The sequence below is a fragment of the Novosphingobium lentum NBRC 107847 genome, assembly GCF_001590965.1.
Classification (GTDB): domain Bacteria; phylum Pseudomonadota; class Alphaproteobacteria; order Sphingomonadales; family Sphingomonadaceae; genus Novosphingobium; species Novosphingobium lentum.
Genome location: NZ_BCTW01000020.1, coordinates 1 through 94592, shown reverse-complemented (window position 1 = coordinate 94592; position 94592 = coordinate 1). Strand labels below are relative to the sequence as shown.

The following is a 94592-nucleotide window of genomic DNA, read 5'->3' as shown; positions in this document are numbered from 1 at the left end:
CGATGCGCGCAACGCAGGATGAAAATAGAGCTTCCGTTGATCCTGTACGTCAGGCCAGGGCGTGTTCGTCACCGGGTTGATAAAGACCGGTGTTTCTGCGCCGCGCAGGAAGCTGTGCGCCTTCTGCCGCTGAAGCACTGCTATCATACGAATGGTGAGATCGACATCGCGGGCGCTACGGGTCTTGGTCGATTTAAGAACATGACGCACCCGTGCTCGCTGCACACGAATCGTGCGGCGCTTCCAGTCGATATCGTTCCACTGGACGACGATTTGCTCACTCGGCCGCATGCCGGTCCCGAACGCGAACTCGTACCAGCCCCAGACTTGCTCATCGGGCTGTTCGACAAATCGGACCAGCCCTGATACCGCGCTGGGCGTGCTTCTATTCGATCTGGGCGGGATTGACCTTCCTCCCGGCCAGCCTGACCGCCTTCCTCAAAGTCGGGCCGTTCGCTTGGAACGGTGTCTTGAGCTACTACTTCCCATACTTTGCATGGCTTTCATGGTTCTCCATCATCTCGTATTATTTGATCAAGGGGATTCAGCTTGAGCTTGTACGTGCTCGTTCATCTGCGTGAGGGGCAGCCGCCGCGACAGACCCGACGCTGACCTGGCTGCGCTGGCGACCCGCTCGCCGGCGCAGCTGGGCGAGCCTTGGGCGAAGGTCACTGGCCGGGTGTTGCCAGCGCCGGCATTGCACTTGAGTCTGATGATATTCGCGGGGCGATGGCCAGCGCCGAAAGGTTGGCTGCCGCAGTGCCCAAAGTTGCCATCATTGAACACGAAGCGCCGAACGGCGGCATACACTTCCACAGCAAACATCCTCTGCCGCCCCCAAAACGAGCAACCTGCCCACTGGCTGGCTTTAACGCCGCCACGCTCAGCATACCGCCAGCATTTCAATGGCTGGTTTTGTCACCGCCATGCACAGCCGCTTGCGGCCCATTCCTCATCCCGCAATCGCTTGGGTAACTAGCCCCATCCCGCTTATGCCGCCGCCGGGCGGTATCAGTCCAGGCCATGTGCTTCTCCCATCGTCTCGACAGCGACCGTGAAACACATCCCTCTGATATCGCTCAACTCCTTTTCGCTCGGGCTCTTACGCAAGCGCTTCGCTCTCTATCGCCAATGCTGTTTCCATAAGAATTTCCAGCAGTTCAGGATCGTTCACGCGCCCCCGTGACGAGAGTGCCTGCGACACCGAAATCGCTGCGATCACGATGCCATCGCTATTGCGCAGCGGTACCGCCATGCAGCGCAGACCGGGTGCAATCTCCTCGTCATCGATTGCGTAGCCTTGGTCGAATACGGCATCGAGCTCGTGCCGCATCTGATCGGGATTAACGATGGTGCGTGCCGTCAGAGCGACAAAAGGCCCGCCCGCGAGATAGACCTCGCGCTCATGCTTCGGCAGGTGGGCCAGCAGCACTTTACCAATCCCCGAGCAATAGGCCTCCAGCTGCATTCCAATGCGGGTAAACAGGTCGCTCGCCCCGCGCCCGGTCTTGATCCGGTACGTGACCATGTCATTCTCGAATGTGCCAAGCTGCACAACGCTGCGTACCCGGGTCGCCAGCTGGTGCAGTAACGGCGCCGCGACATTGGCCACAACCTGCTTCTCATCGAGCCGGTGGAGCAATCCCAGGAGTCGCGAGCCGGCCACATGCCTCCCGCCACCCGATGGCGCAAGATATCCCTCTGCAACCAGCGTCGTCACCTGACGGTGCGCGGTAGCGATCGGCATGCCGATCTGGCGTGCAAGCCCAGACAAGCTGTTGCGCCCGCCGTCGGCAATCACGGCTTCCAGCATGCTCAAGGTGCGCTTGAGCGAGCGGATATGCGGCGTTCCTTCTCTCATAATGTGAGAAGATAGCGGTTCAGGGCTCTGGTGCCAAGTTCTGTCACGCTGTATCGGCCATGTGACAGAGAGGACCACAGAAATGACCACCCCCTCCCATGAAGATCTCGCGCGCCGCTTGCGCGATGCCTATGCCGGTGGCGCGGTGCCGCCGATGCGCGACGGGCTCGACCCGGTCGATGTCGAGGGCGCCTATGCGGTGCAGACAATCAACACGCGGCTGTGGGAGGCGCAGGGCCGGCGCATCGTCGGGCGCAAGGCCGGGTTGACTGCAAAGGCGGTTCAGACGCAGCTCGGTGTCGATCAGCCCGATTTCGGCGTGTTGTTCGACGACATGGCGGTGGCCGACGGTGGCACGCTCGATCCCGACCGCGCGATCCAGCCCAAGGCTGAGGCCGAAATCGCGTTCGTGCTGGGCCGCGCCCTGCCCGATCCCGCTACCACGCCCGAACAGCTCGCCGATGCCGTCGCCTCAGTCCACGCCGCGATCGAGATTGTCGACAGCCGCATTGCCGATTGGAAGATCACCTTCGCCGATACCGTGGCGGACAACGGATCGTCGGCGTTTTTCGTGCTGGGGGCAGCGGGCAAGCCGCTCGCCGGGCTCGACCTGTTCACGTGCGGCATGGTGCTCGAAGTCGACGGCGCGGTCGCCTCGCTCGGTGCCGGTGCCGCCGCACTGGGCCATCCTCTCAATGCCGCAGCGTGGCTGGCGAGCACGCTGGCAGCGCGCGGAGAACCGTTGCAGGCGGGCGACATCCTGCTCACCGGCGCGCTCGGGCCGATGGTGACGCTCACCCCGGGCGACCGGGTCCGGGCGATTGTCGGCGGGCTCGGCGAAGCCAGCTTTACCTATGGAGCAGCCTGACATGACCCGCACAAAAGTCGCGATCATCGGGTCGGGCAACATCGGCACCGACCTGATGATCAAGGTCATGCGATTGTCCAGGACGCTGGAAATGGGCGCGTTCGTCGGCATCGATCCTGAATCCGACGGGCTGAAGCGCGCGGAGCGGCTGGGCGTTCCGATCACCGCCGAAGGCGTCGACGGGCTGGTCGCAATGCCCGGATTCGCCGAGATCGAGATCGTGTTCGATGCGACGTCGGCTGGTGCGCACCAGCATCACAATGCCGTGCTGCAGGCCCACGGCAAGCGCGTGATTGACCTCACGCCTGCCGCCATCGGCCCCTACACCATCCCCCCGGTCAACGGCGAGGCGCACCTCGATGCGCCCAACGTCAACATGGTCACCTGCGGCGGGCAGGCGACGATCCCGATCGTCGCGGCGATCAACCGCGTGGCACGCGTCCATTACGGCGAAATCGTCGCCTCGATCGCATCGAAGAGCGCCGGCCCCGGCACGCGCGCCAACATCGACGAGTTCACCGAGACCACCAGCCAGGCGATCATGGACGTGGGCGGGGCGACGCGCGGCAAGGCGATCATCGTGCTCAACCCCGCCGAACCGCCGCTGATCATGCGCGATACGGTCTATTGCCTGTGCGAGGACGGCGACCGCGACGCGATCCGCGCCAGCATAGAGGCGATGGTCGCCGAAGTGCAGACGTACGTCCCCGGCTACCGGCTCAAGCAGGCGGTGCAGTTCGAAAGCATCGGCGACAACCAGCCGCTGCGCATTCCCGAGATGGCCGAGACCGGGCGGACCGAGTTCACCGGATTGAAAGTCACCGTGTTCCTCGAAGTGGAGGGCGCGGCGCATTACCTGCCGGCTTATGCGGGCAACCTCGACATCATGACCTCGGCCGCGCTGCGCACCGCCGAGAAGATCGCGGCGCGGATGCACGAAGGAGCGGCGGCATGAGCTTTGATCCCATGAGCACCAAGCTCTACATTCAGGATGTGACGCTGCGCGACGGGATGCACGCGATCCGCCACCAGTACGGGCTCGATCATGTGCAGGCGATCGCGCGCGCGCTCGACCGGGCCAAGGTCGATGCGATCGAGGTCGCGCACGGCGACGGGCTGCAGGGCTCCAGCTTCAACTACGGCTTCGGCGCGCATACCGACTGGGACTGGATCGGCGCGGTCGCCGAAGTGCTGGAGCACAGCGTGCTGACCACGCTGCTGCTGCCCGGCATCGGCACCGTGCACGATCTCAAGCGCGCCTACGATCTTGGTGTGCGCTCGGTCCGCATCGCCACGCACTGCACCGAGGCGGACGTGTCGAAGCAGCACATCGAGGCCGCGCGCAATCTGGGCATGGACGTGTCGGGCTTCCTGATGATGGGCCACATGTCAGAGCCGGAACCGCTCGCGCAGCAGGCGCTCCTGATGGAAAGCTACGGCGCGCATTGCGTCTATGTCACCGACAGCGGCGGCGCGATGAACATGGACGAATACGCCGCGCGGCTGCAGGCTTACGATCGCGTGCTGAAGCCCGAGACGCAGCGCGGCGTGCACGCGCACCACAACCTCAGCCTGGGCGTGGCCAACTCGATCGTTGCGGTGCAGAACGGCGCGCTTCGGGTCGATGCCAGTCTTGCCGGCATGGGTGCGGGCGCAGGCAACGCCCCGCTCGAAGTGTTCATCGCCGCCGCCGACCGCTATGGCTGGAACCACGGCTGCGATCTCTACGCGCTGATGGATGCGGCCGAAGACCTCGTCCGTCCGTTGCAGGACCGCCCGGTGCGCGTGGACCGCGAGACGCTGACGCTGGGCTATGCCGGGGTCTATTCCAGCTTCCTGCGCCACGCCGAAAAGGCCGCCGCCGAACACGGGCTCGATACCCGCGCGATCCTGGTCGAGCTGGGCCGGCGCAAGATGGTCGGCGGGCAGGAAGACATGATCGTCGACGTCGCGCTGGACATGGTGAAGCGCTAGGCTACGCCAAGAAAGGTCTTTGCCTTCGGTGGCGGGCTGCGCCAGGATGCCCCCCGGTCGCGTGACAAGACCATCGTCGGCGGCAAGGGCGCCAACCTGGCCGAGATGGCCGGGGTCGGCCTGCCGGTGCCCCCGGGCTTTTCGATCACCACCGAAGTGTGCACCGCCTACAACGGCGCGGGCAAGACCTTCGACGATGCCTTGCGCGCTGCCGTCGCCGATGGGCTGAAGCATATCGAGGCCGCCACCCGCCGCGCCTTCGGCGATCCCGCCAACCCGCTGCTGGTCTCGGTGCGCTCTGGAAATTGTTATGACTACCAGCGCATGACAAGCGGCCCGACGAGCGCGCCGATCGCTGCAGCAAGCAGGATGCCGAGCGAGTACCAGGTCAGCACGAACAGCGCCGATACCTCGGGGCAATGCAGGCAGTATAGCGTTGCCGCCCACGCGCCCGCAGCCAGTCCGGCAGCCGCGCCTGCCGCGCGCAGCCGTGTCGGAGCAAGGCGCCGGAACGACCAGAGCAGGCCTGCAAAGATCGGTGCCGACAGCATCAGCACCAGCCACGGGCATCGCTTCCAGCTTTGGCCCAGCCACATGGCCAGCCAATCGCCGGACGGAACGTGTGCCATTTCGGCGATGGCGACGATCGCCAGCAACACGAACGGGATCACGACCGGCCAAAATGCCGACAGGTGAACGGGTTCGGGCCGCGCGAGCCGCGCCACCATGGCGATCGCAGCGAAGCCGAGCGACATCGTGTAGGCCCATTTCATCCAGAACGTGAACCCGTGCATGGCCAGGCCAAGGTCGCTGCGAAACCCGAGGCTGACCGCGATGAGCAGCACGGTGACGGTTCCCCCGGCGAGCAGGCCGAACAGAAGTCGACGCCCCACGGCGTGGCGCGGCACCGGGCCGACATCGCGGGCCAGCGTCTCGATCAGGGAGTCGGTGTTCACAGGCGCTCCCCTCGAATACGCGCGGACAAGGCCTTCAGACCGCGATGGACGGATATCTTGACATCGGATTCGCTGATGCCCGCCGTGCGGGCTGCATCGGCAACGCTGTGCCCGTCGATCCTGGTTTCGCGGATGGCCCGGGCCTGCTTTTCCGGCAGCGCGGCCAACAGCTGGTCGACATCCATCCGGGCGTTGGCCTCATCCTCGAACCCTGCGGCGAACAGGATATCCTCGACATCTTCGATCGGACAAGTCTGTCGCGTCCGGCGGAAGTGATCGATCATCTTGTATCGGGCAATCGCGAACAGCCACGCCGAGAAGACCCGCTCGCGATCGTAGCTGATGCGGCGGGTGTGAACGGCGATCAGCGTTTCCTGCACGATGTCCTCGATGGCATCCCCGTCGCCAACACGGCGGCGGTAGAAGGCACGGAGCACCGGAACGAGGGCCCGCAGCAACGCCGCATGCGAAGCGGCATTGCCATCGAGGCCTTCGACCATCCAGGTTTTGAGCTGATCCTCGCTCGCCCGCATTCACGCTCCTGAAGGGTCATTCGCATGGTACTCCACGTTCGTTACAGGTCGCGGCGATTTTTTGCGATGCCGCCGTCCCGGCAAAAATGATCGCCTTGTGTAACCATCCCGCCGGACCGCGCGAACTCATGGCATCGACTGGCCGATCCGGCCGGTGGTTCCTGTGGAGCAGCACCATGCCGCAAATACGGTCCGTCGCACTTGTCACGCTCATCGGCTGCGCATCGGCGCTGGTTGCGTACGGCACATCGCAGGCGGCATCGCCGCACGCGGCGGCAGCCGCCACCTCGTCGCTCCAGCCGGTGGTTATCGAACTATACCAAAGCCAGGGCTGCTCCTCGTGCCCACCGGCCAATGCAGCGCTTAACGCCATCGCCGATCGCGGAGACGTGCTCGCGCTCTCGTTCGCTGTCACGTACTGGGACCGGCTCGGCTGGAAGGACACGTTCGGCTCGCCCGGCTTCACGGCCCGGCAGCAGGACTATGCGCGGGCCGGGAGGGGCGAAGTCGCCACGCCCGAATTCATCGTCAACGGGACATATGCCGTGGTCGGCAGCAATCGCCCGGCGCTGGAGGCGGCCGTCGCCAGAGCCGGTTTCGCGAGCGGCGGCCCGGCGATTTCCGCCAGCGCGTCGGCCGTCCGCGTCGCAGCGGCGACCGCCAGCGGCCCTGCCACCGTCTGGCTGGTCCGCTATGACCCGCGCACGCGCGAAGTGCCGATCCGGGCGGGCGAGAACGGCGGGCGCACCCTGCCCCACCGCAACATCGTGCGCGAACTGGTGAGGCTTGGCGCCTGGACCGGACCTGCGGCGTCATTCCCGCTGACGGCCGCCCACGAGACCGGTCTTGCCACAGCGGTGTTCGTGCAGCGCGGCAACGGCGGGCCGATCGTTTCCGCGCGCAAGCTTTGAACCTTCCCGGGCCGACGGCGTCTCGGCTGTACCCCCCAATCGACGCCACCCCCAAAAAACCGAACCACGGAGAATATCCCATGCGTATCCTGACCCTGCTCGCCCTGTCCGCGCTGTCGCTGGCCACCACCGCCCCGGCTTTTGCCGAAGAAGCCATGATGAAGGACGGGATGCACCACGGTGCGATGGTGCATATGTCGGCCGCCGATACCCGCCGGATGCAAACCTGCAACGCGATGTCGCATGACCGGATGATGCGCAGCGCCAGCTGCCGGCGCGTAGCGCGGATGCACCCCGACATGATGCACCACGATTCCATGATGAAGCACGATGGTGCGATGGCGCACGACAGCATGATGAAGTCCGGCAACTGATCCGCTCCGGGGTGGCGGGCCATGCGCGCCACCCCGGCAAGCCGGTCCTTCAGGAACATCCACCCATGTCCGACCCTGTCCCTGCCCGCCCGACCGGCGGCGACCTGATCTATCGTCAGCGGCGCCCCGTGCGCCTGTGGCACTGGATCAATGCGCTGTCGGTCATCGTCATGCTGATGAGCGGATTGATGATCTTCAACGCGCATCCGCAGCTTTATTGGGGCCAGTACGGCGCCAATCACGAGACGCCGTGGCTGGCGATCGGCAGCACGGGCGCCAGCGGGTTCCTCAGGATCGGCGCGGTGACAGTCCCTACCACCGGCGTGTTGGGCATTTCGCACGGCGTCGCGCTCGCGTTCCCGCCGCTGCTCACGATCCCGTCGGGCTACGATCTGGCGGCCGCACGGCAATGGCATTTCGCCTTCGCCTGGCTGTTGGTGATCCCCGGACTGCTATTCTGGCTGTGGGGTCTGGCCAGCCGCCACTTCCAGCACGACCTTGCGCCAACACCCGCCGAATTGCACCCGCGCCACTTGTGGCAGGACATTACGGACCATGCCCGGCTGCGCTTCCACACCGGCGAAGCGGCGCGGCGGTACAATATTCTGCAGAAGCTCAGCTACATCGGCATCATCTTCGGCCTGCTGCCGGCGATGGTGCTGACCGGGCTGACGATGTCGCCCGGCATGGATGCCGCGTGGCCCTGGCTGCTCGATGTGTTCGGCGGCCGCCAGTCGGCACGGTCGATCCATTTCATCTGCGCTGCGCTCATCGTCGGCTTCATCGTGGTGCATTTGCTGATGGTGCTGCTGGCCGGACCGTTCAACGAACTGCGCTCGATGATCACCGGCTGGTATCGGCTGCCGCAGGAGAAAGCACGATGACGATCCTGACACGCCGCCGCCTGATCGGATCCATCGGCGCCTCCGCCGGGGGCCTGCTGCTGTCCGGGTGCGACCGGATCGTCGCGTCCCCGGCAGTCCGGCACGTCCTTGGCGCAGGGGAAAGCCTGACGATGGGATCGCAGCGCCTGCTGTCGAACCGCTCGGCGTTGGCGCGTGAATTTTCGGCACTCGACATGTCGCCGGTTTTTCGCACCAACGGCAACACCAATCCCGACACTGACGACTACGATTCCCACATCGCCGAAGGCTTTGCAAACTGGCGGCTGATCGTGGACGGATTGGTCCGGCGCCCGCTGTCATTGTCGCTGGCGCAGATCAGGGCGATGCCCCACCGCACCCAGATCACCCGCCACGATTGCGTCGAAGGCTGGAGCGCCATCGGCAAATGGACCGGCCTGCCGCTGAAACTGGCGCTCGATGCCGCCGGAGTGCTGGCGGCGGCGCGCTACGTCGTGTTCCATTGCGCCGACGATTTCGATGGCGATCCCTATTACGAAAGCATCGACCTGATCGACGCCTACCACCCGCAAAGCATCCTCGCCTGGGGCATGAACGACCAGCTGCTCGGCGTCGGCCATGGGGCACCGCTGCGGCTGCGGGTGGAGCGCCAGCTGGGCTACAAGCAGGCCAAATACGTGATGCGCGTCGAACTGGTCGCCAGCCTCGACAAGATCGGCGGCGGCAAGGGCGGTTACTGGGAAGATTCGGCAGGATACCAGTGGTATGCCGGGATCTAGGGCGGAAGCGGGCCAACGAAGCTGGCACCCCCGATTTGCGATCGGGCCGTCAGATCCTTCCCGCTGAAGTGATCCCGCGCGGCATCGACCAACGCGCGCACATTTACGGACGCCCGGCGGTTCGCCTGATAGACAAGGTGGACCGGGATGGGCGGCGGCGCGAACTGGTCGAGCAGCGCCACCAGTTTGCCGGCAGCGAGCGCATCGATCGCCTGATAGGACAGCACCCGCACGATCCCCATGCTGTCGATGGCGGCCGCAATTGCCGCGTCGGCGGTGTTGACGATCAGGCGCGGCTCGATCCTGATCGCCGGCTTGCCGGAAGGTCCAAAGCGCCATTCGGGCGCGCGATCGATTTCGGCGAACGAAATCAGGTCATGATGGTGGAGCGCCGGGATGTTGGCCGGCTCGCCCCGGGCGGCGAGATAGGCGGGGCTTGCCACTAGGATGCGGCGCACCTCAGCCACCTTGAATGCATGCAATGAGCTGTCGGACAGGTCACCGATCCGCACCGCGACGTCGATACCCTCATCGACCAGCCGGACCACCCGGTCGACCAGCGTCAGCGAGACCTTCAGCGCCGGATGCGCCCGAAGCAGCCGGTTTGCCAACGGCAGAATGTGCAGCCGCCCGAACGTGACCGGGGCGGTGATGACCAGCGTCCCGCCCGGGGTGGCGCCATCCCCCCGCAACGACAGGGCGGCGTCCTCGAGTTCGAGCAGCGCTGCACGGCACCGCTCCAAGTAGGCGGCACCATCCTCGGTCAAGCGCACCGATCGAGTGGTACGGCGCAGCAGCGCCGTGCCGAGCGACGCTTCGAGCGACGCCACCGCCCGGCTCGCCGCCGTCGGCGAGATCCGCAAGTGGCGCGCGGCCCCGGCAAAACTCGCCTGGTCGGCGACCGCGACGAACGTGCGCAACTCGTCCAGTCGGTCCATGATTATCCCGTTATAAGCATGAGTGAAGTGTATGATGAACGGATTATCACATGTGTAAGACAATGCCATCTTCAATGGACCGGCGGCATCCAGCCGCTCGCGCCGGAGAACATTCCATGTCCCGCCTCACCATCCCCGCCCGTGAAGCTGCCCCCGAAAAATCCCGGCTACTGCTGGACGCCGTCGAACAGCAGCTCGGCGTCGTGCCCAATCTCTTCCGCCTCGTCGGCACCAGCCCGGCCGCGCTCGAAGGCTATCTCGGCCTCAACGGTGCGCTGGGTCGCACGCTCGACGCCAAGACGCGCGAGCGGATCGCCATCGCCATCGCGCAGGCCAATGGCTGCGACTATTGCCTGTCGGCCCACACCTATCTCGGGCTGAACCTCGCCCGGATCGACGACAGCGAGATCGCGCTGAACCGCGCCGGCCATTCGGGCGACGCCAAGGCGGACGCCGCGATCGTGTTCGCCCGTCAGGTTCTTGCCGCGCGTGGCAAGGTCAGCGACGCCGACATCGCCGCCGTGCGGCTCGCCGGTTTCAGCGAAGCGCAAGTGATCGAGATCGTCGCCTCGGTCGCGCTCAACGTGCTGACCAACTACATCAACAACGTCGCCGAGACCGACATCGACTTCCCCGTCGTGCTCGCTGCGCAAGCCGCCTGAAACCTCTTGCCGTCGGCGGGTTCCCCACCCTTGCGCCCGCCGACGGCATCCCTGCTGCGGAACCGGTCATGCCCCATGGCTTCCTCGACATCGCGACCACGCCAAGCGTCCACGCGGCGCAAGTTGCTCACGGCAGTGCCGGGCTTTACGAAAAGGTCGGCGCGGGCCGGGCGTTCGATCGCTTCGGCCCGGCTGAACAAGACTTCATCGCGGCGCGCGACAGCTTCTACATGGCCAGCGTTTCGGAGACCGGCTGGCCTTACGTCCAGCATCGCGGCGGCCCGCCCGGCTTCGTCAGGGTACTCGACGACCAGACGTTCGCCTTTGCCGATTTTCGCGGCAACCGCCAATATATCAGCCTCGGCAACATTACCGCGAACGACCGCGTCGCGCTGATCCTGATGGACTATCCGGCCCGCCGGCGGCTGAAACTCTACGCCCGGATCGAGACGCGCGATCTCGCCGCCGACCCCGCCCTCGCCGCATCGGTTGCCCTGCCCGGCTATCGTGGCGTGCCCGAGCGTGCGTACGTCCTCCATCTCGAGGCGTTCGACTGGAACTGCCCGCAGCATATCATTCCGCGCTTCAGCGAGAGCGAGATTGCCGCCGCCGTTGCGCCGCTGCGCGCCCGGCTCGCCGAACTCGAAACCGAAAATCAGGCGCTGCGCGATGCGCTCGCCGCCATGGGAGACCCATCATGACCACCGTCGAGCTTCCCCGCGCGCCCTTGCCGCCCTTCACCCGCGAAACCGCGCTGCTCAAGGTTCGCGCGGCGGAAGACGCCTGGAACAGCCGCGATCCGGCCCGCGTCGCGCTTGCCTACACGGTGGACAGCGAATGGCGGAACCGCGACCGCTTCGTCAAAGGGCGGGGCGAGATCATCGACTTGCTCACCGCCAAATGGGCCCGCGAAGAAGACTATCGTCTGGTGAAGGAATTGTGGGCGTTCACCGACAACCGCATCGCGGTGCGTTTCCAGTATGAATGTCGCACCGACGGGCAATGGTATCGGTGCTACGGCAACGAGCAATGGGAGTTTGCGGAAAACGGCCTGATGCGCCGGCGCGAGGCCTCGATCAACGACCTGCCAATCGCAGCGAGCGACCGGCGCTTCCTCTGGATTGGGGCCACGCCGAGGCCGCACGACCATCCCGGTCTGGTCGGCGTCGGCTGATGCCCAGGCCGGTGCACATCGTCGCGCTATCGGAAGGAAGGCCGGATCGCACCGTCTACAACCCGATCGGACCGGTTCACGGCGGCTATTGATCCTATCGCCCGCGCCGATAGATTATGCCGCCACCAGAATGTGCTGATAACGGTCAGCCTGGGTGAAGATCGCAAAGGCCGCTACCAACGAATCAAGACATTCGGCCTGCAGCGGAAACGCGAATTCCAGACCGGCGGAGTGATCATCGCTCCAGGCAACGAATGCGAGCGCAGGCCGACATCCCGGCAACGTGAGCGAGACAGCTTCATCGACATCAAGTCTTGCCGCGCCGTCGATCCGTGCGCCACGTCGGGTCAGATCCTTGAGCACCACCGTCACCGTTCTCGCGTCATGACGTAGATGGGCGATCATTTCGACCAGATGACGATCATTGCGGCGTCGGGAAATCGAGGTGATATCGTGCTCAATGGTCATAACTACCGCTCCATTAACTATCCAATAGAACGGTCAACGGCTCAGCCGTTTAATGGTGCGCAGTGAGCTTGAGGGCCGAAGTTGAGCCTTCCCGTCCGGTTGCGGCGATCCTCAAACGTCGTCGGCCGATGGACGGGTCGTTGCGGCTGGCGAGCAGAATTGCTGGAAATGGCGACGTGACACCGACCACGGGTCCAGCCCCCGCCGGCGGGCGGCGGGGGCGTGCGTTCACAGCTTGGCGCGGAAGGTTGCGCCGAAGGTGCGCGGATCGCCCACCACTGCGGTGATCAGCCCGAAGTTGCTGCCGCCACGGGTGATGTAATAATTCTTGTTGGTCAGGTTTCGCGCCCAGAACGAGAAGTCGTAGCGCCCGTCGGCCAGCCGCAGCCCGATCTTTCCGTTGAGCACGCCATAAGCCGGGACCACGCCGAAGATGCTGTTGGTGGCGCTGGAATTGAACCTGGAACGATGCAGGTTATCGGCGTGGGCATAAGCGTCGATGCCCTGCGACACCGGGTGGGAAGCATCGGCGCCCAGCGTGAACGCGTACTTTGAAACGCCGGGCAGCGACACGCCGGACAGGTCCTGCACCGGGTTGACGCCCGGGTTGTTCTCGGGCGCATTGGGTGCGTTGGCGTAGTTGACGTAATGCGCGTCGGTGTAGGCGAATGAGGCGTTCAGGCTGACCCATTCGCTCGGCGCCACGATCAGGTCGGCCTCGACCCCCTGCGCGCGCACTTTGGGTATATTGCCGCTGGAAGTTCTGCTGCTGGCCCCTGAGATTGATCGACAGCGATGTGCTGTCGGTGTCGTTGGCGGGATACCAGTCCCACCAGCGGTAGGCGGTGATCGAGGTGACCGTCGCTGCGCCCAGGTCATAATCGACCTGGCCCGAGACGCCGTAGCTCTTCATGTTGGCCTGGTAGTGCGAGTTGGAATTGCCGAGCCGCGCAAACGCGCCATATGCCGGCAGCGCGTAGTTGGTCCGCGCCGCGCGCGCCAGAATGTTGTTGGGGATCGTCGCGCCGTTGGCGAACGTGGTGAAGGTCCCGTCGAGCAGGCTCAGGATATAGGCCTGCTTCTGCTTTGAATAATCGCCGATCAGGCGGACCTTGAGGTTGTCGACCGGCTTCCACAGCAACTGGCCGCGAATGCTGAAGTTGTCGTAATCCTCCGCCTTGCTGTTGTCGAACAGGTTGGTCAGGAACCCGTCGCGGTGCGTGCAGACGCGCGCCCAGCGCGGTTCAGTGAACCATGGATTTGGTACGCATCGTTTCGCCTCATCTTCTCGAGAGAGGGAACACGGTGCCTGGCGCTGTCGCCCCAGCATCGCGCGCTTTAGCTTTTGGTGTCGCGGAGCAAGCTGCTTCCCGGTCAAATGCCGCGGGTCGGGTTCCTTGGGTTGAACGGCTGGCCGACCACCAGATATCCGTTCGGAGTAATCTCTATCTAATTAATGGAGTATTTGCGGTCAACCCGCGAATCCGGCCCGCGACCAAGCTTTGCTTTGGGACTGCAAAGTGCGCCTTGGCGGAAAAGCAGGCGCAGGCTTTCTGCCTTTGACCGACCGCGTCGGCTTCCCGGCGATGTGCTCCTCAGCTCGGGAATTGCGGCGCGACCGCCATCCGCGCACCGGCGGGCCGGTTCAATACGGCGGTCCCTTGCGCGCCGTTTGCTCGACGGCGGCATCGGCCCACCAATCCAGCACGGCGGCGAATTTGTCGAACGCCTTGTCCAGCGCCTCACCCCCGCTGCCGGTCGGCAGGCCCTCGACATCGAGCGCGGCGCTCACTTGCCCCACCCCGATCGTGCTGGGCACCGCGACCATGCCCATCTCGGCCAGCGTCGGATGCCACGCATAGCTGGCCCGTGCCCCGGCCAGTCGCCCGGCGGAGTAGGTCGCCAGTGCGGCGGGGCGCCAGAACCATTCCTCGCGGAAATGGTCGGTCAGGTTCTTGAGCCCCGGCTGCATTCCCCAGTTGTATTCGCCCGCCACGAACAGGAACGCCTCCGCCGCCACGATCTTGCGCGCCAGTGCCTCCATCGCGGGCGGCGCCTTGCCGGGGGCGTATTCCTTGTACATGCGATCGAGCATGGGCAGGCCGACCGCCTGCGCATCGATCAGCTCGACATCGCTGCCACGTTCCGAAAAGCGGCGGACCATGTAGTGCGCCAGACGGATGCCCATGCGGTCTGCGCGGTACGATCCGTAAAATACCAGCAGCTTGTTCACCCTGCATCTCCCGGCGTGCGTCGCCCGGCGAATACCATGAACCGCGATCAGGTGGCGAGCAACACGCTGCGGTAGGCCGGATCTTCCAGCGCGCGGCCGGCGCCCGTCGCAACGCAGTTCAACGGATTGTCCGCCACCCGCACCGGCAGGCCGGTTTCGCGCGACAGCAGCGTGCTGATCTCGGCCAGCAGCGATCCGCCACCGGTCATGATGATCCCGCCTTCGATGATGTCGGAGGCGATTTCGGGCGCGGTGTTTTCCAGCGCGCCGCGCACCGCCTGCACGATCTGGCCGACCGATTCGGTCAGCGCCTCGGCAATCTCGACTTGGCTGATGGTGATCTCGCGCGGGACGCCACGCGCCAGATCACGGCCCTTGACCTGTGCCACCAACGGCTCGGTGCCTTCCCTGATCAGCGCGATGCCGAGCTGTTTCTTGACCCGTTCGGCGGTTGCCTCGCCGATCAGCAGGTTGTGCTGGCGGCGGATGTACGAAGTAATGGCCTCGTCCATCCGGTCACCGCCGACGCGCACCGACATGCTCAGGTGCAGGCCGCACACCGATATCACGCCGACTTCGGTGGTGCCGCCGCCGATATCGACCACCATCGATCCGATCGGATGCGTCACCGGCAGGTCCGCGCCGATCGCCGCCGCCATCGGTTCGTCGATCAGCCACACCTTGCGCGCACCGGCGTTGGATGCCGCATCGCGGATCGCGCGGCGTTCGACCGGGGTGGAGCCCGAGGGCACGCAGATCGCGATTTCGGGCTTGCCGCGCATCTTGCCGCCCTGCCCTTGCGCCTTGCGGATGAAGTGCTTGATCATCTGTTCGGCCACGTCGATGTCCGAGATCACGCCGTTGCGCAGCGGGCGGATCGCCTTGATGCTGTCGGGCGTCTTGCCCAGCATCAGTTTGGCATCGTCGCCCACCGCGATCACCCGGCTGACGCCGTTGAGCGTTTCGATCGCCACGACCGACGGCTCGGCCAATACGACTCCCTTGTCACGAACGTAAACGACGGTGTTGGCGGTGCCCAGATCGATGGCAAGGTCGGAAGGATGGAAGGAAAACCAATCAAACAAAGACATCAACAGCATCCCGTGTTGCAGCGCAGTGCTGCGTGGCACGGCAAAAGCTGACCCGCAGATGAACCTTGTCGCAAAGTAAGCCCTGTACGGCGTCGATCGCGGCAGGACGATGGCGGCGTGGCGAAATGGGTGCGGGGAAATGGCATCAGGGCGACGAAAGGCAGCCACTCCCCGCGCATGGTGAGGAAAGACTGAGCTGGTCGAAGCTTGTACTGAGCTTCGCCGAAGGGGCTCGTCTCGAACCACCAGCTCTTACCCCGGGGCGATCCTTCAAGACGCCGCTTCGACAAACTCAGCGGCTCCTCAGGATGAGCGGTCGGGGCGAAGTTGCCCGGCCTCAGAACGCCCGCCCGATCGACGCCTTGACCGTCAAAGGCCGCTGCGGGGTGTATTGCGGCATCGTCCTGATGCGGAACGGATTGCCGTACGCGAACAGATTGGCGCGGTTGTTCAGCAGGTTTTCCACCCGCAGCGCCAGTTCCCACGACCCCTTGCGCAGCCCGGCGTCGAAATCCGCGTCGAGCGACTTGCCCATCTGGCGGTCGAGCGCCGGATCGAAGCTCAGCCGCGCCGGGCCGAGGTAGTGCAGGTGCAGGCCGAGCGTGGCGCTGCTGCCGCCCAGCGCGAACGTCCGCTCCAGCCCGCCGCGCAAGCTGTAGTCGGGTACCACGGGCAGCCGCCGGTCGTCCAGCACCACCCCCAGCGCATTGCTGACCAGAACGGCGTGCTGGACGCTGGCACCGGCCTCCACCGTAAAGCCGTGGCCCAGAGCGTGCGTCAGGCTGGCCTCGATGCCTACAATGCGCGCGCGTCCGGCATTGCGCGTCTCGACCAGGCCATTGGCCAGCAGCATGTCGGACTGCACGTTGTCCCACCACGTGACGTGGCCGGATATCGACAGATCGCCGCCCGCAACGTCCTGTCGATAGCCCGCTTCCAGCGTGACGACCTCGTCACCCTCGAAGCTCGTGGCGGCCCCGCCCCCAACCGCTGCCAGCCCGCCCGGTCGCGCGGCCGAGGCGTAGCGAACATACAGCAGCCGTCCGGCCGACGGATGCCACGCTACGCTGGCGACCGGCGTCAGGCCGGTGTCGCCCACCTCGCGCCGGAACGATCCGGCGGGGGTAGCGATGACATCCTCCGCCGTGGCATGAAACAGCCGCCCTCCCGCCGACACCGCCAGCGTGCGGGTGAGGTCGAGCGTCATTTCGCCGAACAGCGCCGTCTCGTTGGCGGTGCGCCGCCCCATTTCGAGCGCGAGCGGCGCGACCGCCGGAGCGCCGCTGGCCAGCAACTTGGCTGTGCGTTCGTCGGCCATGAGATGCGACAGCCCGATCAGCCAGCGCCAGCGGTGGCTCCTGCCCGAAATCCGCGCCTCGCTTTCCCACACGCGGTAGCGGCGATCGTCGGTGAAGGTCGATGGCTGCGGCAGTCCGAACGCTGTGGCGCCGATGGTGGCGTCGTAGGTGTCGCCCACTTCGTGCCAGGTGTATCCGCTGATGATCTGCAGTTGCGCCGCGCCGGCCGGTCCGGACAAGTGGGCGGCGACGTGGTTGAAGTCGTTGTCGTGCGGCTCTGCCAGCTGCGCCGGTCGGCGCAGGCTGTCGGGCGCGTAGACATACTGGCTGTCCTTGCTCGCCAGCCGCTGGAACTGCCCGGAAAGGCCGCCCGACCAACCGCCGTCGCCGCGCCACAGCACCGCAGCGCGCCCGCCCAGCGCGGTCAACGAATTGCTGTCTTGGCGTGGACCGGTGTCGATCCAGCCCGGCGTGACCTCGCGCCAGCCGACCACCCGCACTGCCAGCCGGTCGTGCGCGAGCGGCAAGTTGAGCACGCCGCTGGTGCCGTTACCGATGCCGCCGCCGGACACGGCCGTCACATCTGCCGTCGCCGAACCTTCAAACCGGTCCAGCTCGGGCTGGCGCATGACGATGTGATAGATCCCGCCCAGCGTGCCGCTGCCATACAGCGAACCCTGCGGACCCTTGATCACTTCCACGCGCTCGGCATCGACCAGCCGCAAGTCGGGATCGGGGGCCGAGAACGTGACGCGGGACTCGTCGAGCACGACAGCCACGGTCGATTGGGTCGATCCCGAAAAGCTGCTGTCCGCCACCCCGCGCAGGAACATGCGGTTGCGGCCCGAGCCCAGCCCGGTCAGCGAGACACCCTCCACCGCATTCGCGATCGCGGCGGAACTCGACGGCGCGAGCGTCAGGCCGCGATTACCGACCCGGACGATCGCGATATCGAGCGACAGGCTGTCGAGCGACTGCGCCTGCTTGCCCGCCGTCACGATGATCGGCGTGGCAGCGATGACCGGGGGAGCCGGGCGGCTTGCTGCCTGCGGGGCCGGGCGCGGCTTGACGGTTGGCGGCGCGACGGATGGCGGCGCGCGTTCGATGCGGAAGGCGTTGGCGCCCACCCGTCGTGCAATCAGCCCGGTGCCCTGAAGCAGCCGCTGCAACGCGTCTTCGACCCGCATCCGGCCATGCACCGCGCGCACATGCACCGTCGGCAGCGGCCCGTCGGTGCCGATCGAGACGCCGGTCTCGCCCGAAAGCTGGTCGATCGCCTGCGCCAGCGTGCCGTCGTGGATTGACAGGGCGCGTTGATGTTGCGCGAGCGCCGGGTCAGCGCCCAGCAGGCTCCATGACGAAGCCGCCACGATCATCGCGCAGCGCCAGCCCCAGCAGCTGTGCAAGATCGTGCGCCGCTGTCCTGCCATCACCTAACGCCAGTGTTCCCGAAAACGTTCGCGACCGCAGGGATACGGGCACAGCAATCTGGACGCCGGCATACCGCGCCAGATCGCCCGCGACCAGTGCGAGCGGCGCGTTCTGGTAGCTGAGATGCCCGGCGCGCCACTCCCCCACCGTTTCGGGGCGGACGGGCGTGACAAAGCCCAGCGCAGTCTCGCCGTCGATGCGCAACGCCTTGCCGGCATCGAGCGCGATGGGTTCGTCCAGCCCATCCGAACTGGCGGTCAGGCGTCCTTCGGATACCGCGACACGCACCGACGTTCCGTCCCGCTGCACGTCGAACCGCGTGCCGATATCGCGCAGTCCGATCGGGCCGGCGGTGATCAGCAGCTGGCGCGCGGGATCGTGCTGAATCGCGAAATACGCGCCGCCCGACAGCGCCATGCGATCATGCCGGCGCCCGCTGATGCTGAGCTGGCTGTGGGGGGCAAGATCGATCGCCGAGCCATCCTCCAGCGCGATGTGCCGACCGGCGGCCTCGGTCCGGTACACCGTCTCCTTGCCGACCAGCAGCGCCGGCAGCGAAATCGCCACGGCCAGCACGGCGGCAACGGCCAGCGCCAGCCGCACGCGGGTGCGGCTCGGTGCGACGAAGGCCGCCTCCTCGGTTTCGAGCAGCGCGGGCCGGTGTTCGTCGATCAGGCCATCGGCCAGCGCGATCTCGTCATAGGCGCGGGCGTGCGCCGGATCGGCTTCGAGCCACGCGGTGAAGCCATCCCAGTCCATGTCGTCGCACGCCGACGCGACGTGCCATTGGGCAGCGGTTTCGACGATGTCCCGCATGCTGCTGGTGCTGGTGCCGGGATCGGTGTTCATGCCGGTTTTCTGTTCATGGGCTGTGCCTTTCCGGTGCTGCCCCCCGCAGTGCCGGTCTCCTCATCCCCAGACGCCACAGGCGCATACCATCCGCAGTCGTGCAGCGCGCGGCGCAGATGTTTCATCGCCACGGCCAGGTGTTTTTCCACCCCGCTACGGCTGATGCCCATGACTTGCGCCACGTCGGACTGGCTCAATTCCTCGATGCGGTGCAGGCGCAGCGCGCGTTGCGCACCCGCTGGAAGCCCGGCAATCACGTGTTCGAGCAACGCGGCCTCCTGCTTGCGCGCCAGTGCTTCGTCCGCCGGGGTGGCGCGATCGGGGCGCTCGTCGATCGCGTCATCGAACTCACCATCGGCCTCCACCCAGCCGCGATCGCGGCGCATGGCGCGCTGCCGGGCGCGTGCGGCATCGAGCACGAGGTTGTTGGCGATGCGGAACAGGTAGGCGCGGCCGTTGCCGATCGGGCCCACGGTGGTTGCGGCAATCCGGACCCACATGTCCTGCAGCAGGTCGTCGGCGTCTTCCGGGCTGCCGCACCGCGCGACAAGGAAGCGGCGCACCTCGCCTCGGTGCAGTTCGAACAACCGGGCCAGCCCCGACCGATCGGGGTCGGGCTCGCGCATTTCCATCCACCGCACCTCGCTCGACCGGGCAGCCTCAGCGAACGGCGCAGGCGAGCAAGCCGGTGACCGATCGCGTAATCGCAACCCGGTGGACTGCTACCCGGTCGCGATCGAAACCGCCATCGATGAATGCCCTGGTAAGCGAGGTCTGATCGTACAACCGGTGCCGCCCCTGGCGCGCGAACGCCCAGTCGCCCATGCTCGCGGCATCGGTGACGTAGGCGACCATCCGTCCGCCGGGCTGCAGCATCCGGCGCAGGTTGCCCATCATGCGCCCTTCGACATCGCAAAAGTACAGCACGTTGAGCGCAAGCACGGCGGCAAACGATTCCTCCGCGAACGGCAGCATCGCGATGTCGGCGTGGTACAAGTGCGAGCGGCCGAGCAATTTGGCGCGTGCCATGCGGCGCTGCGCCACGTTGACCATCATCCCCGATCGATCGACCCCGGTGACCGAGCAGCCCGAACTGCGCAGCATCGCCAGCATCGCCGCCCCCGTGCCGCAACCGGCATCGAGCACGCGCTCCCCCGTTGCGGGCGCGAGCAGGTCGATCGCCAGCCGCGTGGGCTTGCGGTTGGCCAGATCCATCGCAACGCCGAGCAGCCGGCCCGCCGTGCCGCTGGGCCGGGCCAGTTGCCCGGCCAGTCGTTCGGACAATGTCATCCCCCCGGATCCGCTCAGTGCAGCTGGTGCAGCAGCGCCATCACTTCACGGCGGCGACCGGCGTCCCACACCGGCCGCGTCTGGTCGTGCGGCGCGCGCAGCGCCTTTTGCAGATACGTCCGGGCGATCGCATCGTTGCCTTTGTCGTGCAGGAAATCGCCGTAGAAATAGTTGGCGTCGAGTCCGTTGGGGTCGAGCGCCAGGCCCTCACGCAGCAGCGCCCGGGCGCGCTCCTTGTCGCCGAACCCCAGCGGCGATCCGGGCACCTTGTAGTAGAGCACGCCCAGGCTCATCGCCGCCCCGCCGTTGGCGGCGTGGGGATTGAGCGCGTAGGCCCGCGCGATCAGGTCGCGGGCGCGGGTGGCCAGGCTCAGCTTGTGGAAGATGTTGGCGCGGTTGGCCTCTTCGGACACCACGATGCCTTCCCACAGCAGCGGTTCGGCCTGGTTGGGATAGCGCGCGACCAGCGTCGCGGCGACATGGTCGAGCTGGGCCAGCGCCACGGTCTGGTGGCTCGATCCGTTCATCTCGTAAGTCACATGCGCCCAACCGTCGTTGATCGCCTTGACCTCGTCCTGCAGCGAGGCCGCGACAGCAAGCGCCGGCCATGACAGGACGAGCAGCGCGGCCAGCGCGGCACCCAGTGATTTGCGCAGATTCATCGATACGTCTCCATCCGGAACATCATGAAAGTTGGGCCCCGACCTTGCGGACGGACCCCGCCAGCCCGCGATCGACCAGCGACGGGGCCAGCGCATTGAGCGCCGCGAACACCTTTTCCGCCCAGCCGATGCTGACCGTTTTGCGCCGCGCGATGATGGCTGCGGCGATGCGATCGGCGAGCCATTCGGGATCGTCGGCCTTCATGCCGCTGAGCGCGAGGAAGCGGTTGACCTCGGCGCTGTTGAACGCGGTCCTGGCGGCGCGCGGATTGATGTGCGTCAAGGCAACCGCGCTGCCCGCCAGTTCGCGGCGCAAGGCCTGGCTCAGCGCGGCGAGCCCGGCCTTGCTGCTCGAATAGGCGGCGAACCACGGATAGGGAATCGCCCCCAGCACCGACCCGATGTTGACGATCTGCCCCGATCCGCGCGCGCGCATCGGCCCGGCGACTGCCGCCGCCAACGTGGCCGGGACGATCAGGTTGATCGTATAGCACAGCGCCAGCGCCTCTGCGGTCTGGCGCTCATGCAGGCCGAAGCCCAGCACGCCGGCGACGTTGACCAGAATGTCGGGCGGTGCTGCGCCAAGGCGAGCGCACAGCAGCGCCAGTGCCGCGCGATCGCCCAGGTCGGTGACGATGCTGGCGTCGCACGCGGGGCACTCCACGCGGTCGATCCCAGTCACCACCGCGCCCGCCGACTGCAACCGGCGCGCCACGGCCGAGCCGATCCCGCCGGCAGCCCCGGTCATCGCGACCGTCTTGCCCTCAAGCGGCAGCACGGTCGGTCTCCAAGGGAATGTCCGCGAACATCGCGCCGAACAGCGCAAAGATCTCGCACGCCATGGCGACAATGGCCTCGCGGTCGGCTGCGTCGTCGATACCGTTCACCAGATCGGCGAGGAATGTCATGTGCGCCTGGTCGAGCGCACCGTGCGAGGTGAGATAGGTGAACGCCTCGGGCGGCAGGCCCAGCCGTTGCGCCACCGACGCGGCACCGCGCGATGCCAGCGCCACGCTGACGCTTTCGAGCACGAACACCATGCCGAAGAACGCCGCCGGATTGCCGTGCCGGATCGTGGCATATGCATGGTCGACCATGGCGGCGGTCGCCCTGCCCGCCGCGCCCCGGCGCACCCGGTCCGCGTCGCCGCCCGCAGCGGCGATATCGTCGAGAATCCACGCCTCGTGCCCGGTTTCCTCGGCGATATACTCGTCGAGCGCCGCGACCAGCTTGGGCCGATGCGTCAGCCTGGCCCGGGCCTCGCGCATCAGCGGCACGGTGTGGCGCACGTGATGGTAGGCCTGCTCCAGATAGGCGAGATAGGCCTGCAGCGGGATCGAACCGGACAGCCCCGCCTGCACTTGCCGCACCCCGAGGAACGCCTGCCGTGCCGCGCCTGTTCGCCGCTCGAGTTCGGTAAAGAACGGGGTTTCACCGGTGCCATAAGCGGCGATGATCGCGTCGCGTCGCATCCGTCCGTTGCCGGTCGCGTGACCGTTCAGGGGTGTAAAAGGCGCGGTGGCCCGCCAGCGGGCGACAAACGCATACGGGGGCAGTGTCGCGTTTGCCGCCGCGACGGCCGCCGCGAGGTCTGCATCGGGATACGTCGGCACCAGCAGCGCCTCGGGGCTGGCCAGCCCTTCGCCATAAACCATGGCCTGCGCCACGCCGGGTTGGGCGAGCAACTTTTCCTCGACCCATTCGGGCGAGATGTTACGCCCGTAGGAGGTCACGAATAGGCTGGACTTGCGCCCCTCGATCCACAGGCCTCCGGTCGCATCTATCCGGCCGATGTCGCCGGTTGCCAGCGGTCCAGCGGCTCTAGGACTGCCGATCGTGCCGAGGTACGCCGGGCCGTGCAGCAGGATCTCGCCATCATCGGCCAGTTCCAGGCGCATGTGCGGAAGAACTTTGCCGACCGAACCGGGCGGTCCGGACGCATCGCTTTCCAGCGCGACCACCGATCCGCACTCGGTCAGGCCGTATCCCTGGCGCGCGGGAAGCCCCAGCGCCCTCGCCCGTTCGATCAGCGAGGGCGGCGTGCGCGCGCCGCCGACCGCGACCAGCGTCAGCAGCGGCAGGCGGGTGCCGCTCGCCTCCATCGCGGCGACCAGCCCCGAGAGGTATTCGGGGACGAGGATCAGCGAGGTGACGCGCCATTCCGCGATCCGCCGCACCATCGTCAGGAAATCGGGACGGAACGGATTGGCGAGCCCGGCCAGCGCCTGCGGTGGGCAAACATACGTCCCCCCGGCCAGCAGCGTGGCGTAAAAGCCCGCCACGGTCTCGAGCAGGATGCCCGGCGGCAGCAGCGCCAGATGGCGCCCGGCGTGGCCCTGCCCGACCGCCGAGACCACCGCTCCGGCGACGTCGAGCATGTGGTCGGCAGACAGGCACACGCCCTTGGGCGTTCCGGTCGAGCCAGAGGTGAAAGTGATGCGCGCGGTGCCTTCGGGCAAGGCCACCGCCTGACAGTTCGGTTCGCGCGAGACCTTACCGTCGCCATGGAGCGCCTGCGCCCCGCTGGCGGCCAGCGCGTGATGTGTCTGCTCGGCGGTAAAGAACGCCGGCAGCGAAAGCTGGACGATGCCGGCGTGCAACAGGGCAAGGTCGAGCAGCGCGAGATCGGCGCCATGGTCCAGCCGCACGGCGATCGGGCGCGCGGGATCGTTGCGCTGCGCGAGCACTTGCGCGGCGGGCGAGATTTGCTCGGGCAAGTCGGCGTACGTGACGGGCGGCGCGCAAATCGGGTCGATTGCCGCGCGATGGCCGATCGACGCGGCATGGCCCGCAATGGCGGCGAACAGGGCGTTCACGCGGCGGCCCCGCGTCGGCGGCGATCGGCGAACCGTGCGAGCGCGGCCTGCCCGTCGGCAATCCGACCCGCACAGACCTTGGGGTCCTGCCGGTAATACGCGCCCCACGCGCCCGCCGCATCGCCCAGCCGCTCGGGCCGGGCATCGGACAGCACCGTGAACGGCACCCCGATCCGCCGGAACATCGACCGCAACGGCGCGGTCAGCGTGGCGACGGCGATCTCGTCGCTGGCGCCCAGATCGTTGGCGCACTGGGTCCACAGCGCGATCATCGCGGGCGCGCTGGTCGAGGCGAAGTTGCCGATCTCGATCACCGCATCGCGATGCACCGGGCACCCCAGCGCGTCGGCTAGGACCTGCTCCACCGGCCGGTCGAGATAGGCTTCGAGGAACAGTGGCTCGCTGCCCGCGCGGCGATAGCCGAGCACCGCGCCATGATCGGCGTGGCGCATCGCGGTGCGGAAATTTGCGAAGCCCGGCGCGATGCGCGCGTCGAACGATTGGCGGTAGCAGCGTCGCACCAGTTCGAATTCCGACCCAACGTTCATGCAACACTCCGCGACTACGCCAGTCAGACGCCGCTACGGTGCGCGATCCACAGTTGCCCAAGCGGAAAAAATTGCCGCTCGCGGTCATCGCCTGCGCGGGTTATCGGCAAGGCTATGCAGCAGCGCAGGCTCAAGGTGTTCTTCGACGGCGGCTGCCGCCCCAACCCGGGGCGGATCGAGGCCGCCGTGGTCGCGCGCGGCGTGGTGCATGTATTCGACAATCTGGGCACCGGCAGCAACGGCGACGCCGAGTGGCTGGCGCTGCTCTGCGCGCTGGAGGTGGCACATGCGCTGGGAACGCGCGAGTTCGAGCTGATCGGCGATGCGGTGCAGGTGATCGATCAGGCCAACGGTGTGCTCAAGTGTCGTTCGGTGTCGTTCAGGTCGCATCTCGCGCGGTTCGAGGCGCTATGCCTGATCGCCCCGCCCGCGCGCATCCGCTGGATCCGCCGCGCGCAGAATCTGGCCGGTATCGCGCTGGCGGCGCGGCACGAACGCTAGCGATCTGCCCCGCGAATGGGCGGCTTCCGGGCCTCACTTCATGCGATACTTGGCCCATGCGACGACTTCGGGCCGCGACCGGCCATAGTCGATGATGCAGCGCATGTAGTTGGGGAAGAACTGGATGGGGTTCAGCCGCTTGCGATCGTCGTCGCGCCATTGCTGGCAGGTTTTCGTTTCGTTTCCAATGGCCAACATGTGCTGCTGGCTGTCCGGCTCGATCCGCACGAAGTTGAAGCAGCCCTGGCAATCGCCCGCGCTCGTCCCGACCCGCTGCGCCGAAAAGCGGTAGATCTGGTTCGACAGCACCTCTTCCGAGCGCAGCGCCAGGCCCAGGAACGACCATGTGTTGTGCGGCGAATTGACCACGTTCGACGGCATGCCATCGCGGCACAGCGTCGCATCCGCCCACGGGCACGTCGCCGGGACCCCGGTCTGCAGCGTGCCGTTGACGATCGCGAAGGTGATCGGCACCGGCGGCGGCTGGCCTGGCAGCGCGCCGGCGATCGCCGCCAGCCGCTTGCGATCGTCGATCACCGCGCCGATCTCCGCCCCGAACAGGCCGAAGCGCGCGCCGCCGTCGATATACATGCGGTTGTCGATGAACACCGGCCGCGCGGCGATGGGCGCGGACGACGACGCCACGATCGCGGCGATGTAGCAGTCCTTCAGGCGCCGGGCTCCGGGGGCCAGCGCGGTTTCGCTCACCGGCGGCTGGGGCTGGGCCACCGCATAGCGCTGGGCCATGTCGCCCATGTCGAACGCAACGGCTTCGCCCGAATCGACATCCACCACCCCGACGAACAGCTGGCGACCTTGGTCCGCGCCCTGCGCCACGCGCCGCAGAACTTCGTCGGTCAGGTGCCGGTCGAGGTGGTCGTAGAGCGGTGTCAGGTCGGCGACGGCGCCTTGTCGCGCCAACGCCAGCCCGGCACTCGCGCCCAGCCCGCCGCCCGCCGAAGGCTTTGCCAGCGGGGTGAGGAGCACGCTTTCATCCGGAATCGTGTAGCCGTCGACCGCCAGCGCGGTCATCCCGGCAAACGCGAAGCTGGCCTGGATCGAGCCGGTGCTGATCCCCGTGACCATCTGGAACTGCGGCAGGCTGTGGTGACGCTTCTCGCTCTCCACGCGCCACTGGTCGATAAATCCGGCGCCGAACGCCCCATGCTGACCACCGCCCGACAGGAACAGGAACGCCGGCGCGCCGCCTTCTGGGGTCAGACCGTGTTGGGGGCGACCCTGCAGCGACGAACTTATCGTTCCGGCCAGCGAGTCCGGCGCAAATCCAACGCCGGTCACCGACCGGTCGCTCGATCCCGTCATGCCATCGGTCACGTTGGTGGCCAGCACGTGGCGCTTGAACCCGCAGAAGTTGCTTTTCGGCGTGAACACCGCGTCCTGCGCGCAACCGCACAGCACCAGGATCGCGACCAGCGCGGCGATGATCCGGGCGGCGGCGATTGCACGCGGCCGATCGGGCGTGCGTTCAGGCGTGTCCATCGCAAGGCCTTTCCACAACAGGAAAAAAGCTGGCGTGCAGGGTTTCCCCGCATCTGCGACCCGATGGCAATTACCACGAAGTGAAGCGCACGGACTGCGCCGCGTCAAGTCGCTTGCACAAATCTGCTGTACTAACAACGCCGCGCCGCACTGCCGCACCCGGTCATGCTTAACTTCCGGCAGGCATGTTTTGCGCTTGAGCTATTCGCGCTCCAGTATCATAACCCAATCCACTTCGACGTCGCCATAACCAGATCAACAGTCTGTCGGTGCTGCCAGCCAGCCTGATCTTGTGGAGGACGGCGTGATGTCGAAGGGAATGGCAGCTTCAATTGTGCTTGGACTGTTGCTGCTGGCCGGTTGCCGCACCAAGGGTGAGCAGGACGAGGCGACCAAGGCAGGGCTGGGCGACAGCCATTTCGTCCAGGCCGACGAAGACTATTTCCACGACATGGACAACGGCGTCTCGCTGACCCCGGACGAGGTCAAGGGCCGCAACATGTGGCTGGTGTGGACCGGCGGCAACGACCGGTTCTGGGACACGATGAGCCGGCCCACGTACGGCGGTTTCGACCTGCTGAAGATCGTTGCGCCCGATCCCGCCGGACCGAACCGTCATGCCAATCGCTGGTACCAGCTCGGCCTGGTCAACGAGCCATGCTTTGCCGCGCCGACCAAGCCGGACGCCTACGGCCTGTGGCGCGACAGCCGCGATCCCGCCTGCGCGCCCGATCCGTTCGCCAACGCCGCGAAATACCCCGGCGTGAAAATCGGCGCGCGCGGGACGACGGTTCCGGTCGGCTCGTATTACGGCGAGCCCAGCGGCATCTTCGGCCTCCGCCTGTTCCCCAACGCCGATTTCGACGAGCAGGCCAAGGCGGCGTGGGACCCGGCCAAGTTTTACAGCGACCCGCGCTATTACAACAATCCCAAGCTGGTGCGGCCCTATCGCGTGGGCATGAGCTGCGGGTTCTGCCACTTGGGCCCCAGCCCGATCCATCCCCCCGCCGATCCTGAAAAGCCCACGTTCGCCGATCTCAATTCCACCGTCGGTGCGCAGTACATGTGGGTTGACCGGCTGTTCTTCTGGAAGCCCGACGAAACCAATTTCATGTACCAGCTGGTCAAGACGTTCCGGCCGGGCGCGATGGACACGTCGCTGGTGTCGACCGACAACATCAACAACCCGCGCACGATGAATGCGGTCTACAGTCTGGGCGACCGCCTCACCATCGCCAAGGCGATCGGCCATGAATCGCTGGCCCATGGCGAGCAGGACAACATGCAGTTCAACATGGTGGTCAAATCGGGCCCGCTCACCCAGTTCTATACCAAGCCCGACCAGGTGTGGACGCCGCACGTGCTGAAGGACGGATCGGATTCGGTGGGCGCCCTGGGCGCGCTCAACCGGGTGTACCTCAACATCGGGCTCTACAGCGAGGAATGGCTCACACACTTCAACCCCGTGGCCGGCGGCAAGCCGATCACCCCGATCAGGATCGCCGTGGCGCGCGACAATTCGGCCTACTGGCGCGCGACCGAGCAGGGCACACCCAACACCGCGCTGTTCTTCCTCAAGGCCGCGCGCCCCGACCATCTCGCCGATGCACCCGGCGGCAAGGCCTATCTCACCGCCCCGGCCAATGTCGTCGCCCATGGCCGCGACGTGTTCGCCACCACCTGCGCGCGCTGCCATTCGAGCAAGCAGCCCGACGCACCCGAGAACGCGCGCCTGACCGACAGTGCGGGCAAGGATTACCTCACGCACTTCAAGGCGTGGTGGAAATGGACGCAAGGCGATCCGTTCAAGCAGCAGATGCGCAGCATCGCCGCGCGGCCCGATTTTGCGCAAGGCAACTATTTCAGCACCGACGCGCGCATCCCGGTCACGCTGCTGCGCACCAACTTGTGCAGCCCGCTGGCGACCAACGCGCTGGGCGGCAACATCTGGGACAACTTCTCGTCGAGCAGCTACAAGGCGCTGCCGTCGGTCGGTCAGTCGTCCTACCAGGACGCGTTCAGCGGGGTGCGGCGCATCCACGTGATGCCAGCAGGCGGGCGCGGCTATACGCGCGTGCCGTCGCTGATCTCGCTGTGGTCGACCGCGCCGTTCCTGCTCGCCAACACGGTGGGGCCGTTCAACGGCGATCCCTCGGTGGGCGGACGGATGAAGTCGTTCGATGCCTCGATCCAGCAGATGCTGTGGCCCGAACGGCGGACGCGCGACACCATCCTGCCCAACGCGGAAGGCGTGATCGACCGCACCACCCAGCGCAGCCGGTTCTACATCCCGGCCTCGTTCGTGCCGCGCCTGCCCGGCGTGCTCAGCAACGAAACCAAGGAAGCGCTCGACCGGATTTCCGATCGCGATGGCAATATCGAGATCGGGCCGATCCCGGCGGGCATCCCGGTGAACCTGCTGGCATCGCTGCAGCCACTGGCGGAAAGCCGCAATCCGGTGGACATCGCCCGGCACTATGCGCGCGTCGCCAGCCTGCTCGCGCAAATGAAGCTGGCGCTGCTGACCGCGCCGAAAAACGCCGATGACGCCGCATTGCGCGGCCACCTCGCGCCGCTGGTCAGCCCGTTGATGGCGCTGAGCAAATGCCCCGACTTCGTGGTCAACCGCGGGCACTACTTCGGCACCGCGATGTTCAACGCGCGCGCCGGGCTGACAGCCGACGAGGCGTTCTTCGGACCCGAACCGGTGCTGAGCGATGCCGACAAGCTGGCGCTGATCGCGTTCCTCAAGACGCTTTGACGCCATCCGTCCCCGGCCCCCTCACATGCCCCCGCCCGAAGCCAGCTACGATTATGTGATCGTCGGTTCGGGCGCGGGGGGCGGAACGGTGGCCGCACGGCTGGCAGAGGCGGGCATGCGCGTGCTGCTGCTCGAAGCCGGGCCCGATCCGGCGGAGATCGATGCCACCACCGCCGCCGAGTATGCCGTGCCCGCGTTCCACGCGCTGTCGAGCGAGAATACGCAAGTCTGCTGGAACCAGCGCGCCAGCCATTTCGCCGACGGGGACGCGGCGCGCGCGGATCCCAAGGCGGACGCCGACGGAACCGTGCTGTATCCCCGCTCGGGCGCGCTGGGCGGCTGCACTGCACACAACGCGATGATCTTCCTCATACCGCCCGACAGCGAGTGGGACCGGCTGGCCACGGAAACAGGCGATGCGGGCTGGTCCGCTGACGCGATGCGCAGTCACCGCCAGCAAGTGGAAGCGTGCCGTCACCGGCCGTTGTGGCGCTTGCTGGCGCTGCTGGGCATCGACCCGACCGGGCACGGCTGGAACGGCTGGCTGCGCATCGAGAAGGCGCTGCCGACGCGGGCATTGTCCGACCTGGCGCTGGTGCGATCGCTGTTCCGCTCGGCGCTGGTCGAGCTGGGGCGCGGGCATGGGCTGGTCAACCGGCTGCGCGCGTGGCTGCACGACTGGGGCGACCCCAACGATGCGCGCCGCGATGGGCAGGAACAGCTGTGCTACCTGCCGATCGCGACCGCCCGCCACGCCCGGCAGGGCACGCGCGAACGGGTGCGCGATGTGGCCACCAAACATCCGGGCAAGCTGGAGGTGCTGACCGACACGCTGGTCACCCGCGTGCTGTTCGATGACGGCGGCAAGGCCTGCGGGGTCGAATGGCTGCGCGGCCGCCACCTCTATCGCGCCTCGCCGTTGGCGGGATCAGCCGGACCGGGCGTCCGGGGCGAAAGCCGGGCTGCCCGCGAGGTGATCCTGGCCGGCGGCGCGTTTGCCACACCGCAACTGCTGATGCTGTCGGGGATCGGAGATGCCGTGCAACTGCAGGCGCTGGGGATCGCGCCGCGTATCGATTTGCCCCAGGTCGGCCGCAACCTGCAGGACCGCTACGAGATCGGCGTGGTACACCGCATGAAGCATCCGTGGTCCTCGCTGCGGCAGGCGGCGTTCACCACCGCCGATCCGCTGTATGCCAAATGGCGGCGCTGGCGGCTGGGGATGTACGTCTCCAACGGCGCATGCCTTGCTGCGTTGCGCCGCTCGTCCGCCGCAGGGCCGGACGCCGATGGGCCCGACCTCGTGTTGATGGGCATGATGGGGCGTTTCGGCGGGTACTTCACCGGCTATGCCCAGCATTGCTGGAAGGGCGGTGACGGGTTCAGCTGGGTCGTGCTGAAGGGGCGCACCGGCAACCGTTCCGGCACGGTTACACTGGCCAGCGCCGATCCGCGCGATCCGCCGGTCGCGGCGTTCAACAACTTCGCTGAACACGGCGACCGCGACCTCGACGCGCTGGTCGAAGGGCTCGACATGGCGCGCGCGCTGGCCCGCCCACTGATCGAGGATGGCGACATCGCCGAGGAGGAGCTGCCCGGCCCCGCGCTGCGCGACGGCGCCTTGCGCGAATGGGTGCGCGCCAACGCCTGGGGCCATCACGCCTGCGGCACCGCTGCGATCGGCCCGGTGCTCGATCCGCAGGGCCGGGTCCACTGCGTGCCGGGTCTGCGCGTGGTCGACGCCTCGATTTTCCCCCGCATCCCCGGGCTGTTCATCGTTGCGGCGATCTATCTCGCTGCCGAAAAGCTCGCTGCAAACATCCTGGCCGATGCCGGAAAAGCCAATGCCGGAAAGAAAGGTCCCTGACCATGCTGGAGCCGCTTCACCGCCTGCTGCAGGCCACGCTCAAGACCGAACGCCGGATCGATCCGTTCTTCCGCCCCGCCATCGATTCCGTGGTGCGCTGGCCGCTGACGCGGTTGATGAACTGGACGATCAACCTCACCCGCAGCCGCGACGTGCCGCCGCTGGCGGGCGAGCGGTTCCGGCCCGACGAGGACGAAAGCCTCGACACGATGGTCGCCGAGATGCAGCGTCAGCTCGATATCGATTTCACGCCGGGCAACTACGAGCGCGCGGGCAACACCAAGACCCACGGGCTGGTGCGCAGCACGTTGACGGTGCGCGATGATCTGCCCGAGCATTTGCGCCACGGCATCTTCGCGACGCAGCGCAGCTATCCCGCGTGGGTGCGCTTTTCCAACCCCGGCCCGCATGTCGAGCCCGACATCGACGATGTCGGCTTCGGCAGCATCGGGATCAAGCTGATGGACGTGCCCGGCGCCAAGCTGATGGACGATGAGCATTTCACGCAGGACTTTACCGCCGTGTCCACCGTCACGTTCGTCACCCCCGACACGCGCGAGAACGCCCGCCTGCAGTACTGGAGCCGGCGGCACCTGCCGATCTGGTATTTCCTCAGCCTGCGCCATCCGCACGTGCGCGATTTCATCATGCAGGCGCTGTGGAACAGGACGCTCGCCAATCCGCTGGCCAACGAATATTTCAGCTGCGTGCCCTACCTGATCGGCGAAGGGCAGGCGATGCAGTACAGTTTCCACCCGCTGACGCCGGTGTCCACGCGCATCCCCAACCTGCCCCGACGCCCGCCCGACAACTACATCCGCGACAATCTTGCGGCATCGCTGCGCGCGGGCGATGCGCAATTCGAGATGCGGGTGATCCTGCAGACCGACCCGTTCCTGATGCCGATCGAACAGAACAGCGTGCTGTGGGATCCGCGCCTGTCGCCGCGCATCCCGGTGGCCACGCTGACCATCCCGAAACAGGAATTCCAGTCCCCCGCGCAGTTCGCGTTCGCCCGGCAGCTGACGCTCAACCCGTGGCACTGCCTGCCCGAGCACCGTCCGCTGGGCAACCAGAGCCGCGCGCGCAAGCGGATGTACTACGAGATGTCGCGCTATCGGCAGGCCAGGAACGGCGAGACGCATGTCGAGCCGACGGGGGATGAACGGTTCGACTGACGCGCATCAGCCGGCCAGTATCTGCGCAAGGCCCGCAAGGCCCGGCAGGAAGAAATAGGCCCCGCCCCGCACCGTGACGAACTGGGGCAACCCGGTCGCCAGGCGGGGGCAGCCCTCGGCGTCGGCATAGTGAAACGCATCGGTCGCGCCGCCCCCGCTCGCGGGAAGGCGGTTGCCCAGGATCGGGTCCTGTTCGCCCGACAGCCCCGCGAAATAGGCGCTCGCGACCCACGCCCCCTGCACGAATTCGAACTGACGCGCTATGCTGGCGTTGAGGCAGATGAAGTGCAGGCCCGATGGCTCGACCGGCGTGGGGGGATCGTCCCCTGCCCCTGCCGGCAAGCCGATCGGCCCATACGGCCGCCCGCGCCGCAGGATGCGGTGGAACCGCGCAGAGGCTACGGCGTCTTGCATCGCGCTGCCCTTCAGGCCCAGCGAGGAAATAACATCGCGCAAAAAGCCCCGGCGGCCTTGCGGATCGTCGCCACTGCGCGGGTTGGCGCGGCGGATATGCGCGCCGATCGGGCAGGCCAGCCCATCGGGATCCTGTCCGAAACCGAAGTCGTTTGCACCGGGTCCGGCAGCGCCGCCAAGTCCCGGCTGTGGCGCCCCGTCGATCCCCCGGCCGATCATCGTTTCGCCCAAGCCGACGGCACCCGCCTTGCCCGCCTGCTCCCGCAGCCAGCGCCAGAAACCGTGCACGTCTTGTTCCAGCTGGCGGTAGACGAGGTATGTACCGTTGCGGCCGATCTCGCGCTCGCTCGGCCACGCGGGCACGAAGCCGTATTCGTTGGTGTGGCCCAGCAGCACTTCGCCCGCCGCCAGCGTGTTGCGATAGAGCCGGTCTTTCGCCCCGCCCGGCACCAGCTGGCCGTCCCAATCGACCTCGGGTTGCGACAGGCCATCGGCAAAGCCGAACGGCTCGCGCCCCAGCGGTCCGTTCGAGCGGTTGGCGCGGATCAGCGCGCAACCGGCTCCGGTCAGCGCCGCGACATGCTCCGCCTCGACCGCAGCGATGGCGGCGACGGGCGCCAACAGCACGACCAGCACGTGCGGCTCCGTGTCGGCCACGCCCCAGTACCATTTGTCCGGCGCGTTTTCGCCTTCGTCACCCAGCCGGTGCGAGCGGCGTTCGTTGCCCGCCATCCCTTCGGCGAATTCGGGCGCGAAGCCGTGCGCCGCGTCGGCCGCGATGCCCAGCGCGGCAAGCCCCGACGCGGTAAACGCGATCTGGCATACGCGGTCGAGCTTCGACGACCGGGCATCGGCCAGCGACGTGACCGCCAGCGTGCGCAACCAGGTGCGGGCTCGCGCAGCATCGTCGATGCTGAGCAACAGGTAGCTGGCGCCGTCAAGCGAGCCGAACCCGCGCTCGGTCATGGCCTGGATATCGGCTGCCTGATCGCTTGCCGCCATCGTCAGATCTCCGCGATCCAGCGGCGCAGCGCGTTGCCTTCGGGCTTGCGCTCGAACCCTGCGCGAATGCGGGCGTTGCGCGCCATGTCGTAGTTGCTGAGGCCGGGGAACGCCTTGTACCAGACTTGCGTCGGGATCTGGTGGTGGAACAGGTACCACTTGAAGTCCTGTTCGTGCCGCGCGCCGTCGAGGATCAGCCAGCGGGTGCGCGGATAGCCCAGTCCGTTGGAGAACGACAGGTTCAGGCCGAACGCCACCTTGTTGATGAAATCGTCGTTGTAGGCTTCGCGGCTGCCGTCGTAATTGCTGGCGAAATAGACCCGCCGCTGGTCGTCGAGGAACGTCCAGCTGGCGAAATGGATGGTGTTGACGCGGGCAAGCCGTCCGTTGGCGTAGATGTGCCGCGCGCCCCAGTTGATCGCGAACAGGATCGCCACGGTCAGCCAGCGGCGGAACAGGCCCGGCTTGAGCGAGCCGATCGCGCTGTACTGGTTGGTGATGTCGTGATCCTCTTGCGCCGAGAGCAGCCGGTTGCGCTCGGGCAGCGGCACCGGGACGATCACCGGATCATGCGTCTCGCGCCAGCGCAGCAGGATGATCAGGAACGGCAGCAGCGGGATGAGGATGGGTGCCAGCAGCAGGGCCAAGACGGGCAAGGTGAGGAAGTGCAGCGCCTCCCTGATCCACCAGCCGATCGACCTGGACGGCAACGGTGTCAGACCGATGCCACTTCCGGCCTGCTTCAGGACGGGCCACAGCTCCTCGGGTGTCGCTTGCGGATGGGCAAGGCGCGCGGTGCGCAACGCGCTGTGAAGCGCGGCTTCCTCGCGCAGTTGCACCGTGCCGCGCCCGCGCCAGTTCACATAGTTGGCGGCGGTGACGATGCTGTGGCCGCGCATCCACGCAGCCACGTCACCAGAACCCTCGTCGAAATCGGTGCAGTGCGCGAAGATCCGGCGCAGTCCCGGCTCGGCCACCCGCACCAGATCGCCCAGCAGCACGTCGGCGCTGCCGTCGAAGTCGGCAATGAAGGCCAGCCGCACCGGCTCGTGCACCGGCAGCGAGGGCGCGATCTCGCGGTCGGGGAGCGAGGGATCGTCGAGGATGACGAAGCGCGCGACGTGGATTTGCGCCAGACGGCCGAACGGGACCAGCGCATTCCCGGGGCCGGCCTGCCCCGGCGCGGTGTTCATCGATGCCAGCAGGGACTCGAGCGCGGGGGCCGCGTCGTGGCGCAGCACGCCGGCAACGCAGATGTGCCGCTGCTCGATCATGGCACCGCTCAGCCGCCGAATTCCAGCGCGAAATCGATCAGCCGCTTCTTGCCCCAATAGACTTTGCCGAGATACGTCCCGGGCTCGATCATCCGGATTTCATCGCGGACGCGCGAGGCGACCAGCGACGTGTCGGAATAATCGAGGACGATGCACTCCTTGCCGTCGAGCCAGCTTGGCCCCTTGTAGACTTTGGCGACGATCGCCTTCAGCCCGAACGCGAGGATGTGGTTGCGCAGAAAGCCGTGTTCGGCATCGAACACTTTGCCCTGCCACGCGAACATGTTGATGATCGCGGCGATTTCGGTCGAAAATGTGGTGCCGGGCGCAATGATCGCGGTGCCCTTGGCCTCCCCATCGGGAATGGGGCCGGGCTCGGCTTGCGAAAACAGGCTGTCGAGATCCGCCTGTGACATTGCCAGCCATTGGGAAACAAGGTTCGCCATGTATTCGTCCCTCCATTTCGGCGCGAGGGAACACTTTGGCCTGGGAACCGCACATCGGGTTGAGAGAACACCAAGGTCGAAACGCGCCGCACTGCACAAACTATTGTTACAAGCTGCCGCGAACCCGACCTCACATTCATGCGAGCTGGGCGGAGAATTCCAGATTACCTGCCAACTGGCAAGCGCCGATGTCGCCAATACCACCGGCGCCGCCCTTCATTCCGACGCATTCTTGCCGCCCAGCGCCCGTGCGCAGGGCAATCAGTAGCCCATCAGGCTCATCACTTCCTTGCGGCTGCGCGAATCGTCGAGGAAGCAGCCGAGCAGGCGGCTGGTGACCATGCCCACGCCCGGCGTGCGCACGCCGCGCGCGGTCATGCAGGCGTGGCTCGCCTCGATCACCACCGCAACTCCGTGCGGCTGGAGGTTGTCCCAGATGCACTGCGCGACTTCTGCGGTCAGCCGCTCCTGGATCTGCAGCCGCCGGGCATAGGCGTGGAGCACCCGCGCCAGCTTGGAAATGCCCACGACGCTGTCACGTGGCATGTAGGCGATGTGCGCCTTGCCGATGATCGGCGCCATGTGGTGTTCGCAGTGCGACTGGAACGGAATGTCCTTCAACAGCACCAGTTCGTTGTAGCCGCCGACTTCCTCGAACCGGCGCGACAGGTGATAGGCAGGGTCTTCGGCGTAACCGCTGCAATATTCTTTCCACGCGCGCGCCACGCGCTTGGGTGTATCGAGCAGGCCTTCGCGCTGCGGATCATCGCCCGCCCAGCGGATCAACGTGCGGATCGCATCCTGCACGTCGGCGGGCACCGGCACTTTACCCCGGCCATCATCGTCTTCCGGAACCACCATGCTGTTCATTGCTTGTCCCATCCCCCATCGTCATTTCGGTCGCCGCAGAAAGCGGCCCATGAACAGATTTCGCCGCTTGTAGAACGACAGCATCTCTTCCGGTCGTTCCGGATCGAGCACTTCGTTATCGGCCAGCGCCTTTTCCGTATCGGTCAAGGCACGCGGCACGAACTTTTGCAACCGCTTCCCGCTTTGCGGCGCGTGCGCAATCATTGCCGCCATCGAGCCGTGCTTTTCCAGCAAGTCCGGAATGACCGTCGGGTCAAGTCCGCAATGTTCCGCGAGCAGCGAATGTCGCAGGCGCGTAATTGCGGCGCTGCAAGGCTGACTGCCCGCTTCATCGCGCGCGCAATCGATGAACACGTCGCATTCGCTGTCGAGGCCCATCGAGCGGTTGTTCATGTTGGCCGAACCGATGCGCAGGATTTCGTCATCGACGATCAGCAGCTTGGAATGAACATAGATCGGCGTTCCGGCCGAATTGAGCGGATGCCAGATCGTGAACCGGTCGCCATGCGCGTCATCCTCGATCGAGCGAAACAGCCGCACCCGCGCCCCGTCCATCGCCGCCTGTTCAAGCCAGCCGTCGGACGACACCGGACAGACCAGCACGATCTCGGGCGGATCGGGCTGGGCCAGGCGGCGGCTGATCGCCTCGGCGATGGTGCGCGACGCAAAATACTGGTTCTCGGCATAAATGAACCGCTTGGCGCATTCGATCTGTTCGATGAACAGCGCCTCGATCTCGCGCACTTCGCCGACGTTGTTGTATTGCGATCGAGTGCGCGAAATGCCCACCGACACGTTGCGGAATTCCGCCCTCAGCCGCTCGGGCCAGGGTGATTCGTCCTGCGGCACGCACGGCGCCATCGGTGTTCCACCGGCCTGCTGCCAGCGGGTGCGGCCGAAATCGCCCAGCACCTTGGCAACATCGCCTTCGAGCAGCATCGTGCAATCGTGCCAGGGCCCGAACAAGTCGCCGTTCGGGCGCCGCCGACGCGCGTCGTGCTCAAGGTGCTCGCGCGTGTCCCAGCGATCGCCCGCCATGTCGATGCCGCCGCACACAGCAAAGCGATCGTCGATCACCACGATCTTCTGGTGGTGGCTGCAACCCAGCGGATGCGCACTGTCGAGCTTGAAATCGATCTGTGGATGCCGCCACCAGCGGATCAGGTCGATAATCATCGAGCCGCGCAGGAAGGCTTTCATCGCGCCGAAATTCCACTTCAGCACGCGCACTTCGAGGTCCGGATTGCGATTGGCCAGCCAGATCATGAAGGGGCCCAGGCGCGCGGGCGGGACCTGCTTGCGCGGCAGGTTCCACCACCGTCGCCCGCCGCCGATCTTGATCCGCGTGTCGAAATCCCACCCGATCAGCAAGATGCGCTGGCGGGCCGACAGCATCGCTTCGCGCATCAGCTCGAAATAGGGCCCGGCATCGACGACCGCGTGAGCCCGGCTTGCGTTCGCGAACCGCCAGACGGCTGGGGATACGCCGCGGTCCTCGGCGGCTCCCCCGGCAACGATCGCGCCCCGGTCATCGCCCAACTGCTCGCCTTCACCCACGCCCCGGCCTGTATCCGCCTGTTCCATCCCCAGTCCCTAGCGGTCTGTTCAGTCCTTGGCTTCTTCCATTTTTTCCGGCGTGATGTCGGCCTTGCTCTTTTCCACCGGCTTGCGACGCTCGAACACCTGCCGCATGTAAACGACATCGTCCTCGGTCAGTTGTTTGCGGAATTTGGGAAACATCTCGGTTTCCTCTTCCTTGATATGGTGGAGGTATTTGTCCTTCACGCCCCGGAACTTGGTCAGCCAGCCGCCGGTATCCATTGGCGTCGCCGCCAGATCGTTGAGCATTTCCTCGATCTCGTGGTGCTCGGCCACCGAATGGCGCCCGCAGGCGGTCAGCGGCGGCTTGCGCAGCACGGTCGAATACAGCGCCTGTTCCTCGGCGGCGGCATGGCCCTTGGCCTCCAGCGTGAATTCCTCGAACAGCGCGTGCCGTTCCGGGGTTTCGCCGCTGGTCTGTTCCAGCCGGGCCAGCAGGTCGCGGTGCTTGTCGTGGTCGGCGCGCAGCCGGTCGAAAATATCCTCGAGGTGCTTCATTGCGGGTCCCCTTCGCAGTGCAGGCTCGCGCCGCGCGGCTGCGGCGATCGTTCCGAGCAAGAACCGGTGGCACCGCAGTTCGTTCCGGCAAGCGGGAGCGGACACCCCAAAGCTGGCGAACAAACGCGAAAGGGGCGGTCTTGCGACCGCCCCGTCATGGGGACTGGACCCCGGTATTGGAAAAATGGTGCGCCCGGAACGATTCGAACGTCCGACCCTCAGATTCGTAGTCTGATGCTCTATCCAGCTGAGCTACGGGCGCCGGGAGACGCGCTCATAGGCAGGAGATTTGCGCTTGGCAAGTCACATAGAGCGATCAATCGCCAAGGTGCCGGATTACCGCCGCTGCCAACGATATATCGAGCGGCGGCATCGGCAGCCCTGCCAGCGCACCCGGCTCGAACCAGCCGATCGCCTCGCCATCGAGGCACCGTGGCTCGCCCTGCCACGCCCGGCAAGCAAACAGCAGCAGCACCATCCCGGCCGGGCGCTGTATCGATGGCTGCGGCGTGGTTGCGAAGGCGAGCGGCGTCAGGTCGGCTGTGGCAATGGCGATGCCGAGTTCCTCGTCGAGTTCGCGAACCAGCGCGGCTTCGGCGGATTCGCCGGCTTCGACCTTACCGCCCGGAAACTCCCACAAGCCGCCGTGTTCGGCGGCCAACCTGCGCCGTTGCATGAGGACGCGCCCGTCGCGGTCGATCAGGGCGGCAGCGACGACAACCAGCATTGCAAAACATTCTCGAGCTTGCATCAAGACAATCTTAAACCCGGAACACTATGCACTAGACTGCCGAATTGAACAGGATTCATGATGAAGTCGCTGATGTCCAGAATCCTGCGCGACCGTTCCGCTGCGACCGCCATCGAATATGGCCTGCTCGTCGGGCTGCTCGGCATCGCCATGACGTTCGGCCTGCGCAACATCACCAACAGCATCTACAACATGTACCACACCGTGGACAATCACACGACGGCGGCCCTGGCGCGTTAACGGCCTTTTAGCGTTTCCCGCGTAACGAAGGTGATGCTTGCTCTTCAACAGGGGGTGAGTCGGGAAAGTAGAAGACCAGCTCCAGGAGACCATCATGAAGTTTTTCAAGAACCTGCTCGCCGACAACGAAGGCGCCACCGCAATCGAGTACGGCCTGATTGCCGCTCTCGTGGCCGTTGCCGCGATCACCGCCATGGGTTCGCTCGGCAACTCGCTGTCGACCACGTTCAACACCGTTTCCGGTCAGATGAACAACGCGTCGGACGGCCATCTCTAAGCTTCGCTGAGAAGCCGACTTAGGAAGGGGGCGGGAAAGCACGGCTTTTCCGCCCCTTTTTCGTGCGCCTACAGCAGCGGTGCGACGCGCCGCCTAATAGACGACGAGCTTGACCTTCGATCCCACGGGCGGGCGCGCGGTCCCGGTCAGCCCGTTGAGCACCATGAACCGCTGTTGCGGCTGATCGGTATAAGCCATCCGTGCCGCCAGCGATTGCAGCGTGTCGGTCGATTTCACCGTCACCACTGAAATCCGGCGCGGCCTGACCGCCGCTGCCTCGGCCGCACTGATCCGCCGCATGCTCTTGAACAGCGGATCGAACGCACCGGCCTGGCCCGCCTGGCTGATCGTGACGAAGTGGAACGCCTGGCTGGGCGACCATTCGTAGGCATAGACCACGACATCGACCGGACTGCCGCCGCTGGTCACCCGCGCCGTGCCGATGCTGGCCGGAATGCCGTTGACCGTGGTCCGCTCGATCGAAGCGGGAGCAATCGCCGCCTGCCCTTCCGGCGAAAGCCCGGCAAACACCGCGCGGACGTAAGCTTCCATGTCGCCATTGTAGGCGGCGGTCGACATCTCGCCCTTGCCCGACTGGCCGCTGATCGCCACCGATCGCGTGCCGTTCTGCATGGCGAACCCGGCGGGCGCATCGAACGCCATGCGGAACACCGGATGGGTGAAGCGCCGCCCCTCGACCACGCCCTGCGCCGGATCGTCGCCATACATCAGGCCGTTTATGCGGGTGAGGAACACATCGCGGTTGGTCGTCCCGCGCGCGGCGGGCCCGGCCTGCACCAGCGCGGCGCGCACGCGCGACGCCGGGTCGGGGTGCGTGCTCGCCCAAGCGGGAACCGCCTCGTTCGATCCCAGCAGCTGCGCATCGAGCGCGGTCTGGTTGGCCAGGCTCTGCAGCACGGTCGACATCGCGCGCGGATCGTAGCCCGCCTTGCCCAGATACTGGACGCCCAGATTGTCCGCCTCGGTTTCCTGCGCGCGCGAGAACTTCAGCGTCAGCAGCTGGCTGCCGGTCGAGAACACCTGCGAGCCCAGTTGCCCCAGCGCGCTGTTGCCCAGCACCGCGGTCGACAGGATGGCGCCCAGCGCGCCGAAGATCGTGTTGCGCTGCGCCGCGCTTTGCCGCTTGGCCGAATGGCGCGCGGCCACGTGGCCAACCTCGTGGCCCAGCACGCCGGCCAGTTCGGCCTCGTTGTTCATCAGCCCGACGAGCTGCCGCGTGACGTAGATGTACCCGCCGGGAATCGCGAACGCGTTGTTGATCGGCGAATTGAGCAGGGTGACGGTGAAGTCGCCGCGCGCATTGCCGAGGCCCGACTGCACCGCGATGTTCTTGCCCACCGTTTCGACGTAGCTGGCCTGCGGGCCGGTGATCGCGCCGCCATATTCCTGGATCAGCTGCGGATTGGCGTCGGAGCCCTGCTTGCGGTCTGCGGCGCTGATCGCCGACACGCCGCCGCTTTGCGCCAGAGCCGCCTCGACCGCGATCGGTGACGAGGACATGGCCAGGACCAGCAGCGCGCAGGCGGCGGTCCGGAACGAGGATCGGTGGCGCATCGACAAAAACTCCCGCAAGTGCGACGGCCGTCTCAGCGGCCTGCTGCGGGTCTGCCGGGAGATGGACGTCAACGCAAGCCGGGTTCCGGTCCGTTCAGGTACCGACTTCAGGCACCGATCTTCAGGAACCGCTCCTCGCGCATCGTGCGCAAGGTGGATGCGTCCTTGCGGGCCAGCGCATCGAGTTCGTCGGCCAGCGCCAGCCCCAGCGTCTGCGCGGCCTTGGCCGGATTGCGATGCGCGCCGCCCACCGGCTCGGGCACGATGCGGTCGATCACGCCGAGCGACAGCAGGTCCTGCGCGGTGACTTTCATCGCTTCGGCCGCCTCAGGCGCCTTTTCGGCGGTGCGCCACAGGATCGAGGCGCAGCCTTCGGGCGAGATCACCGAATAGACCGCATGTTCGAACATCAGCACGCGTTCGGCGCTGGCCAGCGCGACCGCCCCGCCCGATCCGCCTTCGCCGACGATCGCCGCGACCATCGGCACCTGCAGCGCCAGGCAGGCCTCGGTCGATCGGGCAATCGCCTCGGCCTGACCGCGTTCTTCGGCCTCGACCCCGGGAAACGCGCCCGAAGTATCGACCAGCGTCACCACCGGCAGGCCGAACCGCCCGGCCAGTTCCATCAGCCGCACCGCCTTGCGATAGCCTTCGGGCTTGCCCATGCCGAAGTTGTGGCGGATGCGGCTTTGGGTGTCGTTACCCTTTTCGTGGCCGATGACCATCACCCGCCGATCGCCCAGCCGCGCCATGCCGCCGACGATCGCCTGATCCTCGCCATACAGCCGGTCACCGCCCAGCGGCAGGAAATCAGTAAAGATCTGCGCGACATAGTCCTGAAAATGCGGGCGCGCCGGGTGGCGGGCGACTTGCGTCTTCTGCCACGGGGTGAGCGCGCGATAGGTGCTGGCGAGCAGATCGGCCGATTTGGCTTCAAGCCGGCGGATCTCGCTGGAGATGTCCAGTTCGCCGCTCTGCGCGGTTTCGCGCAATTCGGCAATTCGCGCTTCCAGCGCGGCGACCGGCTTCTCGAATTCGAGGTAGGAAATCATGGCTTCGCGCTAGGGATATGGCGCGCGCCGGTCAACCTTGGCGCATGACCGCCGGCAGCCCCTTCGGCCAGCGGATGGCGCAAGTTGACCAGCGCGACCAGCCTGGCCGCATCGACATGCGTGTAGATCTGCGTGGTGGCGATGTCCGCATGGCCCAGCAGCGTCTGCAACACGCGCAAGTCCGCCCCGCCTTCGAGCAAATGCGTGGCAAAGGCGTGGCGCAGCACGTGGGGACTGATCCGCGCCGGATCGATGTCGGCGCGCAAGGCCAGGTCGCGCAGCAGCTGGAACAGGCGCACCCGCGTCAGGTGCCCGCCACCCGGCGAAGGGAACACGTGCTTCCCGCCCGAAGGCCGCACCGCCAGCCACGCCGACAGCGCCATGCCCGCGCGCTTGCCCACCGGGACCATGCGCTGCTGCCCGCCCTTGCCCGCGATCGTCAGCAGCGGCGCATCGCGCGGCACCGCGCTCAACGGCAGGGAGACCAGTTCGGTCGCGCGCAGGCCCGACCCGTAGAGCAGCTCCAGCAGCGCCAGCATGCGCAAGCCCGGTGCGTCGTGGGTCGTCGCCTCCTGCTCCGCATGTGAAAAAAGTTGTTTGATATCATGATGATCGAGCAGACGGGGCAGCGGTCGGCGGCTGCGCGGTCGCGGCATCGCACTCGTCGGGTCGTCAGTGCGCCGTCCTTCGTCGATCAGGAAGCCATAGAACTGACGCAGCGCCGAAACCTTGCGCGCCACGCTCGACGGCGCCAGATCGCGCCAGGCTTGGCCGAGGGTTTCAAGCTTAGCACCATCAGCCGAGGCGAGATCGCCGACGACCGCTTGGGCGGCCACCAGATCGCGGCGATAGGCGGCCAGGGTGTTGGCGGCAGCACCGCGTTCGGCCGCCAGCATCGCCAGGAAATCGGCGATTGCGTCGACCATGCGGTGCTCCCGATCTGGTGCGCGATCAGACGCGCGCGATGGCCTCGGCCGCGATCATCCGCGCCTCGCCATCAAGGCCGACCTTGTGCAGCGCGCCGACGATGTGGAGCAGATAGACCGGCGTCATCTTGTCCCAACCCGATCCCTGCATGCCGAAACCGGCCAGAAACGCCACCAGCGCGGGATTGTTCGATTGCGCCGCTTCGTCGATCGCGTGGGTCCAGCGCGTCTGGCGGCTCATGTCGATCTTGAGCTTGCCGGCATAACTGCTGGCGTCGCTGCCGGACACGCGGTCCAGCCCCATCAGCCCTGCAAGCAGGAAGCCCGAACGCAGCGCGTCCTTGCTGTTGTCATCCTGGTAGAACGCGTTGAGGCCATCGCTGGCGACCGGCGTGCGCGATGGCGCGGCCAGCGACAGCAGCCCCCACGCATGGCTGCCGAGCGACACATGCGGCGCCCACAGCAGCGCATTGCGATCGAGCCCGGCAGTGAGCATCGAGGCGATCAACGCATCGGCGTCGGCCGACGCGGCGTCGCTGGGCAGCACGCGCGCGGCGGCATAGGCGGTCAGCACCCGCCGCGAGTAAGTGCGGGCCGGATCGCTGTCGTCGCCCCACAGCGACTTGATCGCCTTGATCCGGTCGTCGGGGCTGGCCGCAGTGTAGGCGTCGCGCAGCTTGGTCGCACGCCCGGCCCACTCGTCGCCTTGGTCGTCCTGCGCATAAAGCTGGCTGTAGAGATCGACCATCGCCGCGCTCGACAGCACGCCGCGCGCTGCCGCGAAATCGGCTGCCGCCGCGCGTGAGGCCAGCGGCAGCATCGGCGCGCGGGCGGCGAGCAGATAATACGGCGCACCCGCCTTGGCCATCAGATCGGCCGGCGGTTCCAGCCCCGTCGCTAGCGCCATGCCGTAACGCCATGGCGTCAGGTTATCGACCGTGGTCCATTCGATCTTGACCGCCCGCCGGGTGGTCGAGGCAGCGCCTGCGAACTTCTGCGCCAGCAGCACGTCGACTTTGTCGGCGGCACCGTGCCGCATCGTGCGATCAAGCTGCGACATTGCCGGTGGGCCATCGCTGGTGAACGCCGAGCAGATCGCGCGGATCATGTCCCACTGCGGGCCGTCGCGCTCCGCCGCGGTCAGTGCGGTGATCGGGCACATGCCGACCGGGTCCGCCGTCGCCAGGAAGCTGCCCATCGCCGCGTCCTCCAGCGAGGGCGTGTAGTCGCCGCTATCGACTTCCTGCACCATCATCCGCGCGGCATCCGCCTCGCCGATGTTGAGCAGGGTCTGCGCCCTGATCGCCGCCCAATCGGCCCCGTTCATGCCCACCGGCGTCGCCAGCCGGCTCGACAATGCGCGGCGCAGCAGGATCTGGCCCCAGCGCGACACCAGCGGCCCCTTGGTGCCGATGATGATCTTGGCGATGTAATCCCCGCTGAGCATCGCGGTCGATGCGGACGCCATGCCGCCGTCCTGTTCCGCGATCACGCCGACTTCGGCCAGACTGCGCTGGCTGGCGGGGGGAATGTCGTACTTGGGCTTGGTGCTGTCGATCAGCTGCTGGAGCAGATCGGGATCGATCGTATCGGCAATGTCGCCCTCGCCCGCTGCCAGCGGCCCGACCGATGGCGCGCGGGGGGCGACGGGACCACTGGCGCCCTTGGGAATGGCCTGGATGACGGGCGTGGAGGTCGCCCCTACCGGAGCAGGCTCGGCAGCCGCGGCGCGGTTCGGCGCAGCCTTGGGCGCCGGCGTCGGGGCGGGCGCGCTGTCGAAACCGGGCGGCAGCAGCGATTCCGGTCCGCGCTGCGCCACGACCGCGCCCGACAGGCACAGCAGCCCGACGCAACCGAGCAACGCCCAGCGGCGCGGACGCATCACAGGCAGCAGGGCAGCGCGCGCCATCACGCTGCGCCCCGAGGAGGCTTCACCGGCTGTTCTATCCAGCGCATCGGCTGCGTCCCACCCTTGATCCATGCCACCACCAGAATTGCGATCAGCACCGCGATGCCGATCGCCAGAATGTGCCTGCCTGTTCGCACGCGACCTCACTTGTCGCACGGCCCTTGTAACGCATCGGCGCGGATCGACCGCGCCCGTCGTCCACGCGGCGGTGCTTGCGCTGCGCCCTAGCGCAACTATAGGCGGCCTCGCAATGGAAGTTGAAGCGGCCACCCTTTCAGGCGCGGAAATCGCCCGCATCGCGCGCCGGATCCATCGCCCGATCGTGCTGGTGGGGATGATGGGCGTGGGCAAATCGACCGTGGGGCGCAAACTTGCGACGCTGCTGCACTTGCCGTTCGTCGACGCCGATGACGAGATCGAGCTGGCCGCGCAGCTGACCATCCCGGAAATCTTCAGCAATTACGGCGAGGCATTCTTCCGCAACGGGGAACGCCGCGTGATCGCCCGGCTGATCGACGGCAAGCCGATGGTGCTGGCCACCGGCGGCGGCGCGTTCTGCGACGCAGAGACGCGCGCGCTGATCCTCGACCGCGCGCTGGCGGTGTGGCTCGACAGCACGGTCGAGACACTGGTCGAGCGCGTCGCCCGCAAGGACAACCGCCCGCTGCTGCGCGATGGCGATCCGCACGAGATCCTCTCGCGGCTGCGCAACGACCGGCAATCTGCCTATTCGCAGGCGCCGATCCACATCCTGAGCGGGGCAACCCCGCACCAGCAGACCGCAATCCGCATCCTGAAGGCGATCGACGAATGGCTGTAATCGAGGTCGCCATAGCCGGCGCGCCCTACGAAGTGCGGATCGAGACGGGCCTGCTGGCGCGCGCGGGCGAAGAGTGCCGTCCGTTCCTGCGCAAGGACCGCGTGGCCATCGTCACCGACGAACAGGTCGCCGCCGCGTGGCGCGAGCCGGTAACCGCCGCTTTCGCCCGTACCGGGATCGCCAGCGACTGGCTGGTGCTGGCGGCGGGCGAGGCAACCAAGAGCTGGGCACAGCTGGCGCGCGTGGTCGACTGGCTGCTCGAACGCGAAGTCGAGCGTGGCGACAAGATCGTGGCGCTGGGCGGCGGCGTGATCGGCGACCTTACCGGGTTCGCCGCCGCGATCGTCAAGCGCGGCTGCGGGTTCATCCAGCTGCCCACCACACTGCTGGCCCAAGTCGATTCGAGCGTCGGCGGCAAAACCGCGATCAACACGGCGGCGGGCAAGAACCTGGTCGGTGCGTTCCACCAGCCCGCGCTGGTGCTGATCGACCCGCTCGCGCTCGATACGCTGCCGCCGCGACAGGTGCGTGCGGGCTATGCCGAAGTGATCAAGTACGGGCTGATCGACGATCCTGCGTTCTTCGCATGGTGCGAGGCCAATGGTTCCGCGCTGCTTGCGGGCGACGCCACCGCACGCAAGACCGCGATCGCGCACAGCGTGGCCGCCAAGGCGCGCATCGTCGCGGCGGACGAGCGCGAGACCACCGGCACCCGCGCGCTGCTCAACCTGGGCCATACCTTCGGCCACGCGCTGGAAGCCGAAACCGGCTTTTCCGACGCGCTGTTGCACGGTGAGGCGGTGGCGCTGGGCATGGTGCTGGCGGCGCGGTTTTCGGCGACGCGAAGTTTGATGCCCGGCCAGGATGCAGAGCGGATCGCAGCGCACGTTGCGGCCAGCGGATTGCCCGCCTCGCTGGGGTCGCTCACGCTGCGCTGCAACGGACAGCGCCTGGCCGATCACATGCTGCACGACAAGAAAATGGATGCGGGAACCCTGCCGTTCCTGCTGCTGCGCGGGATCGGGCAGACCTTTCTGGCCCGCGATGTCGATATGCGCGATGTAGCGGCGTTTCTGGACGCCGAACTGCGGCGCCGTTCGGCCTAGCCAAACACCGCCACGCTCTGCATCCCGGCGATGACCGGTTCGCCCGCCGCGTTCCACAGCATCATGTCCTGCGAACTGGTGCCAGCGTCCGCATAGACACCGCGTGATCGCAGCAGCCACCATCCGTCATCGGTGCGCGGGGCTGCGGCCAGCAGGTTGCACATCCACGTCATCGAACTGATCGGTTCCGGTCCGCGCAGCAGCGGCATGACGCCCGGCGGCAGGACATCGGCCACGCACAGCAGCTCGGTTTCCACATCTAGCCCTTCACGGTCGCGCAACCTGACCCAGCGGAGCAGCTCGGCCTGCGGTTCGTCGCCTTCCACCGCGGCATAGCGCCATTCGAAGTTGCCGATGAACCCGGGGCCGTTGCGGGGAACCAGCCCCTCGCCGGGCGGCAAAAGCCCGCCGGGCGCGGCCTCACCCGCAACCTGCAACGCGCTGTCGATCGCGCCCATGAACACGAAAGTGGTGACCAGTCCAACGCCGCTTTGCCCGGCAATCTCGGCAGTGACCCAGGTGGCATTGCGGCCGCGACGCAGCAGTCGGGCCGTCACCGTGACGTTGCCCGAGACCGGGCCGACGAAGGCCACCTGGGCGGAGCGCAGCGGCGGCGCATCGGGCACGATCCGCCGGGCGGCGTGCAGCGCCAGCGCGGACGACAGCCCGCCGAATGCGGTGCGCCCCTGCAACCACCCGTCGGGAATGGTCACGGTCAATCCGTCGCCCACCGCCTCCGCCGACGCAAGGATCGCCCGCAGGCTCATGCGGACGCCCCCAAGAATTCGACCGGCACAAGATCGACCGCAGCGAATTCGGGCAGCATCGCCTCGTGCAGCAAGGTGCGGTGGCAGCACGCGGCATCGCGTTCGTAGCACAGCAGCGCAACGCGCCGCTCGCTGGCCAGATCGTGCAGCCGCGCGCCGGCAGCCATGGCCTCGGGCAGTTCGAGCTGACCGGCGTAGATCGCCGCGAGTGCGGCATGGTCGCCCCGCCGCGCCGCCGCCCTGCCATCGGCGGGGGTGCCCAGCGGCTTGAAATGGTCGTAGCGGATGCCGACCTCGCCCAGAGCCGCCGCCAGCGCGCTCTTGGAAAAGCCCGGTCGGCGCGACAGCGGCAACGCGCGAACATCGGCCAGCACTTCGACACCTGCCGTCGTGAGCGCATTCAGCACGCCTGCAACGGTCGCCTGCTCGTAACCGATGGTCCAGATGGTGGGCATCAGAACAGCCGCGATCCGTTGGGGACCGGCACATCGGGCGCAAACAGCACTACGCGCCCTTCGCCGTCGGCAAAGCCCAGTGTCAGCACTTCGGACAGTGCCTTGCCGATCTGGCGCGGCGGGAAATTGACCACCGCCGCCACCTGCCGTCCGACCAGCGCGGGCGGATCGTAGAGCGAAGCCACTTGCGCGCAGCTCTTGCGGCGGCCGATGCCCGCGCCGAAATCGATCACCAGTTTCAGGCTTGGCTTGCGCGCGCCGGGATAGGCTTCCGCGCCCACGATGGTCCCGACGCGGATGTCGACGCGCAGGAAGGCGTCGAAATCGATCGTCTCGCTCGCAGGCGCGTCAGGATCGTGGTCGAGGTGCACTCATTCCATTTCGAGGATGATCGCGTCGACTGCAAGGCTTTCCCCTTGCGCCGCGTTGACCGCCTTCACCTTGCCCGATTTCTCGGCGCGCAGGATGTTCTCCATCTTCATCGCCTCGACCACCGCGAGCGGCTGCCCCGCCTCGACCGTGTCGCCCACGCCCACGTTCAACGCCACCAGCAGACCCGGCATCGGGCAGATCAGGTATCGCGACATATCGGGCGGAATCTTGGCGATCATGTGCTTGGTCAGCCCGGCAATCCGCGAAGGCAGCAGGTGCACCTCGTGGATCGCGCCGCGCGTCGTCAGCTTGAAGCCCGACCGCCACGGGACGACCTTCAGCGAGAGCCGTTCATCGCCCACTTCGGCATGCACCATGCGGTCGCCGGGGGTGTATTCCATCGCCAGCTCGATCGGCGTGCCGTCCACCTTGATGTCGTCGCCATCGAGCGTGACGCGATGCATGCTCTCGCCCACGCGGACCGACCAGTCCGCCGGCGGATCGAGATCGCCGCCAAGCTGCCCATCCACGCGCATTGCCCGGTCCGCCCGCGCGGCGGCGAGGAACGCGGCGATTGCCGACAGCGATCGCGACAGATCCGCCGATGGCGGCGCGCCATGGAAACCATCGGGATATTCCTCGGCGATGAACCCCGTGGTCAACTCGCCCGAGCGGAAGCGCGGGTGCTGCATGATCGCCGAGACGAAATCGATGTTGTGGCCCAGCCCCTCGATCTCGAACGCATCGAGCGCGGCGATCTGCTTGTCCGCCGCCTCGTCGCGCGTCTTGCCCCAGGTCACCAGCTTTGCGATCATCGGGTCGTAGAACATCGAGACTTCGCCGCCTTCATAGACGCCGTCGTCCACCCGCACGCCATCGACGCCACGCCGGCCGTTCTCGGCGCCATCGTCGGTCCAGCCGGCCACCGGCGGATTATAGCGCACCAGCCGCCCGGTCGAGGGCAGGAATCCGCGATAGGGATCTTCGGCATAGACGCGGTTTTCGATCGCCCAGCCATCGATGCCGATGTCGGCTTGCGTCATCGCCAGCTTTTCGCCGGCGGCGACGCGGATCATCTGTTCGACCAGATCGACCCCGGTGATCGCTTCGGTTACCGGATGTTCCACCTGCAAACGCGTATTCATTTCAAGGAAGTAGAAGCTCTCGCCGGTCGGGTCAGCGCCCGACACTATCAACTCGACCGTGCCCGCGCTGAAGTACCCCACCGCGCGTGACAGCGCGACGCACTGCTCGCCCATGGCTTTGCGCATCTTGGGCGTCACGAATGGCGACGGCGCTTCCTCGACCACCTTCTGGTGGCGGCGCTGGATCGAGCATTCGCGTTCGTTGAGGTAGAGAATGTTGCCGTGCTTGTCGCCGAGGATCTGGATCTCGATGTGGCGCGGGTTGAGGATGAACTTCTCGATGAACACGCGGTCGTCGCCGAACGAGTTCAGCCCCTCGCGCTTGGTCGCCTCGAAGCCTTCGCGCACGTCCTTTTCGCTGTAGGCTAGGCGCATGCCCTTGCCGCCGCCGCCCGCGCTGGCTTTCATCATCACCGGATAGCCGATCTCGTCGGCGATGCGCACGGCATGTTCGGTATCGTCGATCTCGCCGACGAACCCGGGAACCACGTTGACCCCGGCCTTGAGCGCCAGCTTCTTCGACTCGATCTTGTCACCCATCGCGGCGATGGCGTTGACCGGAGGGCCGATGAACTCGATCCCCTCGGCAGCCAGCGCCTCGGCGAACGAGGTGCGTTCGGAGAGGAAGCCGTAGCCCGGATGGACCGCCTCGGCCCCGGTCTGCTTGCACGCGGCGATGATCTTGTCGGCGATCAGATACGACTGGGCCGCCGGCGACGGGCCGATATGCACGGCTTCATCCGCCATCTGCACGAACGGCGCCCGCGCGTCGGCGTCCGAATAGACCGCGACCGTGGCAATGCCCATGCGGCGCGCGGTCTTGATGATCCGGCAAGCGATCTCGCCCCGGTTGGCGATGAGGATTTTCTTGAACATCTATTTGTCCTGCAGAAGCATAGGCAAGCGAGCATCCTCGCTTACGAGTTTATCCAATCGTCGGAATGTTGCGGTGCCTACACTGCGCTGACCGACCCAGCTGGCTGGCAAAGTCTGTCGAACTGGCTCTTCAGGCCCATTGTAGATCACCTCACCAACGCACTGATCATATTCAAAATGAAAGAACAGGAGGTGGTCTGCGCAAGTTTCAACGAGGCGGAATGGAGCGCCCCTCCTTGTGCCGCTGGCCTTCACTTGGACCGAACGACCATCGCGCGCATGGCCGTCGATGCCCTCGTTGCTGCGACCGGTCAGCTTGAGGCCGAAGAGATCGGCAGCCACGGCTTCACCCAGATCGCCCACCAGATTGCCGTCGAAGGTGAATCGAAGATCGACGCCACTGTAATGCGCCTTCAATTCATTGCGGGCATTGACCAACCGCAGGATTTGTTCGGGAAGTCGAAACCTCATCCTGCCATCCTCGCATCGCCGTCACCCTGAACTTGGTTCAGGGTCCATCCCTCCGCCCGCATGATTCGTGCAGAACGAGAAATGGATGCTGAAACAAGTTCAGCATGACGGTTGATTGAATGGATCACGCCACCTCCGGAGCCGGTGCCCCGCGCAGCAATCTCTCGGCGCTCGGGCCCTCGCCGATATGCGGCCAGTGGATGCCATAGCCTCCGCCGCGCAGTTCCGAGCAGCCCCGCGCTTCGGCGGTCGCGTGGAGCAGGCGCGGATACCACGCCAGCGGCATCGAAATGGCCCGCCCATCCATAAGATCGACCATCAGGCTGTGTTCGTTGCGATGAACGTCGAGCGCCCACTCGGCGGACAGCTTAGCCGAAATATTCAGGCCATGGCTCCCCATCAAACGACCCTCGCAATGCCAGCATGGATGAAATCGTCGCCCTTGTAGAGCAACGGTTCGCCGCGCTCCGTCGCCAAGGCGTAGGCGAAGCAGTCACCGAAGTTCAGCTTGGCCGGATGGCCGCTGCCCCGGCCGAAATCGCGATAGGCCTGCCGGGCAATGCGGGCCTGCGCCTCGGTGACGGGTTCGATCTTGATACCGAACCTGACCAAAAGACCGTCCAGCTTCGTACTTGCTACGGGATTGCGCTCACCATCGATCACGATCGCCGCTTCAAGATAATTCGCCGCCGAGAGGACCGCCTTGTCTGCCTCGACCAGCGCCACGATCATCGCATCGACTTCCGGCTCCTCACGAAGCATTGCAACAATGGCGGAGCTATCGACGATCATTTCGGTAGACCCGTTTTCTCGTCATACAATTCCTTGTCGATGTCGAAAGCCAAGGTCTCAGGGGACATCATCGCGGCAGTTTCACGACAGAACTCTCTGATTTCGGAGATCTTCTTCGCGCGGTTCAACGTGGCCCGCCGCGCCCGCAACGCTTCGAGCACGACCTGGGTACGGCTCAGCCCTTCGGCTGCGGCCAATTCCGAAGCAATGGCATAGGCCTCTTCGCTCTTGATATTCATCTGAGCGCCCACTGCATTCTACCTTTCTACTGCGAACTTATAGCTTGGCAGAAAATAGCCCGAAAAACAACCGCCGCCTCACTCCGCAGCGTCCGCCAGTCCGCTGTCTAGCGGCGGCATGTTATGCCCCAGCAGGCGCAGCATGTCCGCTGCCGCTTCGACCACGTTGGTGCCCGGGCCGTAGATGCCCTGCACCCCGGCTTCGCGCAGGAAGTCGTAATCCTGCGGCGGGATCACGCCGCCTGCGACAACCTTGATGTCGGGGCGGCCGGATTCCCTGAGCAGCCGGATAAGCTCGGGGATCAGCGTCTTATGCCCGGCAGCCAGGCTGCTGGCGCCGATCGCGTCGACATCCTTGGCCAGCGCGAGGTCGCGCGTTTCTTGCGGAGTCTGGAACAGCGGGCTGCTAGTCACATCGAAGCCCATGTCGGTGAACGCGCTGGCGATCACGTTGGCGCCGCGATCGTGGCCGTCCTGGCCCATCTTGGCGACGAGGACGCGCGGATCGCGGTGCAGCCGCCGCGCGACCGCCGCGACGCCATCGACCACCTGCTGGTAGCGGCTGTCACCCGCGTAAGCCGCGCCGTAGATGCCCTTCACCGGGGTCGGCTGCGTGCCGTAGCGGCCGAACACCGTTTCCATCGCATCCGAAATTTCGCCGAGCGTCGCGCGTTCGCGGGCGGCATCGACTGCCAGCGCAAGCAGGTTTCCGCCGCCCTTGGCGCCTTCGGTCAGCGCCGCGAGCGCAGCCCGGCATTTCGCGTCGTCGCGATTGGCGCGGGTGCGCTTGAGTCGGGCGATCTGGCCTTCGCGCACCGCGACGTTGTCGATGTCGAGCGTATCGAGGTGATCCTCGGTCCCCAGCCGGTACTTGTTGACGCCGACGATGACGTCATCGCCCTTGTCCACGCGCGCCTGGCGACCGGCGGCGGCTTCCTCGATCATCGCCTTGGGCCAGCCGGCGGCGACCGCCTTGGCCATGCCGCCTTCGCTTTCGACGCGCTCGATGATCTCCCACGCCTTGTCGACCAGTTCCTGGGTCAGCGATTCGATATAGTACGAGCCACCCAGCGGATCGACGACCTTGGTCATCCCGGTCTCTTCCTGGATGACGATCTGGGTGTTGCGGGCGATGCGCGCCGAAAAGTCGGTCGGCAGCGCGATCGCCTCGTCGAGCGCGTTGGTGTGGAGCGACTGGGTGCCGCCGAGCATCGCGGCCATCGCCTCGATCGTGGTGCGGATGACGTTGTTGTAGGGATCCTGCTCCTGCAAGCTGACGCCCGAGGTCTGGCAGTGCGTGCGCAGCATCTTGCTGCGTTCGTCCTGCGCGCCCAGCCTGGTCATCACGCGGTGCCACAGCACGCGCGCGGCGCGCAGCTTGGCCACTTCCATGAAGAAGTTCATCCCGATTGCGAAGAAGAACGACAAACGTCCTGCAAACTTGTCGATATCCAGCCCGCTGGCCACGCCGTATTTCACATACTCCATGCCATCGGCGATGGTGAACGCCAGTTCCTGCACTTGCGTCGCGCCGGCTTCCTGCATGTGGTAGCCGGAAATCGAAATCGAGTTGAATTTCGGCATGTTGCGCGAGGTATATCCGAAGATGTCGGAGATGATCCGCATGCTCGGCTCGGGCGGGTAGATATACGTGTTGCGGACCATGAACTCCTTGAGGATGTCGTTCTGGATGGTCCCGTCGAGCTGCGCGGTGGGCACGCCCTGCTCTTCGCCGGCGACGATGAAGAACGCCAGGATCGGGATCACCGCGCCGTTCATGGTCATCGATACCGACATCTGGTCGAGCGGGATGCCGTCGAACAGGATTTTCATGTCCTCGACGCTGTCGATCGCCACGCCGGCCTTGCCGACATCACCGACCACGCGCGGATGGTCGCTGTCATAACCACGGTGCGTGGCCAGATCGAACGCGACCGACAGGCCCTTCTGCCCGGCGGCAAGATTGCGGCGATAGAACGCGTTCGATTCCTCGGCGGTGGAGAACCCGGCGTACTGCCGGATCGTCCACGGACGTCCGGCATACATGCTGGCGCGCACGCCGCGCGTGAACGGAGCAAAGCCCGGCAGGCCCGGATCCACCGGCGCATCGTCCGCCGTGTACAGCGGCTTTACCGCAATGCCTTCGGGCGTGTTCCAGGTCAGGTCTTTACCTTTGACCTCTTTGGCCGCTGCGGCCTGCCAATCGTCGCGTGTAGTCATGTCAGTTACCCTTGAATTCTGCTTTGCGCTTCTGGGAGAAGGCGGCGACGCCCTCGGCCGCGTCGGCGCTGTCACCGGCCTTCCACTGGCCTTCGGCTTCGGCGAGCAGCGCGCTGGCGTAATCGCTCTCGAGCGCCCGCGCGAGGTTCTGGCGCATCGCACCAAGCGCCACGGTCGGCCCCTTTGCCAGCCGCAGCGCGAGCGCGAACGCCTGCGCCTGAAGATCGGCGTCCTCGACGCAGCGATAGATCATGCCCCAGCTTTCGGCCTTTTCGGCGGGCACTTTCTCACCCAGCAGCATCATCTCGGTCGCGCGCGCCTTGCCGATCAGCCGCGCCAGCATCCAGCTCGATCCGCCGTCGGGAACCAGCCCGATGTTGACGAACGCCTGCAGGAAGTAGGCGCTGCGCCCGGCGATCGCAAAATCGGAGGCCAGCGCGAGCGAGCAGCCGATGCCCGCAGCCAGACCGTTGACCGCCGTGATCACCGGAATGGGCAGCCGCGCCAGCTTCAGCATCAGCGGATTGTAGCTTTGCGTCAGCACGTTGTAGCTGCGCAGCCCCCCGGTGATCGAGCCTGCGGCGCGCCCCGAGAGGTCCGCTCCCGAACAGAACGCCCGGCCTTCGCCGGTGATGATGACCGCACGCGCGCTGCCTAGCGCCTCGTCGAGCGCGGCGGCGATCTCGTCGGCCATAGCGGGCGCGCAGGCGTTCAGCCGCTCGGGCAGGTTCAGCGTGATCGTGGCGACCTGCTGGTCGATCTCCAGCCGGATCAGTTCGTAAGCCATGTCAGCCCTCCCCAGCCTCAGTGTGCAGCACTTTTCGGCGTTTCCATGATTTCGGTCAGCACGCCCATCATGTCGCGCGGGTGGACGAAGAAGATCAGCGTGCCGTGTGCGCCGATGCGCGGTTCGCCCAGCACGCGCTTGCCCTGGCTTTCGAACCAGACCTTGGCGGCGTGGATGTCGGGCACTTCGTAGCACATGTGGTGCTGGCCGCCCTGCGGGTTCTTGTCGAGGAAGCTCTGGATCGAGGTGTTGCCGGGCAGCGGCTCGACCAGTTCGATCTGCGTGCCGTTGAGCCCGGCATCGGTCGGCGTATCGACGAAGCACACTTTCACGCCCTGCGCCGGCAGATCGAACGGTTCGTGAATCTTCGTGGCGCCCATCACGTCGCGCCAGAAGGCGACCGATTCCGCGATCGAAGGCGTGGCCACGCCGATGTGATTGAGCCGTCCGAGCTTCATGCCTGGTCCCTTGCCCCTGATCCTGTGCAACGCTTCAGCCAATGCGCGAGCAGAGATTTCATCGCGCGGTTAAACTGCCGCTATGCGAGCGTCACGCGGTTTGCAAGCCGTAGAAACAGGCAGCCTGCCGTAACGTCAGGCATGGACGCAAGCCATCGCGCCCGCGTTGTCGGTCACGGTCGCCGAACGCGCGGGGATTCAACTGCCGAAGGCCTGCGCGAAGGCGGCCGCCGCGCCGAACAGGCCGGGCTGCGGATGGGTGATCAGCTTGACCGGGATCGAGGCCATCAGCGCCTCGAACCGGCCCTTGGCGCGGAATCGTTCGGCAAAGCCCGATCGCAGCAGCGAATCCTTGATCCTCAGCCCCAGTCCGCCGGCCATGACCAGCGCGGTCCCGCCCTGCGCCAGCGCGATGTCGCCCGCCACGCTACCCAGCGACAGGCAGAACCGATCGACTGCGGCGGCGGCCAGGCTGTCCTCGCCGCTGGCGCCCAGCGTCCACAGTTCGCGGTCGTTGCGCTGGGTGAACGGCCGTCCCTCGATCGAGGCGAGCGTTTCATAGATGTCGACGATGCCCGGGCCGGAGACCACGCGTTCGGCCGAAACGCGACGATAGCGATGGCGCAGGCGCGCCAGGATCGCGTCCTCGATTCCGTCGAGCGGCGCGAAATCGATGTGGCCGCCTTCGGTGGACTGGACATGGTAGCCGCCGTTGCCGCGCCAGATGTGAGCCACGCCAAGGCCGGTGCCGGGGCCGACGATGCTGATCGTGCCGGCCCCCGGCAGATCGGCTTCGGGCCCGCACAAGTGCAGGAAGTGCTCCGGCCCCGCCTGCGCCACGGCGTGGCCGACGGCGGCAAAGTCGTTGATCAGGACATGGCGCGAGACGCCCAGCTTTTCCTCGACCAGCGCGGGGCGGATGATCCAGGGGTTGTTGGTCATCTTGATCACGTCGCCCACCACCGGCGCGGCGATCGCGATCCCGGCGGCCTCTGGCAGCTTGCCCCCCGAAAGCCGGCCGAACTCCTCCCAGGCGAGCTGGAAGCTGGCGTGATCGGCGGTCTTGAGCGTGGTCGCCTCACCCAGATCGACGACGCGCCCCGCCTCGACCTCGGCCAAGGCGAAGCGCGCGTGGGTCCCGCCGATGTCGACCGCAACCAGCTGCATCAAAGCCCCGCTTGCCCCAGCATCGCCGAACCGCCGCGCTCGGCCGGATCGGAGAAGTTGCGCATCAGCGCAAACAGTTCGCGCCCGGTGCCAGTGGCGGCGGGCGGCGCGGGGATGTCCTCGCGCGCGGCCCATTCGGCCTCAGCCACCAGTGCGATCAGTTCGCCGTGCTTGGCACAGACGCGCACCATGTCACCATCGCGCAACTTCGCCAGAGCGCCGCCGAGCTTGGCTTCGGGCGAAACGTGGATTGCCGCCGGGATCTTGCCCGAAGCGCCCGACATCCGCCCGTCGGTGACCAGCGCAACCTTGAACCCGCGGTCCTGCAACACGCCCAGCGGCGGGGTCAGCTTGTGCAGTTCGGGCATGCCGTTGGCGGCCGGACCCTGGAAGCGCACCACCACCACGACATCGCGCTCAAGCTCGCCCGCCTTGAATGCGGCGATCACCTCGTTCTGATCGGCGAACACGCGGCAGGGTGCCTCGACCGTCCAGCGCGAGGGATCCACCGCGCTCAGCTTGATCGTGCAGCGGCCCAGATTGCCGCTCAGCAGGCGAAATCCGCCTTCGGGCTGGAACGGCGCGGAAACCGGACGCAGAATCTTGTCGTCACCCGACGTTTCGGGCGCAGGCTCCCACACCAGCGCGTCGCCATGCATCCGAGGCTCCTGTGCGCCTTCTTCCAGCGATGCGCCGAACACCGTGAGAATATCGCCGTGCGCCAGCCCCGATCCGATCAGTTCGCGGATCACATAGGGCATGCCGCCAGCGGCTGCGAAGTAGTTCACGTCGCCCGCGCCGTTGGGATAGATGCTGGCGATCAGCGGTACCACGCGGCTCAGGTCGTCCATGTCGTCCCAGTCGATCTGGATGCCCGCCGCGCGTGCGATCGCGGGCAAGTGGATCACATGGTTGGTCGATCCGCCCGTCGCCAACAGCCCGACGATGGCGTTGACGATCGCCTTTTCGTCCACACAGTGGCCCAGCGGGCGATAGTCTTCGCCGTCCCAGCCGATCTGCGCCACCCGGTGCGTGGCGGCGCGGGTCAGCTCCTGCCGCAGCTTGGTGCCCGGCTGGACGAAGCTGGCGCCGGGCATGTGCAGGCCCATCATTTCCAGCATCATCTGGTTGGAATTGGCGGTGCCATAGAACGTGCACGTACCCGCGCCGTGATAGCTGGCGCTTTCCGCCTCGAGCAGTTCCTCGCGCCCCACCTTGCCTTCTGCAAACAGCTGGCGGACGCGGACTTTTTCCTTGTTGGCGAGGCCCGACGGCATCGGTCCGGCGGGCACCAGGATCGTGGGCAGATGGCCGAACCGCAGCGTGCCGATCAGCAGGCCCGGCACAATCTTGTCGCAGATGCCCAGCAGCAGCGCCGCCTCGAACATGCCGTGGCTGAGGCCCACCGCCGCGCTCATCGCGATCACGTCGCGGCTGAACAGCGACAGGTCCATCGAATCCTGCCCTTGCGTCACGCCATCGCACATCGCCGGAACCCCGCCCGCGACTTGCGCCGTGGCCCCCACTTCGCGCGCGTAGATCTTGATCGCCTCGGGATAGCGGCCATAGGGCTGATGCGCCGAGAGCATGTCGTTGTATGCGGTGACGATCCCGATGTTGAGCGCTGCGCCTTCGCGCAGCGTGGCCTTGTCCTCTCCGCTGGCGGCAAAGCCATGGGCAAGGTTGCCGCACGACAGCTTGGGCCGGTTGACCCCGGCTTCGCGCGCGCGATCGATCAGTTGCAGATAGGCCGCCCGGCTATCGCGCGAACGCGCCACGATCCGGTCGGTTACGCGGGCGACAGTGGGGTCAAGCGCCATCATTCACTCCAGTAGATCGTAACCGGCGGTTTGTTGCCCCGCACGATATCGGAAACGGGAAAGGCATCGGAACCGGCAATCGCCCGCTCCAGCACCAGCTTCTTGGCCGTGCCGGTGACCACGATGATGATCGCGCGCGTCGCGCACAATGCCTTTCGGTTGAGCGTGAGCCGGTCGAACGGCGCCTCGGGCGGAAGCGGGATCGGCGTGGTCGCGATCACCGAAGGACCGGGGCGAACTTCCGCGATCATGTGCGGGAACAGCGAGGCGATGTGGCCGTCCTCGCCCATGCCCAGCCACACCAGATCGAACGGTTCGACCTTGGCGCCCTCGACCAGTCGTTCGATGGTGACCCCGGTATCGCCCAGCGCGCGGACCAGCGCGCCGTGGTTGCTCGCCGGGTGATCGTCGGGCACGCGGCGATCGTCGTTGAGCATCAGCGTCACGCCCGACCAGTCGAGCTTGCGCGTGGCGAGCAGCGCGAACACCCTGGGCGCGGTCGATCCGCCCGGCACGCACAGCCGCTTTGGACCGGGCCGCGCCAGTTCCGCCGCGATCCGGTCGGCCACCGCCGCAAGGTCGCCCGGCTCGGCCCAGCGCACCCGATCGGTCTTGCGGCTAGTCATTCCAGCTGCGGCCGTCGCGTTCGGTCAGCGCGATGGCCGCGTTCGGCCCCCAGCTGCCCGCGACATACGGCTTCACGTCCAGCCCTTCGGCCGTCCAGACCTTGCGGATCGCATCGACCCAGCGCCACTGCGCCTCGACCTCGTCACGTCGAACGAACAGCGTCTGCTCGCCCTCGATCAGGTCGAGCAGCAGGCGTTCGTAGGCGATCCGGCGCCGCGCCTTGGCGAACACCGTGGTCAGAGACAGGTCGAGGTTGACCTCGCGCAGCACCACCCCGCCGCGATCGAGCCCGGGCTCCTTGGCCATGACCTGCAGCCGCACGTATTCCTCGGGCTGCAGGCGGATCACCAGCCGGTTGGCGCGCAGCTTGCCGCCGCGATCGGCAAAGATGTTGTGCGGCACGCCCTTGAACTGGATCACGATCTCGCTGCGCCGTTCGGCCAGCCGCTTGCCGGTGCGCAAGTAGAACGGCACGCCCTGCCAGCGCCAGCTTTCGATGTGCGCCTTGATCGCAACGAACGTTTCGGTGTCCGACGTATCGCCCAGATCGTCGGCATAGCCATCGACGCTGCCACCCTTGACCGCACCGGCCTTGTACTGCCCGCGCACCATCTCTTCCGCCTTGACCGGCCGCAGCGCGCGCAGCACCTTGACCTTCTCGTCGCGGATCGAGGTCGCGTCGAAATCGACTGGCGGCTCCATCGCGGTCAGCGCCAGCAGCTGGAGCATGTGGTTCTGCACCATGTCGCGCATCGCGCCGGTATCGTCGTAGAACCCCTTGCGACCTTCCAGCCCGACCGTTTCGCTGACCGTGATCTGCACATGGTCGATCCCGGCGGAATTCCACAGCGGTTCGAACATCATGTTGGCAAAGCGCAGCGCCATCAGGTTCTGCACCGTCTCCTTGCCGAGATAGTGGTCGATGCGGAAGATCTGGCGTTCCTGGAAGGCTGCCGCCACCGCATCATTGATCCGCTGGCTGGAAGCGAGATCGTTGCCCAGCGGCTTTTCCAGCCCGATGCGCACGCCGTCATGCGCCAGCCCGGCGCGACGCAGGCCCTCGATCGTCGGTTCGAACAGGAACGGCGCGGTCGACAGGAAGATCGAGAGGCCCTCGGATGTGTCGCCCAGCGCCTCGGCCAGCCCGGCGAAGCCTTCGATCTGCGATGCATCGAGCGGATGGTAGTGCAGCCGGTCGAGAAACCCGGCAAGCTTGGTCTCATCCTTGCGGTCCGCCGGCAGAAATTCGTCGAGCGCCTCCTTGGCGAAGGCGCGGAAGCCGTCGTCGTCCATGTCCGACCGTGCGGTGCCCACGATGCGCAGCCCGGCATCGACCAGCCCGTCTTCATGAAGCGCGTACAGCGACGGCAGCAGCATGCGCCGCGAAAGGTCTCCGGTGGCACCGAACAGCAGCAATGCGGACGAACTGGCGTTGGGCATTCGGTAGGTCTCCATCGATTACGGGCCTGTCACTGCCGATGGCGGACCACCGGTAAACGCCAGTTTCAGATACCGATTGCCTGTTCCCGACCAAGCTGCCCCCAATCACGCTGCAATGCAACAATTTGGGTGCGAACTTTGCTCTAGCCGTGCTGCCGCGATCATGCACCACGCATATGTATGCGGCCCTACGATCACCGGAAGGACGATCACCGGCCGGGGACACGCAACAGCTTGTCCCCGGAAGACTAGCACGGCGGGGTCGCGCGGTCCGGTCAGTCGGCCTTGCGCGGCTGGGATCCACCTGCATCAAGCCGGATCGCCGCCCCGCCGCCCGGCGCCAGCCACAGCTTGATCGCATCGCCCTTGCGCACGGTGCGGGTCTCATAGGCGATGTTGTGCCGGGCGTCGGTCAGGTAGGTCGCGCCTGCGCCGTCCTTGTAGATTGTCGCGGTGTAGGTCTTGCCCGCGTCGAGGAAGTCCATCTTCAGGTCGAGGTCGCGCGCCGTCGCGTTGTTGACCCCGCCGACATACCAGTCGGCGCTGTTGCGATCCTTGCGCGCGAAAATCGCGAAGTCGCCCACCTCGCCCGCGATCAGGTGGCTTTCGGCCCAGTCGGTTGGCACCTTGCTGATGAAGTCCAGCTCCCTGGGATGCGCCGCGAGGCTCTCGACGAAATCCGCCGCCATCTGGATCGGCGAATAGATCGCGAGATAGAGCCCCAGCTGCTTGGCCAGCGTCGAAGCGAGCGGGACGTGATCGTGCCCTTCCAGGCTGAGGATGCCGGGGGTGAAGTCCATCGGCCCGGCCAGCATCCGCGTGTAAACCAGCGTCGGCTCGTGGTCCGGCCCGTTGGCGAACTGGCCCCAGGCGTTGTATTCCATGCCGCGCGCGCCTTCCCGCGCCATCCAGTTGGGATAAGTGCGGCGCAGGCCGGTGTCCTTCACTGGTTCGTGCGCATCGATCGAAACGTGGTACTTGGCCGCTGTCTGCACGACCTTGAGGTGGTGCTGCACCTGTCGCTGGCCGTCGTGGTATTCCATCCTCGTCGTACCCGCTGTGTCGCCCGGCGCGATGATCCCGCCCGCATCGGCGACGTAGCCGGTCTTGACCGCCTCGATGCCCATCGACGCCGCGTATTTCATCGCATCGTCGAGCTGCGCCTCGTAATTGGCGATGTTGCCGCCGGTTTCGTGGTGCCCGATCAGGTGGACGCCCTTGGCTTTGGCATAGTCGGTCACAGCCTTGATATCGAAGTCGGGCGTCGGCTCGCTGAAGCGGAACTCGTTGCCATGGCCCAACCATTCGTGGTTCCAGCCCTTGTTCCAGCCTTCGACCAACACACCGCGGAAGCCGTGCAGCGCGGCAAAGTCGATGTACTGCCTGGCGCGGGCGGTGGTTGCGCCATGGCGCAGTCCTTCGGCCCAGGTCCAGTCGCCGCGGATCATGCCCCACCAGATGCCGATGAACTTGGCCGGCTTGACCCAGCCGACATCGCCCAGCTTGTTGGGTTCGTTGAGATTCAGCTCCAGGTCGTTCTCCACGATGCCGGCGGCGCTGTCGGCAATGCGGATCGTGCGCCACGGAGTCGCGAACGGCAGGTCGCGCACCACTTTGGGCCCGCGCGACGATGGTGACAGGGTGGAGCGGAACGTCTGCCCCGAAATCCGCTTGAACCACATCGCCGAATAATCGACCAGCGCGGCCTCGTGGAAAGCCAGGTGCGTGCCATCGTCGAGCCGCATCGTGATCGGGGTGTGCGCGATCGAGACGCCGTCGATCGGGGTCTTCTGATAAAGCTGTTCGTAGCGGTTCCATTCGCCGCCGGGAATCCACCACGCCGTGCCGGGCGACGCGATCGAAAATTCGGTCAGCTCGTCGGCGATGCGCATTGTCTTGAACGCGCGCTGTTCGGGCAGTTCATAGCGGAAGCCCACGCCGTTATCGAACAGGCGGAAGCGCAGGTTCATCAGCCGCCCGCCGTCTTCGGCCTTCTGGCGAAAGCGGACGAGCACTTCGTCGTAGTGGTCTCGCACGAACCGGCGCTCGCCCCACGGCTGTTCCCACGTGTCGTCGCCGCTGGCCTTTTCCGAGCTATCGATCGCAAAGCCACGCACCATGTTGAGCCCATCGGTGAGGATGAAACCCAGGCTCGACGGGGCGATCAGCAGCTTGCCCTTGCGCGACAGCGACCACTTGGCCCGCGCATCGTTGTCCGTCGACACGGTGAGGACGATGGTGCCGTCGGGCGAACTGGCAGTGACAGACCGTGCGGCGACTTGTGCCACGACCGCGCCAGGCACGGCCAGCAGCAGCGCCGCCAGCAGCGCCACAATGCCATCACGGATCTTGCATAGCGGAAATCTCGGCATCGGGCCTCTCCTCGATCAGCAGGCCCGCAAATGGGGGCAATGTCTGGCCGGCGATGCCGTCATTGACCGACGCGAGCACCGTGCCCGCACCGCCAACCTGATCCGGCCATTGAGCTGGCCGCGACGACAGGTTGAACACGCCTGCAATCGATTGTTGCCCTAGTTTGCGACGCAATACAAGGCGCTGCTGGTCTGCGAGCAGCACGTCGCATCCGCCGTAGCGCAAGGCGGCGTATTTCTGTCGCAGCGCGATGATCGCACGGGTGAGGTTGAGCAGCGACGCCGGATCGGGGTTCTGCACATCGACCGCGCGCGACAGATTCTCGTCACCCAGCGGCAGCCACGGTTCGCCCACGGAAAAGCCGCCGTTGACCGCCTGTGCCGCCCACGGCATCGGGGTGCGCGCGCCGTCGCGTGACAGGGTCAGCGGCCAGTTGGCGATTGCTTCGGGATCCTTGAGCTGGTCGAACGGAATATCGACCTGACTCAGCCCCAGTTCCTCACCCTGATACAGGATATAGTTGCCGCGCAACGCCGCGACCAACGCGATCTTGACCCGCGCCAGCCGGTCGCGGGTTTCCGCCGTGCCCCAACGAGAGATCGCGCGCGGCGCATCGTGGTTCTCGAACGCCCAGCTGGGCCAGCCCATTCCCGGCATGTCGGGCCATTCGGCCAGCGCGCGCTCGACCAGCGCCGGGGTCAGCGCGTCGACATAGAGAAAATCGAAGCCGTAGGCGCTGTTGAGCCGGGTGTTGCCTTGGGTAAACAGCTTCATCTCGCGATCGGCATCGTCGCCGCCGACTTCGGCCACGGTAAACACCGCGCCGTAGCGATCGGTCATCGCCCGGATGCTTTCGACAAACCCGACGATGTCGGCATGAGACTGGTTGAACCGCTTTTCCTGGAAATCGAACGGACGCGTCGGCGGCTTGCCGCCCGGCGCGACCGGGGGATTGTCGCGCAGCGATGGCTCGTGCATCGCGAAGTTCAGCGCATCCAAGCGGAACCCATCGACACCGCGATCGAGCCAGAACTTGGCCACTGCCAGCAGCGCGTCCCGCACATCCGGGTTGTGGCCATTAAGTTGCGGCTGGCACGACAGGAAATTGTGCAGGTAATACTGCCGCCGCCGCGCATCCCATGTCCACGCCGGGCCACCGAACACCGACTGCCAGTTGGACGGCGGCGATCCGTCGGGCTTGGCATCGGCCCAGACGAACCAGTCCGCGCGGGGATTTGTCCGGTTCTGCCGGCTTTCGACAAACCATGCGTGCTCGTCCGAGGTGTGCGAATAAACTTGGTCGATCGTGACCTTCAGCCCCAGCGCATGGGCGCGGGCGACCAGCGCATCGAAATCGGCCAGTGTGCCGAAGATCGGATCGACGTCGCAATAGTCTGCCACATCATAGCCGAAGTCCTTCATCGGCGAGGTGAAGAACGGCGAAATCCAGATCGCATCGACGCCCAGTGAGGCGACATGATCGAGCCGCGCGGTGATTCCCGCCAGATCGCCGATGCCGTCTCCATTGGAATCCTGATAGCTGCGCGGATAGATCTGGTAGATCGTCGCGCCGCGCCACCACGGCACCTCGGACGCGACAATATCGGGACTGTTCGACACCATGGTATGTTTGTTCATGGACCGTTCTTCCGGAGAGGGTGCGCATCGCGGTTCGCGATACCCCGTCACCCCGGAACACAGGCGCTCCGGCGCACCGGGCACAGCCAACCGCGTCGCGACTCATCCTAGCGCAAAGCGTCGCGGACGCCACGCCAAGCAGCGCGCGCGGCCGTCTGTATTCGTATGCGCATCGATTGCAGGCCGACGTCGCACGTGCGATTGGGCATCCTCGAGCGTTGGTGTTTGCGGCATGCGTGGCCGGCGGCAAACTAGCTTGGGAAGGAACCGGCAGTGGACAGTGGGTTGATCGGGGCGATCGAGGCGGGCGGAACCAAGTTCATCCTCGCGCTGGCCCGCCAGGACGGCGAGATCGTCGCGCGCACGCGCGTCCCCACGCAAACCCCGGCGGAGACATTTCCCGCCATGGCAGCGTTCTTCGGGCAAGGTCGGCAGGACTACGGGCCTATCGCCGGCTTCGGCGTCGCCAGCTTCGGGCCGATCGACATCGATCCCGCATCGCCTGCCTACGGCACGTTCACAACCACACCCAAGCCCGGCTGGTCGGGCGCGCGGTTCCACGATGCGCTGGGCCGGTTCGACGCACCGATCGTGGTCGATACCGACGTCAACGGCGCGGCGCTGGGCGAATGGGCGCAGGGCGCGGGCCAGGGCTGCACCACGCTGGCCTATACCACCGTCGGCACCGGCATCGGCACCGGCGTGGTGCGCGATGGCCGCTCGCTGATGGGCTTCTCCCACTACGAGAGCGGCCACATCATTCCGCCGCACGATTCCGCCGCCGATCCGTTTGCGGGAAGCTGCCCCTACCACGGCGGCTGCCTTGAAGGGCTCGCCAGCGGCCCGGCGATCGAGCGCCGCTGGGGCCGCAGCCTCGATCAGCTGGCAGACGAACCCGGTGCGGTTGAGTTGATCGCCGGTTATGTCGCGCACCTCGCCGCGACACTGGTGCTGCTGCACATGCCCGACCGCCTGATCTTCGGCGGCGGGGTGATGAAGGCGCCGGGCTTGATCGAGGAGGTGCGCCGGCAGACGGCGGCCAAGCTCGCCGGATATGTCAAGCACCCGCGCCTCGACGAGGGGCTGGAACGCTACATCGTCCATCCCGGGCTGGGTGACGATGCCGGGATCACCGGCGCGATCGCGCTGGGGCGGCAAGCGATCGCTTCGCCCTGAACGGAGACTGTTTCAGCGAGGCTGAAACAGGTCGGCACCGGCCCACTCCCCCGGTAGTGGAAAATAAACCCTATCCCATCGCCTGCCAGCGCCGCACCGCGTCCAGCGGCCACACCAGCATCAGCACGTTGAGCGTCAGGTTGTCGCGAATCATCGCCAGCGTGAACAGCTCGAAGCCGATCGCCATGACCACGCTGGCCCATGGCGGTATTCGCGCGGCGATCCAGAAGCCCAGCACCATGAACGCCACGTCGCTCGCCGAATTGACGATGCTGTCACCCGAATAGCCCCAGCTGACCGTGACAGCCCGGTAGCGGTCGATGATGATCGGCGAGTTTTCCAGCAGTTCCCACGCGCTTTCGATGATGACCGCGATGGCGAGCGCCCAGCGCGCCGGTCTGCCCCCGAACAGCCGCCAGCGGCGCCAGACGAGGTGCGCGGCGCCATAGAACAGCAGGCCATGGATCACGTGGCTGAAGCTGTACCAGTCGGAAACGTGCTGACTGTTCTCGGGCGATTGCACCACGCCGTGCCACAGCTTGATCGTGCCGCACGTGCAGATCGGCGGGCGATGCATCGCCAGTTCGATGGCGATCAACACCAGCCACAGCGCCAGCGCCACCAACATCCCGCGCCGATCCGGCAGCAGGCCCGACTTTTCACGATCCCCCATGCGCGGTTTGTGGCGCGGCAGACCGATCAGGGCAAGGACTCGTTGCATGGGCAACCGCATACGCCTAATCGCCTGAAGGATGACTGCGCGTCGGTGCGATATTGCAATTCTGGGCGGCGGCCTTGCCGGGGGCCTGATCGCGCTTGCTCTGGCCCGCCAGCGCCCGGACCTGTCGCTGCTGCTGGTCGAGCAGGATGACAAACTGGGCGGCAACCACGTCTGGTCGTTCTTCGGCAGCGACGTGCGCAAGGCCGGGCGCGATCTGCTGGCGCCGCTGGTGGTCGCGGCCTGGCCGGCCTACGATGTCCGCTTTCCCGCGTTCGAGCGCAGGCTGGGCACCAGCTACTACGCGATCACGTCGGACCGACTGGACGATGCGGTGCGCAAGGCGCTGCCGGTCGAGTCGATCCTGACCGGCGCCCGCGTGCTGGCGTGCACCGCGCAAACCGTTTCGCTGGTCGATGGCACGCGGATCGAAGCCGGGGCGGTGATCGATGCGCGCGGCATCCGCAGTCAGGGCCACCTCACCGGCGGATGGCAGAAGTTCGTCGGCCGCCGGATGAAGCTGGCGGCCCCACATGGCATCGAACGCCCGATCGTGATGGACGCCGGCGTCGATCAGATCGACGGGTTCCGGTTCGTCTATTGCCTGCCGTTCGGCCCCGACGAGATCTTCATCGAGGACACCTACTATTCCGACAGCCCGCATATCGAACCGTCCACCATCGAGGCGCGAATCGACGACTATGTGAGGGCCCACGGCTGGCAGGTGATCGAGGTGCTGGGCGAGGAACAGGGCGTGCTGCCCGTCGTCGCAGGCGGCGATTTCGACGCGTTCTGGCGGTCGAGCGGCAGCGGCATCGCCCACGCCGGCGGGCGCGCGGGCCTGTTCCATCCGGTCACCAGCTATTCACTGCCCGCTGCGGTGCGCTTTGCGCTCGCCGTGGCCGCGCGGCGCGATCTGGCGGGAGACAGCCTCGCCAGCTTCAGCGAAAACTATGCGCGGCGGCAGTGGGAGGGGGGCAAGTTCTATCGCGCGCTGTCGGCGATGCTGTTCAGCGCCGCCGTGCCGCACGATCGCTATCGCGTGCTGGAGCGGTTCTACCGGCTCGATCGCGGACTGATCGAGCGGTTCTATGCCGGGCGATCGACGCTGGCGGACAAGTTTCGCGTCCTGGCCGGGCGACCGCCGGTGCCATTGGGCAAGGCGATCGGCGTACTGACCGGACTCGGCGAGAAACCGCAGGCGCTGACCCATGCGAGCACCCGGCGATGACGATGGACCCATCCAGTTCGGCGTCCAATTCCACCGGCAAGTCGGCGTGCGTGATCGGCGCGGGCTTTGGCGGATTGGCGCTGGCGATCCGGCTGCAATCGGCCGGGATCGCCACCACCGTGGTCGAAGCGCGCGACAAGCCCGGCGGCCGCGCCTATTTCTGGGAGCGCGACGGCTTCACCTTCGATGCCGGGCCCACGGTCATCACCGATCCGCCCTGCCTTGAAGAGCTGTGGGCGCTGTCGGGCCGACGCATGGCCGACGACATCGAACTGATGCCCGTCCACCCGTTCTATCGGCTCAACTGGCCCGACGGGACCAACTTCGACTATTCCAACGACGAAGCGCAGTTGCACGCCGAAATCGCCCGGATCAGCCCCGGTGACGTGGCCGGGTACGAGGACTTCGCGCGCTATGCCGCGCACGTTTACGAGGAAGGCTACGTCAAGCTGGGCGCGGTGCCGTTCCTCGATTTCGCCAGCATGATCAAGGCCGCGCCCGCGCTGGCCAAACATCAGGCGTGGCGCTCGGTCTATGCGATGGCGTCGAAGTTCATGGCATCGGAAAAACTGCGCGAGGCGTTCAGCTTCCACACGCTGCTGGTCGGCGGCAACCCGATGACCACCAGCGCGATCTACGCCCTGATCCACAAGCTGGAAAAGGACGGCGGCGTGTGGTGGGCCAAGGGTGGCACCAACCGCCTGATCGCCGCGATGGTCACGCAGTTCGAGCGGATCGGCGGCACCGTGCGGATGGGCGATGCGGTGACGCAGATCGATACGCTGGGCAACCGGATCACCGGCGTGACCACCGCCAGCGGCTGGTCCGGGCGGTTCGATGCGGTCGCGTCCAACGCCGACCTGATGCACACCTATCGTGACCTGCTCGCCACCAATCCGCGCGGAGCCAAGCAGGCGAAAAGCCTTGCCCGCAAGCGCTTTTCGCCCAGCCTGTTCGTCGTGCACTTCGGCATCGAGGGGACTTGGCCGGGCATTCCGCACCACATGATCCTGTTCGGCCCGCGCTACAAAGGGCTGCTCGACGATATCTATGAACACGGCGTGCTGCCGCAGGATTTCTCGATCTATCTCCACCACCCGACCGTGACCGATCCGTCGATGGCACCCGAGGGCATGAGCACGTTCTACGTGCTGATCCCGGTTGCCAACATGGGCAAGCTGCCGGTCGACTGGGACCAGATCGGGCCTGTGCTCGAAAAGCGCATTCTCGACGAAGTCGGGCGGCGGCTGATCCCCGACATTCACAGCCGCATCGTCACCAAGTTCCACTATGCCCCCGCCGATTTCGGGCGCGATCTCAACGCGCACCTCGGCAGCGCGTTCAGCCTGGAACCGCTGCTGACGCAAAGCGCGTGGTTCCGCGCGCACAACCGCGACGATGCCCTGCCCAACTTCTACCTGGTCGGCGCGGGCACGCATCCCGGCGCCGGCATTCCGGGCGTGGTCGGCAGCGCCAAGGCCACCGCCGGGCTGATGCTCGAGGATCTGCGATGACGATGCTGGTTGTTGTGACCCAAGCCGCCGCGCTGGCGCTGGTGCCGATAGCGGAAACGCCGGGTCATTCGCGCTTTTCCTATGATCCGGCCTCGGTCTCGGTCGACGGGGACGTGCGTTCGGCCCTGATTGTCACGCACAATCCCGATCGTGGACGGCCCTTGCCGGGCGATCAGGTGTCCGCGCGCAGCACGATGGAATTTCATTGCGCCGATCATGCCTACCGTCAGGTAAGCACGGTCGCGATCCATCGTGACGGGCACGCGATAGAAGTCGTGCCGCCCAACGCCGCGCGACCTTTCGCGCCAGCACGGCCAGGTAGTTTCGAGCGCAAGGTGGTCGATGCCATTTGCGGGGTGAACCGATGAAGCGAGTTGCCGTCTATTGCGGATCGGCCTCGCCCGAGGACCCGCGCTATCTCGCGCTCGCCAGCGATGTCGGCAGGACGCTGGCGGAGCGCGGCATCGGCGTGGTCTATGGCGGCGGGCGGTTAGGCCTGATGGGCGCGGTGGCCGGTGGTGCGCTGGCGGCAGGCGGCGAGGTGATCGGCGTGATCCCCGAAGCGCTCGTCGGCAGCGAAGTGGCGCACCATGGCTGCACCGAGCTGCGCGTCGTATCGGGCATGCACGAACGCAAGCGCGCCTTCACCGACCTGTCGGACGGGTTCCTGACCATCCCCGGCGGCGTCGGCACGATGGACGAGCTGTGGGAAGCGGTCAGCTGGGCGCAGCTTGGCTATCATGCCAAGCCGGTCGGCCTGCTCAACGCGTTCGGGTTCTACGACCACCTGCTCGCGTTCAACCGCCACATGATCGAGGTCGGCTTCATCCGCCCCGCGCACGCCGGGATCATCATCGCCGAGCACGAGCTTGACCTGCTGCTGGCGCGCATGGCCGCGCACGAGCCGCACACGCCAATCTTCGCGATGAAGGCGCATGATCTGTGAGACCGCGTTGGTGAGACCGGACGTGGCCAACCATGAACAGGGCCAACCATGAATAAGGCCGACCATGGATAGGGCCGAACTCGTCTCCCATGCCCGGCAGACGATCGAACGCGGATCGAAAAGCTTTGCCGCCGCCAGCCGCCTGTTCGATTTCCGCACGCGCGAGCGCGTCTGGCTGCTGTATGCATGGTGCCGGCGGTGCGACGATCTGGCGGATGCGCAGGACCTTGGCGGCAGGCTGGGCGACCAGCGCGGCGCCGCCGACCGCCTCGCCACGATCCGCGACCTGACCGCACGCGCGCTGACGGGCGATGAAACCGGCGATTCCGCGTTCGACGCGCTGGGCGTGGTCGCGCGCGAGACCGGGTTGACCTCTGCCATGGCCGAGGCAGTGATCGCCGGCTTCGCGCTCGACGCAGCAGACTGGCAGCCGCGCACCGAGGCCGACCTGATGCGCTATTGCTGGCATGTCGCAGGCGCGGTGGGCGTGATGATGGCGGTGGTCATGGGCGTGCCGCCCGGCGATGCCGAAACGCTCGACCAGGCCTGCGATCTCGGGCTGGCGTTCCAGCTGGCGAACATCGCGCGCGATCTGGAGGAAGATGACGCGGCCGACCGCTGCTACCTGCCGCTCGATTGGCTGGTAGAGGCCGATATTCCACCCGGCGAACAGATGAAGCCACACTACCGGGCCGCGCTGGTCCCGCTGGTCGCGCGGATGTGCCACATGGCGCATGCGCACGAATGTTCGGCGCGGATCGGCGCGGGCCGCCTGACCTTCCGCCAGCGCTGGGCGGTGCTGTCGGCCGCGGCGATCTATGGCGAGATCGCGCACGATGTGGAGCGGCGCGGCGCGCATGCGTGGGATCACCGGACGGTGGTGTCCAGCGCGCGCAAGCTGGGGTTTATCCTGAAGGCGGCGGGGCTTGCGCTGGGCCGCCCTGCCCGTGCGTGCCGCGAAGGCGCCAGCCACCGCCGCTGGACCCGGCGCCAGCTGGAGGCGCTGGCCGCGTGACGCTGCTCGACATTACCCAACGCCTGCGCCCGGCACTGCCCGGCTGGCCCGGCGAGCCGGGGTTCGCCATCGACGGGTGCGCCGCGATTGGCCCAGACTGCCCGGTCAACACCGCGCGGCTGACGCTATCGACGCACGCCGGCACCCATGCCGATGCACCGCTGCACTACGATCCGGCTGGGCAGGACAGCGCGACTTGCGATCTGACGCCATACATCGGCGCCTGCGCGGTGGTCGATGCGCGGGGCTGCGGGCCGGTACTGTCCGCCTCCGTCATCGACTGGCCCGCCATCGCCGGTGCCACGCGCGTTCTGTTCCGCACCTATGATGCGTTTCCGCATGATCGCTGGGACAGCGCGTTCACTGCGATCGCCGCCGAAGTGATCGACCAGCTGGGCGCGCAAGGCGTCGTGCTCGTCGGCACCGATGCGGCCTCGCTCGATCCCGAGCAGTCGAAGACGCTCGACGCGCACCACGCGGTGCGCCGGCACGGCATGGCGATCCTCGAAGGGCTGGTGCTCGACCAAGTCACGCCCGGCGCCTACGAACTGATCGCGCTGCCCCTGCCGATCGAAGGCGGCGACTCCTCCCCCGTCCGCGCCATCCTGCGCACCTTGCCGTGACAGCGGCAGACCTCGACCGCGCCGACCCGCTGGCGCCTTTCCGCGAGCGGTTCCTGCTGCCCGAGGGCGTGATCTACCTCGACGGCAACTCGCTGGGCGCCTTGCCGCGCGACACGCCGGGCCGGATCGAGCAGGTGATGCGCCACGAATGGGGCGACGGGCTGATCGGCAGCTGGAACGACGCCGGCTGGGTGCAGGCCCCGCAGCGCATCGGCGACAAGATCGCGCGGCTGATCGGCGCCGATCCGGGCGAAGTGGTGGCGTGCGATTCCACCTCGATCAACGTGTTCAAGGCCCTCACCGCCGCGCTTGCGCTCAACCCGGCGCGCCGCGTAATGCTGACCGAAGCGGGCAACTTCCCGACCGACCTCTACATGATGCAGGGCATCGCGGCGCTGTGTCCGGGTGCGCAGGTCCGCACCGTGGCGGCCGATGCGATCGCACGGGCGCTCACTCCCGATGTCGCGGTGCTGCTGCTGACGCAAGTCCATTACAAGACCGGCGCGATGCGCGACATGGTGCGGATCACGGCGCAGGCCCAGGCGGCGGGCGCGCTGGTGATCTGGGATCTGAGCCACAGCGCGGGCGCGTTTCCGGTCGATCTCAACGGATGCAACGCCGATCTGGCGGTCGGCTGCGGGTACAAGTTCCTAAACGGCGGCCCCGGCGCGCCCGGCTTCCTGTTCTGCGCCGCGCGCCATCAGGATCGCGTCATGCCGGCGCTGTCGGGCTGGTTCGGCCACGCGGCACCGTTCGCCTTTCGCGACGACTACGCCGCGGCCACCGGGATCACCCGCTTCCTTGTCGGCACGCCACCGATCCTCGGGCTCGCCGCGCTCGAAGTGGGGGTCGACATGTGGCTAGAGGCGGATCTCAGCCTTGCCCGCACCAAATCGCTGCAGCTTGGCGCGCGGTTCCAGCAGGCGATGGAGCCGCTGTGCCAGCGCCACGGCTTTTCGCTGGCGTCGCCTGTCGCTGCGGCACGGCGCGGCAGCCAGATCTCCTACGCGCATCCGCAAGGCTACCCGATCATGCGCGCGCTGGCGGCGCACGGCGTCATCGGTGACTTTCGCGATCCCGATGTGCTGCGCTTCGGACTGACCCCGCTGACCCTGCGATTCGGCGATATCGACGCTGCCGTGGCCATCCTCGACGACATCATGACCAACCGGCGCTGGGACACGCCGGACCACCACGCACGCCGCGCGGTAACCTGACGGCAGCATTGACCGCGTCACACTTTTTGGTTACATTGGAAACCAATTCGGGAGAGCGTGACGATGGCAGACCTGTTCGACAATCCGATCGGCCTCGACGGGTTCGATTTCGTGGAATTCTGCGCGCCGACCAAAGGCGTGCTCGAGCCGGTGTTCGCCGCATCGGGCTTCACGCTGGTGGCGCGCCACCGATCCAAGGACGTGCAGTTGTGGCGCCAGGGCGGCATCAACCTGATCGCCAACTACGAACCGAAAAGCCCCGCCGCGTGGTTCGCCGCCGAACACGGTCCGTCCGCGTGCGGCATGGGCTTTCGCGTGCGCGACGCCCGCCTGGCCTATGATCGCGCGCTGGAACGCGGCGCCGAGCCGGTCGAGGTGCGCACCGGCCCGATGGAACTGCGCCTGCCCGCGATCCGCGGCATCGGCGGATCGATCATCTACCTGATCGACCGCTACGATACCGGCGCCGGCGAGTTGTCGATCTACGACATCGACTTCGCGTGGGAGCCGGGCGTCGATCGCCATCCGGTGGGCGCGGGCCTCAAGATCATCGATCACCTGACTCACAACCTCTACGGCGGGCGCATGGCGCACTGGGCCGCGTTCTACGAGCGCATCTTCAACTTCCGCGAGATCCGCTACTTCGACATCAAGGGCGAATACACCGGCCTCACCAGCCGCGCGATGACCGCGCCCGATGGCAAGATCCGCATCCCCCTCAACGAGGAAGGCCAGAAGGGCGGAGGGCAGATCGAGGAGTACTTGCGCGCCTACAACGGCGAGGGCATCCAGCATATCGCGTTCTCGTGCGACGACCTGCTCGACACGTGGGACCGCCTCGCGGAGACCGGTGCCCCGTTTGCCCCTGCCCCGCCGCAGACCTATTACGAGATGCTGGAGGAGCGCCTGCCCGGCCATGGCGAACCCGTGCCCGAACTGCAACGGCGTGGCATCCTGCTCGACGGATCGACCGACGAAGGCGATCCGCGCCTGCTGCTGCAGATCTTCTCGCAGACGATGATCGGCCCGGTGTTCTTCGAATTCATCCAGCGCAAGAAGGACGAAGGCTTTGGCGAGGGCAATTTCACCGCGCTGTTCAAATCGATGGAGGCCGACCAGATCCGGCGCGGCACGCTGACCGTCGATGGCCCGGTGGCGGAGCCGGCAGCGTGACCGGCCATCCGGTGAAGCTGGGCGGAATCCACCACGCTGCCTATCGCTGCAAGGATGCAGCCGAGACGGTCGAATGGTACCAGCGTGTGCTGGGCATGGATTACACCACCGCCTTTGCCGAGGACCATGTGCCCTCGACCGGCGAGTTCGATCCGTACATGCATGTGTTCCTCGACGCGGGGAATGGCAACGTCATCGCCTTCTTCGAACTGCCCAACCAGCCCGCGATGGGCCGCGACGAGGCGACGCCGGCGTGGGTGCAGCACCTGGCGTTCCGCGTGCCCACGCTGGACGCGCTGACCGCCGCCAAGGCGCACATCGTGGCGCAGGACATCGACGTGCTGGGCCCGACGCACCACGGCGTGTTCCAGTCGATCTACTTCTTCGATCCCAACGGCCACCGCATCGAACTGGCCTGCGACATCGGCACGCCCCAACAGTACGCCGAACTCAAGCGGGTGGCGCAGCCGATGCTCGACGAATGGAGCCTGACCAAGAAGGCGCCTCGCCACGCCGACTGGCTTCACGCGGCCAACCAGCACTGACGGACGCAGTTTGATCCGCTCATCCCGAGCGAAGTCGAGGGATGTCGCGTTTTTGTTCACCAGTAGCGCGACGTGTCTCGACTACGCTCGACACGAGCGGGGTTGGAAGTGATCAATCACATGGCAACATCGCTGGCCCCCATCGCCAACCCATGTCATCCTGCGCCGCGTGACCGACCAAACCGAATCGCCCGCCGCCCCGGTGGTTGCCACCACCCCGGCTCCCACGCTGATCTATCGCACGCGCCTGCCGATCCGGCTGTGGCACTGGACCAATGCGCTGGCGATCTTCTGCATGCTGATGAGCGGCATGATGATCTTCAACGCGCATCCCATGCTCTACTGGGGCAAGTTCGGGGCGAACCTTGATCATCCGTGGCTGGTGATCGGCCACCACGCCACCGCGGGGTTCATCCGGCTGGGCAGCACCGAGTTCCCGACCACGGGCCTGCTGGGCTATGCCCAAGGCGCGGCGCGCGCCTTTCCGCCGCTGGTCACGATCCCCAGCGGGTATGACCTCGCGTCGGCGCGGCAGTGGCATTTCTTCTTTGCGTGGCTGCTGGTGGTGCCGGGGCTGCTGTTCGTGGCCTGGGCGCTGATCTCGCGGCACTTGCGCGATCTGGCGCCGACACTGGACGAGCTGCGGCCATCGCACTTGTGGGCCGATATCAAGGCGCACGCGCGGCTGCGCTTCCCCACGGGCGAAGCGGCGCGCCACTACAACCCGCTACAGAAGATCAGCTATGTCGTGGTGATCTTCCTGCTGATCCCGGGCGTGGTGCTGACCGGGCTGACGATGTCGCCGGGCATGGACGCGGCGTGGCCGTGGTTGCTCGATCTGTTCGGCGGGCGGCAATCGGCGCGGTCGATCCATTTCATCTGCGCCGCCGCGATTGCCGGATTCATTGCGGTCCACCTGATCATGGTCGTGCTCGCCGGGCCGATCAACGAACTGCGCTCGATGGTGACCGGCTGGTACCGCCTGCCCCGCGACAAGCCGTCGAAGGAGATCGGGCGATGACCATCATCACGCGCCGCAATGCGCTGGTTGGCGGCACCGGGCTGCTGCTGGCCGGCTGCGACAAGATCGTCGCGTCCCCCACGGTCAAGCGCGTGCTGACGCTGGGCGAGAAGGCGACGATGAGCGCGCAGCGGCTGGTCAGCAACCGCAACGCGCTGGCGCCCGAATTCACCGGCGCCGAACGATCCCCCGTGTTCCGCACCAACGGCAACACCATGCCGGGATCGAGCGAATACGCCGCGCTGATGGGCGGCAACTTCGCCGACTGGAAGCTCGCGGTCGATGGACTGGTCGCCCGGCCGCAGTCATTCTCGCTCGCGCAGCTGAAAAGTGCGCCGCAACGCCGCCAGACCACCCGCCACGATTGCGTGGAAGGATGGAGCGCGATCGGCGAATGGACCGGCGTGCCGCTGGCCCTGCTGCTGCGCGCGGCGGGCCTTTCGACCAATGCTCGTTATGTGGTGTTCCACTGCGCCGACGATTTCGATGGCACGCCGTATTATGAGAGCGTGGACTTGGTCGATGCATTCCACCCGCAAACCATCCTGGCGCACAGCCTCAACGGCCAGCCGCTGTCGGTCGGCCACGGCGCACCCTTGCGCCTGCGCGTGGAACGCCAGCTGGGCTACAAGCAGGCCAAGTACGTGATGCGCGTCGAAGCCGTGGCGAGCCTCGCCGGGATCAACGGCGGCAAGGGCGGCTACTGGGAGGATAATGTCGGCTACCAGTGGTACGCCGGGATCTAACTGGCAGCGCAGACCCGCATCGTCAGCGCGAAATAGCGCTTGTCGCGCTCGCTGGTGAAGGCGATCCGCTGTCCGTCCACGGTCAACCCGCCGTCGGCCAGCGCCGCCGCCCACACCGGATCGCCCGCCTCGAACCAGCCGCGCGCACGGCCCTGGTCGAACGCATCCTCACGGCTCACCGCACGAACGGCGCCGACCGAGACGCCTACGGGCCGCGCCGCCGATGCCGGCACCGACACGCGAACGTAGCCCGAATGCTCCGAACAGGTTACAAAGACGTCGCCCGCGTGCAGTCCGTTGGTCAGCGTGACCGGATCGGCGCCACGTTCCCAGCTGTCGGCGGCATCCTGCGCGGCGAGCGGTGAAGCCGCCAGCACCAGCGCAACAACAGCAATCGCGAGCTTCATGCTATCTGCGGCGGCAGGTTGCCGCGCGACTTGGAGGACATTTCGATCATCGTTTCGATCCGCACCACGCGCTTGTCGACCGCCAGCACATAGTCGCTGAGCCCGCGCACGTCCTCGGCAATGCGCGCTTGTTCGGACCGCATCACGTCAAGCCGTTCCTGCATCAGCACGACGCTTTTCAGCGCGGCCAGTGCATCGCCCAGTGCCGTCACTTGCGGATCCCTGCCGCGCGCAATGTGCGGTCTACCTGTTCGTGCGTGGCCCGGGCCGTTTCGATCATCTGGTCGATCGACGCGTTCATCCGGGGCATCGCTTCGTTCACCTGCTCGACCAGTGCGGCCAGTTGCGCTTCATCATCGCCATCACCGCGCGGCTGCGCAATGAAGCGCGCCGTCGCTTCGCGCACGACACTGCCAACCGACTGACCGGTTCGCGCCGCAAACGCATCGAGCGCGGCCTTGTGATCGCGGTCGGTCAGGAATGTCACGCGTTCGGTCTGCATGGCGGATGAGCCCTTCACATTACAACATCATTATAATGTTTGCGCGCACCCCCGACAACGGCAATTGCCGCCGGAACGGAAGCAATGGGATCACCCGCGTCCCCCATAGCTACAACGGAATATTGTCGTGCTTCTTCCAGGGGTTCTCAAGGCTCTTGTTCCGCAGCTTGCGCAGGCCCAGCGCAATCCGGCGGCGGGTCGAGTGCGGGTAGATCACCTCGTCGATGAACCCCTTAGATGCCGCCACGAACGGGTTTGCGAAGCGGTCCTCGTATTCCTTCGTCTTGGCCGCGACGACTTCGGGGTCTTTCGAGCGGAAGATGATCTCGACCGCGCCCTTGGCACCCATCACGGCGATTTCGGCGGTGGGCCAGGCGTAGTTGAGATCGCCGCGCAAGTGCTTGGACGCCATCACGTCATAAGCGCCGCCATAAGCCTTGCGCGTGATCACGGTGATCTTGGGCACGGTCGCCTCGGCATAGGCGAACAGCAGCTTGGCGCCGTGCTTGATGATGCCATTGTGTTCCTGCGCGGTGCCGGGAAGGAAGCCGGGCACGTCGACGAACGTGACGATCGGAATGTTGAACGCATCGCAGAAGCGCACGAACCGCGCCGCCTTCTTCGATGAGTTGATGTCGAGCACGCCCGCCAGCACCATCGGCTGGTTGGCGACGATGCCCACCGTGCGGCCTTCGATCCGCCCGAATCCGCACAGGATGTTGCCCGCGTGCTTGGGTTGGATCTCGAAGAAATCGCCTTCGTCCAGCGTTTTGCGGATCAGTTCGTGCATGTCGTACGGCTGATTGGCGCTGGCCGGGATCAGCGTGTCGAGGCTGGGCTCCTGCCGGTCATACGGGTCGGCGGTGGGGCGCTCGGGCACCTCCTCGCGGTTCGACAGCGGCAGGAAGTCGAAGAAATCGCGCGCCACCAGCAGCGCCTCGATGTCGTTCTCGCAGGCAAGGTCGGCGACCGAGGTTTTGGTGGTGTGGGTAACCGCGCCGCCCAGTTCCTCCTGCGTCACGATCTCGTTGGTCACGGTCTTGACCACGTCGGGGCCGGTGACGAACATATAACTCGAATCCTTCACCATGAAGATGAAGTCGGTCATCGCCGGCGAATAGACCGCGCCGCCCGCGCACGGCCCCATGATCAGGCTGAGCTGCGGCACCACGCCAGACGCCAGCACGTTGCGCTGGAACACTTCGGCATAACCGCCAAGGCTGGCCACGCCTTCCTGGATGCGCGCGCCGCCCGAATCGTTGAGGCCGATCACCGGTGCGCCGGTTTTCAGCGCCATGTCCATGATCTTGCAAATCTTCTGCGCGTGCCGTTCGGACAGCGCGCCGCCGAACACGGTGAAGTCCTGGCTGAACACATAGACCAGCCGGCCGTTGATCGTGCCCGAACCGGTGACCACGCCATCGCCCATGATGGTCTGGTCCGGCATGCCGAAATCGACGCAGTTGTGCTCGACGTACATGTCGAGCTCCTCGAAGCTGCCTTCATCGAGCAGCACATCGAGCCGTTCGCGCGCGGTCAGCTTGCCCTTGGCATGCTGGGCGTCGATCCGTTTCTGGCCGCCGCCCATGTGGGCAGCGGCACGGCGCTTTTCGAGTTCGGCGATATTGGCGGACATGTGACGCTCCCCACGGCTCTGGCCCCACGGCTCTGGCGACGAACCGCCTAGCCATGCAGGAGCCGTAGCGTCAATGGCAACTTAAGCGCGCGATTAAGCCAATCTTGAGCTTCCGTGTACGGCGGGACCGGGTCCTACCGCATCAGCACCAGTTCCTCGGCCATCGACGGGTGCAGCGCCACGGTGGCGTCGAAGTCCGCCTTGGTCAGCCCCGCCTTCACCGCGATCGCCGCGGCCTGAAGGATCTCGGGCGCTTCGGGTCCGATCATGTGGAGCCCGAGGATCTTGTCGGTCGCGGCATCGACGATCATCTTGTAAAGTCCGCGTTCCGGGCGATGCCCGAACACGTTCTTCATCGGCCGGAAGTCCGACGAAAACACTTTCACGCTGCCATAGGCGTTGCGCGCCTGGCCTTCGGTGAGGCCGACGCCCGCCAGCGGCGGCTGCGAGAACACCGCGCTGGGGATGAACGAATAGTCGATGCGGACGTCGCTGGTGCCGAACAGGCGGTCGGCAAACGCCTGACCTTCGCGAATCGCCACCGGCGTCAGCTGCACCCGGTCGGTCACGTCACCCACCGCATAGATGCTGTCGCAGCTGGTCTTGCCGGTGTCGTCGACCGGCACTTCGCCGCGTTCGCCGATGACGATGCCCGCGTTCTCCAGCCCGAGACCGTTGGTGTTGGCGCGGCGACCGGTGGCGATCATCACCACGTCGGCGCAGACCGGGTCCTGCCCTTCGAAATGCACGTCGAACGCGCCGTCCTCGCGCTTGGTCACTTTCTGGAACGGGCAGTTGAACTTGTATTCGATGCCGCGCGCCATGGTGATCTGGAGCAGTCGGTCGCGCAGGCTCTCGTCATAACCGCGCAGGATCACGTTGCTGCGGTTGGCGACCGTGACATGGCAGCCCAGCGCGTTGAAGATGCCGGCGAACTCCATCGCGATGTAGCCCGCGCCGGCGATCAGCACGCGCTTGGGCAGCGTTTCCAGATGGAACACCTCGTTGGAGGTGATGCAGTGTTCCGATCCTTCGAACTTCGGCACGATCGGCCATGCGCCCGTGGCGACGAGGATCACCTTGGCAGTCAGTTCCTTGCCCGATGCGAGCTTGACCGAATGCGGCCCGGTGATCGTCGCGCGTTCGAGGAACCGCTCGACCTTGTGGTTGTCGAGCGTGGCAGTGTACGCCTCGTTCAGCCGGTCGACGTCCTTCAGCACCGCGTCGCGCAGCTTGGGCCAGTCGAAGCTCATCTTCTCGACCGTCCAGCCGTAATTGGCCGCGTCCTGCAGTTCTTCTGCAAAGTGCGAGCCATAGACGAGCAGCTTCTTGGGCACGCAGCCGCGGATCACGCAGGTGCCGCCGATGCGGTATTCCTCCGCAATCGCGACCCGCGCGCCATGCGCGGCGGCAACGCGGCCGGCGCGCACGCCGCCAGATCCCGCGCCGATCACGAAAAGGTCGAAGTCGTAGCTTGTGCTGTCGTCTGCCATGTCCGCTCCTTGTTGCGCGCCATATGGCGTCACGCGAGGGGCGTTGCCAATGGGAATTGGCAATTACTGTGAGCGGGCTGCTGGATTGTTACGAGGTGGACGTGAAGCGCGGACTGGCAGCAGCTGCGGTCAGCCGCATCGTGGTGGTCATGTCGATCGCATCGTTCATCGGCATCGCTGGCGTGCGCACGACTTTCGCGATCTGGCCGAGCGTCGCGGCGATATCGTCGCTTTCGATCTCGTAGATCACCATGATGTTCCACGCTGGCACCCCGCTACCGGCAGGCTGTTCCTCGATGCGAAAACGCTGAGCCGCGACAAAGCCATCGAGCTTCAGGCAATCGGGAATGTGCTGTTCATCGTACCAGCGCTCAAGTTCGGCTTCGCCACCCGGCAATGGCGAACAGAAGGCGACATGGCGATAATGGGCCATCAGATCACGCCTTGCGCGCGCAGTTCGGCGATCTCGTCGGGCGAGTAACCGGCCGCGCCCAGCACCGCGTCGTTGTCCTGCCCGGGACGCGGCGGCCCGCGGTGGATCGCGCCGGGTGTCTTGCTGAACGTGACCGGCGGTTTCACGTACGGCACCGGGCGCGAAAGGCCATCGACCGGAACTTCCACCAGGAACTGGTCGCGCACGTGCGGATCGTCGAGCGCCTGTTGCGGGGTCAGCAGCGGACCGGCCGGGATGCGGTTGGCTTCCAGAATGTCCATGATCTCGGCCGTGGTGTACTGGCGCGCCCACGCGGTTGCCGCCTCGCTTAGCGCCTCGCCGTTTTCGGCGCGCAGTTCATCGTTGGCGAAACGCGGATCGGCCAGCAGTTCCTCGCGCCCGATCATGCGCATGAACCGGCGGAACATCGCGTCGCCCAGCGCGACCATGTAGACCCAGCCATCCTTGGTCTGGATCAGGTCGGCCGGCCCGCCCGACTGCGCGCGATTGCCCGTGCCTGCGCGGCAGGTGTCGTTGAAATGCTGGTCGAGCAGGAAGTAGTTGCCCACCGTCATCGCGGTCTGCAGCAGGTTGGTCTCTACTTGCTGGCCCTCGCCCGTCAGGTCGCGGTGGCGCAGCGCGGCCAGCGCGCCGAACGCGGCAAGAAAGCCCGTGCTCATGTCCACCCATGCCGAGTTCTGCTTCATCGGCTTGCCGGGCTCGCCCGAAATGTGCGCCAGCCCCGACATGACCTGGGCGATGGCATCGAAGCCCAGCCGGTTGGCATAAGGGCCGGTGCTGCCGAACGTGGTCATTAGCACGAAGATGATGTCGGGCTTGATCGCTTTCAGCCGTTCGTATTCCAGCCCCAGCGTGGCGGCGGTGCGCGGTGGCAGGTTGGCGAACACGACATCAGCGGTGGTCAGCAGTCGGTCGAACACCGCCCGGCCCTTTTCGCACGACAGGTCGATGGTGATCCCGCGCTTGTTGCGCCCAAGCTGGGTGAAGCCGACCCCGCCGTGGAAGCCTTCCTTGAACGGCAGCGTGGTGCGATCCTCGGCACCGCCCGGTGCCTCGATGCGGATGACGTCGGCACCCAGATCGGCGAACAGCACGGTCGCCGCCGGTCCCGCCACGAACCGCGTGACGTCGAGGATGCGGATCCCTTCGAGCAAGCCCGCCATCGTCAGGCTCCCTTGAACACGGGTTTGCGCTTTTCCACGAAAGCGGCGACACCTTCGGCGAAGTCCTCGCTCGCGCCGCTGATACCCGCAGCGCGCGCTTCCAGTTCAAGTTGCGTTGCCAGTGGGTTGCCGAGCGCGGCGTTGAGCAGGCCCTTGGCTTCGGCCAGCGCGCGCGTCGGGCCCTTGGCGAGCCGCTGCACCAGCTGTTCGGTCGCGGCATCGAGTTCCGCGTCGGGGTGGAGCCAGTTCGCCAGCCCCGCCGCGACCGCATCGGCAGCCGAAAGCCGGTCACCCAGCAGGCACATCTGCTTGGCCTTGCGCAAGCCGACCACGCGCGGCAGGTGCCATGTAGTCGCGCCGTCGGGGCTGGTGCCGAGCGCCGCATTGGCCACCACGAACAGCGCGGTGTCGGATACCAGCACGAAGTCCGCCGCCGCGACGTAGCCCACGCTGGCGCCCGCGCAGGCACCGCGCACGCTGGCGACGATCGGCTTGGGCATCCGCTCCATCAGCGAGAACAGCGGCAGGTTGTCGAGCGCAAGGCTCTCGAACCGCGCGCGGCGCTCGGCTGGCGGCAGGCTGGAGGATTCAGCGAAGCCCTTCACATCGCCGCCGGCCATGAAGTGGTCGCCCGCGCCCGACAACACGATCACGCGCACGTCCTCGCGCATCTCGCATACTTTGAGGAACGCGATCATCGCGTGGACCATGCCCGTGGTCAGCGCGTTGCGCACGGCGGGACGGTTGAACGTGATGCGCGCCACCCCGCCGGCGATCTGGGTCAGCAGTTCGGGTGCGTCGTCGGTCAAGCGGGACTCCATCAGGCCGCAGTCGGCCAGTAGCGCGCCTTCAGCAGCCGCTTGAGCAGCTTGCCGGTGGGTTCGCGCGGCATGTCGGGTTCGAAATCGATCGTCCGCGGGCACTTGTTGTGCGCCAGCCGGTCACGGCACCAGGCGATCAGTTCGGCGGCGAGGTCCGGCCCGGCGGCAGCGGGATCGCGCGGCTGCACCACCGCCTTCACTTCCTCGCCATATTCGGCATTGGGCACGCCGAACACCGCGACGTCGGCCACGGCGGGGTGCGAGACGAGCAGGTTTTCAGCTTCCTGCGGGTAGATGTTCACCCCGCCCGCGTTGATCACGTAGTCGCGGCGGTCGGTCAGGAACAGGTAGCCGTCCGCATCGAGGTGGCCGATATCGCCCAGCGTGCCCCAGCCGCGATGGTCGTAGGCGCGTGCGGTCTTTTCGGGATCGTTGTGATAGCTGAATCCGCCGCAGCCTTCGAACATGACCAGCCCGGTGGTGTTGGGGGGCAGTTCGGTGCCGTTCTCGTCGACGATATGGACCACGCCGCGCGTCGCCCGCCCGACCGATCCGGGGCGTTCGAGCCATTCGTGCGGGCCAATCGCGGTCTGGCCGACGCTTTCCGATCCTCCGTAGTATTCGTAGAGGATCGGCCCCCACCACGCCATCATCGCCTGTTTCACCGGCACCGGACATGGCGCGGCGGAATGGATCGCGACCTTGTGCGACGGAGCGGACAGGACGCGCTCCGCTTCCGGCAGTTGCAACATCCGCACGAACATCGTCGCAACCCATTGCGAATGGGTGATATTATAGCGTTCGAGCGCGCGCAGCGCGGCAGCCGCATCGAACTTCTCCATCATCACCACGGTGCCGCCCATCTGCTGCACCGCCATCGAGAACTTGAGCGGCGCGGTATGGTACATCGGCGCGGGTGAGAGGTAGGTGGTGTTCCCGTCGAACCCGTAAAGCCCGGTCAGCGTCTGCGTCAGCCCCACCGGCTCTCCCACGGGAGCCGAAGCAAGGTTGGGGGTGATGCCCTTGGGCCGACCGGTGGTGCCCGAGGAATAGACCATCGCCGCGCCCCGCGTTTCGTCCGTGATGGGAGATGTCGGCAGCGCAGCCACCGCCGCCTCGTAACTGTCGCCCGCCACCAGCATCTGCGCCGCGTCGCCCAGCTCGGCGGCCAAACCGGCATGATCGAGCGCGGCAGACGCGAACACCATGCGCGAACCGCTGTCGCGCACGATGTAGGCGGCTTCATCGATAGTCAGCCGCGTGGTGATCGGCACGAACAGCAGCCCGGCGTTGTAGGCACCCCACGCGATTTCCGGGTAACGCGGGTCGTTCTCCAGCCAAATCGCGATGCGGTCGCCCGCTTTCAGCCCGCATTTGCGCAGCAGGTGCGACACCCGGTTGGCGCGCGCATCGAGTTGGGCATAGCTCACCGTCTCGCCGCTACCGGCCATCACCAGCGCGGGGCGGCCGTCGGTCCGGTCTGTGTAGTCGCGCGGGTGCATCTTATCAGCGGTTCTTGAACACCGGCTTGCGCTTTTCCTTCATCGCGGCGAGCGCTTCCTTGAGATCCTCGCTCTCCATCGAATACTGCTCGAGCGCCATCGCGAATTCGAAATCGTTGAGCGTGGCGCGCTGCTGCATGTGGTTGAGCGCGCGCTTGGTGTACTGGACCGCGACGGGTGCGTTGCCCGCAATCTTGGCCGCGATGGCTTCGGCGCGCGGGAGAACTTCCTCGGGCGTTTCAACCAGTTCGCTGATCGCGCCGAGCCGGTGGGCTTCTTCCGCCCCGATCGGATCGCCGGTCAGCAAATGATACTTGGCCTTGAGGAAGCCGAACGCGGCGGGCCAGACGACCGTGCCGCCGTCGCCCGCGACCAGCCCGACCTTGACGTGCGGATCGCCGATACGGACGTTGCGCGAGGCGATGATGACATCGCCCGACAGCGCCAGCGACGTGCCCAGGCCATAAGCATCGCCCTGCAGCGCGATGACCACGGGCACCGCGATTTCCGCCATGCCCTGGATCACGCGGCGGCCATTGTCATAGGCCTCCATGCGCGCGTCGTAGTTTTCGATCAGGCGGTGGATCTCGTCGAAGTTGCCGCCGGCGGAAAAACATTTGCCCGTCGATGCGATGATCAGCACCCGCACATTGCCCGGACGGCGGAGCTTCTCGATGATCGACACGATCTCGCCGGTCATCACCTCGTCCATCGAATTGAGGACTTCGGGACGGTTGAACGTCAGCTTCGCAACATGGCCATCCACGTCATACGTGATGTGCTTGAAATCCCCCGGCATCCGTCCCTCGCAATATTGATTGTTGGCGTATGATAAAGTTGCGAACTTATTTTGCAATGCGTATCGTCAGCCAAATACCACAAAGGAGCGGACAGGATGCGTCAAAGGTTTGCCGGCAAGGTGGCGCTGGTCGTGGGCGGAACCGCGGGGATCGGCCTGACCACGGCGCAGATGTTCGCCGCCGAGGGCGCCAAAGTGATGATCGCCGGGCGCCGCCGGGCCGAGGGTGAGGCTGCGGTCGAGGCAATCCGCGCGGCGGGCGGCACCGCCGGTTTCGTCGAAGCCGACGTGACCCAGGCCGAATCGGTCAAGGCGATGGTCGCGCGCACGGTCGAGGCATTCGGCGGCCTGCACGTCGCCTACAACAACGCCGGGATCACCGGCACGGTGAACCTCTACGTCGAGGATGCCGACCCCGCGATGTTCGCGAATGTGATGGCGATCAACGTCACCGGCACGTGGCTGGCGATGAAATACGAAGTGCCCGCCATCCTCGCCTCGGGCGGTGGTGCGATCGTCAATTGCGGGTCGGTCGCCAGCTTGCGCGGCAGCGCGGGGTGCAGCGCCTATTACGCCAGCAAGCACGCCGTGCTGGGCATGACCAAGTGCGTGGCGCTGGAGAACGCTGCGCGCGGCATTCGCGTCAACGCGGTGTGTCCGGGGCTGGTGATGACCGAACTGGTCGAACAGGGTTTCGCGACCGCGCAGGACAAGCTGGCGATGCTCACGGCCCGCATCCCGATGCAGCGCACCGGGCGGCCAGAGGAAGTGGGCGAGGCCGTGCTGTGGCTTGCGAGCGACGAGAGCAGCTTCGTCAACGGAGTCGCCCTGCCCGTCGATGGCGCGACCTCGGTTTAGGGAGCCGACGATGGAAAAGATCTACGGCTTCGTGCCGATCGCCATTGCCGAAGGGCAGACCGATGCGTTCATCGCGGGCGCGCAGGGCTGCCACGAGGCCGCGCTGGCCGACCTCACCGGAACGCAAGCCTATGAGTGGTTCCTCTCCGCCGACGGGCGCGAGGCCTATGTCATCGAGGTCTACGACGATCCCGCCGCCGTGGCGCACCATTCAAAGATGATGGACGGCCGCGTGGCGAAGCTGCGCGACATCGCCAAGTTCGAGATCACGTTCGCGGGCAATGTGCCGCAAATGCTGCAGGACCGGATGGCCGATGTGCTGGGCGACGTGGAGTACGCCGGTCCGCTGGCGTTCGGGCGGATGACCGAAGCCACACCGCACCGCACGCCACCCGCCGGCGACGACCGCATCTACGCGCTGGCGTGGTTTCGCCCGAAGCAGGGCATGGCGGCCAAGTTGCGCGATCTTGCCCGGCAGGCGTTCGACAAGGCTTGCGCCGCCGACCCCGGCACCCACGGCTACGAATGGTTCTTCGCCGACGACGGCAGCTGTATGGCGCTCGACATCTACCACGACGGTGCGGCGATGCTGGCGCACATGGCCAACTGCGGCCCGATCATGGGCCAGATCCTGGCCATCGCCGAAGCGCGCACGATCGTGTTCGGCGCGCTGCCGCCCGAACTGGAAAGCCGGTTGCGCCCCGAACTCGGGATCACGCGATTTGCGCGAAGGCTGCACGGGGTGGCTTGAGTCCGGCCACCCTGCGCTCCCAGTTCAGATCGCTCCGAACGCCTTGGCCTGCGCCAGCACGCGCAGCGCCTGCTTCTGGTGCGGGATGTCGATCATCTTGCCGTCGAGCCCGACCGTCCCCGCCCCGGGGCTGGCCGCGAACGCATCGAGCACGCGTTGGGCATGCGCGATCTCGTCGGCCGAGGGCATGAAGCTGGCGTTGATCCCGGCGACTTGCGCAGGATGTATTGCGATACGCCCGGTGAACCCTTCGGCGCGCGCGGCACGGCAGCTTTCACGCAAGCCCGCATCGTCGCGAAAATCGACGTAGAGCGTGTCCAGCGCCTGCACCCCGCTGGCATGCGCGGCGAGCAGGCACAGCGAGCGCGCCATGCGATAGGTGAATGCCCAGTCGCCGGTCGCATCGCGGTTGGTGCTGGCGCCGATCGCGGCGGCAAGGTCTTCGGCGCCCCACGTCAGACCAGCGAGGCGCTCCAGCCCGGCGGTGGCAAAATCGCCGAGCCGGAACGGCGCGACCGCCGTCTCGGTCGCCACGGGCAGGATCTTGATCGAGCCCGGTGCGATGCCGTGCGCGGCTTCCAGCGCGTCGAGATAGTACGACAGCCGGCGCACATCGTCGGGCCCGTCGGTCTTGGGCTGCATGATGCCGTCGGGCGCGGCAGGAACCGCCGCAGCCAGGTCCTCCAGAGTCATCCCCGTATCGAACGGATTGACCCGCACCCAGTACTGCATCGGCCGTTGTCCGCGCGGCTTCAGCGCCATGTATTCGGGCACCAGTTTGCGCGCGAGCGGCTTGTTCTCAGGGCTGACGGCATCTTCCAGATCGAAAATCACCGCGTCGGCGCCGCACTCGGCGACTTTGCCCAGCTTCTTTTCGCTGTCGCCCGGGATGAACAGCATCGATCGGATCGGAAGCGCCGCGCTCATGCCACGGGCTTTTTCTTCTGGAGCCCGGAGCGCTTGCACGAGGCCACGACATCGCCGTGCTGGTTGAATGCCTGGTGGAAGAACGTGACGATCCCGGCCTGCGGGCGCGACTTCGATTCGCGCAAGTCGATCACTTCGCTGGTGACATGGATGGTGTCGCCGTGGAACAGCGGCTTGGGAAAGCGCACTTCGTCCCAGCCGAGGTTGGCGACGGCAGTGCCCAGTGTGGTGTCCCCCACCGAAATACCCACCATCAGCCCCAGCGTGAACGCCGAGTTGACGATCCGCGCGCCGAATTCGGTGCCCTTCATGTACTCTTCGTCAAGGTGCAGCAGCGCGGGATTGTGCGTCATCGCCGTGAACAGCACGTTGTCGGTTTCGGTCACCGTCCTGCGGATCGGGTGCTCGAACTTTTGCCCCACGTGCATTTCGTCGAACCAGACACCGGCCATCCCATCTCTCCCTTGAAAATTGATAAACGCGTTTATGAATGCCGTTCGCGCCGCGCAAGCCATTCTTCCTTGAGATGGCGCGCATAGATCTTGCCGGTATCGTGGCGCGGCAGGCAATCGCGAAATTCATACGTGCGCGGGCACTTGATCGTGGCCAGACCGTCGCGGCACCAGCTGCCGAGCCGCACCGCCAGCGCCTCATGATCGGCGCCGTCCGACAGCGGCTGCACCACCGCGTGGAGCACTTCGCCCATGTCATCATCGGGCACGCCAAACACGCTGGCGTCGGCCACTTCGGGGTGCGAGATCAGGCGGTTCTCGGCTTCCTGCGGGAACACGTTGACCCCGCCCGATATCGCCATCGCGTTGCGTCGGTCGGTCAGGTAAACATAGCCGTCGGCATCGACGTGCCCCAGATCGCCGAGAGTGCTGCGCCCTGCCGCATCGAACGCCTGCGCGGTGCGATCGGGATCGCCATGGTAGGCAAAACCAGGCCCGCCCGAGAACCAGATCGTGCCGGTTTCTCCCACGAGCACTTCGTGGCCCGCATCGTCAAGCACATGCACCGCGCCGAGGAACGGGCGGCCGACCGAGCCCGGATGATCGAGCCATTCGCGCGAACTGATCATCGTCAGGCCATTACCCTCGGTCCCGCCGTAGCTTTCTTCCAGGATCGGGCCGAACCAGTCGATGCACGCGCGCTTGACGTCGGGCGCGATCGGGGCCGCACCGTGGACGATCACTCGCAAGGATGACAGGTCGTAGCGCGCGCGAACATCGGCAGGCAGCTTGAGCAGCCGGACCAGCATCGTCGGCACCCAGTGTGCGTGAGTTACGCGTTGCTGCTCGACCAGCGCGAGCGCGGCTTCCGCGTCGAATTTCTCCATGACGACCAGCTTCGCGCCGACATGCTGCATCGCCATCGCAAAGCGCATCGGCCCCGAATGGTACAGCGGGCACGGCATCAGGTAGACGGTGTCCTCGCCCCAGCCATAGCGATCGGCGTAGATCGCGAACATCGTCGAGAGGCCATCGACGGCCGCATCCGGCAGCACCTGCTTGATCCCCTTGGGCCGCCCGGTCGATCCCGAGGAATACAGCATGTCCGATCCACGGCTCTCATCGGCGATCGGCGTGTCGGGATAGCCGGCGCTGAACGATCCGTCCGTCACGTCGACAAACGCAACATCCGGAAACCGCCCGCGCAATTCGGCCGCCAGCCCTGCCTGTTGCGCGGTGAAGAACACCAGCCTGGCCCCGCAGTTCCCGACGATGAACGCGATCTCGTCGGGCCGGAACCGCCACGAAATGGCGGTGTAGTACAGCCCCGCATTGTGCCCGGCCCAGACCAGCTCATGAAACACCGGCACATTCTCGACCAGCAGCGCAAAGTGATCGCCGCGCTGCAGGCCGTAGGCGCGCAACATATGCGCGCAACGGTTGGCCCGTCGGTCGAGCTCGCCGTAGGTCAGCGCGATGCCGAGCGCGGGGTAGCACACCGCCACCCGATCCGGCGCGGCCAGCGCCCATCGGCGCGGATGTTGGTGCCAAGACGGCTGCATCGCTTTATCGTAGCATCGCCGCGCATCGCCCGCTATAGTTCGCTGGCGTATTATTCTGTACCGGAGAGAATGACCGATGGGTTTGGTGAAGGCGTGCGATCTGTCCGATCTCGAGGACGGCGAAATCTTCAAGGCGGAAATCGAAGGCCAGCCCCCGCTCGCCATCTATTTGGTCGATGACGAAGTGTTCGCAACGAGCGACACCTGCACCCACGGCGAGGCCAGCCTGGCCGATGACGGCTTCATCGAAGACGGTCAGGTCGTCTGCAGCTGGCACGACGGCGCTTTCGACATCCGCAGCGGCGAGGCCTGCCGCCTGCCCTGCATGGACCCCTTGCGGATATTCCCGATCGAGGTCCGCGACGGCGAGGTCTTCGTCGAGCTGTAAAGCCCGCGTCAGCGCTGGCGGTCCATGAACGCGGTCACCCGCGCGGCATAGTCCGGGTGCGCCACTACCGCGCCAATATCGAGCGTTTCCTGTGCGAGATGGTCGGTGATCGAGATGCGATGCGCCAGGTTCATCGCGCGCTTGGTGCGCCCCAGCGCTTCTTGCGGCAGTTTGGCGATCCGTTCGAGCAGCGCATCTGTACGCGCATCGAGTTCGTCGTCGGGAACGACCCAGTTGACGAGCCCGAAATCGAGCGCTTCTTCCGGCCCGAAAATATCGCCAAGGTAGGCGATCTGCTTGGCGCGCTTGGGTCCGATGTTGCGCACAAGATTGTAGCTCAACGCCGAATCGGGGATCACGCCCACGCGGATCTGCGCGGCCAGGAACCGGCTTTTTTCGGAAACGATCGCGAGGTCTGCCGCCGCCACCATTGCCAGCCCGCCGCCCGCCGCCATACCGCGCACGCGCACCACCACCGGCTGCGGGATACGCTCGATCAGTGCGAACAGCTGGTTGCCCTTGTCGCCGCTGGTCTTCCAGTGGTTGGCCCGCTCCACATCGTCCATGCCCAGCGTGGTCGAGAATTCCTTGACGTCGCCGCCTGCGCAAAAGTTGTCGCCCGCGCCGGTGATCAGCACCACGCGAATGGAAGGATCGCCCTCGATCCGGCGCAAGTGATCGCCCAGTTCTTCCCACATCCCGTTCTTCATCGCGTTCATCGCGTGCGGACGGTTGATGGTGAAGCGCGCGATGCCATCGGCGATATCGGTACTCAGTTCAGGATCGCTCATGCGGGTTGCTCCAGGGCTTGGCGTTCGCGCGCGAGGTCGTCGGCAAGATCGCGCAACTGCTTGGGAAAGGTGTTGCAACCGATCGCCTCGATGCGCAGGTCGCGGTCGATGCCGGTGTCGTAAGCGTTGCGCGCAAAGCCGGTGAGGATCGACAGCATCAGCGTGCGCCACACGGTGAAGAACGACAGCCGCTCGGCGCTGATCGGTGCGCCGCCGGCGGCATGATAGGCCGCCATGAAATCGTCCCACGGCAGGATTTTCGCGATCAGGAACCGGCAATAGGCCAGGTCTTCGGCCGGGTCACCGGCGTGGGTAAACTCCCAGTCGAGCAACCCGGTGAGCCTGTCCCCGTCGCCCAGCGTGTTGTGCAGTCCGGCGTCACCGTGGACCAGTCGTCGCTGATTGCCGATGTGCGGCAGCCGTTCGCGCAGCCAGACGAATGCCGCGTCGATCAGCGGCACCGATGGCATGCCCTTGCGATAGCGCGCCTCGTAGCTGTCCACGATCGCGCCAACCGGGTGCGGCTGGCGCCCGAACGTCAGCGTTTCGGCGATACCGAGGTCGTCGATATCCAGCGCGTGGAGTCGCGCCAATGCTGCAGCAAATTCGCGGCAGAACGCCGGCGTGGCGTCGCTGGAAAACAGGGTGCCCATCGCCTTGCCCGCCAGCCGTTCAAACACGATGAACCGGCCGCCGATCGCCTCGGGCGACGGTTCGAGCCACAGCGGTTCGGGCACCGCCAGACCGCGCCCGTGGATCGCCCGGATCACGGGAAATTCGTCGGCAACCGACGTGCCCGTCACTGCCGCCGAAAAATCGCGCCGGATCACCAGTTGCCGACCGTCGTCGCAATCGAGCAGGATCGTACCCTTCGAGCGGCCACCGGGCACGGTGGTCACCTTGTTGACGCGCAATGACGGATCGCGCGTGGCGAACCAGGCGGTGAACGTTTCGGGTGCGATCTCCAGCTCGTTGGCCGAACCGGTCGGCGCAACGGGGCGGCCGAGCACTTCAGCGATTTTCGTTTCGTGGGCGATGCGCCAGTCGCGCTCGCCTTCGACGCCGGACGGCGGCCCGGCAGCCTCGTCCGCCTCGACCGACAGGCGCGCGAGCAGCATCTCGACCAGCTCGCACCGCAGTTTCGCGCCAGCACCCTGCATCTCGGGCTTAAGGTCGGCGCGGATTGCTGCAAGAATGCTGCGCAGTTTTTCGCCCAGCAGCGGATCGTTCATACCGGCCTCCCGACATACGTGGGGAAAAAGAAACCGCTCTCCCGCTCGGCATGGCGCAGCAGATAGGCGCGCAAGCCGGCGTGGACCGCATCAACCCCCGCCTGCCCGCGTTGCGCATGACAGGCGCGCAGCAACACATCGACCGCCTCGCGCCCCGTGTGGTTGATCGCCTGCAGGTCCTCGACCGATGCATAGCCTGCGAGCAAGGCGGGCGCTTCAGCCAGAAACGCCTCGAGCGCAGGATCGCCGCCGCCCAGCGCCTCGCGTGCGCCGGTCAGCAGCGTCACCAGCTCGCTGGTGTCCTGGTGCAGCATGGGGCCTTCGGCGGGAACGCGCGCCTGCAGGTGGTTGAGGATCACGTCGACGCTGCGCAGCGCGCTTTGCGCCCACTGGTCCTCGATCTGCGGCGTGACATGTTCGCGCAGCGCCAATTGCACGGCGGCGAGCATCTGGGTGGCGGTGGGCATCATCTGGCGGCGCTCCCTCAGGCTGCGGCATTTTCGGGGCGGTAGGGGCTCTTGCGCCACTCCGCGACGATGCGCGCGGCTTCGTCGATCGGCTTGCCGATCATCATGCCCAGCAATTGTTCGAACAGCTTGACCCGTCCGAACCCAAGGTTGAGCCGGGGCACGCGCGGATTTTCGCCCGAAAGGAACGGGCGCAATCCGTTGTTCAGCGTCGGCACCGCCTTCCACACTTCCCACACGCGGTAGAAATCCAGGCTGGCGCGATCGATCGCGAAGCCGGCGGCCTGCTCGTAATGGCGCAGCGTCTGTTCGGCATCGCCCAGCGTGAGCATGCCCTGCGACAGCGCCCAATCCTGCGCGGGGTCGCCAGCGAACGCCAGCTCCCAGTCGGACAGCGCGACGATGCGGTCATCCTTCCAGATCTCCTCGCCCATGCCGTTGTTCCCCTTGCACAGCGAGACACGCGGCGCTGACGTGGGCAAATGCTCCTCGAGCCAGAACGCGGCTTCGGTCACCAGCGGGAACGGATCGGTGCGCACGTCCTCGAAGATGCGCATCCAGCGATCGAAATCGTCCCGCGCGCAGCCGGCGGCAGAGGCGGGCATCTCGACGAAATCGGTGAACCCGGTCGCCGCCAGATCGAGCGTGTGCAGCGCGGCCAGTCGCTCGGCGTGTTCGAAAGCAATGCGCTGGCGGCGCGCGGCAGCATCCGCGCCCTCGTCATAAAGCCCGGGAATGTCGTTGCTGCCATCGACCATGCGGCGCACCATCACCGGGCGGCCATCCGTAATGGCGGGCGTAGCGTCGAACCACAGCGGCTCGGCCACGGGCACGGCGGTAGGAAACAGCCCGGCGATGATGCGATATTCGTATTCGAGCGGCACCGGGCAAATCGGCCCGCCCAACGCATCGGTGCGGAACACGTAGCCGCCTTCGGCCCCGCCTTCCTCGGTCCACACCAGGAACGTCTCGCGGCTGATGCCGGGAAACGTCCGCTTGAATTTCGTAACGGTCACGTCGCCGCCCATGTGCGCGTTGAAATAGGCCTGGAGTGATTGCTGGTCGATCATTGCTCAGCCCCTGTCCGGCAGGCCGAAGCGCGGCTGCGGGCCGATTACGAACATCGGCATATAGGCGGATCCTTCGTTGCCGTTGACGGTGCACATGGCCAGTTGTTCGCGGTGACGGGGGAATGCGGTGGTGCCGTCGGGCATGATCACCGCTTCGGGATCGGAGATGTCATAGCTGTCGACCTCGATCGCCAGATCGCGCGAGCGCCACACGCCCTGCCCTTTGCCGTCGGTAAATCCGCTGTCGAAACCCCCGCCGCGATAGACCCACGGGCGCCCCACGGCGCGCGCATCGAGCTTGATCGCGCGCCCGTCTGCCAGCGCCAGGTCGAGCCGCATCGTGTCGAACACGCGCGTGCCGGGTTTGAACTGCACGGTATGCTCGATACCGGTGACCTCGACCTCCGCGCCCGCCCCTTCACGCACTTCGCCCTCGGTGTAGATGCGCGTGCCGTCTCCGTCTTCGATCAGTTGGACCGCGCCGCCTAAGTCACCGGCGCGAAATCCTGCGTGCACCAGGAACAAACCCTTGCCCCCGGTGCGCGAAGCCGAGGCCACGCCGCCGCCGCCCGCCGTGCCGGTCATCGGCTCGAACCCGCC

99 protein-coding genes, 1 tRNA gene and 1 pseudogene are annotated in these 94592 nt (G+C 66.3%); 34 read left to right on the top strand and 67 right to left on the bottom strand.

The window, feature by feature from the left end; all coding sequences use genetic code 11:
- The coding region (locus tag NL2_RS20865; RefSeq protein ID WP_245647732.1) for a tyrosine-type recombinase/integrase at positions 1-360 on the bottom strand (360 nt) is incomplete at its 3' end.
- A gap of 742 nt (positions 361-1102) precedes the next feature.
- Entirely contained in the window at positions 1103-1861 is a 759-nt protein-coding gene (locus NL2_RS16755) for an IclR family transcriptional regulator (RefSeq protein WP_068076842.1), read from the bottom strand.
- An 82-nt stretch (positions 1862-1943) separates the two neighbouring features.
- On the opposite strand from NL2_RS16755, the gene NL2_RS16750 reads away from it, so the two are divergent.
- The 4 genes and pseudogenes from NL2_RS16750 to NL2_RS20860 all read left to right on the top strand — a co-directional run.
- Positions 1944-2729: a 2-keto-4-pentenoate hydratase gene (locus NL2_RS16750; protein WP_068076840.1), complete on the top strand. Its 786-nt coding sequence runs from the start codon at positions 1944-1946 to the stop codon at positions 2727-2729.
- 1 nt (position 2730) lies between these two features.
- Entirely contained in the window at positions 2731-3684 is a 954-nt protein-coding gene (locus NL2_RS16745; protein ID WP_068076869.1) for an acetaldehyde dehydrogenase (acetylating), read from the top strand.
- Positions 3681-4703 carry a 4-hydroxy-2-oxovalerate aldolase gene (dmpG, locus tag NL2_RS16740; RefSeq protein WP_068076838.1) on the top strand — a complete coding sequence of 341 codons (1023 nt, stop codon included), beginning with the start codon at positions 3681-3683 and terminating at the stop codon, positions 4701-4703. The genes NL2_RS16745 and dmpG overlap by 4 nt, the downstream gene beginning before the upstream one ends.
- Positions 4704-4739: 36 nt before the next feature.
- A pseudogene (locus tag NL2_RS20860) lies at positions 4740-5006 on the top strand (PEP/pyruvate-binding domain-containing protein); the annotation flags it as partial.
- Between the two features lie 11 nt (positions 5007-5017).
- Here NL2_RS20860 and NL2_RS16735 read toward each other — a convergent pair.
- Complete coding sequence (locus NL2_RS16735; RefSeq protein WP_068076836.1) at positions 5018-5659, bottom strand: DUF1109 domain-containing protein; 642 nt, start codon at positions 5657-5659, stop codon at positions 5018-5020.
- On the bottom strand, positions 5656-6192 hold the full coding sequence (locus NL2_RS16730; RefSeq protein WP_068076834.1) for a sigma-70 family RNA polymerase sigma factor: 537 nt from the start codon (positions 6190-6192) through the stop codon (positions 5656-5658). The genes NL2_RS16735 and NL2_RS16730 overlap by 4 nt, the downstream gene beginning before the upstream one ends.
- 176 nt (positions 6193-6368) lie before the next feature.
- On the opposite strand from NL2_RS16730, the gene NL2_RS16725 reads away from it, so the two are divergent.
- From NL2_RS16725 to NL2_RS16710, 4 genes are all read left to right on the top strand, one after another.
- On the top strand, positions 6369-7103 hold the full coding sequence (locus NL2_RS16725) for a DUF1223 domain-containing protein (RefSeq protein WP_068076867.1): 735 nt from the start codon (positions 6369-6371) through the stop codon (positions 7101-7103).
- Positions 7104-7183: 80 nt separating this feature from the next.
- Positions 7184-7477 carry a hypothetical protein gene (locus tag NL2_RS16720; RefSeq protein WP_068076832.1) on the top strand — a complete coding sequence of 98 codons (294 nt, stop codon included), beginning with the start codon at positions 7184-7186 and terminating at the stop codon, positions 7475-7477.
- Positions 7478-7542: 65 nt separating this feature from the next.
- The gene (locus tag NL2_RS16715; protein WP_068076830.1) at positions 7543-8361 is read left to right on the top strand and encodes a cytochrome b/b6 domain-containing protein; all 819 of its coding nucleotides are present in this window, start codon (positions 7543-7545) and stop codon (positions 8359-8361) included.
- On the top strand, positions 8358-9119 hold the full coding sequence (locus tag NL2_RS16710; RefSeq protein ID WP_068076828.1) for a molybdopterin-binding protein: 762 nt from the start codon (positions 8358-8360) through the stop codon (positions 9117-9119). The genes NL2_RS16715 and NL2_RS16710 overlap by 4 nt, the downstream gene beginning before the upstream one ends.
- Here the strand turns inward: NL2_RS16710 and NL2_RS16705 are convergent.
- Positions 9116-10057 carry a LysR family transcriptional regulator gene (locus tag NL2_RS16705; protein WP_068076826.1) on the bottom strand — a complete coding sequence of 314 codons (942 nt, stop codon included), beginning with the start codon at positions 10055-10057 and terminating at the stop codon, positions 9116-9118. The genes NL2_RS16710 and NL2_RS16705 overlap by 4 nt on opposite strands.
- A gap of 116 nt (positions 10058-10173) precedes the next feature.
- On the opposite strand from NL2_RS16705, the gene NL2_RS16700 reads away from it, so the two are divergent.
- The 3 genes from NL2_RS16700 to NL2_RS16690 all read left to right on the top strand — a co-directional run bounded on the left by NL2_RS16700 (position 10174) and on the right by NL2_RS16690 (position 11893).
- Positions 10174-10719 (top strand): carboxymuconolactone decarboxylase family protein, encoded by a 546-nt coding sequence (locus NL2_RS16700; RefSeq protein WP_068076825.1) that lies wholly within the window; start codon positions 10174-10176, stop codon positions 10717-10719.
- Between the two features lie 68 nt (positions 10720-10787).
- Positions 10788-11420, top strand: a complete 633-nt coding sequence (locus tag NL2_RS16695; RefSeq protein ID WP_068076824.1) for a pyridoxamine 5'-phosphate oxidase family protein — start codon at positions 10788-10790, stop codon at positions 11418-11420.
- On the top strand, positions 11417-11893 hold the full coding sequence (locus tag NL2_RS16690; protein ID WP_068076823.1) for a nuclear transport factor 2 family protein: 477 nt from the start codon (positions 11417-11419) through the stop codon (positions 11891-11893). Before NL2_RS16695 ends, NL2_RS16690 begins: the two co-directional genes overlap by 4 nt.
- A 114-nt stretch (positions 11894-12007) precedes the next feature.
- On the opposite strand, the gene NL2_RS16685 is transcribed toward NL2_RS16690, so the two are convergent.
- The 12 genes from NL2_RS16685 to NL2_RS16630 all read right to left on the bottom strand — a co-directional run bounded on the left by NL2_RS16685 (position 12008) and on the right by NL2_RS16630 (position 24579).
- Complete coding sequence (locus NL2_RS16685; RefSeq protein ID WP_068076822.1) at positions 12008-12361, bottom strand: PilZ domain-containing protein; 354 nt, start codon at positions 12359-12361, stop codon at positions 12008-12010.
- A gap of 228 nt (positions 12362-12589) precedes the next feature.
- Entirely contained in the window at positions 12590-13099 is a 510-nt protein-coding gene (locus tag NL2_RS16680; RefSeq protein ID WP_068076821.1) for a TonB-dependent receptor, read from the bottom strand.
- 907 nt (positions 13100-14006) lie between these two features.
- Positions 14007-14594, bottom strand: coding sequence for an NADPH-dependent FMN reductase (locus NL2_RS16675; RefSeq protein WP_084356160.1), 588 nt, complete (start codon positions 14592-14594; stop codon positions 14007-14009).
- A 47-nt stretch (positions 14595-14641) separates the two neighbouring features.
- Complete coding sequence (locus tag NL2_RS16670; RefSeq protein ID WP_068076863.1) at positions 14642-15685, bottom strand: rod shape-determining protein; 1044 nt, start codon at positions 15683-15685, stop codon at positions 14642-14644.
- 337 nt (positions 15686-16022) lie between these two features.
- Positions 16023-18413 carry a TonB-dependent receptor gene (locus tag NL2_RS16665; RefSeq protein ID WP_084356159.1) on the bottom strand — a complete coding sequence of 797 codons (2391 nt, stop codon included), beginning with the start codon at positions 18411-18413 and terminating at the stop codon, positions 16023-16025.
- Complete coding sequence (locus NL2_RS16660; protein WP_068076819.1) at positions 18319-19263, bottom strand: FecR family protein; 945 nt, start codon at positions 19261-19263, stop codon at positions 18319-18321. The genes NL2_RS16665 and NL2_RS16660 overlap by 95 nt, the downstream gene beginning before the upstream one ends.
- Positions 19260-19895, bottom strand: coding sequence for an RNA polymerase sigma factor (locus tag NL2_RS16655; RefSeq protein WP_157083216.1), 636 nt, complete (start codon positions 19893-19895; stop codon positions 19260-19262). The genes NL2_RS16660 and NL2_RS16655 overlap by 4 nt, the downstream gene beginning before the upstream one ends.
- A gap of 28 nt (positions 19896-19923) precedes the next feature.
- Entirely contained in the window at positions 19924-20553 is a 630-nt protein-coding gene (locus NL2_RS16650) for a class I SAM-dependent methyltransferase (RefSeq protein ID WP_068076818.1), read from the bottom strand.
- A gap of 14 nt (positions 20554-20567) precedes the next feature.
- Positions 20568-21215, bottom strand: coding sequence for a tetratricopeptide repeat protein (locus NL2_RS16645; protein ID WP_068076817.1), 648 nt, complete (start codon positions 21213-21215; stop codon positions 20568-20570).
- Between the two features lie 22 nt (positions 21216-21237).
- Positions 21238-21993, bottom strand: a complete 756-nt coding sequence (locus NL2_RS16640; protein WP_084356158.1) for an SDR family NAD(P)-dependent oxidoreductase — start codon at positions 21991-21993, stop codon at positions 21238-21240.
- The gene (locus tag NL2_RS16635) at positions 21980-24031 is read right to left on the bottom strand and encodes an AMP-binding protein (protein ID WP_068076816.1); all 2052 of its coding nucleotides are present in this window, start codon (positions 24029-24031) and stop codon (positions 21980-21982) included. The genes NL2_RS16640 and NL2_RS16635 overlap by 14 nt, the downstream gene beginning before the upstream one ends.
- Positions 24028-24579: a thermostable hemolysin gene (locus tag NL2_RS16630; RefSeq protein ID WP_068076815.1), complete on the bottom strand. Its 552-nt coding sequence runs from the start codon at positions 24577-24579 to the stop codon at positions 24028-24030. Before NL2_RS16630 ends, NL2_RS16635 begins: the two co-directional genes overlap by 4 nt.
- A gap of 114 nt (positions 24580-24693) precedes the next feature.
- Here NL2_RS16630 and NL2_RS16625 point away from each other — a divergent pair, with 114 nt between their 5' ends.
- On the top strand, positions 24694-25080 hold the full coding sequence (locus NL2_RS16625; protein ID WP_084356157.1) for a reverse transcriptase-like protein: 387 nt from the start codon (positions 24694-24696) through the stop codon (positions 25078-25080).
- Positions 25081-25113: 33 nt separating this feature from the next.
- Here NL2_RS16625 and NL2_RS16620 read toward each other — a convergent pair whose 3' ends face one another.
- Entirely contained in the window at positions 25114-26580 is a 1467-nt protein-coding gene (locus tag NL2_RS16620; RefSeq protein WP_068076814.1) for a patatin-like phospholipase family protein, read from the bottom strand.
- Positions 26581-26899: 319 nt separating this feature from the next.
- Between NL2_RS16620 and NL2_RS16615 the strand changes: the two genes are divergently transcribed.
- The 3 genes from NL2_RS16615 to NL2_RS16605 are packed head-to-tail and all read left to right on the top strand — an operon-like array spanning position 26900 to position 32386.
- Entirely contained in the window at positions 26900-29341 is a 2442-nt protein-coding gene (locus tag NL2_RS16615) for a hypothetical protein (protein WP_245647729.1), read from the top strand.
- Between the two features lie 25 nt (positions 29342-29366).
- Positions 29367-31208: a GMC family oxidoreductase gene (locus NL2_RS16610; protein WP_084356156.1), complete on the top strand. Its 1842-nt coding sequence runs from the start codon at positions 29367-29369 to the stop codon at positions 31206-31208.
- 2 nt (positions 31209-31210) lie between these two features.
- Positions 31211-32386 carry a catalase family protein gene (locus NL2_RS16605; protein WP_068076813.1) on the top strand — a complete coding sequence of 392 codons (1176 nt, stop codon included), beginning with the start codon at positions 31211-31213 and terminating at the stop codon, positions 32384-32386.
- 6 nt (positions 32387-32392) lie between these two features.
- Here the strand turns inward: NL2_RS16605 and NL2_RS16600 are convergent, their stop codons facing one another.
- The 8 genes from NL2_RS16600 to NL2_RS16565 all read right to left on the bottom strand — a co-directional run bounded on the left by NL2_RS16600 (position 32393) and on the right by NL2_RS16565 (position 39216).
- Entirely contained in the window at positions 32393-33802 is a 1410-nt protein-coding gene (locus NL2_RS16600) for a Dyp-type peroxidase (protein WP_068076812.1), read from the bottom strand.
- A 2-nt stretch (positions 33803-33804) separates the two neighbouring features.
- Positions 33805-35076, bottom strand: coding sequence for a hypothetical protein (locus tag NL2_RS16595; RefSeq protein WP_068076811.1), 1272 nt, complete (start codon positions 35074-35076; stop codon positions 33805-33807).
- A gap of 8 nt (positions 35077-35084) precedes the next feature.
- Complete coding sequence (locus tag NL2_RS16590) at positions 35085-35522, bottom strand: hypothetical protein (protein ID WP_068076810.1); 438 nt, start codon at positions 35520-35522, stop codon at positions 35085-35087.
- A 261-nt stretch (positions 35523-35783) separates the two neighbouring features.
- Entirely contained in the window at positions 35784-36392 is a 609-nt protein-coding gene (gene folE / locus NL2_RS16585) for a GTP cyclohydrolase I FolE (RefSeq protein WP_068076809.1), read from the bottom strand.
- A 21-nt stretch (positions 36393-36413) separates the two neighbouring features.
- On the bottom strand, positions 36414-37976 hold the full coding sequence (locus tag NL2_RS16580) for a phospholipase D-like domain-containing protein (RefSeq protein ID WP_084356155.1): 1563 nt from the start codon (positions 37974-37976) through the stop codon (positions 36414-36416).
- Positions 37977-37997: 21 nt separating this feature from the next.
- Positions 37998-38489 carry a hemerythrin domain-containing protein gene (locus NL2_RS16575; RefSeq protein WP_068076808.1) on the bottom strand — a complete coding sequence of 164 codons (492 nt, stop codon included), beginning with the start codon at positions 38487-38489 and terminating at the stop codon, positions 37998-38000.
- A gap of 185 nt (positions 38490-38674) precedes the next feature.
- A tRNA-Arg gene (locus tag NL2_RS16570) sits at positions 38675-38751 on the bottom strand.
- Positions 38752-38805: 54 nt separating this feature from the next.
- A complete protein-coding gene (locus NL2_RS16565) occupies positions 38806-39216 on the bottom strand; it encodes a (deoxy)nucleoside triphosphate pyrophosphohydrolase (protein WP_245647728.1) in 411 nt (136 codons plus the stop codon).
- Between the two features lie 84 nt (positions 39217-39300).
- Here NL2_RS16565 and NL2_RS16560 point away from each other — a divergent pair, with 84 nt between their 5' ends.
- Both NL2_RS16560 and NL2_RS16555 read left to right on the top strand, forming a co-directional pair.
- A complete protein-coding gene (locus tag NL2_RS16560; RefSeq protein WP_169799533.1) occupies positions 39301-39480 on the top strand; it encodes a Flp family type IVb pilin in 180 nt (59 codons plus the stop codon).
- 94 nt (positions 39481-39574) lie between these two features.
- Positions 39575-39757 carry a Flp family type IVb pilin gene (locus NL2_RS16555; protein WP_068076805.1) on the top strand — a complete coding sequence of 61 codons (183 nt, stop codon included), beginning with the start codon at positions 39575-39577 and terminating at the stop codon, positions 39755-39757.
- Positions 39758-39850: 93 nt separating this feature from the next.
- Here NL2_RS16555 and NL2_RS16550 read toward each other — a convergent pair whose 3' ends face one another.
- The 5 genes from NL2_RS16550 to NL2_RS21255 form a co-directional block, all read right to left on the bottom strand.
- Complete coding sequence (locus tag NL2_RS16550; RefSeq protein ID WP_068076804.1) at positions 39851-41332, bottom strand: M48 family metalloprotease; 1482 nt, start codon at positions 41330-41332, stop codon at positions 39851-39853.
- A gap of 107 nt (positions 41333-41439) precedes the next feature.
- Positions 41440-42384, bottom strand: a complete 945-nt coding sequence (locus NL2_RS16545) for an acetyl-CoA carboxylase carboxyltransferase subunit alpha (protein WP_068076803.1) — start codon at positions 42382-42384, stop codon at positions 41440-41442.
- On the bottom strand, positions 42381-43310 hold the full coding sequence (locus tag NL2_RS16540; protein WP_068076802.1) for a tyrosine recombinase: 930 nt from the start codon (positions 43308-43310) through the stop codon (positions 42381-42383). The genes NL2_RS16545 and NL2_RS16540 overlap by 4 nt, the downstream gene beginning before the upstream one ends.
- Positions 43311-43335: 25 nt before the next feature.
- Positions 43336-45219, bottom strand: coding sequence for a hypothetical protein (locus tag NL2_RS16535; RefSeq protein WP_245647727.1), 1884 nt, complete (start codon positions 45217-45219; stop codon positions 43336-43338).
- Positions 45219-45356, bottom strand: a complete 138-nt coding sequence (locus NL2_RS21255; RefSeq protein ID WP_157083215.1) for a hypothetical protein — start codon at positions 45354-45356, stop codon at positions 45219-45221. The genes NL2_RS16535 and NL2_RS21255 overlap by 1 nt, the downstream gene beginning before the upstream one ends.
- 113 nt (positions 45357-45469) lie before the next feature.
- On the opposite strand from NL2_RS21255, the gene NL2_RS16530 reads away from it, so the two are divergent.
- Positions 45470-46039, top strand: coding sequence for a shikimate kinase (locus NL2_RS16530; RefSeq protein WP_068076801.1), 570 nt, complete (start codon positions 45470-45472; stop codon positions 46037-46039).
- Positions 46030-47145, top strand: a complete 1116-nt coding sequence (aroB, locus tag NL2_RS16525; RefSeq protein ID WP_068076800.1) for a 3-dehydroquinate synthase — start codon at positions 46030-46032, stop codon at positions 47143-47145. Before NL2_RS16530 ends, aroB begins: the two co-directional genes overlap by 10 nt.
- Here the strand turns inward: aroB and NL2_RS16520 are convergent.
- The 17 genes from NL2_RS16520 to NL2_RS16440 form a co-directional block, all read right to left on the bottom strand.
- Entirely contained in the window at positions 47142-47912 is a 771-nt protein-coding gene (locus tag NL2_RS16520) for a thioesterase family protein (protein ID WP_068076799.1), read from the bottom strand. The two genes, aroB and NL2_RS16520, sit on opposite strands and share 4 nt — an antisense overlap.
- Positions 47909-48367, bottom strand: a complete 459-nt coding sequence (locus NL2_RS16515; protein WP_068076798.1) for a DUF488 domain-containing protein — start codon at positions 48365-48367, stop codon at positions 47909-47911. Before NL2_RS16515 ends, NL2_RS16520 begins: the two co-directional genes overlap by 4 nt.
- The gene (locus NL2_RS16510; RefSeq protein ID WP_068076797.1) at positions 48367-48738 is read right to left on the bottom strand and encodes a tRNA-binding protein; all 372 of its coding nucleotides are present in this window, start codon (positions 48736-48738) and stop codon (positions 48367-48369) included. Before NL2_RS16510 ends, NL2_RS16515 begins: the two co-directional genes overlap by 1 nt.
- The gene (locus tag NL2_RS16505) at positions 48739-50760 is read right to left on the bottom strand and encodes an acetyl-CoA carboxylase biotin carboxylase subunit (RefSeq protein ID WP_068076796.1); all 2022 of its coding nucleotides are present in this window, start codon (positions 50758-50760) and stop codon (positions 48739-48741) included.
- Positions 50761-51231 (bottom strand): DUF6998 domain-containing protein, encoded by a 471-nt coding sequence (locus NL2_RS20855; protein ID WP_084356154.1) that lies wholly within the window; start codon positions 51229-51231, stop codon positions 50761-50763. It lies immediately after the preceding gene.
- Positions 51232-51355: 124 nt separating this feature from the next.
- Positions 51356-51631 carry a DUF2442 domain-containing protein gene (locus NL2_RS16495; protein WP_068076794.1) on the bottom strand — a complete coding sequence of 92 codons (276 nt, stop codon included), beginning with the start codon at positions 51629-51631 and terminating at the stop codon, positions 51356-51358.
- Positions 51631-51963 (bottom strand): type II toxin-antitoxin system VapC family toxin, encoded by a 333-nt coding sequence (locus tag NL2_RS16490; RefSeq protein WP_245647726.1) that lies wholly within the window; start codon positions 51961-51963, stop codon positions 51631-51633. Before NL2_RS16490 ends, NL2_RS16495 begins: the two co-directional genes overlap by 1 nt.
- A 56-nt stretch (positions 51964-52019) precedes the next feature.
- Positions 52020-52262, bottom strand: coding sequence for a type II toxin-antitoxin system VapB family antitoxin (locus tag NL2_RS16485; protein ID WP_068076792.1), 243 nt, complete (start codon positions 52260-52262; stop codon positions 52020-52022).
- Positions 52263-52340: 78 nt separating this feature from the next.
- Positions 52341-54482, bottom strand: coding sequence for a methylmalonyl-CoA mutase (gene scpA, locus NL2_RS16480; protein ID WP_068076791.1), 2142 nt, complete (start codon positions 54480-54482; stop codon positions 52341-52343).
- A 1-nt stretch (position 54483) separates the two neighbouring features.
- On the bottom strand, positions 54484-55269 hold the full coding sequence (locus tag NL2_RS16475; RefSeq protein WP_068076790.1) for an enoyl-CoA hydratase-related protein: 786 nt from the start codon (positions 55267-55269) through the stop codon (positions 54484-54486).
- A 17-nt stretch (positions 55270-55286) separates the two neighbouring features.
- Positions 55287-55727 carry a methylmalonyl-CoA epimerase gene (mce, locus tag NL2_RS16470; protein WP_068076789.1) on the bottom strand — a complete coding sequence of 147 codons (441 nt, stop codon included), beginning with the start codon at positions 55725-55727 and terminating at the stop codon, positions 55287-55289.
- A gap of 198 nt (positions 55728-55925) precedes the next feature.
- Positions 55926-56894 (bottom strand): glucokinase, encoded by a 969-nt coding sequence (glk, locus tag NL2_RS16465; RefSeq protein ID WP_068076788.1) that lies wholly within the window; start codon positions 56892-56894, stop codon positions 55926-55928.
- Positions 56894-58717, bottom strand: a complete 1824-nt coding sequence (edd, locus tag NL2_RS16460) for a phosphogluconate dehydratase (RefSeq protein ID WP_068076787.1) — start codon at positions 58715-58717, stop codon at positions 56894-56896. The genes glk and edd overlap by 1 nt, the downstream gene beginning before the upstream one ends.
- Complete coding sequence (locus tag NL2_RS16455; protein ID WP_068076786.1) at positions 58714-59340, bottom strand: 6-phosphogluconolactonase; 627 nt, start codon at positions 59338-59340, stop codon at positions 58714-58716. The genes edd and NL2_RS16455 overlap by 4 nt, the downstream gene beginning before the upstream one ends.
- Positions 59333-60781, bottom strand: a complete 1449-nt coding sequence (gene zwf, locus NL2_RS16450; protein WP_068076785.1) for a glucose-6-phosphate dehydrogenase — start codon at positions 60779-60781, stop codon at positions 59333-59335. The genes NL2_RS16455 and zwf overlap by 8 nt, the downstream gene beginning before the upstream one ends.
- Positions 60782-61056: 275 nt before the next feature.
- Positions 61057-63153 (bottom strand): glycoside hydrolase family 97 protein, encoded by a 2097-nt coding sequence (locus NL2_RS16445; RefSeq protein ID WP_084356153.1) that lies wholly within the window; start codon positions 63151-63153, stop codon positions 61057-61059.
- Positions 63122-64792, bottom strand: coding sequence for an alpha-amylase family glycosyl hydrolase (locus tag NL2_RS16440; RefSeq protein ID WP_439646904.1), 1671 nt, complete (start codon positions 64790-64792; stop codon positions 63122-63124). Before NL2_RS16440 ends, NL2_RS16445 begins: the two co-directional genes overlap by 32 nt.
- A gap of 273 nt (positions 64793-65065) precedes the next feature.
- Between NL2_RS16440 and NL2_RS16435 the strand changes: the two genes are divergently transcribed.
- Positions 65066-65968 carry an ROK family protein gene (locus tag NL2_RS16435; protein WP_068076784.1) on the top strand — a complete coding sequence of 301 codons (903 nt, stop codon included), beginning with the start codon at positions 65066-65068 and terminating at the stop codon, positions 65966-65968.
- A gap of 70 nt (positions 65969-66038) precedes the next feature.
- On the opposite strand, the gene NL2_RS16430 is transcribed toward NL2_RS16435, so the two are convergent.
- Positions 66039-66641: a DUF2585 domain-containing protein gene (locus tag NL2_RS16430; RefSeq protein WP_068076846.1), complete on the bottom strand. Its 603-nt coding sequence runs from the start codon at positions 66639-66641 to the stop codon at positions 66039-66041.
- Positions 66642-66720: 79 nt separating this feature from the next.
- On the opposite strand from NL2_RS16430, the gene crtY reads away from it, so the two are divergent.
- The 11 genes from crtY to NL2_RS16375 all read left to right on the top strand — a co-directional run bounded on the left by crtY (position 66721) and on the right by NL2_RS16375 (position 76717).
- Positions 66721-67917: a lycopene beta-cyclase CrtY gene (crtY, locus tag NL2_RS16425; RefSeq protein WP_068076783.1), complete on the top strand. Its 1197-nt coding sequence runs from the start codon at positions 66721-66723 to the stop codon at positions 67915-67917.
- Positions 67918-67919: 2 nt separating this feature from the next.
- Positions 67920-69431, top strand: a complete 1512-nt coding sequence (locus NL2_RS16420; protein ID WP_068076782.1) for a phytoene desaturase — start codon at positions 67920-67922, stop codon at positions 69429-69431.
- Positions 69428-69799, top strand: coding sequence for a surface-adhesin E family protein (locus NL2_RS16415; RefSeq protein WP_068076781.1), 372 nt, complete (start codon positions 69428-69430; stop codon positions 69797-69799). The genes NL2_RS16420 and NL2_RS16415 overlap by 4 nt, the downstream gene beginning before the upstream one ends.
- On the top strand, positions 69796-70377 hold the full coding sequence (locus NL2_RS16410) for an LOG family protein (protein WP_068076780.1): 582 nt from the start codon (positions 69796-69798) through the stop codon (positions 70375-70377). The genes NL2_RS16415 and NL2_RS16410 overlap by 4 nt, the downstream gene beginning before the upstream one ends.
- Positions 70378-70441: 64 nt before the next feature.
- Positions 70442-71392: a phytoene/squalene synthase family protein gene (locus NL2_RS21665; RefSeq protein ID WP_068076779.1), complete on the top strand. Its 951-nt coding sequence runs from the start codon at positions 70442-70444 to the stop codon at positions 71390-71392.
- Positions 71389-72015 carry an arylformamidase gene (gene kynB, locus NL2_RS16400; RefSeq protein WP_068076778.1) on the top strand — a complete coding sequence of 209 codons (627 nt, stop codon included), beginning with the start codon at positions 71389-71391 and terminating at the stop codon, positions 72013-72015. Before NL2_RS21665 ends, kynB begins: the two co-directional genes overlap by 4 nt.
- Positions 72012-73232 (top strand): kynureninase, encoded by a 1221-nt coding sequence (gene kynU, locus NL2_RS16395; protein ID WP_068076777.1) that lies wholly within the window; start codon positions 72012-72014, stop codon positions 73230-73232. Before kynB ends, kynU begins: the two co-directional genes overlap by 4 nt.
- A gap of 63 nt (positions 73233-73295) precedes the next feature.
- Entirely contained in the window at positions 73296-74405 is a 1110-nt protein-coding gene (gene hppD, locus NL2_RS16390; protein WP_068076776.1) for a 4-hydroxyphenylpyruvate dioxygenase, read from the top strand.
- On the top strand, positions 74402-74950 hold the full coding sequence (locus NL2_RS16385; protein WP_068076775.1) for a VOC family protein: 549 nt from the start codon (positions 74402-74404) through the stop codon (positions 74948-74950). Before hppD ends, NL2_RS16385 begins: the two co-directional genes overlap by 4 nt.
- Positions 74951-75119: 169 nt before the next feature.
- On the top strand, positions 75120-75971 hold the full coding sequence (locus NL2_RS16380; protein WP_245647725.1) for a cytochrome b/b6 domain-containing protein: 852 nt from the start codon (positions 75120-75122) through the stop codon (positions 75969-75971).
- Complete coding sequence (locus tag NL2_RS16375) at positions 75968-76717, top strand: molybdopterin-dependent oxidoreductase (protein WP_068076774.1); 750 nt, start codon at positions 75968-75970, stop codon at positions 76715-76717. The genes NL2_RS16380 and NL2_RS16375 overlap by 4 nt, the downstream gene beginning before the upstream one ends.
- Here NL2_RS16375 and NL2_RS16370 read toward each other — a convergent pair.
- From NL2_RS16370 to NL2_RS16325, 10 genes are all read right to left on the bottom strand, one after another.
- Positions 76714-77124 carry a hypothetical protein gene (locus tag NL2_RS16370; protein WP_068076773.1) on the bottom strand — a complete coding sequence of 137 codons (411 nt, stop codon included), beginning with the start codon at positions 77122-77124 and terminating at the stop codon, positions 76714-76716. The two genes, NL2_RS16375 and NL2_RS16370, sit on opposite strands and share 4 nt — an antisense overlap.
- On the bottom strand, positions 77121-77336 hold the full coding sequence (locus tag NL2_RS16365; RefSeq protein ID WP_068076772.1) for a hypothetical protein: 216 nt from the start codon (positions 77334-77336) through the stop codon (positions 77121-77123). The genes NL2_RS16370 and NL2_RS16365 overlap by 4 nt, the downstream gene beginning before the upstream one ends.
- A complete protein-coding gene (locus NL2_RS16360) occupies positions 77333-77626 on the bottom strand; it encodes a hypothetical protein (protein ID WP_068076771.1) in 294 nt (97 codons plus the stop codon). The genes NL2_RS16365 and NL2_RS16360 overlap by 4 nt, the downstream gene beginning before the upstream one ends.
- A gap of 109 nt (positions 77627-77735) precedes the next feature.
- A complete protein-coding gene (locus NL2_RS16355; protein ID WP_068076770.1) occupies positions 77736-79262 on the bottom strand; it encodes an acyl-CoA carboxylase subunit beta in 1527 nt (508 codons plus the stop codon).
- 134 nt (positions 79263-79396) lie between these two features.
- Complete coding sequence (gene gorA / locus NL2_RS16350; RefSeq protein WP_068076769.1) at positions 79397-80755, bottom strand: glutathione-disulfide reductase; 1359 nt, start codon at positions 80753-80755, stop codon at positions 79397-79399.
- A gap of 88 nt (positions 80756-80843) precedes the next feature.
- Entirely contained in the window at positions 80844-81188 is a 345-nt protein-coding gene (locus tag NL2_RS16345) for a DUF4286 family protein (RefSeq protein ID WP_068076768.1), read from the bottom strand.
- Positions 81188-82372: a CaiB/BaiF CoA transferase family protein gene (locus NL2_RS16340; RefSeq protein ID WP_068076767.1), complete on the bottom strand. Its 1185-nt coding sequence runs from the start codon at positions 82370-82372 to the stop codon at positions 81188-81190. Before NL2_RS16340 ends, NL2_RS16345 begins: the two co-directional genes overlap by 1 nt.
- A gap of 2 nt (positions 82373-82374) precedes the next feature.
- Positions 82375-83181, bottom strand: a complete 807-nt coding sequence (locus tag NL2_RS16335; RefSeq protein ID WP_068076766.1) for an enoyl-CoA hydratase/isomerase family protein — start codon at positions 83179-83181, stop codon at positions 82375-82377.
- A gap of 11 nt (positions 83182-83192) precedes the next feature.
- Complete coding sequence (locus NL2_RS16330) at positions 83193-84695, bottom strand: acyl-CoA synthetase (protein ID WP_068076765.1); 1503 nt, start codon at positions 84693-84695, stop codon at positions 83193-83195.
- A 4-nt stretch (positions 84696-84699) separates the two neighbouring features.
- The gene (locus tag NL2_RS16325) at positions 84700-85494 is read right to left on the bottom strand and encodes an enoyl-CoA hydratase/isomerase family protein (RefSeq protein ID WP_068076764.1); all 795 of its coding nucleotides are present in this window, start codon (positions 85492-85494) and stop codon (positions 84700-84702) included.
- A gap of 96 nt (positions 85495-85590) precedes the next feature.
- Here NL2_RS16325 and NL2_RS16320 point away from each other — a divergent pair, with 96 nt between their 5' ends.
- Positions 85591-86352, top strand: coding sequence for an SDR family NAD(P)-dependent oxidoreductase (locus NL2_RS16320; RefSeq protein WP_068076763.1), 762 nt, complete (start codon positions 85591-85593; stop codon positions 86350-86352).
- 10 nt (positions 86353-86362) lie between these two features.
- Complete coding sequence (locus NL2_RS16315) at positions 86363-87103, top strand: antibiotic biosynthesis monooxygenase (protein ID WP_068076762.1); 741 nt, start codon at positions 86363-86365, stop codon at positions 87101-87103.
- Positions 87104-87127: 24 nt separating this feature from the next.
- On the opposite strand, the gene NL2_RS16310 is transcribed toward NL2_RS16315, so the two are convergent.
- The 3 genes from NL2_RS16310 to NL2_RS16300 are packed head-to-tail and all read right to left on the bottom strand — an operon-like array spanning position 87128 to position 90044.
- On the bottom strand, positions 87128-88030 hold the full coding sequence (locus NL2_RS16310) for an HpcH/HpaI aldolase/citrate lyase family protein (RefSeq protein WP_068076761.1): 903 nt from the start codon (positions 88028-88030) through the stop codon (positions 87128-87130).
- On the bottom strand, positions 88027-88482 hold the full coding sequence (locus tag NL2_RS16305) for a MaoC family dehydratase (RefSeq protein ID WP_068076760.1): 456 nt from the start codon (positions 88480-88482) through the stop codon (positions 88027-88029). Before NL2_RS16305 ends, NL2_RS16310 begins: the two co-directional genes overlap by 4 nt.
- Positions 88483-88514: 32 nt before the next feature.
- Positions 88515-90044, bottom strand: a complete 1530-nt coding sequence (locus NL2_RS16300; protein WP_068076759.1) for an AMP-binding protein — start codon at positions 90042-90044, stop codon at positions 88515-88517.
- Positions 90045-90120: 76 nt separating this feature from the next.
- On the opposite strand from NL2_RS16300, the gene NL2_RS16295 reads away from it, so the two are divergent.
- Entirely contained in the window at positions 90121-90432 is a 312-nt protein-coding gene (locus NL2_RS16295; RefSeq protein ID WP_068076758.1) for a non-heme iron oxygenase ferredoxin subunit, read from the top strand.
- 8 nt (positions 90433-90440) lie between these two features.
- On the opposite strand, the gene NL2_RS16290 is transcribed toward NL2_RS16295, so the two are convergent.
- The 5 genes from NL2_RS16290 to NL2_RS21450 form a co-directional block, all read right to left on the bottom strand.
- Entirely contained in the window at positions 90441-91223 is a 783-nt protein-coding gene (locus NL2_RS16290; RefSeq protein ID WP_068076757.1) for an enoyl-CoA hydratase/isomerase family protein, read from the bottom strand.
- The gene (locus tag NL2_RS16285) at positions 91220-92455 is read right to left on the bottom strand and encodes a phosphotransferase family protein (protein WP_068076756.1); all 1236 of its coding nucleotides are present in this window, start codon (positions 92453-92455) and stop codon (positions 91220-91222) included. Before NL2_RS16285 ends, NL2_RS16290 begins: the two co-directional genes overlap by 4 nt.
- Positions 92452-92925: a hypothetical protein gene (locus NL2_RS16280; RefSeq protein WP_068076755.1), complete on the bottom strand. Its 474-nt coding sequence runs from the start codon at positions 92923-92925 to the stop codon at positions 92452-92454. The genes NL2_RS16285 and NL2_RS16280 overlap by 4 nt, the downstream gene beginning before the upstream one ends.
- Positions 92926-92939: 14 nt before the next feature.
- Positions 92940-93992 carry a phosphotransferase family protein gene (locus NL2_RS16275; protein WP_068076754.1) on the bottom strand — a complete coding sequence of 351 codons (1053 nt, stop codon included), beginning with the start codon at positions 93990-93992 and terminating at the stop codon, positions 92940-92942.
- Positions 93993-93995: 3 nt separating this feature from the next.
- On the bottom strand, positions 93996-94592 hold a 597-nt coding region (locus NL2_RS21450; RefSeq protein ID WP_218006121.1), incomplete at its 5' end, for a hypothetical protein.

Excerpts from the sequence above, each read along its gene's own strand:
- NL2_RS16755 (WP_068076842.1), bottom strand. The coding sequence starts at position 1,861 with ATGAGAGAAGGAACGCCGCATATCCGCTCGCTCAAGCGCACCTTGAGC.
- NL2_RS16750 (WP_068076840.1), top strand. The coding sequence starts at position 1,944 with ATGACCACCCCCTCCCATGAAGATCTCGCGCGCCGCTTGCGCGATGCC.
- NL2_RS16745 (WP_068076869.1), top strand. The coding sequence starts at position 2,731 with ATGACCCGCACAAAAGTCGCGATCATCGGGTCGGGCAACATCGGCACC.
- dmpG (WP_068076838.1), top strand. The coding sequence starts at position 3,681 with ATGAGCTTTGATCCCATGAGCACCAAGCTCTACATTCAGGATGTGACG.
- NL2_RS16730 (WP_068076834.1), bottom strand. The coding sequence starts at position 6,192 with ATGCGGGCGAGCGAGGATCAGCTCAAAACCTGGATGGTCGAAGGCCTC.
- NL2_RS16725 (WP_068076867.1), top strand. The coding sequence starts at position 6,369 with ATGCCGCAAATACGGTCCGTCGCACTTGTCACGCTCATCGGCTGCGCA.
- NL2_RS16720 (WP_068076832.1), top strand. The coding sequence starts at position 7,184 with ATGCGTATCCTGACCCTGCTCGCCCTGTCCGCGCTGTCGCTGGCCACC.
- NL2_RS16715 (WP_068076830.1), top strand. The coding sequence starts at position 7,543 with ATGTCCGACCCTGTCCCTGCCCGCCCGACCGGCGGCGACCTGATCTAT.
- NL2_RS16710 (WP_068076828.1), top strand. The coding sequence starts at position 8,358 with ATGACGATCCTGACACGCCGCCGCCTGATCGGATCCATCGGCGCCTCC.
- NL2_RS16705 (WP_068076826.1), bottom strand. The coding sequence starts at position 10,057 with ATGGACCGACTGGACGAGTTGCGCACGTTCGTCGCGGTCGCCGACCAG.
- NL2_RS16700 (WP_068076825.1), top strand. The coding sequence starts at position 10,174 with ATGTCCCGCCTCACCATCCCCGCCCGTGAAGCTGCCCCCGAAAAATCC.
- NL2_RS16695 (WP_068076824.1), top strand. The coding sequence starts at position 10,788 with ATGCCCCATGGCTTCCTCGACATCGCGACCACGCCAAGCGTCCACGCG.
- NL2_RS16690 (WP_068076823.1), top strand. The coding sequence starts at position 11,417 with ATGACCACCGTCGAGCTTCCCCGCGCGCCCTTGCCGCCCTTCACCCGC.
- NL2_RS16685 (WP_068076822.1), bottom strand. The coding sequence starts at position 12,361 with ATGACCATTGAGCACGATATCACCTCGATTTCCCGACGCCGCAATGAT.
- NL2_RS16670 (WP_068076863.1), bottom strand. The coding sequence starts at position 15,685 with ATGTCTTTGTTTGATTGGTTTTCCTTCCATCCTTCCGACCTTGCCATC.
- NL2_RS16665 (WP_084356159.1), bottom strand. The coding sequence starts at position 18,413 with ATGGCAGGACAGCGGCGCACGATCTTGCACAGCTGCTGGGGCTGGCGC.
- NL2_RS16660 (WP_068076819.1), bottom strand. The coding sequence starts at position 19,263 with ATGAACACCGATCCCGGCACCAGCACCAGCAGCATGCGGGACATCGTC.
- NL2_RS16655 (WP_157083216.1), bottom strand. The coding sequence starts at position 19,895 with ATGGAAATGCGCGAGCCCGACCCCGATCGGTCGGGGCTGGCCCGGTTG.
- NL2_RS16650 (WP_068076818.1), bottom strand. The coding sequence starts at position 20,553 with ATGACATTGTCCGAACGACTGGCCGGGCAACTGGCCCGGCCCAGCGGC.
- NL2_RS16645 (WP_068076817.1), bottom strand. The coding sequence starts at position 21,215 with ATGAATCTGCGCAAATCACTGGGTGCCGCGCTGGCCGCGCTGCTCGTC.
- NL2_RS16630 (WP_068076815.1), bottom strand. The coding sequence starts at position 24,579 with ATGAACGTTGGGTCGGAATTCGAACTGGTGCGACGCTGCTACCGCCAA.
- NL2_RS16625 (WP_084356157.1), top strand. The coding sequence starts at position 24,694 with ATGCAGCAGCGCAGGCTCAAGGTGTTCTTCGACGGCGGCTGCCGCCCC.
- NL2_RS16620 (WP_068076814.1), bottom strand. The coding sequence starts at position 26,580 with ATGGACACGCCTGAACGCACGCCCGATCGGCCGCGTGCAATCGCCGCC.
- NL2_RS16615 (WP_245647729.1), top strand. The coding sequence starts at position 26,900 with ATGGCAGCTTCAATTGTGCTTGGACTGTTGCTGCTGGCCGGTTGCCGC.
- NL2_RS16610 (WP_084356156.1), top strand. The coding sequence starts at position 29,367 with ATGCCCCCGCCCGAAGCCAGCTACGATTATGTGATCGTCGGTTCGGGC.
- NL2_RS16605 (WP_068076813.1), top strand. The coding sequence starts at position 31,211 with ATGCTGGAGCCGCTTCACCGCCTGCTGCAGGCCACGCTCAAGACCGAA.
- NL2_RS16600 (WP_068076812.1), bottom strand. The coding sequence starts at position 33,802 with ATGGCGGCAAGCGATCAGGCAGCCGATATCCAGGCCATGACCGAGCGC.
- NL2_RS16595 (WP_068076811.1), bottom strand. The coding sequence starts at position 35,076 with ATGATCGAGCAGCGGCACATCTGCGTTGCCGGCGTGCTGCGCCACGAC.
- NL2_RS16590 (WP_068076810.1), bottom strand. The coding sequence starts at position 35,522 with ATGGCGAACCTTGTTTCCCAATGGCTGGCAATGTCACAGGCGGATCTC.
- folE (WP_068076809.1), bottom strand. The coding sequence starts at position 36,392 with ATGAACAGCATGGTGGTTCCGGAAGACGATGATGGCCGGGGTAAAGTG.
- NL2_RS16580 (WP_084356155.1), bottom strand. The coding sequence starts at position 37,976 with ATGGAACAGGCGGATACAGGCCGGGGCGTGGGTGAAGGCGAGCAGTTG.
- NL2_RS16575 (WP_068076808.1), bottom strand. The coding sequence starts at position 38,489 with ATGAAGCACCTCGAGGATATTTTCGACCGGCTGCGCGCCGACCACGAC.
- NL2_RS16565 (WP_245647728.1), bottom strand. The coding sequence starts at position 39,216 with ATGCTGGTTGTCGTCGCTGCCGCCCTGATCGACCGCGACGGGCGCGTC.
- NL2_RS16560 (WP_169799533.1), top strand. The coding sequence starts at position 39,301 with ATGAAGTCGCTGATGTCCAGAATCCTGCGCGACCGTTCCGCTGCGACC.
- NL2_RS16555 (WP_068076805.1), top strand. The coding sequence starts at position 39,575 with ATGAAGTTTTTCAAGAACCTGCTCGCCGACAACGAAGGCGCCACCGCA.
- NL2_RS16550 (WP_068076804.1), bottom strand. The coding sequence starts at position 41,332 with ATGCGCCACCGATCCTCGTTCCGGACCGCCGCCTGCGCGCTGCTGGTC.
- NL2_RS16545 (WP_068076803.1), bottom strand. The coding sequence starts at position 42,384 with ATGATTTCCTACCTCGAATTCGAGAAGCCGGTCGCCGCGCTGGAAGCG.
- NL2_RS16540 (WP_068076802.1), bottom strand. The coding sequence starts at position 43,310 with ATGGTCGACGCAATCGCCGATTTCCTGGCGATGCTGGCGGCCGAACGC.
- NL2_RS16535 (WP_245647727.1), bottom strand. The coding sequence starts at position 45,219 with ATGGCGCGCGCTGCCCTGCTGCCTGTGATGCGTCCGCGCCGCTGGGCG.
- NL2_RS16530 (WP_068076801.1), top strand. The coding sequence starts at position 45,470 with ATGGAAGTTGAAGCGGCCACCCTTTCAGGCGCGGAAATCGCCCGCATC.
- aroB (WP_068076800.1), top strand. The coding sequence starts at position 46,030 with ATGGCTGTAATCGAGGTCGCCATAGCCGGCGCGCCCTACGAAGTGCGG.
- NL2_RS16520 (WP_068076799.1), bottom strand. The coding sequence starts at position 47,912 with ATGAGCCTGCGGGCGATCCTTGCGTCGGCGGAGGCGGTGGGCGACGGA.
- NL2_RS16515 (WP_068076798.1), bottom strand. The coding sequence starts at position 48,367 with ATGCCCACCATCTGGACCATCGGTTACGAGCAGGCGACCGTTGCAGGC.
- NL2_RS16505 (WP_068076796.1), bottom strand. The coding sequence starts at position 50,760 with ATGTTCAAGAAAATCCTCATCGCCAACCGGGGCGAGATCGCTTGCCGG.
- NL2_RS20855 (WP_084356154.1), bottom strand. The coding sequence starts at position 51,231 with ATGAGGTTTCGACTTCCCGAACAAATCCTGCGGTTGGTCAATGCCCGC.
- NL2_RS16495 (WP_068076794.1), bottom strand. The coding sequence starts at position 51,631 with ATGGGGAGCCATGGCCTGAATATTTCGGCTAAGCTGTCCGCCGAGTGG.
- NL2_RS16490 (WP_245647726.1), bottom strand. The coding sequence starts at position 51,963 with ATGATCGTGGCGCTGGTCGAGGCAGACAAGGCGGTCCTCTCGGCGGCG.
- NL2_RS16485 (WP_068076792.1), bottom strand. The coding sequence starts at position 52,262 with ATGAATATCAAGAGCGAAGAGGCCTATGCCATTGCTTCGGAATTGGCC.
- scpA (WP_068076791.1), bottom strand. The coding sequence starts at position 54,482 with ATGACTACACGCGACGATTGGCAGGCCGCAGCGGCCAAAGAGGTCAAA.
- NL2_RS16475 (WP_068076790.1), bottom strand. The coding sequence starts at position 55,269 with ATGGCTTACGAACTGATCCGGCTGGAGATCGACCAGCAGGTCGCCACG.
- mce (WP_068076789.1), bottom strand. The coding sequence starts at position 55,727 with ATGAAGCTCGGACGGCTCAATCACATCGGCGTGGCCACGCCTTCGATC.
- glk (WP_068076788.1), bottom strand. The coding sequence starts at position 56,894 with ATGCAGCTGGTTGCGGTCGACATCGGCGGGACCCACGCGCGCTTCGCC.
- edd (WP_068076787.1), bottom strand. The coding sequence starts at position 58,717 with ATGATGGCGCTTGACCCCACTGTCGCCCGCGTAACCGACCGGATCGTG.
- NL2_RS16455 (WP_068076786.1), bottom strand. The coding sequence starts at position 59,340 with ATGACTAGCCGCAAGACCGATCGGGTGCGCTGGGCCGAGCCGGGCGAC.
- zwf (WP_068076785.1), bottom strand. The coding sequence starts at position 60,781 with ATGCCCAACGCCAGTTCGTCCGCATTGCTGCTGTTCGGTGCCACCGGA.
- NL2_RS16445 (WP_084356153.1), bottom strand. The coding sequence starts at position 63,153 with ATGCCGAGATTTCCGCTATGCAAGATCCGTGATGGCATTGTGGCGCTG.
- NL2_RS16440 (WP_439646904.1), bottom strand. The coding sequence starts at position 64,792 with ATGAACAAACATACCATGGTGTCGAACAGTCCCGATATTGTCGCGTCC.
- NL2_RS16430 (WP_068076846.1), bottom strand. The coding sequence starts at position 66,641 with ATGGGGGATCGTGAAAAGTCGGGCCTGCTGCCGGATCGGCGCGGGATG.
- crtY (WP_068076783.1), top strand. The coding sequence starts at position 66,721 with ATGACTGCGCGTCGGTGCGATATTGCAATTCTGGGCGGCGGCCTTGCC.
- NL2_RS16420 (WP_068076782.1), top strand. The coding sequence starts at position 67,920 with ATGGACCCATCCAGTTCGGCGTCCAATTCCACCGGCAAGTCGGCGTGC.
- NL2_RS16415 (WP_068076781.1), top strand. The coding sequence starts at position 69,428 with ATGACGATGCTGGTTGTTGTGACCCAAGCCGCCGCGCTGGCGCTGGTG.
- NL2_RS16410 (WP_068076780.1), top strand. The coding sequence starts at position 69,796 with ATGAAGCGAGTTGCCGTCTATTGCGGATCGGCCTCGCCCGAGGACCCG.
- NL2_RS21665 (WP_068076779.1), top strand. The coding sequence starts at position 70,442 with ATGGATAGGGCCGAACTCGTCTCCCATGCCCGGCAGACGATCGAACGC.
- hppD (WP_068076776.1), top strand. The coding sequence starts at position 73,296 with ATGGCAGACCTGTTCGACAATCCGATCGGCCTCGACGGGTTCGATTTC.
- NL2_RS16375 (WP_068076774.1), top strand. The coding sequence starts at position 75,968 with ATGACCATCATCACGCGCCGCAATGCGCTGGTTGGCGGCACCGGGCTG.
- NL2_RS16370 (WP_068076773.1), bottom strand. The coding sequence starts at position 77,124 with ATGAAGCTCGCGATTGCTGTTGTTGCGCTGGTGCTGGCGGCTTCACCG.
- NL2_RS16360 (WP_068076771.1), bottom strand. The coding sequence starts at position 77,626 with ATGCAGACCGAACGCGTGACATTCCTGACCGACCGCGATCACAAGGCC.
- NL2_RS16355 (WP_068076770.1), bottom strand. The coding sequence starts at position 79,262 with ATGTCCGCCAATATCGCCGAACTCGAAAAGCGCCGTGCCGCTGCCCAC.
- gorA (WP_068076769.1), bottom strand. The coding sequence starts at position 80,755 with ATGGCAGACGACAGCACAAGCTACGACTTCGACCTTTTCGTGATCGGC.
- NL2_RS16345 (WP_068076768.1), bottom strand. The coding sequence starts at position 81,188 with ATGGCCCATTATCGCCATGTCGCCTTCTGTTCGCCATTGCCGGGTGGC.
- NL2_RS16340 (WP_068076767.1), bottom strand. The coding sequence starts at position 82,372 with ATGGCGGGCTTGCTCGAAGGGATCCGCATCCTCGACGTCACGCGGTTC.
- NL2_RS16330 (WP_068076765.1), bottom strand. The coding sequence starts at position 84,695 with ATGCACCCGCGCGACTACACAGACCGGACCGACGGCCGCCCCGCGCTG.
- NL2_RS16325 (WP_068076764.1), bottom strand. The coding sequence starts at position 85,494 with ATGCCGGGGGATTTCAAGCACATCACGTATGACGTGGATGGCCATGTT.
- NL2_RS16320 (WP_068076763.1), top strand. The coding sequence starts at position 85,591 with ATGCGTCAAAGGTTTGCCGGCAAGGTGGCGCTGGTCGTGGGCGGAACC.
- NL2_RS16315 (WP_068076762.1), top strand. The coding sequence starts at position 86,363 with ATGGAAAAGATCTACGGCTTCGTGCCGATCGCCATTGCCGAAGGGCAG.
- NL2_RS16310 (WP_068076761.1), bottom strand. The coding sequence starts at position 88,030 with ATGAGCGCGGCGCTTCCGATCCGATCGATGCTGTTCATCCCGGGCGAC.
- NL2_RS16305 (WP_068076760.1), bottom strand. The coding sequence starts at position 88,482 with ATGGCCGGTGTCTGGTTCGACGAAATGCACGTGGGGCAAAAGTTCGAG.
- NL2_RS16300 (WP_068076759.1), bottom strand. The coding sequence starts at position 90,044 with ATGCAGCCGTCTTGGCACCAACATCCGCGCCGATGGGCGCTGGCCGCG.
- NL2_RS16295 (WP_068076758.1), top strand. The coding sequence starts at position 90,121 with ATGGGTTTGGTGAAGGCGTGCGATCTGTCCGATCTCGAGGACGGCGAA.
- NL2_RS16290 (WP_068076757.1), bottom strand. The coding sequence starts at position 91,223 with ATGAGCGATCCTGAACTGAGTACCGATATCGCCGATGGCATCGCGCGC.
- NL2_RS16285 (WP_068076756.1), bottom strand. The coding sequence starts at position 92,455 with ATGAACGATCCGCTGCTGGGCGAAAAACTGCGCAGCATTCTTGCAGCA.
- NL2_RS16280 (WP_068076755.1), bottom strand. The coding sequence starts at position 92,925 with ATGATGCCCACCGCCACCCAGATGCTCGCCGCCGTGCAATTGGCGCTG.
- NL2_RS16275 (WP_068076754.1), bottom strand. The coding sequence starts at position 93,992 with ATGATCGACCAGCAATCACTCCAGGCCTATTTCAACGCGCACATGGGC.